We start from the raw sequence: 106,824 nt of genomic DNA, 5'->3' as shown, positions 1-106,824 counted from the left end.
CACCTACAATTTGCATTCTTACTTTGGGTAGGTGAGGTTTTACACCTCGCTTTTTAAATATACGCTCACGTAATAGATCACGAAATAAATTCGCACCTACAATTTGCCTGCTTAGTCTGGGTAGGTGAGGTTTTACACCTCGCTTTTTAAATATACGCTCACGTAATAGAGCGCGAAATAAATTCGCACCTACGATTTGTATTTTTACTTTGTGTAGGCGAGGTTTATGCCTCTCCTTCACCTTCTTTATTTTTTTCAGCCTCTTTGTACCATAACGCAAAAAAGCACTCTGTTAATTTGTGCTCTATCTCAAGCGCTTTTTCTGTTGGGCAAAACAAGGTAAAGCTTGCTTTAAATTCACCTAAATCGGTTGTACCAAAGTGAATTACCGGCTCTGGGCCAGATATTTTTGCATCAAGTTTACGCTCAATCATCGAATTATAACGGCTTGCTACTTCTTGAAACTCTTCGCAATACAGCTTAGCTTGCTCAGTTAATGTGTCGTGAATAGGGTACGGGTTAAAGCTCTCTCTTCGGACAATAATAAAATGATGTGTAACAAAGCGTTTTACAAAGTTTAAGTTTTTAATAGAACTGGTAATCAGCTTATTATTAGGTATGTATATGGTTTTTCTCGAAAATTGATAAGTATGTATATCAATTTCATGCATGGTTGTTTTAATCCAATCAGTTTCAGCTACTTCACCAAAGTAATCACCTACTTGTATCCAATCTCCGACTCTAAACGGGCGGGTTGTTACGAGGTAAAAAAAGCCTATTACACACTGAATAAACTCACGCGTTGCAAGCACAATCGCCACAGCAAAAGCAGCAATAGAAAGTGCAAAGTTTTGAATTTCGGTAGACCACACAAACAGCAGCGATATCATCATTACAAAATTAATAAAATGCTTAATATTGTGTGCGATATAACGAATATCTTTTTCTTTTTTTTCTGCGCGATTTTTAGCCAGCTTATCAACAAGTGCTTTTAGTACAAATGCAATTGTGATCATTACAATTGAAAGAAGAAACGGATGCAGCAATATATCTTTAGTCATAATATCCAATTAAACGCGAGTTGATAAAAACAGGCTCAGTATATTGATTTATTAAACCAATTAGCAAATTTAGTGCAAAAAAGTAACCAATAAAAATGGAGCGACGCTATTGAGTTACTTCATCAGTGCAATGTTTGTGATTTTTAGCCATTCTTTTTCGGCATATGAGTACAAGCTCAATGGCTGAAATAAAGATTAGAGTATAGCCAAGCGTTTCTATACCCTCTTCAACAATGTTTTTTACTGCACGTACGTAGTCATCGCCCATTACTGAATGCCAAAATGCGCCTTTGCCCATCATTCGCGAAAATGCGAGTAAAGTAACCATGCCTGATAAGCAAATACCATAACTAGGAGTGAGGCTATAGGCTTTTAAAGAGTTAAAAATATTCCCTCTCTTTGTTATTAAATAAACAAACACGCCAGCTAAAATTGAATAGACGATACTTTGCCAAGCGCCATCAAAAAAGTATAAGTCGAGGTAGGTATCAAACTCTCTTACAAACATCATTGCCGATAACGCAGCAAGTAATACTGCCGGTATTTTGAGTTGAAAGTTAATTCGCGAAGCATAGAAAAACAAAATACAGCTTAAAAAAGTTAAAACATCTTGCATATGTTCAGTAAGAGTTTCTTCACTGTAAAGTGCATACTGTTTTAATTCAAAGCCTTCAAGTTGAATTAAATGAGCAACACCCGCTAGGCATAATAAATAAATAAAAGATCGCAGTAAAAACATAAATAACCAAGAGAAACTATAAATGCGCGAGATTCTAATTGTAAAAATGCCTTAAAGCCAAAACAAAATTTAAACTTTTAATATTTTTATCGGTCTAATATTTTTGCTGTTAAAATAATGGCTTAGATATTTATTTAATGTTGAATGGATGTTTTTAATGTGACGTTTTAAGTAGTTTGTTGTGCAAAATATAACAAGCATTAAAAAGCCCTTACTATTTACTTAGCAAGGGCTTTTTATAATTGAGAACTTAGAGTTTAGCGCCTAGCGCATCGTTACAAATTCTTCCGAGCCTGTCGGGTGAATCGCCACAACGGCATCAAAATCAGCTTTAGTTGCGCCCATTTTCATGGCAACGGCAAAACCTTGAATCATTTCATCAACCGCAAAACCAATACCATGTAGGCCAACTACTTTTTCGTCTGGGCCGGCACATACAAGTTTCATTTTACAAGGCTGGCGATGTTTAGTTACCGCTGTGTACATAGCCGTAAAACCAGATTGGTAAATTCTAACGTTTTCTTCGCCGTACTGAGAAATAGCTTCTTGCTCAGTTAAACCAATAGTACCAATAGGTGGATGACTAAATACAACAGTAGGGACTAAGCTGTAATCCATTTTTAAATCATCTGGTAGTTCTTTATTAAATAAACGCTCTGATAAAGTACGCCCTGCTTTAACTGCTACAGGCGTAAGTTCAATACCGTTTTCGATAATATCACCAACAGCATAAACGTTTTTAGCTGTGGTATTTTGAAACTCATCAACTTTAACAAAACCATCGCTGTTAACTTCTACGCCGGCAGCAGCGACATTAATTGCGTCTGTTGTTGGCTGGCGGCCAATGGCCCAAATTACTTGGTCAACATTATGAGTTTTGCCGTTATCTAAATGTAGCGTTACAGAGCCATCATCTTCTTTTACCAATTTATTTGGTACAGAGTGAGTATGTAAAGTAGGGCCTTCGGCGGCCATTACTTCAACAAGCGTATCTACAATATATGGGTCAAAACTACGAAGTGGGGCATGCTTACGTACAAATAAATGTGTCTCAGTACCTAAACCATGTAATACACCAGCAAGCTCAACGGCTATGTAGCCTGCGCCTATTACTGCAACGCGTTTAGGTTGCTCTTTTAATTCAAAAAAGCCATTTGAATCAATGCCGTGCTCAGCACCTTCAATATGCGGAATGCTTGGGCGGCCGCCTACTGCAATTAATATATGATCGGCTGTGTAGTGCTCGCCGTTTACTTCAACTGTTTTATTATCTACAAATTTAGCAAAGCCTTTAATTACAGTCACGCCATTGCTAGCAAGGCCACTGTCATAACCTTTATGAATTCGGCCAATGTAGGCTTCACGGCTTTCTACTAGTTTGCTCCAATCAAAGCCTTTTACTTCAACATTAAAGCCGTAATCTGGGGCATATAAATTAATTGCTTCAGCAACCTGAGCACCGTGCCACATTACTTTTTTAGGTACGCAGCCTACGTTTACACACGTGCCGCCCATGTGTTTTGCTTCTATAAGTGCTACTTTAGCGCCACGCATTGCCGCTCTATTTGCAGAGGCAATACCACCACTGCCACCACCGATTGCAATATAATCAAAGTGTTGTGTCATTTTATGTCCTTAGGCGTTGAGTTTTATGCGCATTAGCATAACATTAAGTTTTAAAAATAAAGAGTGTTTAGGTGACCTATGTTTAGTAAAAAAACATTCGAATTTCTTGCTCAGCTTGATAAAAACAATAATAGAGACTGGTTTAACGACCATAAATCACAGTATGAGGAATACGTAAGAGAGCCCGCTTTAGATTTCATTAGGCAAATGCAAGCACCACTTGCTGATGTTTCTAGCCATTTTGTCGCATCAGATAAAAAAGTGGGCGGTAGTTTAATGAGAATCCATAAAGACGCGCGTTTTAGTAAAGATAAAACCCCATATAAAATTAATGTAGGGATTCAATTTCGCCATTTTATGGGAAAAGACGTACACGCCCCTGGTTTTTATTTTCACTTAGCAAATGACGAATGTTTTGTAGGTGCTGGTATTTGGCGACCAGAATCAAAGGCGCTTAATGCAATTAGAACCTGCATAGACGAAAACCCAAATAGCTATAAAAAAGCAATTTATGATGAGCAATTTAAATCTATATTTGAAATGTCAGGAGAATCGCTAAAACGCCCGCCAAGAGGTTTTGAAAAAGCTCATCCCTTAATAGATGAGCTCAAACGAAAAGACTTTATAGCCATTAGCTCGCTTACTCAAAAGCAAATATGCAGTAATAACCTAGTTGATACGGTACTAGAGCGTTATAAAGTGGCTGATTCACTAATGAGTTATTTGTGTTTTGCTCTGGAGCAACCATATTAAAATTACACAACTTAAAAGCAGCTGAGTTGTTTTTTTACTTTTAGACCCAATTTAAAATGTAATGCATTAACGCAAAGAGAGTATTTATGAGCAACCCATTAATTGGCCTTGAAGGCTTACCACCATTTTCAAAAATAAAGCCTGAGTACGTAGTACCAGCACTAAAAGACGGTATCGAGCTTTGTCGTAAAGCCATTGATGACGTGTTAGCTAAAGGCTCGTATACGTGGGATGACTTAGTATTACCCCTTGAAGAAGCCGACGATAAATTATCGCGCATGTTCTCCCCTGTATCGCATTTAAATTCAGTAATGAATAACGACGAATTACGTGAAGCTTACGAGCAGTGCTTACCGTTAATATCTGAATATTCAACATTTGTAGGTCAGCACCAAGGTTTATACAACGCGTATAATACGCTTTATAACAGTGACGAATTTAAAACGCTGACTACAGCACAACAAAAAACAATTACTAATGCGCTACGCGATTTTAAATTATCGGGTATTGCTCTGGCGGCAGAACAGCAAACACGTTACGGCGAAATTAGCGCGCGTTTATCAGAACTTGCCTCAAAATTTGGCAACAACGTAATGGATGCCACACTTGCTTGGCACAAACATATTACTGATGAGAGCGACTTAGCTGGCTTGCCAGAATCTGCTTTAGCACTTGCAGCTGATACCGCAAAAAGTAAAGAATTAGATGGCTGGTTATTTACACTCGATTTCCCGTCGTATTTACCAATAATGGCTTACGCAGATAACCGCGAATTACGCAAAGAAACTTACACCGCGTTTTCTACGCGCGCATCAGATCAAGGCCCTAACGCCGGTGAGTTTGATAACTCTGATATTATGAGCGAGGAGCTTGCGCTTCGCCATGAACTTGCACAGTTACTAGGGTTTAACAGCTACGCTGAAAAGTCACTCGCGACTAAAATGGCCGAAACACCAGAACAAGTATTCTCATTTTTAGAAGACCTAGCAGCTAAATCAAAACCACAAGCAGAGCAAGAAGTGGCCGAGCTAAAAGCCTATGCTGAGCAAAAACACGGTATTTCTGAATTAGAAGCATGGGATTTTGGTTACTACAGCGAAAAGCTTAAGCAAGAAAAGTATGCAATTTCAGACGAAGTACTACGTCCTTACTTCCCAGCAAATAAAGTGCTTAGCGGCTTATTCGAAACCGTTAATCGCTTATTTGGCATTAGCGTAAAAGAAGTTACTGACTTTGATACTTATCACAAAGATGTACGCTTTTTTGAAATTGTAGATAGTAGCAATACTCTACGCGGACGTTTTTATCTCGATTTATATGCACGCGACCACAAACGTGGCGGCGCGTGGATGGATGACTGTATGGGTCGTAAAGTACGCGCTAACGGCGAACTACAAACTCCAGTGGCTTATTTAGTGTGTAACTTTAATAAGGCGGTTGGCGATAAACCTGCGCTGTTTACTCATGACGAAGTAACTACTTTATTTCATGAGTTTGGTCATGGTATTCACCACATGCTTACACAAGTTGATGCCGCGCCAGTGGCTGGCATTAATGGTGTAGCGTGGGATGCGGTAGAGCTTCCTAGTCAGTTTTTAGAAAATTGGTGTTATGACGAAGAGGCCCTGAGCTTTATTTCAGGTCATTATGAAACGGGTGAGCCGTTACCTAAAGAGCTACTTGATAAATTACTAGCGGCTAAAAACTATAACTCAGGCGTACAAATGCTACGTCAAATTGAGTTTTCGTTATTCGATTTTAAAATCCATAACGATTACAAAGTGGGTGAGCAATGCCAAATTCAAGCAGTACTAAACGATGTACGTAGCCGCACATCAATCGTTAAACCGCCTGAGTTTAACCGTTTTCAAAATGGTTTTAGCCATATTTTTGCCGGTGGTTATAGTGCAGGTTACTACTCGTATAAGTGGGCTGAAGTACTTTCTGCTGATGCATTTTCTAAATTTGAAGAAGAAGGTATTTTTAACGCTGAAACAGGGCAAGCCTTCATGCAAAATATTTTAGAAAAAGGCGGTAGCGAAGAGCCAATGGAATTATTTAAAAAGTTCCGTGGTCGTGAGCCTAATGTTGACGCGTTACTACGCCATAGCGGTATTGCTGTTTAAAAATTAATATTTAGCACAAACCAAATTAAAGCGCCTTAATGGCGCTTTTTTATTATTTTAAAATTATTATCTAATAATTTTTAGTAATTTCATCCTACCGTACTATGCTTTTAGCACACCTAATAAAATGGACTAAGGCATGGCAAAGTTGGTATTGGCAATTGATGACGACAAGTATGTTCATCATATAATTGAAGAGTCTTTAGCAGGGTTTTGTAAAATAATTCATGCAAAAGATGGCGATGAAGGATTAAGGCTAACCAATAAATACAACCCAGATATTATTTTACTCGATATTGAAATGCCAGGTATGTCAGGTTATGACGTATGTAAAACAATAAAGCAAAGTCAAAATACTCAGGATATTCCCGTTATGTTTCTCTCATCTAAAATAGAGCTAAGCGATCGGGTAAAAGGTTATAGCGTCGGCGCATCTGATTACATTACAAAACCTTTTAATGCAGAAGAGTTAATAGCGCGAATAAAGGTACTTTACGAATATAGGCAAAAATGCGCAAAACTAAAATTGGATATAGTAAAAGCGAATAAAACAGCTGAAATGGCAATGACAGAGTCAGGCGATATGGGACGTATAATGCGCTACGTTGGACAAAGTTATCACGCTAATAACTTTCAATCGTTGAGTGAATACTTTTTTACCTTTTTTGCTCCTTTAAATTTAGATGTTGTGGTGGTGTTTTGGTATCAAGGAAAAGGTATTTTTTACAGCCAGCAAAGTGGTGTTTGCCCGTTAGAGCAAGAGCTGCTTGAGCAACATCGAAATGCTCAACGATTTGTTGATATTGGTAGCAGCACTATCATTAATTACCCCAAAGTGTCCCTTTTGATAAAAAATATGCCAGTTGATAATGATGCTTTGTATGGGCGCTACAAAGATCTGTTCCCGCATATATTAGAAGTAACCAACGAGAAGGTTGTTACCATGGAAAGAAGCGAAAGCAGTTATGAGCAGGCAGCTCAAATAAGTACAGCCCTTCAAGATATTGTTAAGCAGTTAACTACTCAAAATGTAGAGCAAAACAAAAGTACTAAAGAGTTTATAGAGCAGCTACATGAACTTGACTGCGCTATTAAGCTACAACAAACACAAGCAAATCCTGCGGATCTCACTTTATATATATCTCAATTGGATCAAACAATGCAGTTATTTGTATCGGCTAATAGTGATTTAGCCTTTATCAAATATCAGCTTAAACAAGTTGCCGAAAGCCGCAATGAACTTATATCTAATTTACGTACTAAAGCGGAAGCCGCAAAGGTCAATACGAATCATCATAGTGATATAGAGCTATTTTAGTGCTTTAAAGTAAAGCGGTTGATATACTACAGGCGTATTTTATCGTCGGAGTTTATTGTGGTTATTCAGTGTGCTTTTAAAGAGTTACGCCCTTATTTAAATGAATTAGAAACACGCTTTGGTTTAGCCCAATGGGCGCAAAATTGCAGTGGCTTTAGCTTACATTACGATGATAAAGGGTTAAGTCTATTTAAAACCGACGAGCCTAAACTAGGTGCAATTAACGTTGATTTTGTAACCGGTGCTGCCGCCCATAGGCGTAAGTTTGGCGGTGGTAAAGGGCAAGCAATTGCCAAAGCAGTGGGTTTAAATAAAGGCGCAACGCCTGTTGTACTTGATGCTACCGCTGGTTTAGGGCGAGATGGTTTTGTACTTGCCTCGCTAGGGTGCAAAGTTATATTACATGAACGTCACCCGGTTGTAGCTGCACTTTTATACGATGGTTTAAAGCGAGCCTATAGCGATATTGAAATTGGTTTGTGGATGAAAGAAAACATGAGCCTAATATTTGGCTCAAGCCATACTTTGCTCTCTCAATGCGAAAGCATGCCTGATGTTGTTTATTTAGATCCCATGTTCCCGCATCGCGAAAAATCAGCATTAGTTAAAAAAGAAATGCGCGTGTTTCAAGAGCTTGTTGGTGCAGACAACGACGCTGACGACCTACTTGATTTTGCCTATCCACTTGCCAGTAAGCGTGTTGTTGTAAAGCGCCCCGATTACGCTCCATTCTTAAACGAAAAAACTCCAAGTATGCAGATCAAAACCAAAAAGAACCGTTTTGATGTCTATGTAAAAGCGGCAATGGTTTAAGCATCAAAACAAATCGGCGTTATATCCCTAGAACTTATCCATGTAAGAATCGTTATATTGGGTTTGATCATAGGATCTAGCCTTTTGAATCTAGGATCTTATTACATTTTCATGTTAGAATTTGCGCAATTTTTTGGCATAGCAAAGTAGCACAGTAATGATCTTAGATGATATTCGCATTGTTTTAGTTAACACGTCACATTCCGGCAATATTGGTTCGGCGGCTCGCGCCATGAAAACCATGGGTTTATCAAAACTTTATTTAGTTGATCCTGCTTGCGAAATAGACAGCCAAGCAAGTGCATTAGCTGCAGGCGCAACTGATGTTTTAGGCAATGCAGTTATTGTAGGTACCGTTGAAGAAGCTATCGCTGACTGTACATTAACGATTGGCACAAGTGCGCGTTCTCGTACGCTTTCGTGGCCAATGGTTGAACCACGTGAATGTGGTGAAAAGCTCGTTGCTGAAGCCGTAAATGGTCCTGTAGCGCTAGTATTTGGTCGTGAAAACAGTGGTTTAACTAATGAAGAATTACAGCTTTGTAATTACCATGTATGTATTCCTGCTAACCCAGAGTACAGCTCGCTTAACTTAGCTATGGCGGTACAAACACTTAGCTACGAAACTCGCATGGCATTTTTAAATCAACAACCTAAAAAGGTTGAAGAAGACGATGCAGTTTACCCAAGCTCAAAGCAAACTGAGCTGTTTTATGATCACCTTGAAGACACGTTGTTTAAAACAGGTTTTATCATCAAGCAACACCCTGGTTTAGTTATGACTAAATTGCGCCGTTTGTTTAACCGAGCTCACCCTGAAGATGCTGAAATGAATATTTTACGCGGTATTCTCACCTCAATTAATAAGGCTATCCCTAAGTAACTTAGGTATAGCTATTAGTTATAAAAGACCTAGACTAATTAACGCGCTAATACTTGACTAAATTACTCAGGTAATTACAATGGCTGTAATACTTGACCAAAGAGGTCAAGTATTGAAAATTTGTTAACTCTACAATTTAAAAGTAAGAGTTTCTAAATCAAATTTTTATCAAGTGATAATACTTGACTAATTTACTCTGGTAATTAAAATTTGCACTCTTTTGTGCAGGGGGCGTTATGAAGTTAACATCAAAAGGCAGATATGCCGTTACAGCTATGCTGGATGTTGCACTACACACAGGTGTAGGTCCTGTAGCCCTTGCTGATATTTCACAAAGACAAGAAATTTCTTTGTCTTACCTTGAACAATTATTTGCTCGTTTACGTAAAAATGGCCTAGTAAGTTCTGTTCGTGGACCTGGTGGTGGTTATTTACTAGGGCGTGAAGCGAGCGTTATCTCTGTTGGCGATATTATTAGCGCCGTAGACGAATCGGTCGATGCAACACGTTGCCAAGGTGCCGATACCGGCTGTCAGAGTGGTATGCGTTGTTTAACACATAATTTGTGGTCAGACTTAAGCGCACGCATAGAAGAATTTTTGAATAATATTACCCTTGCTGAATTGGTGGAAAAATCAGATGTGAAAGAAATAGCATCGCGCCAAGATAACAGTATTAATAATGCAATTAAGCAGTTGGAAAACATTCAAGTAAGCTGTCAACTTTAAGGTTGACCTGCAGCGGAGAGAGAAATGAAGTTACCGATTTATTTAGATTACGCAGCGACCACGCCTGTTGACGAACGTGTTGCTAAAGAAATGATGCAATGCCTGACAATGGACGGTAAGTTTGGTAATCCTGCGTCACGCTCACACCGTTTTGGTTGGCAAGCAGAAGAAGCTGTTGACCAAGCACGTACAGATATTGCTGATTTAATTAATGCAGACCCACGTGAAATTGTTTTCACATCGGGTGCAACAGAATCAAATAACCTTGCTATTAAAGGTGCAGCACAGTTTTACAAGAAAAAAGGTAAGCACGTTATTACCGCTAAAACTGAGCATAAAGCTGTAATCGACACATGTCGTGAGCTTGAGCGCCAAGGTTTTGAAGTAACTTACATGGACGTTGAAGAAAACGGCCTACTTGATTTACAAAAACTTGCCGACACAATGCGTGACGACACAGTACTTGTAAGCATCATGCACGTTAATAACGAGCTAGGTGTAATTCAAGATATCGCGACTATTGGCGAAATGTGTCGCGAACGTAAAATTATGTTCCACGTAGATGCCGCGCAAAGCGCGGGTAAAGTATTAATCGACGTGCAACAGCTTAAAGTTGATTTTATGTCGTTCTCTGCACATAAAGTGTATGGCCCTAAAGGTGTTGGCGCACTTTACGTTCGTCGTAAACCACGTGCTCGCCTTGAAGCGCAAATGCACGGTGGCGGACATGAACGCGGTATGCGTTCTGGTACACTAGCTACTCACCAATTAGTGGGTATGGGTACTGCGTTTAAAATTGCTAAGCAAGATTTCGAAAAAGATCACGCACACATCAGCGCCTTACGTAATCGTTTAATCGACGGCATTATGGCTGATATGGACGAAGTATACTTTAACGGCACGCAAGACCAATCAGTACCTGGCATTGTAAATATCAGCTTTAACTTTGTTGAAGGTGAGTCGTTACTTATGGCAGTAAAAGACATTGCAGTATCGTCAGGTTCAGCCTGTACATCTGCAAGCTTAGAGCCTTCTTATGTATTACGTGCACTTGGCCGTAACGACGAATTAGCACATAGCTCAATTCGTTTTAGTATTGGTCGCTTTACTACCGAAGAAGAGATTGATTACACCGTCGAATTAATGAAAAACTCTATCGGTCGCCTACGTGAGATGTCTCCACTTTGGGAGATGCATCAAGAAGGTATTGATTTAGATTCAGTTGAATGGGCTCACCACTAATAGTGTGAGCACATACCCTAGCAGGTAATGAGGATAGAATAATGGCTTATAGTGATAAAGTAATCGACCACGTAGAAAACCCACGTAACGTAGGTACTCTAGATAAGAATGATCCGTCAGTGGCAACGGGTATGGTAGGCGCACCAGCATGTGGTGACGTAATGAAATTGCAAATTAAAGTATCTGCCGAAGGCGTTATTGAAGATGCAAAATTCAAAACCTACGGTTGTGGTAGCGCAATTGCTTCATCTTCACTTGTAACAGAGTGGGTTAAAGGCAAAACGCTAGACGAAGCAGCTACAATTAAAAACACTGATATCAGTGCAGAGCTTGAATTACCACCAGTGAAAATTCACTGTTCAATTTTAGCCGAAGACGCAATTCAAGCAGCAATTGCAGACTACAAAAGCAAACAAGCGAAGTAAGAAGAGAAACTCATGGCAGTGACATTGACAGATGCGGCAGCAAACCGCGTACAATCATTTTTAGCAAACCGCGGTAAAGGTTTAGGCCTGCGCGTTGGCATTAAAACGACGGGCTGTTCAGGTCTTGCTTATGTACTTGAGTTTGTTGACGATTTAAACGAAGACGATGAAACTTTTGCGGCTAAAGGTGTAACATTAATTGTTGACGCTAAAAGCTTAGTTTACATCGATGGCACAGAGCTCGACTACACTAAAGAAGGCTTAAATGAAGGGTTTAAATTTAGAAACCCTAATCAAGCAGATGAGTGTGGTTGTGGCGAAAGCTTTACCGTTTAAGCTTAAAATATCTTTGTAGTATAAATAAGCCCTGCCAGTTAATGTAGGGCTTTGTTATTTCTGAATATTATTGGTTGAAGTTATGCGTTACTTTGAATTATTTGCAGTCCCCGTTGATTACAATATTGATTTAGCAACGGTTAACAAGCACTACTTGGAATTACAGCGTACTGTACATCCAGATCGCCACGCTAATGCGAGCAGCCGCGATAAGTTAATGGCAGTGCAAAGCGCCGCCGAAATTAACGATGCGCTACAAACATTAAAGCACCCAGTAAAACGTGCTGAATATATGTTGAGCGAGCTAGGCGTTGATATTCGTGCAGAGCAGCAAACCTTGCAAGATCCAATGTTTTTAATGCAGCAAATGGAACTTCGCGAAGAGCTTGAAGAGCTAACATCGTCGCGCGATCCTGATACTGCGATTGCAAATTTTGAAAAACAAATTAAGCAACTAAACACGCAGTACAGTGCACAACTTGCCGAGCAACTCGCAAGTAACGATGAGCAGCAATATCAACTTGCCGCAGATAATATTCGTAAACTGAAGTTTGTTTATAAGTTACGTGACGAACTAGAGCGTATTGAAGACAGTTTATTTGACGATTAATTACTTGCTGCAAAGCGAGCAACACGAGTTTAAAGAGCATTATGGCATTATTGCAAATTGCTGAGCCGGGGCAGAGCGCGGCACCACACGAACATAAACTAGCTATTGGTATTGATCTTGGTACAACTAACTCATTAGTTGCAACAGTACAAAGTGGCGAAGCCCGCACGTTAACTGATGATCTTGGCGCGGCTATGTTACCGTCGGTTGTTCGTTATCAAGCAGGCGGTATTACTGTTGGCGCAGAAGCTGCACAAGCAGCAACGCAAGACCCTGCTAATACACTTATTTCGGTTAAGCGTTTTTTAGGTAAAACTCAGGCTGAAATAGAGCAAAGTTATGGGCAACTACCGTATGAGTTTTGTGAGCACAATGGTGCGCTAGCAATAGAAACTGCGGCAGGTAAAATCAGTCCAATTAAAGCATCAAGCCATATTTTAGCTGCATTAAAAGCACGAGCTGAGCAAAGTTTTGGCAACCAAGAAATTTTAGGGGCTGTAATCACAGTACCAGCGTACTTTGATGACGCACAGCGCCAAAGTACTAAAGATGCCGCAGAACTTGCTGGTATTAACGTACTACGTTTATTAAATGAGCCAACAGCAGCAGCTGTTGCTTATGGTTTAGATTCTGGCCAAGAAGGTATTATTGCTGTTTATGATTTAGGCGGTGGTACATTTGATATATCAGTACTTAGATTACACCAAGGTGTGTTTGAAGTAATGGCAACCGGTGGCGACTCAAGTCTCGGTGGTGATGACTTTGACTCACTACTTGTTGATTACTTTAAGCAGCAAACTGGTGTGTCAGCGTTGTCACCTTCAGTTTTACGTTTATTCATCAATAAAGCAAAAGCCTGTAAAGAAGCATTAAGCCAATACGCTAAAGTAAACGTGGGTCTTGAGTTTGACGATCAAAAATACACAGTAGAAGTAACACGCGAAACGTTTGATGAAATGGCTATGCCACTAATTAAAAAAACACTGCGTTCGTGTCGTCGTGCTGTAAAAGATGCTGGCATAGAAAACGACGAAGTACTGCAAGTTATTATGGTAGGCGGCTCAACCCGTATGCCACTGGTGCGTAGCCAAGTACAAAGCTTTTTTGATAAAGAACCACTAACTTCAATCGACCCTGATCGTGTTGTAGCCTTAGGTGCTGCGCTTCAAGCCGACGTGTTAATTGGCAATAAGCCAGATTCTGACATGCTATTGCTTGATGTATTACCGTTATCGCTAGGCCTTGAAACTATGGGTGGTTTGGTTGAAAAAATCATTCCGCGCAATACGACGATTCCGGTAGCTCGCGCGCAAGAATTTACAACGTTTAAAGACGGCCAAACAGCTATGTCATTACATGTGCTGCAAGGCGAGCGTGAGCTTGTTGATGATTGTCGATCGCTTGCTAAGTTTAGCTTAAAAGGTATTCCACCAATGGCGGCAGGCGCTGCGCATATTCGTGTAACCTTTAAAGTTGATGCAGATGGCTTATTAAGTGTTTCAGCTATGGAAAAATCAACAGGTGTACAAGCTGAAATTCAAGTTAAACCTTCGTTTGGTTTATCTGATGACCAAGTAGCTAACATGCTAAAAGAGTCAATGAGCAACGCTAAAGGCGATATGCAAGCACGTATGCTTAAAGAGCAACAAGTAGAAGCGTTACGCGTAATAGAAGCGCTTAATGCATCACTTGCAGCCGATGCTGCATTACTTGACGATATGCAACTTGCTAACTTACGCGCTGAAATTGCAGAACTGGTAAAAGTGCGCGAAAATGCACAAGAGCCTGGCGAAATTAAAGCAGCTATCGAAAAAGTCGATAATGCGAGTAGCGACTTTGCATCGCGTAGAATGGATGCATCAATTAAAAAGGCCCTTACAGGGCAGTCAGTAGACAACATTTAAGAGAGATTAGAATGCCACAAATTGTTTTTCTTCCACATCCTGAATTATGTCCTGACGGCGCTGCAATTGAAGCTCCTACAGGCCAAACGGTACTCGACGCTGCACTTAAAAATGGCATTAGCATTGCACATGCCTGCGAAAAGTCGTGTGCATGTACTACGTGTCATTTAGTGATTCGTGAAGGATTTGATTCACTACAAGAGAGTGATGAGCTAGAAGATGACATGCTAGATAAAGCATGGGGCTTAGAGCCTGAGTCACGCCTTGGTTGCCAAGCAATTATAAGAGATGAAGACTTGGTGGTTGAAATACCGAAGTACAATCTCAATATCGTTAATGAAGAGCACTAGTTTTTAACGATGTATATATTAAAAGCCGCTGTTTGATACAGCGGCTTTTTTGTTTCAAAAAAGCATTTATAAACACGTAGCAGCGACTTTATGTCGCGTTTTTAAATCTCAAACGTTTTAAGTTAAATTTTTCTAATCTCAAACTTGAACATCAAAATGATCACGTATTTTTCAGATTATATAAACGCGGGGTAAACCCGCTGCTACGAGTTCAACCCAATCCCTAAAATCTATTTCGGAGGTTTATTTTGAGTAATCTTATTTTCTCAGACTCATTTATTAACGGCGAATTTTATAAAACTGATACGCACTTTAGCGTTAACGATCCCGCGACCGAAAAAAGTATTGTTGATGTAAGCGATATTGACGAGCAGGGTGTAAATAGCGCAATAACCGCAGCTCAAGGAGCTTTTGTTAAGTTAAAAGCGACAAATGCGACCGAGCGAAGCGAAACGTTGATGCGCTGGTATGAGCTAGTTATAAAACACAAACAAACACTTGCAGAGCTTATGACCAAAGAGCAAGGCAAGCCGCTCAAAGAATCGCTTGGCGAAATTAACTACGGTGCAGGTTTTATCAAATGGTTTGCAGAAGAAGCCAAACGTAGTTACGGAGATGTAATTCCGCCAACAGATGACTCGCATCGTTTAACTAGCTTTAAGCAGCCTGTAGGTGTTGTTGCCGGTATTACGCCATGGAACTTCCCTGTTGCTATGGTTACTCGTAAAGTAGCTCCAGCTTACGCTGCGGGCTGTAGCTTTATACTTAAACCTTCTGAACATACGCCACTATGCGCTATCGCACTTGCTTATTTGGCCGATCAAGCTGGTTTTGTTAAAGGTGCATTTAATGTACTGGTTTCACAAGATGCCAAAACAGTAGGTAAAATGCTGACTGACTCAGAAATCGTGCGTAAGTTTACATTTACCGGCTCTACCGGTGTAGGTAAGCAGTTGCTATCTCAATGTGCAGACACAATTAAACGCACCTCGATGGAGCTTGGCGGCAATGCGCCTTTTATCATTTTTGATAATGCAGATTTAGATGAAGCTGTAGAAGGGCTAATGGCGGCTAAATTTAGAAATAGTGGGCAGGCATGTGTTGCTGCAAACCGTATCTTTATACAGCGTAATATTCTCGACAAAGTACTGTCAAAAATCACGCCAAAGGTTGCAGCGCTAAAAGTGGCAAATGGTTTTGAAGACGATGTTGATATTGGCCCACTCATTTACCCTAAAGCCAAAGAGAAAGTACAACAGTTAGTACAAGACGCACTCGATAAAGGTGCGACGTTGATTGGCGATAATAGTGACTTAGGTGGCAGCTTTCAAAACCCATTAATAGTAAACAACGTAACGACAGAGATGGATATTTACCACGAAGAAGTATTTGGTCCAGTATTAACGGTTATTCCTTTTGATGAAGAAAGTGAAGTGCTTGCACTTGCTAACGATGTACCATTTGGTCTAGCAGCCTACTTTTACAGCCAAAATATTAAGCAAATTTACCGAATTAGTGAAGGGCTTGAATTTGGTATGGTCGGCGTAAATGAAGGTGTTATATCAAACCCAGTAGTGCCTTTCGGTGGCGTTAAACAATCTGGTTTGGGCCGAGAAGGTGGGCATCAAGGGCTGGATGAGTACCTAGAAGAAAAATACGTGTGTATTAAAATATAACGGCAGTTAAGTATGCGAGCGCGAATTTACTTCGCGCTTTTTTATGACGTTAATATGGCAGATATATGAACTTTACCTTTTACTATTGCTACCCAAAGCGCTAAATGCTACCTTTGGGAACATATTTTTTGTTAATAAAACAACATAAAAAAACAAATAAAAAGTAAAAGGATTTCTATAAGTAGAAATAACCCCGTGTGTAAATGCCACCTTATTTAAGGTGGCATTTTTTATAATTCATTATAAATTATATGCAAGGGCTTACCTCGCGAAAATAAAACTCTAAACCAACGCAAAAGCGCGGCATAAAGCTCCGCCTACGAATAAAACTGGTGCTCATGATAAACCCTTTTATACCTCAATATATCTATTTTCTTCTTGAGGTCCTCAAATTGAGGGGGGGGGGGCTTAAAATGGATTGTAACTACATACTTTTTATTCTGGAGGATCTTGGTTTATAATTTAAAAATGCACAATAAAATTAAGCCCCGCAGTTTTATTCATTTTAATTGTTATGAACATAGAATATAGGGTAGCTAAATAATTGTTGTAAATAAGAGATATAATAATATTTGGATTAAAATGGAATATTGATAGGTGTATTAAGTATTTTTGAAATATGTTGAAATGAAATATTACTAGGAGAAAAAGTGGGGCGATTGACGGGGCTTGAACCCGCGACAACCGGAATCACAATCCGGGGCTCTACCAACTGAGCTACAACCGCCACTACACACACCTCGTTTGGTGTGGCGCGCATAATACATAAAATAATAATTGTTGTGAAGCCTAAAAGTGAAATAAATTAAAATAATTTAAATCACGCAAATATAATTAGCATTTGGTCGTTAATATTTTTCCAAAGTAGGCTACATTTTATCGCATAATTGCCTCTGAAAAATCGAATATAGTTGCATTTAATAGTATTAATTCATTATTCTATGAGAATAAATTGTAAATTAATGTATAATAATGCCCGAAAACGCTTAATAAAAAACATTTGGAGTAAATATGGATTCAGTACTTAATTGGCTTAACGAAAACTCAGGCCTAATATTACACTACGGTATTCAAGCGGTTGTTGCGCTTGTTATCTTTTTACTTGGTAGTCGTATTGCCAAGTTTTGTTCTAACTTAACTGAAAAAGGTTTTGCTAAAAAGAAAGTAGATAAAGCTGTAGGGTCGTTTGTTTCAAGCATTGTGTACACACTTGTATTTGCTGTTACTATTTTAATGGCACTTTCGCAAATTGGTATTGAAACAACTTCGTTCATTGCTATTTTAGGTGCTGCAGGCTTAGCTGTTGGCTTAGCATTACAAGGTTCATTATCTAACTTCGCATCAGGCGTACTTATTATTTTACTTCGCCCATTCAAGTCTGGTGACTTTGTTGAAGCAGGTAATAAAATGGGTACTGTTAAGAAAATCGAAATATTCTCAACTGAACTACGCACTCCAGATAATAAAGTAATCATCGTACCAAACTCTCAAATAATGTCAGGCGCTATTACTAACTTCTCGCGTGAGTCTACTCGCCGTATCGATTTAGTTATTGGTGTTAGTTACGATGCTGATTTACGTCAAGCAAAAGAAGTATTAAAATCTGTATTAGATGCAGAAACACGCATACTTAAAGATCCAGCTTATACCGTAGCTGTAAATGAGCTAGGTGATTCTAGCGTAAACTTTGTTGTTCGCCCTTGGGTTAACGCTGCTGATTACTGGCCTACTTACTGGTCATTAATGGAAAATATTAAAATTGCATTAGATGATGCAAATATTGCAATCCCATTTCCACAAATGGATGTTCATTTACACAAGCAAGACTAATTTTAAATAGTTATTTAATTAAAGTTTTCTTTAATTGTTGTAGTGATAAAACGGCTATTAGACATAAAATTTCATGCAGTATTTGCTGCATGAAATTTTTTACATTATTACTTAGCTGTTTTGCTTGCTCTAACAAGTAACGCTTTAATAAAATAGATATACATTTATACAAAGGTTATTTTTTAATGAAATTAAAGCTTTTATCAGTTTTAGTTGCAGCCTCTGCTGCAACAAATGCATTCGCTGCAGACGCAGATCAAAAAACGTGGGAAGTTACCAGTGAACTTGGTGCTATTATCACAAGCGGTAATACCGAAACAACCACACTTAAAGGTGGTATCAAGGTACAACATAACCTTGAAAACTGGAACAACGAATATAAGCTAGACGGCATCTACAAAGAAGATGAAGTTGAAGATGCTAATGGCGACAAAAATAAGCAGCGCACTAACGAAAAGTATTCAATTTCTGCGCAAGGTAATTACAAATTAAATGAAGATCATTCTCATCTATTCATTTATGGTTCACACGTTTCAGATTATTTTGGAGCATATAGAAGTGAGTCGGTAATTTCTGCTGGTTACGGTCTACGTTTATTAAACGAAAAAACAATGTGGTTAAGTGCCGAAGTTGGTCCTGGTTATAAATATTTTGAATACCCAGACGACAGCTCTGAAATTGATGATAATGGTAACTCTCTTGCTGGTGAATTTGAAGGCGAAGTAATTGCCTTAGGTAAATTAGATTACAACTGGCAAATTTCTGAGAGTGCACGTTTTACTCAATTAGTTGCTGTAGAGTATGGTGATACAAACACTAAAACTCGTTCAGAAACTGCATTGCTTGCAAAAATAAACGGCTCATTACAAATGAAAGTCGCTTTTAATGTCACTAACAACTCAGATGTTGCTGATGACAAAGAAAGCACTGACACAGAAACATCATTTACTCTGGTTTACAGTTTTTAACCAATGTAACTAAGTTAATGACACTAAAGTGACAAAAGGGACGAAAGTCCCTTTTTTATTTGCTCAAAATTAATGTATTATAGCCACCAATTTTGGTTGTAGACCTAGGGATATACCTACTCGTGAAAGTTTTTACACAATTTATTAGTGCTTTTATTCTACTTTGTAGTTTTAGTGCTTTGGCTTTTACGCCAACAGCATCTCAAATTGAGCAATTTAAAAAGCTACCAAAAGCTCAACAAGAAGCTCTCGCAAAACAGTATGGTGTTGATGTTTCAACAATCACCGGTACAAACCAATCTAATAATCAAAATAATACAGAGCAACAAAACAGTATTGGTGAGCGCGCAGAGCCAGAAAAAGAAAAGCTAACAGATGAAGAGCGCTTCAAACCAAAAGCAGACGAACTAAAACCATATGGTTATGAGTTGTTTGCAGGTGAACCCACTACATTTATGCCAAGCGAAAATGCCGCAGTATCCGATACGTACATTGTAGGCCCTGGTGATCAGTTAAAAATTAACTTTTACGGAAAAGAAAGCGAAAGTTTTGAAGTCATAGTTGACCGTGAAGGACGTATTAGTATTCCTGATCTAAGCCCTGTAGAAGTTGCAGGTTTAACCTTTGCTGAAATTAAAGAACTAATAAAAGTAAAAGTAGAGCAAGAAGTTATTGGCGTAAAAGCTTTTGTATCGCTTGGTCAACTTCGTAGCATGCGTATTTTAGTGCTAGGTGAGGCTTACAAGCCGGGTAGCTACAGTGTTTCTTCATTAACAACTGTTTCGCACGCATTATTCGTAAGCGGTGGTGTGTCTGATATTGCTTCTCTTCGTAATATTCAAGTTAAACGCGCAGGCAAGGTCGTTGCAAATTTTGACCTTTATGACTTACTTATTAATGGCGATAGCAGTAACGATATCGTATTAAAGCCGGGCGATGCTGTATTTATTCCATCAGTTGGCGCTCAAGTAAGAGTTGAAGGTGCGGTTAAGCGCCCAGCTATCTTTGAACTTAAAAAAGGTGAATCTGCTAAGCAGTTATTAGCAATGGCCGGAGGCCTTAAACCAAATGCATATGCCAAAAGCGCAATTGTAGAGCGCTTTAACTTCGATCGTAAAGAAGTACTATCGGTAGATTTTTCAAAATCGCAAATTAACTATATTCCACAAGATGGTGACCGTATTCGCTTTAATTCAGTTAGCTCGCAATATCAAAATTCAGTTAGCTTAATTGGTGCCGTAGCGCGCCCAGGCAATTATCAGTGGCACCAAGGCAAGCGCATTTCAGATGTACTTAAATCAGTACGTGGTGACTTACTACCGCAAGCCGATTTAAGCTACGGACTCGTAATCCGCGAAATAAATATAAACGGCGATATAGAAGCACACCAATTCGACGTTGCTCAAGCGATTATTAAAAACCCTGAAAATAACTTACAACTTCAAGCTAATGACAAGATAGTTGTATTTAGCCGTTTTGAAGAAAAAGAATTAGAGCAATCAACTCTAGCAAATATGGCCCTTAGTCAAGAGCAGCAAGAGCAGCAACAAAAAGCAGAGCAATGGCATAAGTTTGAACAAAAAGAGTTCGAAAAATACATTGGCGTTAATCAAGAAGACGAAGAGCTTGTTCTTGAAGACAATAAAATACTCACTATTGCTGAAATTTCTAAGCGCAAAGCAAAAGAAGAAGAAGATCAAGAACTCAAACCAGAAGATTACGCATTATTTAGCCGCCATAATTTATTAGCGCCAATTATTGCTAAATTTAAGCAGCAAGCATCAGTGCAACAAGCAATGCAACTTGTGGAGATCAGTGGAAACGTTACTTTCCCTGGTATTTATCCATTAATGATTGGCGGTGAAGCAAAAGACTTAATAATAGCAGCGGGTGGCTTGTTAGAGTCAGCCTACGTGAAGCAAGCTGAAATTACACGTATTGTAGCCAGTGATGGTTCTAAAATAGAACACCTACGGTTTGATCTCGAAAGTGCGATGAAAGGTGAACTTCAAAGTAATATTACGCTACAAAGCAAAGACAGCATAAACGTATTCGCTATTCCAAATTGGCAAGAAAATGTAAAAGTAGAGTTAAAAGGCGAGCTTAGATTCCCGGGTACTTATACAATACGCCGTGGTGAAACGCTTACTGAACTACTTGAACGCGCGGGTGGCTTTTCAAAATTTGCAGAGCAAAAAGCAGCTGTATTTACGCGTACATCGATAAAAGAGCAAGAGCAAAAGCAACTAGCGCGTTTATCTACAGAGCTTCGTCGTGATATAGCTTCAAAAAGCTTTCAGAACTCCGTAAGCAGTAGTACGCTTTCATATGAAGAGATGAACAAGCTGTTAAACGACCTCGCTAGTGTTGAAGCCGTAGGCCGTTTAGTAATTGACTTGCCGTTAATTGTAAATAATCAACAAAATTTAGTATTACAAGATGGCGATACACTATATGTACCAAGCAAGCGCGATTCAATTAGTGTAATTGGTGAAGTTAACTACTCAACATCGCATCTTTATAAAACAGGTGTAAGTGTTGATGATTATATAGCGCTAAGTGGCGGGCTCAAAGAGCGTGCCGCTGAAGATCGAATTTACATTATTAAAGCTAATGGTTCAGTGAAAATACCAAATACAGGTGGCTGGTTTGCAGCAAATAATGCTGACCAGTTAGAACCAGGGGACACAATAGTAATCCCAATGGATGCAGGGCATATGGATAAGCTAACGCTTTGGAGTACAGCAACGCAGATTCTTTATCAGCTAGGTGTAGCTGTAGCAGCAATTGGAAGTCTTTAGGTGAAAAATGAATAATCAAGATTATATAGAGGTGGATTTCCGAACTTTAATTTCTATATTATGGAAAGGGCGTATATTAATTGTAGGTATTACAGCTTTATTTTCTGTAATAGCCGTTTTATTCTCACTGTCTTTGCCAAATATTTATCGTTCTGAGGCATTGATCAGTGTCGTTGAACAGGGACAGGACTCACCTTTAAGTGGATTATCCTCCACATTTGGAGGACTGGCATCCATCGCCGGAATAAATTTACAAGCTGGAAGTGGTAGTAAACGTGATATAGCAATCGAAACACTGAAAAGTAGGACGTTTATTAGTGATTTTATCAATATTAATGAGCTAAAGCCCTTACTAATAGGTGTTGAGGGCTGGAATGCTGAGAAAAACGAACTTATTTATGATTCTGAAGTTTATGATATAGAAAATAACATCTGGGTGCGTGAGGTCAGTTACCCTAAAACAAAAACACCTAGCGACTTAGAAGCATACCGCTACTTAATAAAGGAAAACTTGTCTATTTCGGAAGATGAAGACACTGGTTTTATTCGTGTATCTATAAAACATTATTCACCATATATAGCTAAAAGAATCTTAGATAGCCTTATTAACTCTATAAACAATAAATTACGAATGATCGATATTGAAGAAGCCAATAAAAGTGTAGTTTTTTTACAAAGTAAACTTAAAGAAACTAAGAATGTAGATATAAGAAAAATCATGTTCGATATGATTGAAGGGCAAGTGCAAAATCAAATGCTTGCAGAGGTAAGGGATGAGTATGTGTTTAAAACTATCGATCCTGCAATTGTTGATGAAGTTAAGTTTTCACCTAAAAGAGCCATTTTAAGTATTATGGGTGCAATTTTAGGTTTTTTTATAGCTGTATTCAGTCTTTTAGTGTTTTTTATATATAAACGACAAAAGTAACTAGTGTTAAACCTTGAATATTACTTTTTCTTTTCTATATGTCGCTTTTTAGCATTTAATCAGAGATCAAAAATTTGTCAAAAATAATCTTAAAAGAGTCATATTTATACCTTTTAGGAGAAGTAATAAGTAAAGGTATACCTGTTTTTTTACTTCCTTATATGGCTAAAAAAATGGGAGTAAATGAGTTAGCTAATTTTTCTTTGTATCAGTCAATTATCGCAATAGCCTCTGTAGTTATACTATTGTCAATGGATGGTGCAATTGCCCGCTATTATCACAGGTATGGTTTCAGGTCGATCAGTATACTCAGACGTATTGCTGTAACTATAAGTGCAGCACTATGTTTAGTAATTATTACAATCTCCTTGTTATTAGGTGAAAACCACATAGCAATATCGGCTTTAGCATCATTTTGCTATGTGTTACTTATGCTTAACTTCTCTATAGCTCAAGCTTCTAGGCAAGTACATAAATACTTTTTAGCACAAGTGATTAGTGGTGTGACTTTGCTATTTAGTATTATTATTTTATTCGAGTTTACGCAAGCAACATCACAGACCAGAGTTTATGCCGGGGCACTTTCTTGGTTTATTCCTTCTCTCTGGCTATTTTTTACGTTAAAAACGTATACGAATAGAATCAATAAGAAAATAAATAAAAAGCATATTTTATATTTATTTTCTTTTGGTTTACCTCTCTTACTACATGCTCTATCAGGTGTGATTAGAGGACATGTCGAAAGGTTTATCATCAATGACTCTTTTTCCAAAAGTGCTCTTGCGGAATACTTTTTAGCAATTCAAATTGCAAGTATTTTTTACCTGCTTTTACTGGCACTAAATAGAGCTTTAGTACCTCATTTTTATGCGAAAATGAAAAATAGGGCCCTTAACACAATAGAGGTAAAGCAACTTGTTTTAAAGTCATTCCTAATTGTGCCTTTGTTTCCTATTTTTGTTTACTTAATTCCAGACTCATTATTTGTTTATATTTTTGGTGATGAGTATACAAATCTAGGTCAGTGGGTTGCTGTTCTAGTGTTAGGATACTCTTTAATGATCCCATACTTCATTCTGGTAAACCTTTTGTTTTATCAAGCAAGAAATAAGTTAATCTCATCGGTTAGCATTTTTGTCGCTTTGATACATATAGGGATATCTTGCATATTCTCATTATATTCAATGGACTTGTTGGTTTACTCATTGTTTTTTTCATCAATATTACAAATATGCATAATGTATTTTTGTACATTTAAAGATATAAGTAAGGTCAAACAATAAATGGAACTTTATATTGCCTCAAAACCCATGCAAATCACGGTTTCTAGTATAATTGCCGGTTCTAAAAAAGAAGGTAGTTGTTTAATAATTATTGATATGTTTCATGATGCAGAAGCTGTTTTTAATAATATTAAATCTGCAGGTGATTGGAAAAAAGTACTGTTTGTAAAAAATCGATTCATGTCATTTGTTAAAGGAAGTCGTTTAAAACCGACAAAAACTTATATCGATGGTGACATAGGTACTAGGTTAGCCTTATACCTCGCTTACTTCAAACTTATATCCAGAACAAAGCAGATTTATGTTTACGAAGAAGGAATTGGTACATATAGAAATGACATATATGTACCTAGCTATAAAACTAAAATTTTTGATGTATTAGGTATAAGTACTGTATTTGGAGGAAGTTGGTTCTGTAATGGGGTTTATGTATTTGAACCAAAAGAGTATGCAGAGCGAATTAAAATAAAAAAGAAAAACTTTTCTATCTTAAAAATCACTAAAAGTATGAAGAGTTACTGCGAAGAAAACGTAGCTTATTTAAATAAAATTTATAACTTTGATCCAGCAAGTGTCGGTGAGGGGAATAAGTGTTTTATATATATAAGTGACTGGAGTTTTGATAGTCGTTTCATCGATATTGCAGATAGAGTTTATGATAAAAAGTTAGTTAAATTACACCCGAATATCAAAAATAGCTTAGGGCTTGAAGGGGCACTCGGTTTTGAGGTTGTTGAGAATAAAGTGCCTGCAGAGATTTTAATAAATGCACTTTCAAAGAGTTACTCACAAGTTCAAGTTTTACATCATGGTTCGAGTGTCGCGCACTATATGAAGTACGATAATGTGTCTTATTTAAAAGTTTCCAAGTGAGTTATTTTTGAGCAATTTTGATGTGTGAACCTTTTAACAATCTATCATTTAAGGCGTTTAAGTGAATTATTATACAATCGCTAATTATGGGTTGCTACTCATTGCGCTACTGCTCATTTTACTTATTGCTTACAGTGATATTTTGGGAAAAGTTAGTTTTAAAAGCTCAAGTGCGTTGTTATCTATTTTATTTTTATTAGTGCTTTTGATTTCCCGTGATAAAGGCTGGGATTTAGAGTTATATGAAAATATTTTTAATAATGTTAATGATATTGGAATTGGTGGGTGGATAGAGCCAGGTTTTCAGTTTTTAATATTAGCGGTTAAATCAATCAATGGGAACTTTCTCTTATTTAATACTATTTACTCATTGATTATATGTTGTTTTTTATATTCTATTGTAAATAGAGACTTAAGATATGCATCAATAGCAGTATTAATGTTTTTCTTTCTTTATTATTTTAGAGGACCATATGGGCAAATAAGGCAAGCATTAGCAATGCTGATCTTCTTATACTCGCTGAGATTTATTGTTGATAGAAAGATGCTATACATTTTTCTTAACTTTATAGCATTAATGTTTCATAGCGTTGCTATATTTAGTTTTGTTTTTTTAATTTTGGCCAGTTTTTTTAATTTAACAAAGAAGAGATATTTAATATTAATTTCTTTATTTTCAATTTTTTATCTTGCGGGGGTCTTTAGTAACCTCCTAACATACTTAATCGGATTAGATCCAAACCCAGTTTTAATGAAAGTACAATTTTATATTGAAAATGCTAATGTTCAGGGTGGCTGGTTAACGCCTGAATTTCTTAAGATATGGGTTATCTCTATATTAGTTTTGTTGATTGTCCCCGAGTTTGATAAACTTAACACATACCGCAAAATCTTAATTTTGAGCTTTCTTACTGGTTCATGTTTATACATGCTTTTAAGTTTTGATTTAAGGCTTGCATCACGTTCAAGTCGGCTTTTCCTGATTTCTGAATTTTTAATCATTGCTATGTTATTTGAGTATGTGAAAAATAGAGGAAAGCTATTCTTATTTATACTTCTTTATGGTTCTTTCTTTTTAATTTGGGAGTTCTATATTATGTCAAAAGCAGAGGTTATTTACTCGTGGAGTTAAAATGAATATTCAAATTTTAATGGCAACTATGGCTAAATCGTGTATCGGTGATATCGATTGGAAAAATAAATGCATAGTTTCACCGTTATTATTAATCAACCAATCAGATTTCGAAGGTACCGAAACTTTAGATGATATTACTATGATATCAAAAAAAGAAAGAGGCTCCTCAAAAAGTAGAAATCTCGCTATTGAGAATGCAAGCGGTGATATCTGCATCATTGCTGATGACGATGTTAGTTATTTAGAAAACTATGAGAGCATAGTCAAAGATGCTTATATTAAGTATCCAGACGCTGACATTATAACTTTTCAGATACAAACAACAGAAGGTAAGCCTTTTAAACCAAATTACTCTAACGAAGAGTATTATCACACTAAGATGAGCATTCTAAAATGCGCATCTATTGAGATTACGTTTAAAAGAGAATCGATTATTAAAAGTGGTTTGAAACTGGATCTAGAATTTGGCTTAGGTAGTAAATATCGTGTTCATGATGAGATTATTTTTTTGAAAGATGCACTAGATAATGGCCTTAAGTGTGTTTATATCCCATTACCTATAGTTGTTCATCCACCAGAAAGTTCTGGTACAGATTATAATGAGCAATTGTTGTTTTCAAAAGGTGCTGCATTTTACCGTCTGTTTGGCATTTCAGGACTTTTATATGATTTAGCTTTCTCAATCAAGAAATATTCAGAGTACAAAAATGTATTTAGTTTTATACAGTGTTTAAGGCTGATGGTTAAAGGTACATTGAGTTATTCTAAGGAACAAAGTAAATGACTAAAGTGAAATATTTAATTTTGGGTGGCGGTGTTTCAGGGCTAGCCTTCGCTAACTTTGTAAATTCAGAGGATTACCTAATTATAGAGAAAGAGCCTGAGTTAGGTGGTTATTGTCGAACTATTTACCAAGATGGTTTTGTTTGGGATTATGCAGGTCACTTTTTTCACTTTGCAACTGATCAACTAAAAAACTTTTTTAAAAACAAGATTGATGATAGTAAACTTGTTGAAAGAACTAAAGTCACAAAAATTTTCTTTGATGATGAGCTTATAGACTTTCCTTTTCAGTCTAATATACATCAGCTTAAAAAAGATAAATTTCAAGAATGTTTGTATGATCTTTATTTCCGTTCAGACAAAGAAAGCTATAATTCTTTTTTAGATATGCTTTATTCGAAATTTGGTAAGGCTATAACTGACTACTTTTTGAAACCTTATAATGAAAAGCTATATGCTTGTGATTTGAATACACTAGATGTTAATGCCATGGGGCGATTTTTCCCTTATGCTAACTTAGATCAGGTTATCAAATCTTTCAAAAAGCAGTCAGTTGAAAGCTACAACTCAAGTTTTCTTTATCCAAAAGAAGGGGCAAGGATTTTTGTTGATGCTTTAGCTGAGTCAGTCCCAACAACGAAAATTTCACTAAACGAAACTGTACAAAAAATTTGCTATGAAGAAAAGCTCGTTGTTACAAATAAAAGAACAATAGCATTTGATTATTTGATAAATAGTTCGCCTTTGAAAATGTTTTCTAAGCAATTAGATGTAGATAGAGTAAACCTGCTAGCTGATGATTTTAGCTATAACAAAGTACTAGTATTTAACTTAGGTTTTGATAAAAAATCACCTAACCAGGATACGCATTGGTTATATTTCCCAGATAAAAATATCAACTTCTACAGAGTTGGCTTTTACGATAATATTTTGGGTAGTGATAAGCTAAGTATGTATGTAGAGGTTGGTTACTCACCCGAAGATGACGTTGATATAGAGACACAACTACAATTAACGATAGATAATTTGAAGGCTGTGGGTATTATTGATGACCACAAATTGATTTCTCATTGTTCCATTGTGATGGATCCTGCGTACGTACATGTTAGTGACAAATCGAATTCTTCAAAACAAGAAATATTAGAAATTTTGTCTCAAAAAAATATTCATTCCATAGGTCGTTATGGAGACTGGAAATACTGTTCTATCGAGGACTCAATGCTTGACGCAATAAACCTAGCAAGTGAAATTAGCTAATGTTTAAAGAGCACCTAGTTAGTATTATAATGCCAGCTTATAACTGCGAGGCTTTTATCAAAGAAAGTATCGAATCTGTGATGGCTCAAACATATACACACTGGGAACTAATCATTGTTAATGATTGCTCAACAGACAACACTCTAGCAGTGGTCACTGAGTTTTCAGATCCTAGAGTTACTTTAATAAATAATGAAGTAAACTTAGGTGTAGCAAATAGCCGAAATGTTGCGATAGAGAAAGCCGAAGGGCGTTTTATTGCCTTCTTAGATAGTGACGACCTTTGGTATAGTACTAAGTTAGAAAAACAAGTAATAGCTCTATGTAAAGCGGGTGAAAATACTGTCTGTTCCCACTCTTCATATGAAAGAATTGATGAATTTGGCAGTGTATTAACTCGAGTTAGTATAAAAAATAGCGTTAATTTTAAAACTCTTTTAAAGAGTAACTTTATTGGTAATTTAACAGGTATAATTGATCGCTCTAAAGTTGTATTACCTAAACAAAAAGAGGTAAAACACGAAGACTATGTAATGTGGCTCGAGATTTTATCTAGTGGGCAGGATTTTTACTCGTTAGGAGTACCTGAAGTCTTGGCAAAATACAGAGTTAGAGCTGGTTCCATATCGGCTAATAAGCTTAAATCACTGACTTGGCATTGGCATATACTTCGTTACCATATGAGGTTGAATATATTTCAAAGCTCATTATTTATATTAAATTATTTATATTTTGCTAGCAGAAAGCGAGCATGATCTATCGTAAAATTATTTTTTTAGGTGAAATTACGCTTTAGTAATAGCTCTTAAAATAGTCTCATATTGGAAAAGTTATGTTAAACAATAAAACAGTTTTAATCACGGGTGGCACTGGGTCATTTGGTAAGAAGTTTATAGAAACTATTTTAGCGCGTTACCCAGATGTAAAAAAAATAATCATCTATTCGCGCGATGAATTAAAGCAGTCTGTAATAAAACAAAAGTACCCAGCATACGATTACCCGCAATTACGTTTTTTTATTGGTGATGTTCGCGATAAAGAGCGTTTAACGCAAGCGTGTGAAGGTGTTGATGTCATTATTCACGCAGCAGCAATTAAGCAGGTTGATACCGCTGAATACAATCCAACAGAATGTATTCGTACAAACATAGATGGTGCTGAAAATGTTATTCATGCTGCATTAGCATGTGGTGTAAAAGATGTTGTTGCACTATCGACAGACAAAGCATGTGCACCAATTAATTTATACGGTGCCACTAAACTTGCATCAGACAAATTATTTGCTGCTGCTAATAACATTCGCGGCTCGAAAGACATTAAATTCAGCGTTGTTCGTTATGGTAATGTAATGGGTTCTCGTGGCTCTGTTATTCCTTTCTTTTTAGAAAAACGAAAAGAAGGTATTTTACCAATCACACACAATGAAATGACTCGTTTTAATATATCGCTTCAAGACGGCGTTAATCTAGTTATGTTTGCCTTGGGTAATCATCTTGGTGGTGAGATATTCATCCCTAAAATCCCATCATACAAAATTTTAGACATCGCAGAAGCCGTAGCACCTGAATGCGAAACGCGTGATGTAGGTATTCGCCCAGGTGAAAAACTACATGAAGAAATGATTACAGATACTGACTCGTTAAATACGATTGATTTGGGTCCTTACTACGCAATTTTACCCTCTGTATCGTATACATATACCGAAGAAGAATACCTTGCTCACCATAAAGCTGAAAAAGTACCATTTGGTTTTAAATACAACTCAGGAACAAACACTGAGTGGGAAACAATTGAAGGCTTGCGTGAGCTTATTGTTGAACATGTTGACCCATCGTTTGAAGTATAGAGATAGCTAAATGATACCGTATGGAAAGCAAGATATAACTCAAGCAGATATTGATGCTGTGGTTAATGTATTAAAGTCGGACTTTTTGACGCAAGGGCCACAAGTCCCTGCGTTTGAACGTGCACTGATGGATTCAAGCGGCGCCAATCATGCCTTGGCTGTTAATAGTGCAACGTCAGCTTTGCATATTGCTTGTTTAGCGCTTGAATTAGGGGCCGGTGATATATTATGGACAACACCTGTCACTTTTGTAGCCTCAGCTAATTGTGGTTTGTATTGTGGCGCATCAGTAGATTTTGTTGATATAGATCCCGCAACTTATAATCTTTGTCCTGTAGCATTAAAAGAAAAGCTTATCCGTGCTAAAAAAGAAGGTGTTTTGCCTAAAGTTGTAGTTGCAGTGCATTTATGTGGTCAGCCATGTGACATGAAAGCAATCCATGCGTTATCTATAGAATATGGCTTTAAAGTCATTGAAGATGCTTCACATGCAATAGGTGGACGTTATTTAGAACTACCAATTGGCTCATGTGAATACAGTGATATTACCGTGTTTAGCTTTCACCCTGTTAAAATTGTTACCACTGCAGAAGGTGGTGCGGCATTAACTAATAGCAAAGCACTTGCAGACAAAATGGCACTTTACCGAAGCCATGGAATAACACGTGACGAAGCATTAATGGAAAATGCATCGCATGGTGGTTGGTACTATGAGCAAGTGGATTTAGGTTTTAACTACCGCATGACGGAGCTGCAAGCTGCACTCGGTGTTTCGCAAATGAGCCGCTTAAGTGAGTTCGTTTCCGCACGTCATGAATTGGCAGTGCGTTATTACGATAAGCTGGCCTGTTTACCGATTGTACTGCCTTATCAGTTGCCTAACACTTATTCTGGCTTACATTTATATGTTATTCGTCTAAACCTAAATGAAATTAGCAAAACGCATAAAGAAGTGTTTGACGAGTTAAGAGAAAAGGGTATTGGTGTTAACCTGCATTATATTCCAGTGCACCTACAGCCTTATTACCAAAAAATGGGCTTTAAACAAGGTGACTTTCCAAATGCAGAGAGTTATTACAGCAATGCTATTTCATTGCCGATGTTTCATGGTATGACCCATGAGCAGCAAGACGAAGTTATCAGTAAGCTAACACTAATATTAGAAGCCTAATCATGAATATAGCAATCATTCCTGCTCGTGGTGGAAGTAAGCGTATACCTCGCAAAAATATCAAAGAGTTTCACGGTAAGCCAATGATTGCTTATTCGATTGAAGCGGCTTTAGACAGCAAGTGTTTTGATAAAGTAATTGTCTCTACAGATGATGCTGAAATAGCTGATATTGCAATACAATATGGGGCAGAAGTGCCATTTATGCGCCCTGCTAATATTGCGGATGATTATGCAACTACGCTTGATGTAATAAAGCATGCTGTCGAGTATACCGAGTTACAGGAATGGGGTGTTGAAAATGTATGTTGTATATATGCAACCGCTCCTTTTTTAATACCTGAGTTTATCCAGCGCGGATTTATAGAGCTGACATCGAGTAATATAGATTACGCCTTCAGTGCAACAAGTTTTCCTTTTCCAATTCAAAGAGCTTTAAAGCTTAATGATGCACAATGTGTTGAAATGTTTCAGCCAGAACATTTAAATACTCGTTCGCAAGATCTCGAAGAAGCATACCATGATGCCGGGCAGTTTTATTGGGGCACTGCGAAGGCATTTATAGCAAAAAAAGCTATTTTTGGAACAAGGTCGAAGGCTGTTTTTTTACCACGTAAACGAGTACAAGACATAGATACACCTGAAGATTGGGAATTGGCAGAAGCTTTGTTCCGAGCGATTGAATGCTAAAGGTCGTAATTAGGGCTGATGCATCTTCTTACATAGGCAGCGGCCATATCATGCGTTGCTTAGTATTGGCTGATAGGCTAAAACTAGATGGTCACGACGTTTTATTTGCCACCCGCCCGCAAAACGGTGATTTAGTCACATTTATAAAGCAGCGTGGTTTCTCTATTTATGAATTACAGCAACCTGCAAATTGGCTAGTACCAACCTCGACTGCGGATTATGCCGCGTGGTTGCAAGTCACTGAGTGTGATGATGCCCAAGAATGCGCTACTGCATTTGATAGTCCTGATTTAGTTATTACAGACCACTATGGTATTGGTGCACAGTGGCATAAGGTAGTAAGAAAAGCGTATAACTGTAAAATTATTGCAATTGACGATTTAGTAAGAGAGCACGCTGCAGACTTGATTATAGATCAAACATTGCTTAGAGAGCCAAGCGAATATCATTTATTAAACTCTAAGGCCACCGTCTTAACAGGCACGCAATATGCTATTATAAATACTCACTTTTCGCATCGACATTCATCACAATTGGTAGCTTTAAATACATTATCGAATACACCGCGTTTATTATTATCTATGGGGGGGATAGATGCCCCCAATGCGACATTGCATGTACTTGATGTTTTAAAGAAAAGCGTTAACCCGCCAATAACGACTGTATTGCTTAGCCCTAAATCACCTCACTATAAAAGTGTTACAGAGTTTGCTGTAAAGCATAGCGCGTGGTTGACTCACATCGATTTTGTAGATGACATGGCTACTCTCATGTGTGAACATGATATTGCCATTGGCGCGCCAGGCTCAACGTCATGGGAACGTGCTTGTGTCGGGTTACCAAGTATTGTTATTCCGCTTGCAGATAACCAGCAGACTGTTTGTAGAAATTTAGAAGCAGTTGGTGCTGCAATTAGCGTTGAGTTAGAGGCGATTAGTAGAAATTTAATGAAGGCCTATGAGCAGTTAATTGCAGACTATTCAAAAATGCGAATAATAAACCTGCAGTTATGTGATGGGCAAGGTGTTAAGCGATTAATGAAGCATATTACTCAATTATTTAGCGGTTCACTAACCCTAAGATTAGCGACACAGCTTGATGTTGAACAGGTGTATGCTTGGCAATGTAAACCCGAAACACGTCGTTATGCACTTAATAAAGACGTTCCGAGTTTGGCTGAGCATCGGGCTTGGATGACTAAAAAGCTAGCAAGTAAAAATGACTACTTTTATGTCATTGAGCTAACCAATAGCACAGATGAAAAAACGACTCCTGTAGGTGTAGTCAGGTTAGATATGACAGCCGTAGATACGTATACCATTTCCATCTTTATAGCACCAGAGCACTTTGGTAAAGGGGTTGCGAAACTAGCTTTAAAACAAGTAGATATATTACATCCTACAAAAATTATACATGCTGTTGTACTAAAAGAAAATGCAGCATCACAAGCTTTGTTTAGCCGAGCTGGCTACCAACGAATTAATGAAGAGCAATTTACTCGACAACCTGTGGAGTGAGGGATTTATGAATAAATTTATTACTATCGATAACAGAAAAATTGGCCCTGGCTATACGCCGTATATCATTGCTGAAATGTCAGCGAATCATAACGGTGATATCGAAAATGCCTACAAAATAATGGAAATGGCAAAAGAGTGTGGTGCAGATGCAATGAAGCTGCAAACTTATCGCCCTGATACCATAACAATGAAAAGCGATAACCCTGAATTCTTAATTAAAGGTGGGTTGTGGGATGGTAAAACACTGTATGACTTATATGAAGAAGCGCACATGCCGTGGGAATGGCATAAACCTTTATTTGAAAAAGCCAAAGAGTTAGGTATCACTATTTTTAGCTCGCCGTTTGACTTTACTGCCGTTGATTTACTCGAAGAGCTTGGTGCTCCTGCGTACAAAATAGCGTCATTTGAAGCCATCGATTTACCATTAATCGAGTATGTTGCGAAGACTGGTAAGCCAATGATTATCTCAACGGGTATGGCGAACGAAGAAGAAATACGTGAAGCAGTAGAAACAGCAAAAAATGCAGGGTGTAAAGAGCTTGTTGTACTGCATTGTGTAAGTGGTTACCCAGCGCCATCAGGCGATTATAATTTGGCGACTGTTGCAGATATGGCCACACGTTTTGATGTATTAACGGGTCTATCAGACCATACTATTGATAATACGACGGCTATTACATCAGTGGCGTTAGGCGCATGCTTAATAGAAAAGCATGTAACGCTTAATAGAGATGGTGGTGGACCGGATGATAGTTTCTCACTAGAAAAGCCAGAGTTATTACAATTATGTAGAGACTCTAAAATAGCATGGGAAGCGGTTGGTAAAGTAAATTACGAGCGAAAAGAGAGTGAAAAAGGCAATGCAATATTCAGACGCTCACTGTATGTGGTAAAAGATGTTGCTGAAGGCGAGTTATTTACACATGAAAATGTAAAAAGTATTAGACCTGGTTATGGTTTAGCTCCCAAGTACTTACATGAGGTACTTGGAAGCGTAGCCACGCAAAGTATTAAAGCTGGAACAGCTTTAAAAAAATTGTATGTAGAAAATAGAAAAAAATAATCTAACATACTTTCTTATGCAATTATTTAAGCTATTTCATGCTAATGGTTATCAAATGATGAAAGATTTTACACAGAATTTATAATTCTGGTTACAAATAATTGCAAAGTTTTTTATAGCTAGATTGCTCATCTGACTCTACTTCAAGTATAATACTCAGAGAATCAAGCCGTTAATGCTAAATTCTACAAGGATGGTGCATGTCAATGTATATTATTTTTATCAACCAAAAGATTTCAACGTGAATAAACTTTTTTCTAATTCATATATTTGCCATTTTCTTGGTATCGTTTTCACATCAATATGTGTTGTTTTATCTTCAATGTATCCAATATCTGAAGAGTCTGTTAGAAACTCGCTTATTTTAGTGTGTGGGAGTTATTTGGCAACGGCATTCGCTTTACCTTTAGTTGCAAAGTATCTATTAGTTGATCGTAAATATTATATAATACCTGTAATATTTTCTGTTTATGGTATCTCTTTATCTCTAATATTATTATTACGGTTTGATTATTCTTTATATCTTTTAGCAATAGGAGCGGCTTTTAGTTTTGTTTGGCTTTTTATTACTACTATTTTGAGAACAGGACATAAAAAGCTTACTTTACATGTAATAGATAACTTTGACACGCAAGATCTAATTGACCATGAAAACCTCGACGTTTACTTTTTAACTGAACCATATAGGCAATCTGCAATTAAGGATGGCTTAGTTGTTGATCTCCACAAAAATATTACTCATCATCAAGAGAAGTTTATTGCTGATTGCAGCCTTAATAACATCCCAGTTTTCCATGCGGATAGTATCAAAGAGATGATTGATGGAAAGGTGCAAATAAAACATTTATCTGACAATTCAATTGGTACCTTACAGCCTAATCCAATTTATCAAATATTTAAGCGCCTTTGGGAGACTGTAATTATTGTTTTAACACTCCCCCTAACTCTTTTAATTATGGTTCTTACAGCTATTGCTATTCGATTAGAAAGTCGAGGCCCTGTTATATTTACGCAAGAACGTGTAGGACAAGCTGGTCGAGTTTTTAAAATTTATAAATTCAGAAGTATGACGGTAAAAACTAGTTGTGCAGAGGATAAGTTTGCTACTGAAGAGCATGCTAGAATAACTCGCATAGGTAAGGTGATTCGAAAAGTAAGAATTGACGAATTACCACAGTTTTTTAATGTTCTAAAAGGTGATATGGCATTAATTGGCCCACGGCCTGAACAAGAATCTTTTGTTAAGCTATTTGAACAAGAAATTCCATTTTATGGCTATAGGCATATAGTAAAGCCAGGTATAACTGGTTGGGCGCAAACTGTACAAGGTTATGCTGATGATACGGATTCAACAAAAGAAAAGTTAGCATATGACCTTTATTATATTAAACACTTATCTTTTTGGCTTGATCTTAATATTGTATTTAAAACCATCAGGACAATGCTAACGGGGTTTGGTGCAAAGTAACCAACTAGAAAGTGTGGAAAGACGTTAATATAAAATTTTGATATTCATATTTAAAAGCTCAATCGTTAAATAAATGGAAGAATCTCCGGTTTGAAATTGCAGCTATTGGTAATAGAAATTTTTAGTTATATATACCGATAGCTGGTATTTAGTAAGCCTCGACAGAAAGGGGTGATTAATATTGTCTTAAAATCACATTTTATCTGCTCGACTAAAGTTTAATATCTGTTAAGTACTGCCGTATTTTTAAATTGCCAGCGTTATCTCTGCCAAAAAGTCACTTTAACATGGCGATTATTTTTAATACCTAAATTTAATAGTGAAAACATAAAACGAGTCATCGATTAATACAATAATGATTATTTATATAGTAACTTAAGCTTTGTGACTAAACTGAATAACCCAAGTCGCTACTCAGCAAGTAAAAAAATTAGGTAATTACTTACAAAGTGAATTTAAATTTTTGAAATGAGAAGGTGGCTGGACAGTCCACGCTGTTAATAATTTAGCTTAAGACGATAGCTCACTTAAAAATTCAGTTAATCGAAGAACTCTCACAATTGCACCAATATAATTGCCTTCTTAGTGCTAGGTAAACTTAATTTATTATTTAAAAGTTATTAGCCACCGCACTGGTGTAGGAGCTATTACGGGGATTTACTTTAGACTACCACTTCAAATTTCGATATACATACTGCGTAATTACCTTGATTACATTTAATTCAACTCAAAAGTTGTACTTACAGTAAAAATAGATCTATAAATATTTACTGTTATAAACTACTTTCCAATTTCTATAATTGCACCTCGGTCCAAAACAGCCCTGTACTTATCTGCCAAAGCAGCTTTAGCATCATCATCTCCATGCACAATTTTTATCAGGCTTGGCTTTTTATGCATACCCGTAACAAACTTAATTAATCCGTTTTGATCGGCATGGGCGCTGTACCCGCTAATTGTATGTACTTTTGCGTTTATAGTAATGCGAGCATCATTTATAAAAACATACCCATTACGTGGTCCATATGTTTGAATTTCACGGCCTAAAGTTTTATTACCTTGGTAACCTACAAATAATACATCGGTGGTTTTATCATTTAAAAATCGCTCAAGATAATTAACTATTCGGCCACCTGTGCACATACCGCTTGCCGCTAATATTATGGCTGGTGTTTGCCGCGAACTTAAATAATTAATAATAGCCATGTGCTCTTTGTGTGAATCAACCGTAGTTAGATTTTTAAAATCGAGCGGGTGCCTACCATTTGCAACTTTGCGTTTGGCCTCGCTATCCCATAAGTGCTTAAACTTTTTGTATTGCTCAGTAAAATTGGCTGCCATAGGGGAGTCGAGTATTACGTGAATGTCTCGCCACTTAGACTTTTTAGATGAGCTATGTATGAGTTGCTCTAGCTCGTATAGCAGCTCTTGTGTGCGGCCAATACTAAAAGCAGGTACTAAAACAACACCGTTGTCGGCTACGGCGCGTTCAATAATACTTTTTAGCGTTTTTGTACGCTCTTTACGGCCTTGATGATTTTTATCACCGTAGGTTGATTCAATAACTAGAGTATCGGCTTTATAGGGCGGCTTAGGCGAAGGGAGTAGCGGGGTATATGGCGCACCTAAGTCTCCTGAAAATACAACACGGTGTTTGTTGTTATCACCATTTGTAATATCAATTTCTACGTAAGCCGACCCCAATATATGGCCCGCACGCTGAAATCTCGCTTTAGCTTTATTGAGCCCTTTGCAAGGTAGTTCAAACCACGTTTTATAATCTACAGCAACTATACGTTTATTTAATAAGCTTAAGCAGGCAGCTATAATTTTAGGGTCGCGGGTTACACCCACTTTTAAAGCATCTTCCATTACTAAAGGTAATAAGCTGGCCGATGCAATACTTGTAAAAATAGGGCCCTTAAAACCGGCTGCTAATAAGTAAGGTATTCGACCAACATGGTCAATATGGCAATGGGTAACAATAAGCGCAGTAACATGGGTAATATTAAACTCAATTGAAAGGTCGGCTTTAGAGTCTTCGCCTTGAAATAATCCGCAATCAATAAGCACACTTGTTTGCTCATTAACTACCAGCTCGTGGCACGAACCAGTAACGCCATTAACCGCTCCGTGGTGAAGTATTTGCATTGTGCTTCCTTGTCATCAATTTGTTACATTGAATTTTAAGGTAGAAGTAAAGCCATAATTATTCAAGGTTCTAACGCTTGAGCTAAATTAATAACCTCACCTTCAGCATATTATCTGTAGGTGCGAATTTACTTCGCGCTCAACCAACCTAGCGTTACCAAAAGCGAGGTATAAAACCTCACCTACAAACATGTACCAACCAGTAGGTGCGAATTTATTTCGCGCTCATGTTTTAACACCTAAAAAAGCGAGGTATAAAACCTCACCTACAAACATGTACCAACCGGTAGGTGCGAATTTACTTCGCGCTCATGTTTTAACACCTAAAAAAGCGAGGTATAAAACCTCACCTGCAAATATGTACCAACCGGTAGGTGCGAATTTACTTCGCGCTCACGTTTTAACTCCTAACAACAAGCGAGGCATAAAACCTCACCTACAAATATATACCAACCTGTAGGTGCGAATTTACTTCGTGCTCTTGTATTAACTCCCAAAAAGCGAGGTATAAAACCTCACCTACAAATATGTACCAACTTGTAGGTGCGAATTTACTTCGCGCTCTTACTTGTATATTTATTAAAAAATATTAATTAAATTTTTTAATAAATTTTCGCGGCTAAACTTTTGTTTAGCCCAATCTAAACATGGCTTTATAGGTACTAAACTAGCGTTAAAGCCTTTACTCCCTTTAAACTCAATAACAATATTTATTAAAGTGAGTGGCTATTAACCACTAAGGCGTATTTACATAGGCACTCTATGTTGGCTATAATGTCGCCGCTGTTTAGTTTGGAATTGTATTTTTTGCAATTTAGTTATGTATTAAGGGCTACTATGGAATGTTGGTATTTAGTCGTATGCAAACCAAAGCAAGAAGAACGAGCCAAAACTAACTTGCAAAATCAAGGGATTGAAGCGTTTTACCCCAAATTAACTACCGAAAGGTTGGTTAAAGGTCGTCGGACCGTCAAACACACTGCTTTATTCCCTAATTATTTATTTGTATGCTTTGAATCAAAAAATGGTAATTTTTCTGCTGTAAAAAACACCCGTGGAATAGGCGGTTTTGTTTCTTATGGAGCAAATTACCAGTTGGTTTCTAAGCACATAATTGACCAGCTAAAAAATGAACGTTCACACACTACTGAATCACAAATACCAAAAACAGGTGATGTAGTCAGTGTGAATAACGATTCATTCAGTAATATACAAGCAATATACAAAGAGCCCGATGGCGACTTGCGCAGTATTTTACTAATTAACTTACTTAATCAAAAAATTGAAGTAAGTGTAGATAATAAAGATATTAAGCAATAATAACTAAAAACGTAGCAGCGGCTTTATGCCGCGAAAAAATAGTTTTATATCAGTAACTAGGAACTGTAACCTAAGGGCGGAAGCGTGCCTAAAGCACTTAAAGCTACGCGGTTAAGTTCACTTGTAGACGCGCAGCTTGCTGGCGTGACGAGCAAAGCTCGTAATAGAGTTTATTCACAAAAGGGCTAAGAGCACACTGAGCTTTAAAGAAGTAAACAGCCATAAAGTACTTGTTTAAATGTCTTCTCATTTACTCCTCATTCGCTTCTCTTTGTGCAATAAAGCTTTAAGTGGTTAATCTGAATAGGTCGAGGGCGCTGCGCTTTTAAGTGAAAGCCCAACGGCAAAGTTTAACACCGTGGCTAAGTTCACTTGTAGACGCGCAGCTTGCTGGCGTGACGAGCAAAGCTCGTAATAGAACTTCTTCACAAAGAGGTTAAGAGGGCGCTTCGCTTTAGAGAAGTAAACAGCCATAAAGCACTTGTTTAAATGGCTTCTCATTTACTCCTCATTCGCTTCTCTTTGTGCAATAAGGCTTTAAGTGATTTATTCACAAAGAGGTTAAGAGGGCACTGCGCTTTTAAGTGAAAGCCCAACGGCAAAGTTTAACACCGTGGCTAAGTTCACTTGTAGACGCACAGCTTGCTGGCGTGACGAGCAAAGCTCGTAATAGAACCTCTTCACAAAAGGGTTAAGAGCACACTGCGCTTTAGAGAAGTAAACAGCCATAGAATACTTGTTTAAATGGCTTCTCATTTACTCCTCATTTTCTTCTCTTTGTGCAATAAAGCTTTAAGCGGTTAATCTGAAGATGTCGAGCACACTGCGCTTTAGAGAAGTAAGCAGCCATAAAGCACTTGTTTAAATGGCTTATCGTTCACTTCTCTTTGTACAATTGGTGATTAATGCGTTAAGTGTTTTACTGAAAACGGCTATCAATTAAATTTATTCATAAAGACCTTATGAAAATACTGATATAATTTCAGTGTTAATTAAAAACTTAGTTACAAAGCTTTTACAAAGCAAAGACTATTGCTTCACAATAGTGCACATGCTTTAATTAGTCGGCTAAAATACAAGTGCTCACCAAGGTTGGTGAGTAAGTGCAATATTAAAATAATTTTGGGATTCTACAATGGCGTTAAGCTGTAAATCACTCGCATCAATACTCGCAATACTAAGCATGACAGGTTGTACAATAGTACCAGGTAGCCACTTTGAAGGTATAGACTCAGGCGAGCAAACACAAAACCTCGAACAAGATCTCGAAAAAGTAAACATTCAAATAATCGACTCGCTACTAATAAATAAACAAAATCAAGCACGTATAGCAGCTAAACCAATTTCAAGCACCGATGGCTTAAACGTAAGTAACTACGAATACAAACTAGGTGTTGGCGACGTACTAACAATAGGCGTATGGGATCACCCAGAGCTAACAATACCCGCAGCAGTACAACGTACCGCAGAGTTTGACGGCTTTAGAGTACAACGAGATGGCACAATTACTTACGCCTACGCACCAAATATACCCGCAGCAGGTAAAACAATAAGCCAAGTACGCAACGAGCTTGTAAAACGCCTAAGCCGAGTAATAGAAGACCCTCAAGTAGACGTAAAAGTAGTTGGCTTTAGAAGCCAAAAAACCTACGTTACCGGTGAAGTAAAACAACCTGGCGTATACCCAGTAACCGAAATCCCACTTACCTTAATTGATGCCTTAAACCAAGCAGGCGGCTTAACTGATGCAGCCGATTGGCGCACAGTAACATTTACCCGTGGCGATAAAACAGAAGTTATAAAACTTGATGACTTTTATGCCCATGGTGACATTTCGCAAAACCGTTTATTGCAACATGGCGACATAGTGCATGTAAACCGTAACGATGCACAAAAAATATTTGTATTAGGTGATGTTAAAAAAGCAGGTTCAGTAACGCTTAACCGTTATGGTTTAAACTTAGCCGAAGCGCTAAGCGACTCAGGCGGCTTAAACGAAAATACAGCCGACGCTAACGGTGTATTTGTACTGCGTAAAAGTGACCTAGAGCAAACCGGCGTTATTGCAAACGTATACCAATTACATGCTAAAAATATAGCGGCAATGGTATTAGCTGAGCAGTTTGAACTACAACCGCGCGATATTGTATATGTAACATCGGCACCACTTGCCCGTTGGAACCGTGTAATTAGCTTATTATTACCGTCGGTAGCATCGGTTGATAGCCTAGACGATATTTCATCAAACTAAGGGTTTTTAAAAATGTTTGATTCAGTTTTAGTAGTGTGTGCAGGTAATATTTGCCGCAGCCCAACAGGTGAGTATGTTTTAAAGCAAAAGCTTGAAGGCAAAAATATTAAAGTATCGTCTGCTGGGTTAACAGCACTTGAAGGCAAACCAGCAGATGCAAAAGCAAAACAAATAGCGCTCGCACATGGCGTTAATATGGATGCACACCAAGGCCAGCAGCTTACATCAAGCTTAGTTGCGCAAAACAGCGTAATACTCGTAATGGAAGAACGCCATTTAAACGACGTACATGCTCGTTACCCCGAGGCGCGCGGTAAAACGTTTTTACTCGGTAAATGGATTAATAACGCCGAAATACCAGACCCTTACCGCCAAAGCCAAGAGGCTTTTGAACACGTTTATACATTAATCGACAGCGCGTGTAGCGCTTGGCAAAAGTATTTATAAGGAATGGCTAATTTAATGAATGCCCAGCCGAATAATAGCGCTAGTAGCGCTAATAATAAAAGCACAAATAACACGCAACCAACGCAAGAAATTGATTTAATGGCGCTACTAGGCGCACTGCTCGATCGTAAATATTTTATAGTAGCCGTAACCGCACTGTTTATGTTTGTAGGTGTTGTTTATGCAGTATTAAGTACTCCCGTTTACCAAGCAACAGCCATGATACAAGTTGAAGACGGCGGCGCATCAGTTCCTGGTTTTGACGATATGGCAGGCATGTTCGAAAGTACATCGGCTGCAGTAACCGAAATAGAGCTACTAAAGTCGCGCAGTATAATAGGTGAGGCAGTAGACACTTTAAAGCTTGATGTTATAGCAGAGCCTAAGCTATTCCCGTTTATAGGTAGCCGAGCTTACCGCACTTTTACCCCAATGGAAGATGGCGACTTAGCCGAGCCAAGTTTTGGCGCAAGTAGCTACGCGTGGGGCGGTGAGAGCATTAATGTATTTAGGTTTGATGTACCTCGTACTGCTGTTAATAAAACATTTACTCTAGTTGCGCAAGCTAATAATAGCCTTGCACTTTTAAATGGTGACGGCGAGCAAATATTATCGGGTAAAGTGGGCGAGGAGCTAACTAACGGTAAGTTTAACTTAACAATCCGTACTTTAAAGGCACGCCCTGGCACAGAGTTTACAATTATCCGTAAAGATCGCCTTAATACTATTTTAGACCTTCAAACTGCAATTGGCGCAAGCGAAAAAGGCAAAGACTCAGGCATAATTAACTTAAGCTTACAAAGCACTAAACCAAGCTATGCTGAAAAAGTACTGGATAAGGTAGCAGCAATATATGTACGTCGCAATGTTGAGCGCAACAGCGCAGAGGCGCAAAAGTCGCTTGAATTTTTAGAAGTACAATTACCAGAAATTAAAAAGCAGCTTGAATACGCAGAACAACGCTTTAACGACTACCAAATAAAGCGCCAGTCAATAAACATAACGCTCGAAACACAAGGCGTGCTTGAGCAAGTTGTAAAGCTTGAAACCAAGTTACAAGAGCTAAACTTAAAGCGTTTAGATATTGGCCGAAAGTTTAAAAAAGATCACCCTTCGTACCAAGGTATACTTGAGCAAATAGAAGCGGTTGAAAGCCAAAAACAAGAGCTTGTAGGCGAGGTAGGTAACCTGCCAGAAACTCAACAAGAGCTACTACGCTTAAAGCGCGATGTTGAGGTAAGTAACCAAATTTACACATTGTTACTTAGTAAAACACAAGAGCTTGATATAGTTCGCGCAGGCACTGTAGGTAACGTACGTATTATTGACTACGCAGAGGTAAATACCAGCAAGCCAGTTAAACCTAAAAAAGCATTAATAGTGGTAATGGCTACTATGCTTGGTGGCATGTTAGCCGTGGCTATTGTGCTTATACAAAAAGCAATGCACAAAGGCGTTGAAGACCCTGCAGAAATTGAAGCACTAGGCCTACCTGTATACGCAAGTGTACCGCACTCAGATTATCAGGATAAACTAAGTGGCTTTGCTGAGCGAGCCCGCAAAAACAAAGTTAATAAACCTAAAAGCATATTAGCGTTAGATAACCCAGCCGACCTAGCAATAGAAGCACTACGTAGCTTACGTACTAGCCTGCACTTTGCGATGATGGAAGCTAAAAACAATATTATTGCTATATCGGGCCCAAGCCCAAGCGTAGGTAAATCGTTTATATCGGTTAACTTAGCCTCTGTACTCGCTCAAAGCGGTAAAAAAGTACTGATTATTGATGCCGATATGCGTAAAGGCTACTTACAAACCCAGTTTGGTTTAAAGTGGGACGATGGCTTAAGTGATTATCTATCGGGCCGTTTAAACTTAGAGCAAGTTACTAAACCAACCAAGGTTGAAGGCTTAAGTGTTATTACGCGCGGACAAATACCACCAAACCCTTCAGAGCTATTAATGCATAGCAACTTTAGCAAATTAGTTGAAGAAGTAAGCGCTGCTTACGACATTATAATTATTGATACCCCTCCAATACTTGCAGTAACCGACCCAGCAATTGTAAGTGCACATACAGGCACTACATTACTTGTAACCCGTTTTGGCCAAAACCATGTGCGAGAAATAGAGCTGACACGCAACCGTTTTGAGCAAAACGGTATCGATGTAAAGGGCGTGGTTTTTAACGGTGTTGTTAAAAAAGCCAGTAATGCATACGGCTATTACGGGTATTACAACTACGAATACAAAAGTGATAAATAATTTTTAACTCTTTATTATTAAAATATAAAGGGACTATTGGGCACTTTTAAATAAAGTACAAAAACAAGGTATTAAAGAGGTAGTTAAAATTAACTGTCTCAATTTAGAAAAAGTGTCTCAGTGGCTTGTTATATAGCTGAGACACTAAATTGTTAAAATGCAATTTAATAGTGATCTATTACACACTAATCTAGTAAAGTTTAGGCATTTTTATCGTGAAAAAGTGTATGGCTACCTAAGCAAAATGGATTGTAGAATGTACTTGTTTCCTGCGAGTATACATCTCAACACTAGCTTTTAGTGCATCACTTAACTTGAAACTAATTGTAAAATTTAAATTTTAGAAGCTCGAAGCTCGAAGCTCTATCACTAAACAAAGAGAGTACAACTATGCACGATTCATTAACGGACCTAAAAATTGGCATCATAGGTTTAGGCTATGTAGGCCTTCCATTAGCAGTTGAATTTGGTAAAAAATTTCCAGTGACAGGTTTCGATATTAATCAAGGTCGAATTGCACAATTACAAGGCGGCCATGACTCAACGCTTGAAGTAAGTGACGAAGAGCTTAAACAATCCCCGCAACTTAATTTCTCTTATACAGTGTCAGATCTTGAAAGTTGTAATGTATATATTGTTACAGTACCTACTCCAATTGATGAGCATAAGCAGCCAGATTTAACGCCACTTATAAAAGCGAGTGAAATGCTAGGTAAAGTGGTTAAAAAAGGCGATATAATAATTTATGAATCAACCGTATACCCAGGTGCTACTGAAGAGGCATGCTTACCGGTAGTAGAGAAATTCTCAGGTCTTAAATTCAATGAAGACTTTTTCGCTGGCTACTCACCAGAACGTATTAACCCAGGTGATAAAGAGCATCGCGTAACTAACATACTAAAAGTAACTTCAGGTTCTACTCCAGAAATAGCTGAAAAAGTAGATCAACTTTATAAGTCAGTAATTACGGCCGGCACACACAAAGCAAGCTCTATTAGAGTTGCAGAGGCTGCAAAAGTAATCGAAAATACTCAGCGCGATGTAAATATTGCACTAATTAATGAGCTTTCAATTATTTTTAATAAACTAGGTATCGACACACTTGAAGTGCTAGAAGCCGCGGGAACTAAATGGAACTTTCTGCCATTTCGTCCTGGCTTAGTTGGCGGACACTGTATTGGTGTTGATCCGTATTACTTAACGCACAAAGCACAAAGCGTAGGTTACCACCCAGAAATGATTTTAGCCGGCCGCCGCTTAAACGATGGTATGGGCAAACATGTAGTATCTGAACTTGTTAAAAATATGCTTAAAAAGCGTATTCATGTAGATGGCGCAAACGTGCTGATAATGGGTTTAACCTTTAAAGAAAACTGCCCAGACCTACGTAATACAAAAGTGGTCGATATTGTTAGCGAACTAAAAGAATATAATATTAATGTTGATATAGTAGACCCGTGGTGTTCAAACGATGAAGCACAACATGAGTATGGGTTAAGCTTAACTACAGAGCCTAAACAAAATAATTACGATGCAATTATTCTTGCCGTAGGTCATAACGAATTTAAAGAAATGGGCGCAGAGCAAATTCGTGCACTTGGTAAAGCTGAACATGTACTTTATGATCTAAAATATGTACTACCAAAGCAAAGTGTTGATATGCGTTTGTAATAATTGCAAGCGTGGATTTCCCCCACGCTTTTAAGATAGATACCATTCACAGGCTTGAATTTTGTGCAGCCCTAAGCTCACACAAGGAATATTATGACTCGTTACGAACAAATTAAAATAGAACTGCTTTCTTCTCCTAAAACTTGGTTAGTGACAGGTGTTGCTGGTTTTATTGGCTCAAACCTTTTAGAGCATTTATTAAAGTTAAATCAAAAAGTAGTTGGGCTCGATAATTTTGCAACAGGCCATCAGCATAACCTTGATGAAGTGCAAGGGTTAGTAACTGCAGAGCAGTGGCAAGGCTTCAAGTTTATTGAAGGTGATATTCGTAATTATCAAGATTGCGAAACAGCATTAGCTAATAATGGTGAAGGTGTTGACTATGTATTGCACCAAGCCGCGTTAGGCTCAGTACCGCGTTCAATTGCCGATCCTATTACAACGAATGCAGCAAACATCACTGGCTTTTTAAATATGTTACAAGCAGCTAAAGAGGCTAAAGTAAAAAGCTTTACTTATGCTGCAAGCAGCTCTACGTATGGTGACCATCCAGCATTACCAAAAGTTGAAGAAAATATTGGTAATCCGCTTTCGCCTTATGCAGTAACTAAATATGTGAATGAGTTATATGCGGGTGTTTATGCAAAAACATATGGCTTTAAAACTATCGGCTTACGTTACTTTAATGTTTTTGGTCAACGCCAAGATCCTAACGGAGCATACGCAGCGGTAATCCCTAAGTGGACTGCCGATATGATTAAGGGCGAAGACGTATTTATAAATGGTGATGGTGAAACTAGCCGTGATTTTTGTTTTATCGAAAATACAGTACAAATGAATATACTTGCTGCAACAGCATCAGATGAAGCAAAAGATAATGTATATAACGTAGCTGTAGGTGATCGTACAACACTTAACGATTTATACAAATCAATACAGTCTGCACTTAAAGAATGCGATATATATATAACGAAAGAGCCAATATACCGTGATTTCAGAGCGGGTGATGTCCGTCATTCGCAAGCAGATGTAAGTAAAGCCGTTAATAACCTAGGTTACGCACCAGAATACAAAATATTAAAAGGTATTAGCAAAGCAATGCCATGGTATGTAATGTTTATTAATGAGTAATCTATTTTATTCTTTGGGGGGAGCTATTGCCTATGTTCTTGGGCAATGGCTGATTCTTATAAGTATAACCCAGTTTTTAGGCCTTGATCTAGCCGGTATATATGCGATTGCACTGGGCATAGTTGTTCCAGTAAATATGGTTTTTAATTTTGGTATCAGACAAATAGCGGTGACCCATGAAAATGACAATATAAAGGGGTTGATAAACTATATATTATTATCTCAATTTATTGGAATGTTACTTGCTATTACATTTTGTTTTTTTTATGACTCAGAGCTCCTAATTTTGGTCTCAGTTTTATACATGCTGAAAATAGTCGAAAGTGTTTATGAATATAAATATGGGCTTAGACAAAGAGATCATGAACACCTTATAATTGCTAAATCAAGACTGTTTAGATCTTTGTTCGGAGCATTAACCTTTTTTTGTGCTCTATATATATCCAGAGAATTAAACATATCAGTGTTGTTACTGTTTTTTGTAAATCTTTCATTTTTATTTTTTTACGATAGATTTAACAATTTTTTCAAAATGACATTGCCATTCAATTTGGCTTACAGTATTTTTTTTAAAATTGGTTTTCCATTAGCTATTACTGCCGGTCTTTTATCCTTTAAATCAGTTTTACCTCGTTTTTTAATCGAGACTGAATTTAATTATACTGAGGTTGGGTTATTTGTTTCTTTTTTATATCTATTAAATGCAGGTAATGTAGTCGTTCAATCTTTAGCACAAGTGTACGTTCCTATTATCTCTAGTAACTTTAACAATAAGAAAATGAGCATTGTGAAAAAAACTTTTTTTAAAGGTTTGAGTATAGTTCTTATTTTTTCAGTAATAGCTGCCATAGTAATTATATTAATAGGGGAGGCTGTAGCTACGTTATTGTTTTCATCTGAAATGAAAATTTCGAAAGTTGAATTGTACGCTTATTCACTTATTGCTTTTTTTACATATCTTTCCTCGTATTTGGGGTATTGCTGTAGTGCAATTAGAGACTTTAAATTTCAGCCATATATGTTTCTCTTTTTACTGATTTTAACCTATTTTATAGGCGCTTATGCACTGTCTGCTAATGGTCTTTTTGGTTTTCTGATGACTATTTCCTTAATCTTTTTTATACAATTTGTAGTTAGCTACTATCGGTTCTTTATCAAACTTCGTGTGAGTGGTGATAAGTGTTAGTTTTACAATTTTTGATTATATTAGTTTCAGCTGCAAGCCTGATTCATTCATTTTTGAGTTTATTAAATCGAAAAGTTAATTCAGCAATTATCTTTTCTCCTGTTTTTTTTATTTTATATTCTCTTCATACATACCTTGATGTTATTTATGGAATGCCGAACTATGAAACAAAGTTTTATAATTTAAAATTAGCCTATGAAAATTTAGAAACTAATTTTATTTATATGCTAGTTGTTTTTTTGCTAAATACCATATTGTTATTTTCTCAGGTCAAACTGCGAAAATATAATTTAAACGATAGTGATTTATTTAACAAACCAAGTAAATTGATCAGACTTACACTTTATTTTTTAATATTAGTTCCTTTTTTACTGCTGTTTCTATCCCCAGTTCCTAGTGTGTATTTTAATTATGGTGAAATTAGAGGTTATTTAGGTACACCAGTGTATGTTTTCCACAATCTGATCATAAACTTTACTTTGCTATCAGCTTTAATTATAACTTATTTAAGGTTTATAGAAGGCAGGGAAATCACTAGCGTCAAGTCTACGTTGTTGTTAATAGCTCTTGTTTTAGACGTTTATTTAAATAACAAAAGAACTGTGATGTTTATATTTTTAGCATACTTTTTAATGGATTATTATTATGCTAAAGCTAGTAGCATTCTTAATAAAATAAAATTGTTTTGTGGAGTCGTTATTTTTTTATCATCATATATGTTTTACGCTAATAACATAAAATATGATGATGGGAGAGTGATAGATGAATATTTACAATATAGGATTGAGTTTGGTCGAGATGATATATTAAAATATTCCATTTATAAAACAATAGTATTGGGCGACGACATATTAGATTATCCAGGTCAAACATTTTTGGGTTCAATAGCTATTTATGTTCCAAGAAGTATATTTGAAAAAAAACCTTATCCTTATGCGCAGTACCTTACGAACTCTCTTGTTTGGAATGATAAAGGTCCAGCGCTGAATGGTTGGTCATTAACAACATCTATAGTCGACGAATTTGTATCTAATTTCAAACTATGGGGTATTCCCATGTTGATTTTTTTCTACATTTCAGCACTTTTTTTTGCAAATAAATTTTTAATTAATTTAAAGTCGCTACTATTGCTTTGTGTATTTATCCTATGGCATTTTGTACATGTAGTACCATTTGCCCCTTTGTTATATTTTTTTATGCTATTGGCATTTCGTGATTTTTTACGATTATTTAAATTTAGGTGAGTATGAAAGTTATACATATTATAAGTAAGCTAGATCCTGGCGGCATTGAAAGATGGTTGATAGATATTTCGCACGAAGATACTGAAAACGAGCATGTAATAATTGCCTGCTCAGGTGAGAAAGGTAAATGGTATTCTAAATTTAACGGAGATGTAATTACCGATATTACGCTTAAATCTGGTGTTATTAAGTTTCAGAAAAAATTAAATGAGTTTATAGAATATAATAATGTCTCTATAGTCCACTCACACTTATATCGTTTTTCAGCTTTTGTACGCCTTGCTTTATTGTTCTCAAAAGTTAAATTTATTGCGCATTCTCATAATGACAAAAGATTTATCAAAGGCCACTATGATTTAAGAAAACGAACGAAAGATAATTTTTACTCACTCTTTTCTAAATGTGTTTTTAGAGTTTTTAAAACTAATAAAGTAGCCGCTAGCGTTGATGCAGCCCAAGACCTTTTTGGTTCAAGCAATACGAATAAAGTTAAAATTATTCATTGTGGTATAGACTTAAATAAGTTTAATTATCAACTAGAAAGTAGTGATGTTGGAAATGCAAGCTTTAAAACCTTTATAACTATTGGATCTTTGACTGAGCAAAAAAATCATCTTTTTTTATTAGATCTATTTTCTAATGTCAATGCTCATTTAATCATTGTTGGTGAAGGAAAGCTTAGAATAAAAATTGAAGAGCAAATAAAAGAACTTAATTTGTCTAACCGAGTTACTCTGTTAGGAAATCGTGATGATATTCCTTATTTATTAAAAAGCTCTGATGGGTTCATATTTCCATCTATTTTCGAAGGTTTAGGCTTAGCCTTTATAGAAGCGCAAGCTGCTGGTCTTAACTGCATTATATCAGATAAAATACCTAGAGAAGCTGATATAGTACATGAAAATATATTGAGATTACCTTTAGATAATATAAAAGTTTGGATAGAGGCTTTAGGTAGCTCTGAGGGGAAGTTAGGTAAGGTGGAATCTTATAACCGTTGTAGTGAAAGTACTTTTAATATTGAACGTTCATCAAAGTTACTTTCTGATTTCTATATTTCAATTATGAAAGCATAGTAGGGATAGTATAATGACCGGTAGAAAGCTTTTTTATTATCTGACACCATTAATAAAGATCCTAGTTTATTTTTTTCGTTTATTACCCAAGTTTATTCGATATTTCATTTGGAATATATCAAATGTATTTGAAGGAAAACTATCTGTTTTAATAAGGTATGTAGTATTAGCTTCTCTTGCAAAAAAGGTGGGTAAAAATATTTATGTGGGCAAAAACGTTACAATAAAAAATTTTGAATCATTGATTCTGGGAAGTAACATTAGTATTCATGCCAATTGTTATATTGATGCCTCCGGTGGCGTTAACATCGGTGACAATGTATCTATAGCTCACAACTCATCTATTATCTCTTTTGAACATACTTGGGAAAACTTGGAGGTCCCAATTAAATATAATCCAACTATATTAAAAGAAGTTGTAATATTTAAAGATGTTTGGATTGGTTGTGGTGTTAGAGTACTTGCCGGAGTTAAAATTAACACCCGTACGATAGTTGCGGCCGGAAGCGTTGTAAAGGGACTGCTTGATGAAAAATCTATATATGCAGGTGTTCCTGCTAAAAAGATAAGGAATATATAGTGAAAACAGCCTTTATTCATGATCATACATTTAAGAAATATGGTGGACGATTTTTTAGTGATGGGAAATTAACCGATAGGACGTGGAAACGCTATCTTAATGTTTCAAATGAATTAGTTGTCATTGCTAGAGAAAAAGAAGTCTTTTGCCCCCAAGATATTGAAAACTTAAATGAAACGACTCTTAGTGAAGTGAAATTTAACTGTATACCGAATATCACACTAATCGATAGAATTTTTAATTATAAAATTAAAGGCTATATAGAGAGTATAATCAAAGATGTTGACTTTGTAGTATGTCGCTTACCAAGCTTTTTGGGCAGTATTGCTTTTGATATAGCTATTAAACATAAAAAGAAGGTCTTAGTTGAAGTTGTAGGTTGTCCTTACGATGCAATGCGAAATCACGGTTCAATAAAGGGTTATTTGATCGCCCCTTTTGAAGCTTATAAACTAAGAGCTACTTTATCAAAATCAAGCAACGCTATTTATGTTACGAAAAAATTTCTTCAATACAGGTATCCATGCCAAGGCTCTAGTATATCCGCTTCTAATGTTGAGTTATATCCTGTAGACAGTTTTGTAGAGATAAAAGATCACGTTAAAGTTATTAAGTTTATAGGCTCTCTTAATTGTAAATATAAGGGCCTACAGGACTTGATATCTGCTTTAGCGCTAATAAGTTCATCTCATAAAGGTATAGAATTACATATTTTGGGTGGGGGCAATCAAGAACTATATAAGCAGCAGGCTTTAGAGCTTGGTTTAGGCAAGCAAATTTCATTCCATGAGTCGATAAAGGGAGGAGTCCCGATATTAAATTGGCTTAAAGAATGTGATATTTATGTACAACCAAGTCATACAGAAGGATTGCCAAGATCTTTAATAGAAGCGATGTCTTTAGGTCTGCCATGTGTTGCTACTAACGTAGGGGGTATACCGGAGCTAATCGATGATTCTTTTTTGTGTAAACCGAAGTCCCCTATAGAACTAGCTGATAGAATTAAAAAATTATTAGATTCTTACGAGTTGAGAATAGAGCAAAGTGAGATAAATAAAAATAGGGCTAAAGAGTATGCGTTTGACACTTTACAAAGAAAACGCTTTGATTTTATAAGTGAAATTGTTGAAAAATGAAATTAATAATAATCGGTACTCTTTCTTCTTCATTATATAATTTTAGAGGGCAATTACTTCAATGCTTTAATGATATAGGCACCTCGGTTAAAGCATTAGCATCAGGAGCAACAGCTACCGATATTAACGCTGTTGAAGCATTAGGTGCGAATTATATTGATTACCCTGTTAGTCGAAGTGGTTTAAATCCAAGAGAGGACTTTAAGACCTTTAAGGCTTTAAAAAAGATTTTTAAAGCGCAACAACCAGATGTGATTTTAGCTTATACAATTAAGCCAATTATTTGGGGAGCCTTTGCTGCGCGCTGTTTGCCAAATTGCCGTTTTTATGCGCTAGTAACCGGCTTAGGATTTGCTTTTCAAAGAGGCAATTGGAAAAAGAACCTTTTGATGAAGTTAGTTGTTATTTTATATAAAACAGCTCTAAAGAAAGCGGATAAAGTCATTTTTCAAAACCCCGACAACAAACAGGTTTTTATTGATTTAGGCATAGTGCCTGAACATAAAACGGCTGTTGTAAATGGCTCTGGCGTTGATGTTAAGTACTTTGAGGTAAAACCTCTGCCTTTAACACCTAAATTTTTACTTATTGCTCGGTTATTGGGTGATAAAGGGATACGTGAGTATGTTAAAGCTGCGAATATAATTAAACAACATTACCCACAAGCAGTATTTCAGCTAGTTGGCCCTGAAGATCCCTCACCAGATGGTATTTCACTAGAAGAGCTAACAAAGTTAAACCAAAATAATTCAGTTGATTATTTAGGTGAAACGAGTGATGTTCGTCCTTTTATTGATGACTGTAGTATTTTTGTGTTGCCTTCGTATCATGAAGGTTTACCTCGTACAGTTTTAGAGGCAATGGCAACAGGGAGACCTATTTTAACTACAGATGTACCAGGTTGTCGTGAAACCGTTATTAATGGCGAAAATGGTTGGTTAGTCGAAAAAGCAAATGTAGAGCAACTGGTTGATAGAATGATATGGTTTATCGAAAACCCTTTAGAGTGGCAACGAATGGCTGAGGCTAGCAGAACTATGGTTGAAAATAAGTTTGATGTTCATAAAGTAAATGCCGAATTAATGGATATTATGGGGCTGAGTAAATGAAACGACTCTTTGACTTTTTAGTTGCTCTTTTTACATTACTTATTTTATTACCTGTAATAATTGTGGTTGCTGTACTCATTCGTTTTAAATTAGGTTCGCCTATTTTATTTACTCAAAATCGCCCTGGTTTGAATGGCAATGTATTTAAAATGATGAAGTTTAGAAGCATGCTTGATGGTAAAGATAAGCATGGCAATTTGCTGCCTGATGATGAGCGTATGACTAAGTTTGGTGCTTTTTTACGCTCTACCAGTTTAGACGAACTCCCAGGCTTGTTTAATGTATTAAAAGGCGATATGAGTTTAGTAGGTCCTAGGCCTTTATTAGTGCAGTATTTACCGTTATATAGTAGCGAGCAAGCACGCCGACATAATGTGCGCCCAGGTATAACTGGTTGGGCTCAAGTTAATGGGCGCAACGCCATTAGTTGGGAGCAAAAGTTTAAACTAGACGTTTGGTATGTTAATAACCAAAGCTTTTTACTCGATATTAAAATTTTATTACTTACCGTAAAAAAAGTATTTGTACGCGAAGGCATAAGCGCTGACGGGCATGTGACTATTGAGCCATTTAAAGGTTCTAATAATGACTAAAGAGTTAGCGATAGTTGGCGCCAGTGGCCATGGTAAAGTAATTGCCGATATTGCCGAACAGCTTGGTTTTATTGTTAACTTTTATGATGATGCCTACCCAAGTAAAACACATATTGAACACTGGCCTATACATGGTACTTGTGCCGATTTAATAGCGTTAAACAATACAAGCACAGCCTCTAGTGACGTTGTTGTTGCTATTGGCAATAACGATATTCGCCAGCAAAAAATACAGTTGTTACAACAAAATAATTTTAATTTAATAACATTAATTCACCCCACAGCTGTTATAAGCCAATACGCTACAATAGCGCAGGGAAGTGTCGTTTTTGCTGGTGCTATTATTAATGCGTTTGCCAATATAGGCATTGGCTGCATAGTTAACACCTCAACTATTATTGAGCATGACTGTGCTATTGGTGACTTTACTCATATTTGCCCTAATACTGCTTTGGCGGGCGGGGTTATTATTGGTAGTAAAAGTTGGGTTGGCATTGGTAGCCAAATTAAACAATTAATAGTAATTGGTGACAATTGTATGATTGGTGCGGGTAGTACTGTTATAAAAAATATACCGGATAACGTTACTGCATTTGGCTCTCCTGCAGTACCGCAATGAATAAGACCTCATTTCTATATAAATTAATAGGAACATCATGTTAAATACCCCATTTTCTCCTTGGCCTAGTTTTACTCAGCAAGAGGCCGATGCCGTTAGTCGTGTAATTTTATCGAATAAAGTTAATTATTGGACTGGCACTGAAGGCCGTGAATTTGAAAAAGAGTTTGCTACTTGGGCTGATAGTGAATATGCCATAGCGCTTGGTAATGGCACTTTAGCACTTGATTTAGCACTTAAAGCCTTAGATGTAGGCGCTGACGATGAAGTAATAACTACGCCTCGTACATTTTTAGCATCTGCGTCAAGCATTGTTACTGCGGGTGCAGCACCGGTATTTGCTGATGTTGATTTAAATAGCCAAGCAATTACAGCCGCTAGTATTAAAGCAGTACTTACACCGAAAACAAAAGCGGTTATTGTTGTACATTTAGCAGGTATGCCTGCTGAAATGGACGATATAATGTTATTGAGTAAAGAGCATGGCTTTTATGTAATTGAAGACTGTGCCCAAGCGCATGGTGCTAAATATAAAGGTAAGTCTGTTGGCAGTATTGGGCATGTTGGTGCATGGAGTTTTTGCCAAGATAAAGTAATGACAACTGGCGGCGAGGGCGGCATGGTAACCACTAACTCAAAAGAGTTATGGTCAACTATGTGGAGCTATAAAGATCACGGTAAAAGCTTTGATGCTATTTATAACCGTGAGCACCCACCAGGATTTAGATGGCTGCATGAAAGCTTTGGTACTAATTGGCGCATGACAGAGATGCAAGCTGTGCTTGGTCGCATACAATTAACACGTATGAGTGATTGGACAGCAAAACGCCAAGCATACGGTGCTCAGCTAGACGAAGCCGCAAGTGGTTTTAGTAGTATTCGCTTAGTGTCAGTGCCAGGGCACAGCGAGCACGCAGAATATAAACATTATATGTTTGTTAAGCCTGAGCAATTGGCAAAAAATTGGAACCGTGACCGTATTGTTAATGCGATTGTAGAGCGCGGTGTACCGTGTTTTCAGGGCAGTTGTTCTGAAGTTTATCTTGAAAAAGCATTTGACAACACACCATGGCGCCCAGAAAAACGTTTACCTAATGCCGTAGAACTAGGTGAAACTTCCATCATGTTTTTAGTACACCCAACGCTTACTGAAGCGGAAATAGCCAAAACAACCCAAGTAATCAAAGAAGTCTTTAGTCTCGCAACAAAATAGATTTTCATATAATTAGTTAAATAAAAAGCCTACTAACAAGTAAAGAGGTCGCTACGCTTTATAAATTAAAGCGGTTTAGCGGCCTTTCATTTACTCTTGTTTGCTGCTTTTTATGTTGTATATTATTTTGGCTAATAGCTGAAGATTACTCGCCATAACTATTATTTTTGAAACCTAGCACCTTAATTATAAAAGGAACTGTCAGTGGATAGCTTTATACGCTCTATTTTAAATGCATCTCGCGCTAAAAAACGCCTTATTACTTTGTTTATCGATACGTTATTTATTGTAATCGCTTTTTGGTTAGCCCTTATTGTAAGGCTTGATAGCTTTGAACCACTGCAGCGTTTAGATAATTGGCTTTTATTAGCGGTGTTGATACCTGTAAGCTTATATACATTTATAAGTTTAGGTTTGTATCGTGCAGTACTTAGGTACATGAACTCTCAAGCCATATGGGCAATAGTATTAGGTACCGTTATAACTACAGTTAGTTTGGTTTTAATTGCCTTTTTGATAGGTATAGATATACCCCGTACTATGCCGTTTATATTTGCTTGGCTATGTTTATTAACCGTAGGTGGTGCCCGTGTATTGGTACGTGCGATTATTGGTAAAATGACTACGAGTAAAAAAGAGTCTGTGATTATTTATGGAGCGGGCTCAGCAGGGCGACAACTAGCCACTGCTTTAGGTGCTGGCCCTGAGTATTTTGTTAGTGCATTTATTGACGATGATGCTACTAAACATGGCTCAATAATTCAGGGTATACCTGTTGTATGCTTTAAAGGTATTTACGAATTAATTAATAAACGTAAAGTTAGCAAAGTTTTATTAGCACTACCTAGTGCAACACGTGCCCGCCGTAAAGAAATACTAGCTCAATTAGAGCCATTAACAATTAAGGTACTTTCAATCCCTGGAATGGCTGATGTTGTAGAGGGTAAAGCTAAGCTTGCTGAAATAACAGAAGTGGGTGTAGAAGACTTACTAGGTCGTGACCCCGTAGCCCCTAAAATGGATTTAATGACGGCTAATATTACTAAAAAAGTGGTTATGGTAACAGGTGCAGGGGGCTCTATTGGCTCAGAGCTCTGTAGGCAAATAGTTAAACAAAAACCCACTAAATTAATTTTATTTGAACAAAGTGAGTTTGCTTTATATTCAATAGAAAAAGAGCTTAACGAGTATATTTGTAATAATGCTTTAGAATTAGAGTTAATTCCTATAATGGGTTCTGTTCAGCGCATTAACCGTCTTGAAACTGTAATGAAAACCTTTGGCGTGCATACAGTTTATCATGCAGCGGCTTATAAGCATGTACCGTTAGTTGAGCATAACGTTGTTGAAGGTGTACGTAATAATGTGTTTGGTACTTATTACTGTGCTAAAGCTGCAGTTAATGCTGGCGTTGAAAATTTTGTACTTATATCTACCGACAAAGCCGTTCGTCCTACTAATGTAATGGGGGCGACTAAACGTATGGCCGAATTAGTACTGCAGGGCTTAACGCAAGAGCAAGGTGTTAAGCACAAAACACGTTTTTGTATGGTGCGCTTTGGTAATGTACTTGGTTCTAGTGGCTCTGTTGTGCCGCTATTTCGCAGGCAAATAAAAGAGGGCGGCCCAATAACGCTTACACACCCTGATATAACACGCTTTTTTATGACGATTCCAGAAGCTGCTCAATTAGTAATACAAGCAGGCGCTATGGGTAAAGGCGGCGATGTGTTTGTACTTGATATGGGCGAACCAGTTAAAATTAAAGATCTTGCGACTAAAATGGTACGACTTTCTGGTTTTGAAGTTAAAAGCGACACTAATCCACATGGTGATATCGAGATTAAGTGTACGGGCTTGCGCCCAGGTGAAAAGCTTTATGAAGAACTGTTAATTGGTAATAACGTGGGTGAAACAACACACGAGCGCATAATGACAGCCAGTGAAGTAATGCTACCTTTAGCTGAGCTTAATGTGTTTATAGAAGCGTTAGATATTGCGTGTCATAACTTTGATCATGAAACAATTCGTCAATTGTTACTAGATGCACCCACTGGTTTTAATCCAACTGATGGTATATGTGATTTGGTGTGGAATGCAAAAAAGGATCTAACCAAGGGAAACAAGCAGAATGTTGTAAATATTAATTAAGTTATTATTTTACACACTAAGTTGAGTGACATTGTATTTTAAAGTAACAAATAACGGTCAGGCTGAGTAAGGTTGTTGATAATAATTTATTCAATATTCTGACAAATTAAAGCTATGTATTTAGTTTTTATATTTAATGAAATTTAAAGCGTGAGTTTAACTCGCGCTTTTTGCTTTTTGAAATAAAGCTATGTTTTTAAGATAATAGAGCTAACAAATATTAATTATATGTGCACTGCGCATTTAACATTTTAAAAGGAATAATTATGCCACGTAAATACTTTGGTACCGATGGAGTAAGAGGTAAGGTGGGTACTTTTCCTATCACGCCTGATTTTGCAATGAAATTAGGCTGGGCCGCGGGTACTGTTTTAGCCTCTAGTGGTACAAAAGAGATTCTAATAGGTAAAGATACACGTAACAGTGGTTATATGTTTGAGTCAGCCATAGAAGCAGGCCTTTCAGCTGCAGGTGTTAATGTAGCATTTGTTGGCCCAATGCCAACGCCTGCTGTTGCTTATTTAGCATCAACCTTTAGAGCGGATGCCGGTGTTGTTATTAGTGCATCGCATAATCCATATTACGATAATGGTATTAAGTTTTTTAATAATTCTGGTACGAAGTTAAACGATGAGCAAGAGCTTGAAATTGAAGCTTTACTTGAGCAAGCATTAAATAACAACGCAATGCAGTGTGTAAGCTCAGAGCGCTTGGGTAAAGCAAGACGCATAAACGATGCTGCTGGACGATACATTGAATTTTGCAAAGGCATATTTGCTAAAGATTTAACACTTGAAGGTTTAAAAATTGTTGTTGATAGTGCAAATGGGGCTGCATATCACATAGCGCCTAATGTTTATGCAGAACTAGGTGCTGACGTTATTAGCATTAACGATAAACCAAATGGTTTAAATATAAATGAGCAATGTGGTGCTACACATCTAGATAGCCTTCAAGCAGCTGTACTTGAACATAAAGCAGACTTAGGTATTGCGCTTGATGGTGATGCTGACAGATTAATGCTTGTTGATGATAGTGGCGCTGTGATTGACGGTGACCAAATACTTTATATTTTAACTAAAGCAGCAAAGCTGCAAGGCAAAATGCAGGGTGGTGTTGTTGGTACACTAATGTCTAACCTCGGGTTAGAGCTAGCGCTTAAGGAAATGGATATACCATTCAAGCGCGCTAAAGTAGGTGATCGCTATGTTGTTGAGCAGCTTAAAAATACTGGCTGGAAACTTGGTGGTGAAGGTTCAGGCCATATTCTACATTTAGATTATGCAACCACAGGTGATGGCATTGTAGCCTCTTTATTGGTGTTAACAGCGCTTATTCAGCAAAAGCAATCATTAAAGAACTACGTAGCAGGTATGCAAAAATTACCTCAGGTGCTTCTTAATGTGCGTTTAACAAAAAATAATGCGAATGAAATTCTAAATACTGATTCGGTAAAACAAGCAGTAGCAGAAGCAGAAATAGTATTGGCAGATACAGGTCGTGTTTTACTTCGTAAATCAGGCACTGAGCCATTGATCCGTGTCATGGTCGAGTCAACTGATTCTGTAGCATCACAAGAGCAAGCCGAGCATATAGCTAGTTCAATAAAAGCGTTATTGTAGAAGTATGTTTTTTGTCGGTGATGCATCACATTAGCGCGAAGTAAATTCGCATCGATAGGGTGTGTATATTGTAGGTGAGGTTTTATATCTCGCTTTTGGTAACGTTAGGTTGGCTGAGCGCGAAGTAAATTCGCACCTACAAGGTGCATATATTGTAGGTGAGGTTTTACACCTCGCTTTTGGTAACGTTAGGTTAGATGAGCGCGAAGTAAATTCGCATCGATAGGGTGTGTATTGTAGGTGAGTTTTTATAACTCGCTTTTTGTAGAGTTAAGTTAGATGAGCGCGAAGTAAATTCGCACCTACAGGGTACATATATTGTAGGTGAGGTTTTATACCTCGCTTTTGGTGAAGTTAGGTTGGCTGAGCGCGAAGTAAATTCGCACCTACAAGGTGCATATATTGTAGGTGAGGTTTTATACCTCGCTTTGGTAAAGTTAAATTGGAAGAGCGCGAAGTAAATTCGCATCGATAGGGTGTGTGTATTGTAGGTGAGGTTTTATACCTCGCTTTTGGTGAAGTTAAATTAGATGAGCGCGAAGTAAATGCGCACCTACAAGGTGCATATATTGTAGGTGAGGTTTTATACTTCGCTTTTGGTAACGTTAGGTTAGATGAGCGCGAAGTGAATTCGCATCGATAGGGTGTGTGTATTGTAGGTGAGGTTTTATACCTCGCTTTTTATTTTATATAAATACAATCCCAGTAAGGGTATGAAGCAATTTTATCGACAATTTTAGCCCGCAAAGGATTAGCAATAATATATCTAGTATTGTTCAGTAAATCATTTTCATTTCTAATCATGTGATCATAGTAGTTGCGTTGCCATAATTTATACATACCTAAATCGTCACGGGTTACTTTAGAGCAACGGCCTTTAAATAACTTAATTACATCAGACAGCGCTTTTTTATTTCCTAATTGAATTAGCCAATGTATATGATTTGGCATAATTACAAATGCTATTGTTCTGGCTGCTTCTTGCGTTTCTATCTTTTTCATTTCTGTGATTATTAATCGATTAATATCCATAGAAATAAATATGTTTTCTCTTTTGTGCGCCACTAGTGTGATTGAGTAAAATCGATTTGTTAATGATACTCTGCCTTTTCGCAATAAATCTGAACGATACATTTTACAGGCCTTCAGTACTTTTGTTTAAAGGTAGCAGAGGTTTTTAAAATAAGAGATCGCGAAGTAAAGTTAAGTTAGATGAGCGCGAAGTAAATTCGCACCTACAGGGTACATATATTGTAGGTGAGGTTTTATACCTCGCTTTTGGTGAAGTTAGGTTGGCTGAGCGCGAAGTAAATTCGCATCGATAGGGTGGGCATATATTGTAGGTGAGGTTTTATACCTCGCTTTTGGTGAAGTTAGGTTGGCTGAGCGCGAAGTAAATTCGCACCTACAAGGTGCATATATTGTAGGTGAGGTTTTACACCTCGCTTGTGGTGAAGTTAAGTTAGATAAGCGCGAAATAAATTCGCACCTACAGAGTATATATTGTAGGTGCGGTTTTATACCTCGCTTTTGGTGAAGTTAGGCTGCATGAGCGCGAAGTAAATTCGCACCGATAGGGTGTGTATATTGTAGGTGAGGTTTTAACCTCGCTTTGGTAACGTTAGGTTAGATGAGCGCGAAATAAATTCGCACCTACAGGGTGTTAAAAATTGGCAAATACACCTAATCTAGCAAACGTTTCCCCGTATACATCCTTTCCTTGATACAGCTCAGCTCCCCAACTTTTAGCACCCATTATTGGTTTACTCAACTTGCGTGTATACGCTGTTTGCAGTTCGTAACTTGTTTTATAACCATCACGTTTATTTTCAAGCATGCGAATGGTGGTATTTAAACTTTCTATTTTACTTAATTGCCAATGCCAGTTTGCGCTCATAGATTTAGCCGGTGTGTAGTCGGTGTAGTCGTGTTCATCACCCGCCCAGTGGCCAATTACATTGCCAGAATTACGGTTACCATCTTTATATATACTATTTGCATACCAGCTCTTTTGTAAGTTACTGTGCTCGAAGCGTAAACTGTGGTTGTTAGCAATAAAAGGTAAATAAATACCAAAGCTATATGCATTATTGCGAGAGCCACCTAATGTATCTTCGAGTGCTACCTCACCGTATAGCTCATAAGGAAGTGTATAAATACTATTGTTATACGCAAAAGTAATTGAGCCTAACTGATCTCCAAGCTCAAAATCTGTATTAGCCTCTTCTGCCTCCGAGGTCGTTATATTATCTTTACTGCCAGGGGTAAAAAAGCCTTCTGCAAAGTCTTTTAACTTAACACTACGCGGACCACCACCAAACTGCATTAAGCGGCTTAGGCCTATTGTTAAATTATCGGTTGCTGCAAAACTGGTATGTAAACCAAATAAATAAGGCTTACCGGGTGTAAATTCATTACCGTTTACAGGGTCGTAGTTACCTTTACGGATCCCACGTTGTTCTGTCATTTTACTAATAAACATATCGTAACGAATATTAAAGCTGGTTATTGGCTCTACATTACTAAGCGTTATAGAAGGCGTTGTTTTAGCATGTGTGCTTAATAGCATGGCACTGTCGTTAAAAGGCGAGTACCAATGCTCACGGTAACCTACATCTAACTGCGCGTATTTATTACCAAGGTAAAAAAAACTTTGTGTAGGTAATATTTCGTCTTCGTTGGCTATGCCTGCAACACTTACACCAAAATAACGCCCGAAGTTAGCGTAAGCGCCACCTTCAACAATTAAGTTGGTTTTAGTGGTTTGGCCGCGTTGGTTAGGCAGTGTTTTATCTTTTGTGCCAGCAGCAAGCGTTACTTTTGCAAATGTACCCGCATCACTTTGAATGTAAGGGCTAAGTTGGTACGAAAGTGTTTGATATAGTTCTGGGTAAGTATGCCTTACTGTTTGCAGCACTCTATAAATATCGTGCGCTTTATAAGGCTTACTCATAATATGTGTATTTTTACTTACAGCTAAAAGTCGTTGTACTTGGTGCTCAAGTTCTGGGGCTTGATTTAAAGGTAAATAAGGTGACACGCCACCTTTAGCTACAGCATTTGCACTGATTGCCATCCCGATAAACAGTGATATTTTTTTGAGCATAATTATTCCGTTAGCAAAAATTTGTTTAAGTAAAAACGTTAACGCGAGGTTAGCAATAAACGCCTAAGTAAGGAAGAAAAAAGCGATATATTAGTGGGGATATATAGGAGTAAGCTATCATTCGCAGGGGGTAGATTATGTGTTAAATTCGAGCGCGCTTTTGTATGTAGTGTTTTACTATAAAGCAGGTGGTGAACGCATTTAATAAGTTATACCTACAAAAAATAGATTTATAAGTTATTTATTCACAAAGAGGTTAAGAGGGCGCTGCGCTTTAGTGAAGGCAAAAGTAGGTAGTCTATTAAGTATAAATATTAAAAGCTGCGCTTTTCGCGTGAGCAAGCTTTACGCCTACCGGTAAAATTTGACGCCGTGGTTAAATTTACTTGTAGGCGCGTAGCTTGCTGGCGTGACGAGCAAAGCTCGTAATTTCTGTGCTTTAGCCTCTTCTCATTTACTCCTCTTTTACTTCTCTTTGTGCAATAAGGTTTTAAGTAATTTATTCACAAAGAGGTTAAGAGGGCGCTTCGCTTTAGAGAAGTAAAAATACATAATTACTATTATTTTAATGTCTTCTCATTTACTCCTCTTTTGCTTCTCTTTGTGCAATAAGGTTTTAAGTGATTTATTCACAAAGAGGTTAAGAGGGCGCTGCACTTTAGTGAAGGCAAAGTAGGTAATATAAATGTTTAAAATTGCGTTTTTTTACGTGAGTAAGAGCGGCGCTTACCGGTAAGGTTTTACATCTCATTCCTAAAGTTCTAATAAACAAAAACCCCGATGGTACATAGTACCATCGGGTTTTTTTAATCGTTTTAGTAAACCTAAACTTTAAATTCGTCTACCGACAAGCGAAGCTCTTCGGCAAGTTTTGCTACTTCTGAACTTGAAATATTAGTTTGGTTTGCGCCTTCGGCTGTTTGCTCTGCTATGGCTACAATCGACTCAAGACGTTCGCTAATTTCTTGCGCTACTTGTTGTTGCTCAAGTGCGGCAGTCGAAATTTCTTCACTTACATCGTGAGCTTGCGAAACCGCAAATGTAATTGAATCAAGTGCGCTACTTGCTAGGTCGGTTTGCTCAACACACGATACGGCACGTTGCTTACCTTTACTCATTGCTGTTACTGCGGCTTCAGCGCCTGTTTGTAGAGACTCAATCATTGATTGTATCTCTTGGGTCGACTCTTGAGTTTTACTCGCTAGAGAGCGTACTTCGTCTGCTACAACCGCAAAGCCACGGCCATATTCACCAGCACGTGCAGCTTCAATTGCGGCATTTAGTGCAAGTAGGTTGGTTTGGTCAGCTATGCCGCGTATTACATCTAAAATACTGCCAATTGATGCGCTATCTTGATGTAGTTTATTAATTACTTGTGAGGCGTCGTCTACTTCACGTGCTAACTGTTCAATCGTGGCTTTGTTGTTATTCGAAATACCTTTAACACGCTCAGCTTCTTTATCAGCATTTTTAATTTCGCTAAGTGCTTGTTGAGCGCTGTTGCTAACTGTTTGTGATGTACTGCTCATTTCGGTCGTTGCAGTGGCTGCTTGTTCAACTTGTGCTTGCTGGTTACGAATTGCTTGGCTTGATTCCGCTGTAATTGCAGATGTTTGTTCTGATGCTGCAGCTAGCTGAGTAGAGCGCGAAATAATGCCTTTAATTAGGCTGCGTAAGTTATCAATTAAGGTGTTGCAACTTTTAGATAGCTCGCCAAATTCGTCTTTAGCGCTGTCGTCTAAGCGTTGTGTCATGTCGCCACTGGCAACAATATCTAAAATTCGGTTAACTTCAGCAAGTGGTTTAGTAATGCGGCTAACAGTAATAATAGCAATCGCTACAGCTAAAAGGGTGGCTATAATCATACCAACCCACGTCCATAAGTTTGCTGAGTCTACGTCGCTGCGCACGCCTTGCTGTAATTTAAACGCAACATCACTCGCTTGATTAACTAGCTCGTCAATTTGGTTAAGTGCCATTTTGGTGGCTTGCTCTGACTGTGCAAGCTCTGATTGCGTAAGCGTAATCGAATCAATTAAACGTTTTTTGTTTGCTGCTAAGCTGTTACTGCCCTTTATGTTATTTTCTAAAATATCAACATATTCTTTTAGGCTTGAATATAAGTCGCTATGCGTTTGCTCTATTGCTGGCTTAATTAAATCAACGGTGCGTACTACTTCTTCAAGGTAATAGGTTTGCTCGTTCTTAACAATATCGAGAGTGTTGAGCGTTTTAACAGTTAGCATGTCGGTGCTGTTACTAACTACCGACATAAAGTTGTTTTCTAAATTATTTGCAGCTTGATAAGCGCGAGGGTGGTTTTGTTCAAATCCGTCAATGTCGATAATGTCGAGTACAACAGAGTTAGCATCTTCTGCACTTAGTTCTATGTTTTCTAATTGTGCTTTTAATGCTTTATTTAATGCTAGTTGTTTGCCTTTATCTGCTAATAAATTTTCAACTGAGCTTAAAAAGCTTAAATAAGTTTTTTCTACATTTTGGCTGCTTTGATTAAGCGTTGCATCATTTTTTACTACGCCTTGAAGTTCACGGTGCAGCGTGTTGAATAATTGTTTTTGCTCAAGGACTTGTGCTTTTATTGGCGCAAGCTCATTGGCGGATGTCGTGTAAAAGCTAGCTTGAGCGGCTTTACTCATTAAAATAAATTCGGCTTGTAGTTCTGAGCTTTTATTTAGTGCTGGAAGTGATAGTTGGTTCACTTTTTGAGTGGAGCGGTCAATATTTGCAATTTTTATTAAGGAGTTACCACCAATTATTAATAATAATAGTGTGATAAATATAAAACCACCCCAAATACGTTGGCTTACTGTCAGGTTCATAAGATTTCCACTCAAAAGTACTTCAATTAAGACTTATCGGCGTTTGTACCAATAAGTTAAGTAATTAAAATCAATTACTTTAATTAATTTTAACTATTAATTGATAAATCTAACAGATGTATTGTTTTTTTTCAGTTTATTTAGACGAAAGGTGGGAATTTTCTACAATTACTTTTTTAGTACTCAGCTCCATTAGGCTCATGGTGTTACCCCATACGCAGCCCGTATCTAGGGCGTGAACCCGTGAATTACCTGTTCTACCTTCAAGTGCGGCCCAGTGGCCAAAAATAATATCGTGTTTAGATTTCGCTATATTGGGGTGGTTAAACCAAGGAGTGAGAGTTTCGCTGTCGGTTATTGCACCCTTTGCATTAAGCTCGAGTTTGTTATCACTTGTTAAAAAACGCATGCGGGTAAAGTAATTAACTATGTATCTAAACTTTGCAAAGTCATCAAGGGTATTCGACCACTTTGCGGGATGAGCCTGATACATGTGTTCAAAAAACGCTTTTGCGTTACTTGATTGATAACAGCTTTGTGCAAATTGAGCTTTTTTTAGCGCATCTTCAACAGACCAATCGGGATTTAACCCCGCGTGAGATATAAAGCAATTATGTTTTATAAGCTCTAAAGCCAATGGCTGGGTTTGTAAAAAAGCGATGTAGTTAGCCAATTTAGGGCTTTCAAATATTGGGTTTAATTTATCTTTTGGATTAGTGGGTTTGTTAAGAAAGTAGCAGGCAACCATGTGAAGGTCGTGATTGCCTAAAGTGATGGTCATGCTATTTTGATGTTGATAAATATAGTCTAAGCAGGCTAGGGAGTCAGGCCCGCGAGCAACTATGTCGCCAACTAAATATAGGTGATCTTTACTTGGGTTAAAATCAACCCGTTGTAAAAGGGTGTTAAATTCACTAAAACACCCTTGTAAATCACCTATCGCATAATCTGCCATCTAAGTGCTTAATGCAAAATGTTAGGGCAAGCCAAACGAAACACATTAATAGGCGCCTGAAACTCAGAGCCAAACTCGTTGCGTAACGTGTAATGGCCTTGCATAGTGCCTACAGGTGTATCTAAAATTGCACCGCTGGTGTATTTATAGCTTTCGCCTGGGCCAATATCTGGCATTTCGCCAACAACGCCTTCGCCTTCAACTTCTACTTGTTTGCCATTTGCGTCGGTAATTAACCAATAGCGGCTCAGTAATTTTGCACTGCATAAACTATGGTTTTTAATTGTTACCGAGTAAGCAAATACGTATTTTTCAAGCTCCGGTTGAGATTGACCTTCTACGTAAAATGTTTCTACAGATACCTTTACAGGCGATCCAATGTTACTGCTTGTTGTCATAAATCCAGTTAGCTATATCAATAAATTGTTGTAAAGATAAGCGCTCAGCACGCAGCGTTATATCAATGCCAATGCTAGTAAGCTCTTCTGCAGTTAGTAAATTACCTAAACTGTTACGCAGTGTTTTACGGCGTTGATTAAAGGCTTCTAAACACACGGTGTTTAAAATTTTAACGCTTTTTGCTGTACGTTGCTCTGGCTTTTTAGGTATTAAACGAATAACAGCAGAGTCAACTTTTGGCGCTGGTTTAAAGCACTCAGGTGGTACTTCAACAACCGGCATTGCATTACAGTAGTATTGAGTCATTACGCTTAAGCGGCCAAATGTTTTACTACCTGGGCCTGCTACCATGCGTTTTACTACTTCTTTTTGAAGCATAAAGTGCATGTGCTCAATATGATCTGAAAATTCAAAAAGGTGAAACAATAACGGTGTCGAAATATTGTAAGGTAAGTTACCAAACACTTTTAATTTTTTGTCATCGCGAACCAAGCTTGCAAAGTCAAACGTCATTGCATCGCCTTGGTTAACGGTTAATTTAGGGCCCAAAAATGGGTGTTCAATTAATCGTTGTGCTAAGTCTTTATCTAATTCAACAACCGTTAAATGGCCGCTTAAGTCGGCTACTGGCTCAGTAATTGCGCCAAGGCCGGGGCCAATTTCTACTAAGTTGTCTTCTGGTTTAGGATCAATCGCAGAGACTATTTTATCGATGATAGATTCATCAAATAAAAAGTTTTGCCCAAAACGCTTACGAGCGCGGTGTCCTAAATGTACTTTATCGGTCATTGATTTTGTGCTTTTTCTTGGGCGAGCTTAATTGCTTCGCGGATCGCTAATTCAAAACTGCCAACGTCAGCTGTACCAGTCCCTGCTAAATCGAGTGCAGTACCGTGGTCAACTGAGGTGCGGATAAATGGTAAGCCAAGGGTAATATTCACCGATTTACCAAATCCTTTGTATTTTAGCACAGGTAACCCCTGATCGTGATACATAGCAAGTACTGCATCTGCTTCAGATAGGTATTTATGTTGAAATAAGGTATCGGCCGGTAGTGGGCCAATTAAATTCATCCCTTCGCTTCTAAGTATTTCAAGCGTTGGGGTGATTGTTTCTATTTCTTCACGACCTAAATGGCCATCTTCACCTGCATGTGGGTTTAAGCCACACACTAAAATACGTGGTTTTTCTATCCCAAACTTAGTTTGTAGGTCGTGATTTAAAATACCCGCTACTTTAGTTAAGCGCTCAGGAGTAATGGCACGCGATACATACGCAAGTGGAATATGCGTGGTTACAAGTGCAACACGTAAACCTTCAGTTGCAAGCATCATAACTACATCTGCAGTATTTGATTGCTGCGCAAAATACTCAGTGTGTCCGCTAAATGAAATGCCCGCTTTGTTAATAATGCCTTTGTGAACCGGGCCTGTAACAACTGCATCGAAGGTGCCATCCATGTTTTTTTCGCTTGCTATACGCAAGGTATCTAACACGTATTGTCCGTTACCGTCGTTTAGTACGCCTAGTTCTACATCAACCCCTAAATCAACCTGATGAATATACAAACTGCCAGCAGGTGCTGCGATGGCGGGTGCATTATCATCAAATTTAATTAAGTTTATTGTTAAGCCTAAATGTTTTGCACGCTCTTTTAATAGTTTGCCATCGGCAATCGCTATAAGTTGAACATCCCACGCTTGCTGAGCAAGCGTGAGTAGCAAATCTGGGCCAATACCGGCGGGTTCACCCGGTGTAATAGCAATTCTTAAGGTCATATTTATTGGTCTGCTGTGAAAATTTCAACGTGAGCTTGCTCGCGCATTTCTTGCTGCCAGTTAAAACTTTCTTCCTTAAATTTACGGTTAAACAACATACCGTGAGCACGGTTACGTTTAGCTAGCTCAGTTTTATCAGCTACACGTTTACCAAGTAACTGAACAATATGCCAACCAAACTGTGTTCTAAACGGTTCGCTTATTTCGTCTTGCTTAAGAGAAAGAAGTGTATCTTTAAACGCAGGTACGTAAGTTGTTGGATCAGTCCAATCGTACTCGCCACCTTTAAGTGCAGAGCCTGGATCTTCTGAGTACTCTTTAGCTAACTTTCCAAAGTCGGCCGTTCCTGCGCGTAAGTCTTTTGCAAAGCCAGCAAGCATAGAGCGTGCTTTTTCTTCGCTTAAAATAATCGAAGGTTTAATTAGTATATGGCGTGAACGCACTTCAGTTGTTTCTACAACTTGTAGACCACGAACATCTTGTACTTTAATGATATGAAAACCAGCACCAGAGCGAAGAGGGCCAACAATAGCGCCTTTCTTTTGGCCTTTTACTGCTTCAGCAAAAAGCGATGGCATTTCGTTAATGCCCATGTAACCAAGCTGTCCACCTTCAAGTGCTTTAGAGCCGCTTGATGATGAAATAGCAATACGTTTAAATTCTTGGCCATCGTTTAATAGCTCAATAACTTTATCTGCGCGTGTTTTTGCATCAGCAATTTCGTCAGCGTTCGCATCGTTAGGGATATCTATTAAAATATGACCAATGTCGTACTCTTCAGCACTTTGACCTTGGGTTTCCATAATTTTTAAAAGGTTATCAACTTCTTGCTCGCTAATATAAATACGGCGATCGACACTTGCACGTGTTACTTGCTGCGTTGTAATTTCTTTACGAATTTCTTCACGGTAAGCTTGAAAGCTTTCGCCCGAACCTTCAATAGTACGGCGTAAATCGGCAATTGTACCGCCTTGCTCTTGTGCCATGCTTGCAAGAGTTTGATCAAGTTGGCTGTCTGAGATTTGTAACCCCATACGGTCAGCCATTTGTATCATAAGGGCTTGATTTACTAAACGCTCAACGGCTTGTACACGAAGAGTTTCATCTTTTGGTAATTGCTGGTTTTGTTCTTCGGCTTGCTTTTTAACACGATTAATAATGGTGTCTACTTCGCTTTTTAAAATTACGCCTTGGTTTACAACGCCAATAACTTTATCTATTTCTACTGGTGCGGCCATTGCACTTTGACAAAGGCTGGCACTTAAAACTGCTGATGTTAATAATTTTTTTAAATTCATATTCTTTTTACTACTCTTGCTGATAGTACTCTAGTTACTAAGAAAATACGGTCTACGATAGCCAAAAATACCTTGTTGTAATAATTTTTGTGCATCATAACGGCTTTTACTGCCAAGTCCTTTTAATACAAAATTCAAACTAATACCTGAATCAAAAGTTGCTTGTTCTTGGCCTATTGATTGATTTAAATCTGTTTCAATTTGGCGGTGCCCAGTAATTTGGATAGCCCAACAGCATGATTCATACTGTAATCCGCTCAATACTTCGATACTTCTGTTGTTTTCAAGATCTCGATGATAGCTTGCAATAAATTGCCATTCGTCGCTAATAGGAATACTTGTAAATACACCTGCTTGCTCGATTGTATTTCCTGAGACATCATTTGCATAGCGATGGTTCAATTGTACTAGCTGATTATTATCACCTTTATAATCAAGTGTTACATTTGACTGTACCATTTGCTTGCCATCTGTATCGTATTGAATACCTCCAGCGAGGTACCAACGACGGTGCCAATGTAACATGGTTTGAGCTGCAAATAGTGCATTATAATTAGTGTCTGAGTTCAAGCCTTGCTCTGTTGGCTTGGCGTCATCACTTAAATAAAATATTTGGCCGGCACTAAAATTAAATACTTCTTCTTGTTTTTTATCAAATAGGCGCGTTGTAGCACCTAAAGTAAACTGATTCGCTGCTGCTATGCGGTCAACACCCGAAAAGCGCACATCTCTAAATAAACCATAATAATCGTCTTGTAACTTGGTTGTATCAAACAAGCCAATGTCTGACTGGTCTTTATTAGGTGTATATAAATATTGAATTTGCGGCTCTAGTGTTTGTATAGCATCTTCAAAAAAGTAAGATGCGTCGCGCTCAAAATTAAGCTGAGAATACAAGCGTACTTTAGGAATAGTACGCGATACGGTATCGCTGTATTGCGTGCCTGTTAAGTTTCCGCTTTGCTTATAATTAGTTTGTAACAAGCTCACTTCAGATAAAAATGACCACGCATGCGTTGCGTAGTTGTAGCGGGCTTTTGGCTCTACGTGTACACGAGTTGCGTTGTCTATGGCCACTTCTGATGAATCATTAGTAAAATGGCTAATCTCGCCCGACACACTAAAATCAAAATTATCAAAACGCCAAGGGGCAGTTTGCGTAAAATTAACTTGCGGTATAGCAGTGTATGACTCTAAGTGATCGCCCAGTACTTCAAAATTTTGTACTTTAATATCGGTGCGCCATGTTTCACCCAAATGAGTAAGTGAGCCAGTACGATACAGCTGTGTATCGGTTTTACTTGCATAATTTGAGCTTAAATCGGTGATGTAGTTATCATCGCTTACATTGGTTACATCAACGTTTGCGCGCCAGTTTTCACCCAGATAACTTTGCTGTTGCCAATGAAACATATAGCGTTCATTCAAGTCTGGCTCAGAATCATCACTATCTAAATATTCTATTCCTACTAAGCCTTCATGTTGCTCTGTTAGGTATCTAAATTCGGTTTGTAATTGCAGCCCTTTATTAGACATATAACGAGGCGTAATAGTGGCATCAAAATTAGGTGCAATATTTAAATAGTACGGCGTAATTGTTTCAAGACCGTATTTGTCAGAGCTTGAAATAGTCGGGGTAAGTAAGCCCGATTTACGACGCTCATCCAGCGGGAATGTAAAATAAGGTAAATATAAAACCGGTGTATCGAGAATACGTAATACGGCGTTATATGTTTCGCCCCAGCCTTCTTCGCGTGAAAGGTTTATTTCGTCAGCTTCAATTTCCCATACTGGGGTGTCACTCGGGCAAGTAGTAAAGCTTGCATTCATGAGTAATAGGCCAGACTGATTAACAGTGAGCTTTTCAGCGCCGCCTTTACCTTGTTGTTCGGTTAGGCTGTAGTCGGCGCCTAACAAACTGACTTCTGAATTATTTAAATCGGCATTTAATCCGGTGCTGTTTACTTTACTTACGTAATCTTGATAAGTAATTGGCCCCGTTGCATTTAATAAACCACGCTGTTTGTCTATCAACGCAGTTTGTGCGGACAAACTCATCTTAAGGGTGTTAATATCAACATTGCCGGTAAATTCAGCGCTTTGAGTGCCAAGTAGCTCAACATCATCAGCTTGAATATCAACTTCACCAAGGTTAAGGCCTTCAAGTGGTTGCCAAGCTCTGGTTTGCATTGAAATGCCACAAAGGTTGTGTGCCAGTTCAGTTTCGGCAAGCGATGGTGCGCTAACTACGCTTAGCATCAATATGCCCCAGGTTTTGCTCATTTATCGACCTTAATACTGTGTGTTTAATATAATATACACATAATAAAGGAAAATAATGGCAATTACAGTAATTGACCTAATTAACTTAGTGAAAAATAGATATCTTATAAAATGACACGCTTTGAGAATTTACAACAATTTATAAACATACACCTTAATGCCAAGTCGCATACTTTAAACGCGATCACAGGTGATGCTAGCTTTCGCCGTTATTACCGTTTAAATCACGATAATAAGCATTTAATAGTGATGGACTCAGATCCAAAAAAAGTAAATAACGAACCTTACATTTCGCTAAATCAGGTGTTTGTTGAGCAAGGTTTTTTACTTCCTACTATTATTGCAAGTGATGAGAAACAAGGCTTTTTTGTTCTTAGTGATTTAGGGAGTACGCACCTAGCTGACATGCTTGATGATGCAAACCGCACCGAGCACTATCAAGCATTAATTAGTTTAAGCGCTCAATGGGCTAAAACGCCGGCAGCTTCTGCTATGCAAGCGTACAACGAAGATTTTATAACACTAGAACTTGATATATTTAGCCAGTGGTTAGTGAGTGACTTTATTAATGAGCCACTAAGCGCAGAGCAAAACGTAATGTGGCAAACAAGTTCAGAGCTATTAATAAAGGCTATGCTTGAGCAGCCAACTGTTACCGTTCATCGCGATTACCATAGCCGTAATATTATGAACAGTAACGGCCAGTGGGCAATTATAGATTATCAAGATGCTGTACGCGGGCCGCTTTGCTACGACTTAGTATCGCTACTACGCGATTGCTACTTTAAACTGCCTCAAAAAGAGTTAACAAGCTTGCTTGATTTTGCTTATCAAGAATTTACAGTTCAAAATTTACTGGCTAACACTTCATTTGATGAGTTTAAATATTGGTTTGATTTAACCGGATTACAGCGCCACTTAAAGGCTGCGGGTATATTTTGTCGATTGTATTTGCGCGACGGTAAAACAGGTTATTTAGATAATATTTTACCGACACTTGATTACATTATTGAAGTAGCGGCAAATTACCCAGAGCTAAAAGCGTTGAGTGAGTGGACAAAAAATACCATAGTGCCAAAAGTGACTGAAAAGTTAGCAAAGGAGCGCTCATGAAAGCGATGATTTTAGCGGCAGGGCGCGGACAGCGTATGATGCCGCTTACGCAAAATATGCCAAAGCCAATGTTAAAAGTGGCACAAAAACCACTTATTGAGCACCATATAAATAATCTTAAAGCTGCCGGCATTACCGATATTGTAATAAACCTTGCGTGGCAGGGTGATAAAATAAAAGACTACTTTAAAGATGGCAGTCAATTTGGCGTAAATATACTTTACAGCCAAGAAGTTGAAGGTGGCCTTGAAACGGCTGGCGGTATTATTGAAGCGTTACCGTTGTTGGGGGACTCGTTCATTGTAGTAAATGGCGATGTATACACCGACTACGATGTAAGTGCGCTAATGCAGCTTCATTTACAACCCGGTGAGGCGCACATAGTGCTTATAGAAAACCCGCCACACAATCCAGATGGCGACTTTGCATTGAGCCATTTATCGGCCGAGAGTCAAAAATATACATTTTCAGGGATTGGCCGGTATCAGGCTGGTTTTTTTAAAGGATTAACGCAAGGTATTCGCCCTTTAGGGCCTATTTTACGTGAAAAGCTAAATGAACATTTAGTCTCTACTGAGCTCTATATAGGGCAGTGGGATGATATTGGTACACCAGAGCGTTTAAACCAATTAAACAAGCGCCTTGAGGCGTAACAACTCAATTTTTAAAAAGGCAGTATTATAGATGTGGGGAAAAATTCTCGGTTTTTGTTTTGGCTTTATGTTTGGCAAAATATTTGGTGCCATTTTAGGTTTATACCTAGGTCATTTATTTGATAAAAGCTTAAAAAATAACTTTGATAAAGCAGGCGGCTTTTCTAGCTTATTTAGTGGTGACGATGTTCACGAGCGCCAAGCTTTATTCTTTTCAAGCTGCTTTGCTGTCATGGGGCACATTGCGAAGTCGAATGGTCGAGTTAGCGAAGTACATATAAAAGCGGCTAACTTGTTTATGGATGAAATGGGCTTAAAAGGCGAAGAACGCCGTGAAGCACAGCATGCATTTCAGTCAGGTAAAGAGAGTGACTTTTCACTTAAAGAAACAGTACACGATTTTAAAGAACGCTTTGCTAAACGAAACGATCTAATACAGTTATTTTTAGAAATACAAATTCAAATGGCGTTTTCTGACGGGGTATTAGCCGAACAAGAAAAGCAATTATTAGCAGAAGTAAGTAAACAGCTAGGCATTTCTAAAACACACTTTGCATTTGTATTAAAGCGCTACCAAGCAGAGTTTAACTTTAGAAAGCAACAACAGCGCTTTAATCAGCAGCAACAAAACCAAGGTCAAAGTAGTAGTTACCGTGAAGGTTCTGGCCACCATGTACCGCCAAATAATAATATGAACCGTGCGCAAGCATTGGCGTTATTAGGCTTAAGTAGCGATGCAACGCAGCGTGATATAAAAGTAGCGTACCGTAAACTTATGTCGCAACATCATCCAGATAAATTAGTATCGCAAGGTTTGCCAAAGCACATGATGGAACTGGCTGTTAAAAAGAGCCAAGATATTCAAGCTGCTTATGAGTATTTAAAAAAGTCGGCGTAAAAAACCGTCTATTTCTTTTGTTAGGCGTGCGTGTTGATCGGGTTGATCGCGCAGGCCAAACAACTGGCGTTGGCGGTAATCAAATTTTGCATTTCGGTCAACCCAGCGCTGACGATTTTTAAGGCTCATTAAAATGTCTGTGCTGTCATTTGCATAGTAAATATCAAGTAAGGCGGGTGTAACAAGTGATGCTGTTTGGCTCAAGCTTTCGTTACGCTTGGTATTAGGTAAGTAACTACTTAAACTGATAAATGCCTCAACTCTTTCGTCCGGAAAATCTGCATAGTACTCCAACAACACACCTGCACTTGTGCCTTGTGCTATAACCACTATATTACTCGAATCTTCCATAGCGGTTTGATACAGCGCATTAAAACGAGAAATGAGATTTATTTTATAGTTATCAAGTATGTCGTCAGTTACTTTTTCAATTGCATTAACGTAATGAGGTTCTTCTTCTATTTTTGCAGGCTGCGATTGGGCGTTTGTTGCTGTGTCAGGTGATGCAGGTTCCTCGGCTTTACTAGGCGCTGTATCTGCTTCATTAGGCGTTGCTTCGGCCATTTTACTTGCTTGCCAATCAATGTCGGGTACTGTCATTGCGTAGGTGCTGTAGCCTAAATAATTAAGCTCTTTACGTAAGTAGCTCATACCTGAATTATTGGTAGGTGAAGAGTGCCAATCGGGTATAAGTATTACGATACCTCTAAAATTACTACTCATATACTCGCTGTAAAGGCTTAAAAATTCTGTTTCACCCGCCAATATAGGCTTTATTTCATCGCTTGGAAGTAGTCGCTCAATGTCGCTATTTTCAATGCTTGATAGATTAGGTGGAGCAATATGTTCAGCTGCGCTGATGGGGTTAGCTAAAAGTAGGGCACAGCTGAGCTGTATATAAAAAGCCCCTTTTAAAAACCGTAGAAATAGCATAACGCACCTAACTAATGACAATTAGTTAGGTATCGGCAAGGTTATCTAAAAGTTTAATAGATAGAGCGAATTAGCTAGTAACTTTGAACCTGTTAAAACTCTAATTCCGCTTCAAAAGTAAGTACTTGCTCAGTTACTGGGTGCTTTAATTGCAGCATTTGTGCATGTAATTGTAAGCGAGGAGCGGCAGCAAGTGCCTCTTTGTGGGCGTAAAGTCTATCACCTAAAATAGGATGACCAAGGCTTAACATATGCACACGTAGTTGATGCGAGCGACCAGTGATGGGAGTTAGCTCTACACGGGTTGCATTTTCTTCACGCTCAAGTATTTTGAAATGCGTAAGCGAAGGTTTACCTCTGTCGTGATCAACCATTTGTTTTGGGCGATTAGGCCAATCACAAATAAGGGGTAAATCTACTGATCCTGTTTCAGCTTCAAGTTGTCCGTATACACGTGCTATGTAACGTTTAGCTGTTTCGCGCTCTTGAAACTGCATACTTAAATGTCTGTGCGCTGCTTTATTCATGGCAAGGCACAGTATGCCAGAAGTCGCCATATCTAAGCGGTGCACTATTCTTGCTGTTGGAAAAACACGATTAACACGATTAATTAAGCTGTCGGCATGTTTAGGATCTTTACCTGGGACAGTTAATAACTCACTTGGTTTATTAACTATCAGTAAGTCGTCATCCTGAAAAAGTATTGTTAAATACGGATTCATAGGGGGATTGTAGTTAACTAACACGGCCGACCTTAGTAATTTTGAAGGTCACTATTTTAGTAGAGCAAGCCAACAGGCTCAAGTAAAAGTTTGGCTATATTGTTTTAACTAATAATCCAAGCCTTAGCTCCTTTAAAGCACTTTTATAGCTTAATTTCTTGCGCTGTTAATAATCGATATTCACCACTAGCTAAGTTTTCATCTAGGGTAATTCCCGCAATCTGCTCGCGATGCAGCTCAACTACTTTGTTGTCTACCGCGTAAAGCATACGCTTAACTTGATGATACTTACCTTCACTTATTGATAAACGCAGGCCGTAATTAGCAAGTCTCTCTGCTATAGCTGGGCGGGTTAAATCTTTTTCGTTATGCAGCATGACACCTGTTCGTAATTGCTCAAGGGCTTCATCGGTAATCGGCTCTTGGGTTTCGACTAGGTAGGTTTTAAATTTATTGCTTTTAGGTGACGTAATTTTATGTGACCAATCGCCATCATTAGTAATAATAACTAACCCTGTGGTGTCTATATCAAGGCGACCTGCCACATGAAAGTCGCTCATATTTGGCTCATCAAGTAAGTCAAAAACGGTTTTATGTAGCTCGTCGCTGTTAGCGCATACATAGCCAACAGGTTTATTTAGCATGTAATAGCGCTTACCTAAAAATACCAAAGGCGTACCTTGGTGCAGTACTTCATCTTGCTGGGCTAGCTGAAAATTATGTGATGTGATTACTTCGCCATTAACGCTTACTTCTTTTCGCTTAATACTCGCGCGAGCTTGGGTGCGCGGTATTTCAGCTAAGTGGCTAATAAATTTATCTAAGCGGCAAGGGAATTTCATTTTGGTTCACATTTTTAGTCGGCTACAATGGGCGCGATTATAGCCGATAGTGAAATACCATGACAGTGCACAGCACACAAATTTTAAGCCTTTACCAAGCAAAAATAGACACAGGTGAACTATGTTTTGATGCTGCGCAGCAAAATGCGGTGGAAGCTTTAAATACGCTAAGCGAGCAACTTCAAGCTCACACATCATGGTGGCAAAAAGCGCCCTTAATAAAAGGCATTTATTTATATGGACCCGTAGGACGCGGTAAATCCATGTTAATGGATTTATTTTATAAAAACCTACCTATTGAGCAAAAACAGCGACTGCATTTTCATCATTTTATAGCACAAGTGCATACCCAACTTTCGCAGCTACAAGGTCAAAAAAATCCACTAATCCTAATTGCAAAACAGTGGGCTAAAAGTATTCGTGTATTGTGTTTTGACGAGTTTTTTGTGAGCGACATTGGCGATGCCATGATTATGGCCAGATTGTTCAATGCGTTGTTTGAACAAGGTGTTGTGCTGGTGGCCACATCGAACGCAAAGCCAGAGCAGCTTTATTACAACGGCCTGCAACGGGCGCGATTTTTACCTACTATTGATTTAATTAATAACCATTGCCATATAATTAACGTGGCAGGGGAGGACGATCACCGCTTTAGATATGGTAAAAACAGTCGTCACTATTTTATTAATTTATCAAATCACGATTTTGAAAGTAAGTTTTTAGCTTCGTATCCGGCTGTAACATGCAGCAATACAGTTAGTGTGCATGGGCGCGATTTACCTTATTTATTAAGAGCCGATAACGCCTTGATGATTGATTTTATGGCGCTATGCTCAGGCCCACGCAGTGCTAACGACTATATGTTTTTAGCAACCAAATTTGATGTGTTATATGTATCGAACGTGCCGCAAATGGGTGTTAAAGCAACGGGTAAAGTTATTGTTCACGGTATAGAAGATAGCTACCAACGCGAAAAACAAACACTTGATGAGCATACTTTTGACGACGAAGCACGGCGCTTTATTGCCTTAGTAGATGAGTTTTACGATTGCCATAAATTGCTAGTGATAAATGCGCAAACCGACATTGAACATTTATATAAAGGTAAAAAGTTGAGCTTTGAATATGCACGCACACAATCACGCATAGTCGAAATGCAAAATTGGTAACGCTTTAAAATATATTGTAAACGAGCTTGCTCAAGTGAGAAGCGCTGATAGCTATTCATTGCCTTATTAAAATGCAATGCCTCTTAAAATCCTTGCGAATAAATCACTTAAAACCTTATCGCACAAAGAGAAGCAAAAGAGGAGTAAATGAGAAGACATTAAACAATAGTAATTATGCATTTTTACTTCTCTAAAGCGTAGCGCCCTCTAAACCTCTTTGTGAATAAATCACTTAAAATCTCATTGCACAAAGAGAAGCAAAAGAGGAGTAAATGAGAAGACATTAAAGCATAGAAATTACGAGCTTTGCTCGTCACGCCAGCAAGTTGTGCATCTACAAGTCAGTTTAACCACGGCGTCAAATTTTACCGGTAGGCGTTTAGCTTGCTCACGCGAAAAGCGCAGCTTTTAATATTTATAACTGATTACTTTATTTACTTCTTGGTTTCTCTAAAGCGAAGCGCCCTCTAAACCTCTTTGTGAATAAATCACTTAAGACCTTATTGCACAAAGAGAAGTAAAAGAGGAGTAAATGAGAAAACATTAAAACATAGAAATTACGATCTTTGCTCGTCATGCCAGCAAGCTATGCGGCTACAAGTCAGTTTAACCACGGTGTTAAACTTATCCTTCTTGGCGCACTATATTCTCAAGGGCGCGAATATTAGTAATTAAGTCTTGGCGTTGTGGGTTAGCTTGTAATGCTTTTCTAAGATGCTTTAGCGCGCTCGGGTAGTCTTTAGAATCAATCGCTATTTGCGATAATCCAAGCCACGCCGATAGTTGGTAATCAGGTAGGGCTTGTGCACGAACGTACATAAGTTTTGCTTGGGTAAGTTGGCTTTTACCGCGATAAATACTCGCTAAACTAAGTAGGGCATCACCTAAATTCGGATTTATTTTAAGTGCGTTATTTAAGCTTTTAAGAGCACGCTTAGTATTACCTTGTTGCATAGCAATTTGTGCGCTGTATACAGAAAACTGGGCTTGTTCATCACGGGGTAGCTGCTTAGTTAATCTTTTTGCGCTGCCTATTAGCTCTTTAGCTAAATCCCATTTTTGTTGAGACACAAGCCAGCCTAAAGTTTGCATCGTGGTATTAATAACCTCAACTTGCTGCTGTTTAGTGGCGTGTTTTAAACCTTGCTTTAATAAACTAACAGCGCGCTCACTGCTACCTTCACTTAAGTGCAACTGAGCTGCTAAAAGCTGGTTGCTGGTATCTTTAGGATTGATTTTTAGGGCTACTTCAATAGCAGCAAGCGCTTGCTTTTTGTGATCAAGCTGTAATGCTATTTGTGCACGTTGCAACCAAAGTTCAGCTTTATCAGGGGTTTTATTGAGTAATTCTTTTAATAATGCATTTGCCTGACTTAAATCACCCGATTCAATTAACGCAAACAATAGCCCTTGTTGGTATTGGCTTGTTTCTGGCGCTAGCATAAGCGCTTGGCGGTACGCCGCTACTGCGCTCCAAGGTTGGCTGTGCTGTACGTGTATATAAGCAAGTTGCGCATAACTTTGTGCGTCAGCTTGGCCAAGTTCAATAGTGCGTACTAAGTGTGTTTGTGCTTTGTCATACTTTGCTTGTTGCATGTATAAAAGGCTCAAACCTTGGTGTGCTTTTACTAAATCAGGTGAGGCTTTTAAACACGCTAAGTAAGCTTGTTCAGCGTTATTAAAGTCTTTTGTTGAAAGCAAAACTTGTGCACGTAACAAGTTTAAAGCAGTGCTATCTTGGCTTATATCACGGCCTTTAAATAGCGCAGCGACTTCACTGTAATTACCTGCTTGTAACAGTGGTTGCACTTGGCGAGCAAAACCGCGCTCGGTCGGCTCAATAAGGACCTCTGTAGGACCCAGTAATTTATTATTTATAGCCAACTGCCATGTTGGATCGCTAGGCGATAACGTTACTTTTAGTGGCGCATTAGTATCACTGGCAGCGCTTGCATGTACGCTACTTGCACTTACTAAAGGTAATGAACACATTACAGTCGTCAACAGTGCGGAAGTTAATGGTTTTAGCGTTTTAAATATATTCATATTTTTCATTTTAATAGGCTTAAGGTTTAAATTCGATTGGCCAAATAAAGCGAGCGCGTACGGTTTCACCTTCTTTTTTAGGTGCACTAAAGCGGCTTTGTTTAATAATTTTGTCGATAGCTGGTTTAAGTTCAGGGTATGGGTTTTGTACTACCTCAATTAAACTTACCTTGCCACTTTCATCAATAAATACATCGAGTTTTACAGTAAATACATCAACACCTCGGCGGGTTAAGCTTTTTGGTAAAACGGCCTTGACGGGAGTAAGCAAAGTGGGGAGACCATCGAGTTGATTTAAGCTAAATGCATCCCAATTTACACTCATTGATTGCCATTGTGGCGCGCTTACTTTTACGCTAGGTGTATCGGGTTTTACAATACTTAAATTGCTGTTGATCTTAATTTTTACGGCTTGAATAGAAGCGCCTGCACCTTCTACCGCTAAGCTTTGCATTGGCTCACTTGTTTGCTGTTGCGATATCGATGGAGGAGGGGGCGGTGGCAGTGCCACCATGGCAATCTCACGTACAACCACTTTGTCTTGTATATGGTGTTCGGCAAGTTGTCCAAGCCATAAAAGTAGTAATGCAGCACTAAGCACAATGAGGCTAAGGCCAAATGCAAACAGCGGATGGCGATTGTTTTTTGTTTTTTGAAGCGAGTTAATCGTGTGCATATTATTGTTTCGTAGCTAAGTTAACGTGCGCTGCGCCTGCCAGCTTTGCTTCGTCAATTACTTGAACAAGTAACTCAGTAGGTACTGTTTTATCAGCTTGAATAACCACAGGGCGTTGTTGCTGTTTTAACATTTGCTCGACACTACTACGTACACCAGCAACACCAATTTGACTGCCATCAAAAAATACTTGTTGAGAGTCGGTTATTGCTAAAAATATAACTTGCTGCTCAAGACGACTGGCCGATACGGCTTGTGGTTTATCAACCTCAACTCCGCTTTCGCGTACAAATACGGTTGTAACAATAAAAAATATTAGCAATATAAATACTACATCAAGTAGCGGCGACATATCGATATGTTGCCCCGCTTCTTGCTCTAGCTTGTGCTTTAAACGTGATTGCATAGTGTTACCCTAACTGCTTACTTAACGTATGTAATTTAGGATTACGCTGCGAATACGCTAAGTAAGCTTGCATTAACCACGCAGGAATAGCGCACACAAGGCCCAATTGAGTTGTTAGTAATGCATCACCAATGGCGTCACTCATTAACTCGTTATGGCCCAGCGCCATTACTTTAAATGTATCAAGTAAACCAACAATAGTGCCTAATAAACCAAGTAGCGGAAGAGCGGCAATTAAAATAGAGCTAACCTCTTGCCAATAACCTTTGCGCTGCGCTTGGTATTGTTTAAGGTGCAGTAAGTCATGAAAAATCAGCTGGTATACAAATAAAGCGAGTAAAAGAATACACCAGCAAATAGGGTTACTAACGATTTTTTCAAACATTGGTTTCTCCTTTTTCTAGTTGACTTAGCTGTAATGCAAAGCCTTCGAGCTGGCTGTAGTACGCTTTTGCTTTACGTGATAGCAATGCATTTAATACCAATGCAGGGATGGCAACGACTAAACCCAATTCGGTTGTTATAAGTGCTTGTGCGATACCGCCCGATACAACTTCTGGGTCGCCTGAGCCAAACAAGGTCATCATTTTAAATGTTTCGATCATGCCGCTAACAGTGCCTAATAACCCAAGTAGTGGGGCTACTGCAGCCGTAACGGCAATAGCGCCAATAAAGTTATCGAGTTTATGCTTATCATGAATTAACTGATTAAATAATTGGTCGTCTCGTACTTGGCCTTTTTCGCTTTGCAGCGTTAAGTTAAATAACTGCTGCTGCATACCTGCAAATTCACTGCTATTTTCAGCTTTAAAAAATTGCTGTAATTGCATTTGAGAGTGCATTTTAATTTTACTTAAACGTAGTAGCTGTGCGGCTTTTAATAGCGCAATGGTTAGTGCAAAGCAGGCAAATAAAATAATAGGGATAGCCCATAAACCACCTTTTTCTAGGTGTTCAAGCGGACTTTCTTGTTGGGCTTGGCTAGTTACTAAGTGCGTTAAACTAGGATCAAAAGTAAGTAATATTGAGCCAACACCGTTTTGCTTTAAAGTATTATCAAGTGGGTTGTCATCACTTGTAGATTGCACTAACGCTACTTTTAATGCATTAGATTCATCATCCAAATTTAATAACCCCATAAGCTTAGGTGTTTGCGTACTAAACCATGCAACAGGCCCGATTTGAAGGGTATTAGCTTGGCTTAACTCACCATTACTTAGCACAACCGATTGCTTTTTAAACTGTGGATAAAGTGCCTGCTCTTGATTATTAATTTGCGATATAACGTGACTTAATAACTCGTTTTGATTATTAGCCGCGTTGTTATTGCCTGAACCATTGCCTGCACTATTGCTGGTATTTTGGCGCACAAAACGGCTAAGTAAGTTTAATTGATATTGCTGTTGCTGTTGCCAAGTACCTAATCGGGTTTGTAACTGATCGAGGCTTAATGTGTTTTCGTCAGCTAGGCGGCGATTAACGGCGGCTTGTTCGCGTAATTTACTGAGCGATTGCTGCTTGGTAAAAATTTGCTTTGCAAGGGTAGCTTGCTCTTTTGAAATACTATTTTGAGTTTTATTTAGAGTACGTTGCGCTGTTTTTATATCACTTAAAATACTTTGTTTAGCATCATCACTGCTAGCTGCAAAAGAAATGTTTGCACTTAAAAGTAACACTGTGGCGCTAAATACTTTAATTATGCTGTTAGTAGCCATTATTTAGCCCCTTGCTGGTTTTTATTTACATAACTTAATATTGGGAGTGTTACCCAATCAGCAGCGCGCTTTTTTTGCTGTACCGCAATACCCAGTGCAACTTGTTCTGCATTAATGCTTGGGTCAAATTCCCACTGCCAACCTAAGTCACTTGGAAAACCAATACCTACGTAACTTAAATCTTCGCTTACAAACCATGCTTGTGCTGCACCTAAATAAAGCTGCTTTACCCACACTTCTTGCCCGTCAGGATGCTTAATAGCCATTTCGTGAATTGAAATACGTTGTTGAAAATCATTAAGTAGAGTCAGCATTTTTAGCGCTGTTTGTAATTTGTCAGTTGTACTGAGTTTTGAATCGCTTAAATCACCGGTGTTTTTCCAACTACTTAAAAGTGGCGGGGGTAATTGCACTTGTAATGAAAGTAATTGCTGAGAAATACGTGCTAGTTGATCATTTAATTGCTGTTGATCATTTTCAAGTTCTGATTGCTTAGTAACAAGCTGTTCGCGTTTTTGGGCAAGCTCACTGGTGCTTTTTTTTCTACGCTGATTAAGCTCGCTAAGTTGCTGCTGCTCAGCATTTAGAAGCGTTAAGGTTTGCTCCATGCTGCTTTTTTGTTCAAGCCAATGAGTATTTAATTCTGTGTTTTGATTTTCTATTTGTAGCCATTTATTAACGAGTTGTTCTAGCTCACTAACAGTGTCGGCCTTTACTGCCATGGTGCTACAAAGCGCGATAACTACGCTAATTGGTTTAATTAAGCTTCGCATTACTTAACAACAATCCTGAAAGTTACGACAAGCAATTACAGGGACGTAATTACTGTTAATTTTTGAGTGTGTATACAATATAGGAATTCACATAACAATGCAATTGATAACAGTTATCGTTTACATTGCGTTGTTTGAGTGGTAGGATTTCGCCGAAATTAAATATGTACCTTAAATTAACAATAGTTAAGTGCTTAATAAAAACTACGGAGTAACCATGAGTAAGCCATCGAATAAAGGGAATGCCTACATAAAGCCAATTGCAGCGGTTGTTACAGCTACGCTTTCAACTTGGGCAAGTGCACAGGATGTTCAAGAACTATCGGTAACCAAAGCAGAAACTAAAACTGAGTCTAGTTATGTTGTAGAAAAATCAACGTCGCATAAATACACTCAACCGCTACTCGATACAGCTAAAACGGTAACAGTAATCAACCAAGCGGTAATGAAAGACAGAAACGTAGATAGCCTACGTGATGCTTTGCGTAACGTTTCAGGTATTTCTTTAGCAGCAGGTGAGGGTGGCTCACCTACTGGCGATAGCATGTCGATTCGTGGTTTTAGTGCTACAAATGATATTTTTGTAGATGGTATTCGTGATGTTGCAGGTTACACACGCGATATTTACAACATTGAAGCCGTTGAAGTTGCAAAAGGCCCAGGCTCAGCAGTTTCTGGTCGTGGCGCAACAGGTGGTAGTGTTAATTTAGAAAGTAAAAAGGCGAAGTTGGACAATTTTAACGACGTTTCGCTACGTTTAGGCACAGAAAGCGATTACCGTGGTCGTTTTGATACTAACATTCAAGTAAACGACACAAGCGCACTACGTATAAACCTTCTTACTGATAAAGGTGATGTTGCAGGTCGTGACCATGTTGAAAACGAAACAAATGCTGTTGCGCTTGCATTTGCAACAGGACTTGGTACAAACAGCCGTTTTGATTTAAACCTAGAGTATCAACGCCAAGATAATTTACCAGATTACGGTATTCCTTGGGTTTACAGCGATACGCCTGTAGCTGAACTTGCAGATAGCGCGCGCTCACCTTCTCCTGTCGACTTTGATAACTTTTACGGTAATATTTACCGTGATTACGAAGATATTGAAGCTTACTCAACAACAGCTCGTTATGAGTATGATTTTTCTCAAAATACTACGTTACGTGTGCAAGGTCGTTTAGGTAAAGTAAAACGTGAATCAGTAACAACTGCACCGCGTTATTTCTCGGTTACAACAGATACTGACATTACCTTTGCAGATGAAAAAACACGTGATACAGAAAATTCACTTGCTGCACTTCAAGTTGATTTAATTGGTAACTATGAATTTGCTGGCTTTACTCACGACGTAGTAGTGGGTGTTGAACTTGCAAATGAAACGTTTACACGCCATAACTTTGTTGCAACTACGCCTGATAACCTAATCGAAGATGGAATACGCAACGACTTATACAATCCTGATGCAACAATTGCATTTACGGGTGTGTACGGCCGTGACGGTACAAGCATTGAAGCTAAAGCTAAAAACCAAGCTATTTATGCATTTGATACAGTGACGCTTAACAAGCAATGGGAAGTTACAGGCGGAATTCGCTTTGATAGCTTCACTACGGATTATCACAACGATTACAATGATCCAAGCGCTTTAATTTCTACAAGTGACGATTTATTTAGCTGGAATGCAGCTGTAGTTTATAAACCTACAGAAAATGGCAGTGTATATTTTGGCGCAGGTAATTCATTCAATCCATCAGCGGAAAGTCTAACGGTATCTACGCGTTCAAATGCAGCTGATTTAGACGCAGAAGAAAGCCGCAGTTATGAATTAGGAACTAAATGGAGCCTAATGGATGGCCGCCTGCAAACTAATGCTGCACTTTTCCGTACTGAAAAAACCAATGCCCGTACTGATGACCCATTTGTAGATAGCTCAAGTGACGAAATACTCGGTGGTGAGCAGCGCGTTCAAGGTTTAGAGCTTTCAGCAACGGGCCTAATTACTAAAGAGTGGACTGTGATTGCTTCATACACTTACCAAGATAGCGAAGTAACTGAAGCATTAGGCGACGACGCAACTCAAATTGGTAACGAGCTTGCTCGTACGCCTAAAAATAGCGCAAGTGTTTGGACTACGTACGATATGTCGGATAAATTATCGTTTGGTTTAGGTGCGCAATATGTAGGTGAGCGTTATAACGGGACTACGTCAACACGCTCTCGTGCGCCAGGTTATACTATTTTTGACCTGATGGTTGCGTATGACATATCAAAAGATTTGAGCCTGCAGTTTAATGGTGAAAACTTAGGTGATAAAGATTACGTTGATCAGTTAGGTGGTGGACACTTTGTACCAGGTGATGGTCGTAAGTTTAGCTTAACAGCGAGCTACTCTTTCTAAGAGTAAAATAAGTACGGCATAAAAGGGCAGAGTTAACTCTGCCCTTAATTATTTGATGAAAATGTGAGAGGGCGCACATGCTAGTTAAAATTCCAGAGCTACTAACGAAAGAAGAAGTGGCGTATTGTCATGAGGTTTTGCTTAAAGCGCAGTGGGCCGATGGCAGTATTACCGCAGGGCATCAATCAACCAAAGCAAAAAATAACTTACAGCTACCTGAAAATAGCCCTGAATGCCAAGAGCTTGGCGACATTATTATGGCAGCACTTGCGCGTAGTAATTTGTTTATGTCGGCAGCGCTCCCCGCAAAAATTTTTCCTCCGCTTTTTAACTGTTATCAAGGTGGGCAATCGTTTGGAGTGCATGTAGATAATGCGATTAGACAAGTGCCGGGTACGCCAGTAAAAATTCGTACAGATGTATCAATGACGTTATTTATTAATGACCCCGAAGACTATGAGGGCGGTGAACTTGTTATTGAAGACACTTATGGCTCACACAGCGTAAAGCTGCCAGCAGGCAGTATGGTGTTGTACCCTTCAACGAGTTTACATCGTGTAATGCCAGTAACAAGTGGGCGCAGATTAGCCTCATTCTTTTGGTTACAGAGCATGGTAAACAGCGACGAAAAACGTGGTTTACTCTTTGATTTAGATATGTCGATTCAAAGTTTGCGCAGCAAAGTAGAAGATAGCCCAGAGATTATTCAATTAACAGGGGTTTATCATAACTTGCTAAGACAGTGGGCGCAGACATAACGAAGATACTCGTTATTAAATATTAAATATTAAATATTGGATATTAGATATAAGTAATTAAAAGCTGCGCTTTTCGCGTGAGTAAGCTCTACGCCTACGACGCAGCCATAAAATTGAATTCGGTGTTTAAAATACTCGGTATGCGCGGCTTGATGCCGCGCACTTATTGTAAGCGCAAAGCTTGTTTTACTTAACCCTTATAACCGTTAGGGTTATTTGACTGCCAGCGCCAGGTATCTTGCATCATTTCATCAATACCGCGCACTGCTTCCCAGCCAAGTTCATTAAGTGCTTTTTCTGGCGCTGCATAACACGCTGCAATATCACCCGGGCGGCGAGGTGAAACCTGATAAGGTACAGCTTGATCGCTTGCTTTAATAAATGCATTAACCATTTGTAGTACAGAGTAACCATTACCAGTACCTAGGTTATAAACTAATGCACCCGTACTGCTGGCAATTTTATCAAGCGCTTTTAAATGACCAATAGCTAAATCTACAACGTGTATATAGTCGCGTACACCTGTGCCATCAACTGTGTCGTAGTCATCACCAAATACAGCGAGTTGCTTTAATTTACCTACCGCTACTTGTGCGATAAACGGTAAAAGGTTGTTTGGAATACCATTAGGATCTTCACCAATTAAGCCCGACTCATGTGCACCCACTGGGTTAAAGTAACGCAAAATAGCAAACGCAAAGCGCTCATCTGATTTGGCGATATCTTGTAGCATCATCTCAACCATCAGCTTAGATGTGCCGTACGGGTTAGTAGTACCGCCTACAGGAAAGTCTTCTTTAATTGGTAAGCTTGCAGGGTCGCCGTATACTGTGGCTGACGAGCTAAATACTAATTTAAATACACCAGCATCGCGCATTGCATCAACAAGCGTAAGCGTACCTTGTACATTGTTTTGATAGTACTCAATGGGCTTTGCAACCGACTCGCCTACTGATTTTAATCCCGCAAAATGTATAACACTATCAACCGTGTGTTTTGCAAATACTGAATCTAAAAAGGGTTTATCGAGAATATCGCCTTGGTAAAAAGTGGCCTCTTTGCCTGTAATATTCTTTACGCGCGCAAGTGATTCTTGTGATGAGTTACTTAAATTATCAATAACAACAACATCGTTACCTTGCTGTAAAAGTTCTAAAACAGTGTGCGAGCCAATATAGCCAGCGCCACCGGTTACTAAAATAGTCATGAAAGCTCCGTGGGTACCTTTTATCAATTGAGTTAATTTCACCATAAATAGAGGTGATTTACATGCTTTATCTGTAATTTCTATAGTTTAAATAACATCTTTTTTTAATAACGGTAAATTAATCACTTTTGATTACATTTTACTCAGTACAAGTAACACTTTATACGTAAGATTAAGTTATAGTTAATAAACAAGTGCTAAAATGAGTCTAGTAATAGCTAATGCTAGGTTTACTCCAATCTACACTTTTGTGATTGGTCTACCTCTTTGGAGAAAGATATGAATTTAGTTAAAAAAATAGCAACAACAATGTGTATCGCATTACCTGCGCTTGCCCATGCTGGTGAGTCTGTTGTTAAATGGCATGACTTTAATGATTATCGTGATGTGCGAGCGTCAAACCAAACAAAGAGCTCATATCACAAAAGTGTGGCAGCAAGTTTCGAAAAGCATATGGCTAAACTAGCCGAGCAATTGCCAAAAGATTATAAATTAAACGTAGAGTTTACAGATTTAGATTTAGCAGGTGATGTGCGTTATGGCGGTATGGACGAAATTCGTGTAGTAAAACCAATTTACTTTCCACGCATTAAGTTAAATTATTCGTTAACCGATAACGACGGTACAGTGCTAAGTAAAGATACTGATGTGGAGCTTAAAGATATGGGCTTTATGGATAAAATTAAAATGGGCCGCGACGAATCATTTTATTACGAAAAACGCTTACTAACAGAGTGGTTTGGTGAACAAATATTACCAAGTTTAGATTAACTGAAAATAAAAATGCCGCTAAATAGCGGCATTTTTATTTTTAAGCTGATTGGTATTACTTAAAGGTAGCTAACAACGTGAGTATTTGTTGTAACTTAATAACGGTTGTTTTCAGTTTTTCTTCTTCAAAACCATCGTTAGATAAGCTTTCAACATCAGCGGCTACGTCGAGTACGTAAGGCTTAAAACGTTTAGCTTCAAAGCTAAAGCCTGAATCGGCAGTAAATAAGGCTTTAAACTTACCGTGACCTTGCTGTTGAAGCTCGTCGAGTTTTTTGTCAGCATCAAGTGCCTGACGATAAACAATTTTTAAGTTGGCATTGAGTTGTTCAATAATAGAATCCATGGTTTTCCTAAAGCTTTGCACTGCATTGCCGACATAATACTTGGATTACATTTAAAAGTCAGGTTTGTTATATGAATATATCAGGCACAAGTTTACCCGCTGTTTCTGGCTCAGGCCAAGGCAGTGAGCTTTACAGCGCTGCTTTATCTAAAAAGCAGCAGTTAGCAGATGGCGCGGCGGCTCTTGCACTTATTGAAGGTGCTGCACAATCGTCAAGTGCGCAAACACCGGCTAAATCGGTAACAGCATCATTGGGTAACAACGTAAATATATACGTTTAAATGCTGTTTTAAATTAGCTTAAGATCGATAGGTGTTTTGCTTTTTTGACCACCGATTTCTCTTACTAATTTAGGCACTAAAAATCCAGGCAGAGCTTTTAATAGCTCTGCCATTATTTCAATTGCTTGCGCTTCATTAATATCAAAGTGGCTCGCCCCTTCAACTTTATCTAGCAAATACAAATAATACGGCAATACGTCTGCGTCAAATAACGCTTCGCTTAAATTTATTTGCGCATCAACCGTATCGTTCACATCTTTTAAAATTACAGCTTGGTTTAGAAGCGTTACGTTTGCTTGTTTAAGCTTTTGCATGGCAGCTTTAAAATCAGCATCTATTTCGTTGGCGTGGTTTATGTGATTAATAAAAATAATTTTTAATGGCGACTTTGCTAATCTCTCACATAACTCATCGGTAACTCGCGCAGGTATAACTACTGGCAAACGGCTATGAATTCGCATTCGTTTAATTTGTGGTAATTGCTCAAGCTCATCTAAAAACCAGCTTATTGCGTCGTCTTTGGCCATAAGTGGATCGCCACCACTTAAAATCACTTCGTTTATATTGCAATCTGATTTTATATAGCTCAGTGTTTCTAGCAGGCTTTTTTTATTGAGCTGATTTTCTTGATACGGAAAATGCCTTCTAAAGCAGTAACGACAATTGACAGCACAGCCGGTTTTAAACATCACCAAAACACGTGATTTATACTTATGTAAAAGGCCTGGTTGGTCGTTATCTTGCTCAAGTAGGGGATCTTTATTAAAACCCGATTTAGTCAAAAATTCTTGATGGCGTGGCATAACTTGTAGCAAAAGAGGATCGTTTGGATCGCCTTTGCGTATTTTTTTTATAAAAGGGATAGGCACGCGTACCGGAAATAAACTACGGGCTTTTAGGTCGTTTTCATGGACTTGGCTCGATAAACCGACCATTTCAAGCAAGGTTTTTGGGCAGGTAACTACATTTGCTAATTCTTTTTGCCAGTTTTTATGCAAATTTGCTTCATTTCTTTGTATCATTGGCATGTAGATTACTCGAAAAAATATAAATAGAGGAAACGATGGCGAATTATAGCACCAACGAGTTCAAGGGCGGCCTAAAAATTATGATGGACGGCGAGCCTTGCAGTATCTTAGAAAATGAAATGGTAAAACCTGGTAAAGGCCAGGCGTTTAACCGTGTTCGTATCCGTAAACTTATCTCTGGTAAGGTGCTTGAAAAAACCTTTAAATCGGGTGAATCAGTTGAAGGTGCTGATGTAATGGATACTGATTTAGCGTATCTATACACAGACGGCGAATTTTGGCATTTCATGAACAACGAAACATTTGAGCAAATTGCTGCTGACGAAAAAGCATTAGGCGATTCAGTAAAATGGTTAGTTGAAAATGATTTATGCACAATTACATTATGGAACGGCAGCCCTATTGCTGTTACACCACCTAACTTTGTTGAGCTTGAGATCACTGAAACAGATCCTGGCCTTAAAGGCGATACAGCGGGTACTGGTGGTAAACCAGCAACGCTTAGCACAGGCGCTGTGGTACGAGTTCCATTATTCGTACAAATTGGCGAAGTAATTAAAGTAGACACTCGTAACGGTGAATACGTAAGCCGTGTTAAGTAAGCTTTAACATTGTTTATAAAATCCCAGCTTACGCTGGGATTTTTTTTGGAGAAAATATGTCAGCAGATCTTTGGGCCCCAAGCGCAAGCATTGAAACACTAAAACAACGCGCATCGATATTACGTAGCATCCGTGAATTTTTTTATGTACGTGATGTTTTAGAAGTAGAAACGCCAAGCTTAAGTGCTGCCAGTGTAACCGATGTGCACTTAGCTAGTTTTAATACCAAATTTGTAGGTCCAGGGCATGCTGGTGGGCTTCCTCTGTTTTTACAAACATCTCCAGAGTTTGCCATGAAACGCTTGTTAGCAGCAGGCTCAGGCGCTATTTTTCAGCTTTGTAAAGCATTTAGAAATGAAGAAGCCGGTAGCCATCACAATCCTGAATTTACAATGCTGGAATGGTATCGCCCAGGCTTTGATGAATTTGCTTTAATGGATGAAATGGATGAGCTAATGCAGCTTGTTTTAGGTGTCGCGCCTGCAACTAGACTTACCTATCAGCAAGCGTTTGAAAAAGCACTCGGGCTTGACCCGTTAACCGCAAATATAGAGCAATTAAAGCAGCTTGCTTGTGAGCAGGGGTTTGCTGATATAGCCCAAAATGAAACGCATAAAGATACCTTACTGCAATTATTATTTTGTATGAAAGTAGAGCCAACAATAGGACAAGATAAGCCATGTTTTGTTTATCATTTTCCAGCTTCTCAAGCGGCACTTGCACAAATTTGTGAACATGATGCACGCGTAGCTGGGCGCTTTGAGCTTTATTACAAAAATATGGAATTGGCTAACGGCTTTAACGAACTAACAAATGCCAGTGAGCAAGCTAAACGTTTTAATGAAGATAACACATACCGCGCTAACAACGGTTTAAAGCAAGTGCCAATGGATACGCGCTTGATTGCAGCATTGGAGCATGGATTACCACAGTGCGCAGGGGTGGCTTTGGGGATTGATAGGTTGGTAATGCTCGCAACAAATAAAGAGAAAATTAAAGACGTAATAGCTTTTGATGTTCAAAGAGCGTGATGCTTAGCCTGTAGGTGCGAATTTATTTCGCGCTCATGTAATTTAACTTTATAAAAAGCGAGGTATAAAACCTCACCTACAATAAACATCAACCCCAACAACATACGCCAAACCTGTAGGTGCGAATTTATTTCGCGCTCGTGTAATTTAACTTTATAAAAAAGCGAGGTATAAAACCTCACCTACAATAAACATCAAACCCAACAACATACGCTAAACCTGTAGGTGCGAATTTATTTCGCGCTCGTGTAATTTAACTTTATAAATAAGCGAGGTATAAAACCTCACCTACAATAAACATCAAACCCAACAATATACGCTAAATCTGTAGGTGCGAATTTATTTCGCGCTCATGTAATTTAACTTTATAAAAAGCGAGGTATAAAACCTCACCTACAAATAAAAACACCGCGTTTAAATTAAACGCGGTGTTTTTATTTGCTTGCAGAAAGCTTTCATTTGAAAGCCAACGGCTGTGCCTTAAAGATTAAGCGTAAACGTAACACCTGCTACACGAGGCTCACCTAATTGTGTATAGGTATGCGTTGCGTAACCATCTTGTGGGTCATTACCAAACTCAAAACCACGTGTAGGGACTGTTTCGTCAAACACGTTACGAGCCCATGCGCGAACTGCCCACATGTCTGCTTCGTAGCCAAAGCTTAAGTTAACTAAGTTGCTGCTTGGTGCCTGTGAGTTATGACTATCTGAGAAGTAGTAGTCGTCCTTACCTTCAACACCAATCATACCGTAAAGCTCACTTGTAAAGTTATAGCGAGCAGTAAACGCATACTGGTATTTAGGTGACTGTGCTTGCTCACGACCGTCTTGGTTTAAGCCAGACTGCGTTACAAAGTCATCTATTTCAGTGTTTAAGTAACCAGCACTACCCGTTAAAAATAGATTATCAGTTAGTTGGTAACTACCTTCAACTTCTAATCCGTAGTTGCTACCAGAACTTGCGTTATCAACATAACCGGTAAATTGCTGACCTTCTACTTGCCATGCTTTTAACTGAATATCGTCGCGGTGCATGTAAAATGCAGCTAAGCGAAGCGTAAATTTGTCATCAAGCGATGAGCCTTTAACACCAAATTCGCCACTCCATAAATATTCAGGGTCGAAACTGGTGTGTTGCTGGAAAAAATCAGCGCTTAGGTTTAAGCCTTCATCTTTGGCTTTAGCAAGCGCTTCTGAGTTAATACCGCCAGCTTTGTAGCCACGCGTAATGCTGGTGTAGATCATAGTGCGATCAATCACTTGATATTCAAGTGCTATTTTACCGCCAACCATTACGTCGTCGGTGTCTTGTATAAAGCCATTGCTATCGGTGTAGTCGCCTTGGTATTGCTCCACACGTAAACCTGTAATTAATGTTGTTTTAGGGCCAATTGGAGTCGCTACTTGACCATATACTGCAACGTTACTCGTTTCGTAAGTTGAAGAAAACGGGCTTGCTAACCATGTGTATTGGCGCTCTAAATCAACGTCACGGTTTTGGTAATAAATACCCGCAACCCAGTTACCCGTTTTAGAATTAAACTGTAAATCTACAGACTGATCGTCGCGATCGCGGCTGTAAAGATCGGTTGAGCTGTATCCATCTGGATGTAAGCCAGCAGCACATAACTTTGGCTCACTTGAGTCGTTACATACCCAGTCTTCGTCAAAGCTGTAAAGTAATTCGGTATCAATAGCCGACAGGTTTAGATTTACATCAAAAGCGTCAAAACCCGTGTAAGTATTCTTAACACCTATTGCGTAGCTTTCTTGATTATCTTGGCCTGGTTCATCAGCAACACTATTGCGGCTGTTATCAAGCGTAAACGCATCGTATCCGTTATTAATATCGATATAATGCAGGTTTAGCTCAGTATTTAAATGCTTTGTAAGCTGGCTGTTTATTTTAAAGCGGGCTACTTGTTCGTCTTGATTTTGTGTTTCGTCATTTAAGTACAAGTTATCTACGTAACCGTCTGACTTTCTGCGAAAGTAGCTAACGCGTGCGCTAGTGTCATCTGTTAAGCCTGTGCTTGCTGCAATGCCTGCTTCGCGGGTGTTGTATGTGCCAGCACCTACTTGTAATTTTAAACTTGGATCGCTCGTGGCTTTAGCTGAACCCATTTGGATCATACCGGCCATACCATCTGCGCCAAAGCGTGTACCTTGTGGGCCACGATAAATTTCTACTTGGTCTATATCAAATAATAATGAGCTGCCACCAAGACCAGAATAGTTAATACCATCAATAACTAAGCCTACAGATGGGTTAATAGGGTCTACAAATTGTGAGCGAAGTCCCACGCCACGAATTTGGATGTAACGACCACGCGACGCACCAGATGCAAAATTTACATTGGCGGCACTGCCTAACATTTCGTCTAAGTAACTTGCACCACGTTGATTAATTTCATCTTCGCTGAATAAGCTCGCACTCGCGCTTAAAGTTTGAATGCTTTCGCGCTGAAAATCGCCGGTTACAACAATTCTTTCTAGGTCGCTATCATCAGCGTTAGCTGCAATTGGTGCACCAAGCAGCGGTAAAAGTGCGGCAGTAATTAAAGACAAACGTAAGTTCATTGGGTTACTTAACTCCATTTTAGGGACTCGTATGGTAGCAATTATTTAAACACATGTGCTATAAACGCGGCAATTATACGTTAAATAATCAGGATTACTAATATGACCTTTAAAGTTGACTTCAAAGTACGTGATTACGAATGTGACTTACAAGGTATCGTAAATAACAGTGTTTATTTTAATTATTTAGAGCATGCTCGCCATGAATTTTTGTACGCACACGGTATTGATTTTGCTCAATTAGCGAAAGATAAAATTAACCTAGTCGTGATGCGCAGCGAAATGGACTATAAACATTCACTATTACCAGGTGATGAATTTTATGTGGCTGTGGAGCCGCAGCGTATTAGTCGTTTAAAATTTGCGTTTAAGCAAACGGTTATACGTAAAAGGGATGAAAAAGTAATGCTCAATGCACTGGTTATAGGAACGTCTGTTAATGAAAAAGGTAGACCGTTTTTACCAGAGCAAATAGATAACGTATTTAAAACTACAACTTAGTACTTAATCGCATAACTTTTGAACTATCATAGAACAAAAATTTACATTTAAAACATGCATTTTTAACGGATAAAGGGCATAAATATTGTTACAATTACATTAATTAGACAATTAGTTAGTAGTAGCATGAAATTAGCAGCAATACCGATGCTTATAGTCGGTTTATGTGTTGGTTGCGCATCAACAGGGACGGTTACCAGTGAGCAGCTTAAATACACCCAATGGCAATTATCACGTGTTGATGGTTTAGCAATTCCACCTTCGTTTAATGCATCAATGAGCTTTATTGAAGCACTGCAAGTAAACGGTTTTGCTGGCTGTAACAAATTTTTTGGTGAAGGCTCGCTTGAAGAAAGTAACCTTATCGTAAGTAAATTAGGAATGACGCGCAAGTCGTGCGGCGAAGACCTTGATGAGTTTGAGCAGCAGTTATTACAAGCCTTAAAGCAAGGTGCCGAGCTTAAAATGCAAGACCAGCAATTAGTCATGCAAGGCGAGCAAACATTTGTGTTTATCCCTAAATAATTTTAAGTTTTTGAAAAACAGCCCCTTGCGGGCAGTTTTTAACTGACGTACACTCAGCGCAGATTTGATGGATAACACCTTCAAATTAACGAACAGAATTTATATATCAATACTTGTCGGAGTGCCAAAGCTAAGTAATTAGTTTTTGGCTGAGATCGCGAAAGCGGGATCCGTGAACCTGATCAGGTTAATACCTGCGTAGGGAACAAGCTGCCTAAAATAGGACGCTTGTGCGTCTTTTTTTATGCGCACAATAAAGTGATTTTGTTTATTTTAGGCTGCAAAGTAGCATGTACGCTACTTTACGATCTTTCTCTATTCCTCGGAATATCTGACAAGACAACCCTTAAGCAATGAGGCAAGTCATGTCAAATACTACAAATAAAGCGTCACGCCGAGAAACTCGTGCTGCCGCGTCTGAATATATTTATAACTTAACGGGTCAACCGTTCCCAAATTCTCATAAAGTATACGTTGAAGGTACTCAACCTGGTGTGCGTGTTGGTATGCGTGAAATTACGTTAAGTGATACGTTTATTGGCGGTACAGATGAAAACCCTGTTTATGAGTCAAACGATCCGCTACGTGTTTACGATACGTCGGGCCCGTATACCGATCCTAATTTTGAACTTGATGTACGCAAAGGCTTACCAAAATTTCGTGAACAATGGATTGAAAGCCGTGGCGACACCGAAGTTCTTGAATCTGTTACGTCGCAATTTTCGCAGCAACGTATGGCAGATGAAGGGCTGGATCATATTCGCTTTGATCACCTTCCAAAAATTCGCCGTGGTAAAACAGGCAAAAACGTAACGCAAATGCACTACGCACGCCAAGGGATTATTACTCCTGAAATGGAATACGTAGCCGTTCGCGAAAATATGGGACGTGCAGAAATTCGTAAAGAATTATTAGCAGCGCAGCATAAAGGCGAGTCGTTTGGCGCGAGTATTCCTGAATTTATTACCCCAGAATTTGTACGCGATGAAATAGCCCGTGGTCGCGCTATTTTACCAAATAATATAAACCATCCAGAAACAGAACCTATGATTGTAGGGCGTAACTTTTTAGTAAAAGTTAACGCCAACATTGGTAACTCATCGGTCAGCTCATCGATTGAAGAAGAAGTAGAAAAAATGGTGTGGTCTACCCGCTGGGGCGCAGACACCGTGATGGACTTATCAACGGGGCGTTACATTCACGAAACGCGTGAATGGGTTGTACGTAACTCGCCTGTTCCTATTGGCACAGTACCGATTTATCAAGCGCTTGAAAAAGTAAACGGTGTGGCTGAGGATTTAACGTGGGAAATTTTCCGCGATACGCTTATTGAGCAAGCCGAGCAGGGCGTTGATTACTTTACTATTCACGCGGGTGTATTACTTCGTTATGTACCAATGACGGCTAAACGTGTAACCGGTATTGTGTCGCGCGGTGGCTCAATTATGGCTAAGTGGTGTTTAGCGCATCACAAAGAAAACTTTTTATACACGCACTTTGAAGACATTTGCGAAATTTTAAAACAATACGATGTGTGTTTTTCACTCGGTGATGGACTTCGCCCTGGCTCTATTGCTGATGCCAACGATGAAGCGCAGTTTAGTGAGTTACGCACGTTAGGTGAACTGACTAAAATTGCGTGGAAACACGATGTACAGGTGTTTATTGAAGGCCCTGGACATGTGCCAATGCACATGATTAAAGCCAATATGGATGAGCAATTAAAACATTGTGACGAAGCGCCATTTTATACTTTAGGCCCGTTAACCACCGATATTGCACCAGGATATGACCATATTACTTCTGGTATTGGGGCGGCTCAAATAGCATGGTACGGCTGTGCAATGCTGTGTTATGTAACACCTAAAGAGCATTTAGGTCTGCCAAATAAAGAAGATGTTAAAGAAGGCTTAATTACCTATAAAATTGCAGCACATGCCGCCGATTTAGCAAAAGGTCACCCGGGCGCGCAAGAGCGCGATAATGCGCTATCAAAAGCGCGTTTTGAGTTTAGATGGCATGACCAATTTAATATTGGTTTAGATCCAGACCGAGCTCGCGAGTATCACGACGAAACCCTTCCGCAAGAATCAGGCAAAGTGGCTCACTTTTGCTCTATGTGTGGTCCTAAATTTTGCTCTATGAAAATTAGCCAAGAAGTACGCGATTACGCTAAAGATTTAGAAACACGCGGTATTGATCCAAATAACGCAGGCGACGCTATTGAAATCAAAATGATTGATGTAGAGGCCGAAATGAAAGCTAAATCTGCTGAGTTTAAGCAAACAGGCTCAGAAATTTACCACAAAGCGGTATAGCAAGAATTTAGATGCAGATGTAGGTGAGGTTTTATACCTCGCTTCTTTAAATATTAAGAAGTGCGAGTGAATTCGCACCTACTAATAACTGCTTTTGGAGGTTTTATGTTTTATAACATTGCTGTGGTGGGTTTTGGTTTAGCAGGGCGCTTAGCTGCCCTTGAGCTAAGTAAGTTGCACCATGTTACTGTGTTTGAAGCCGACGACGAACATACTCAAAATAGCGCCGGTAAAGTGGCAGCAGCAATGATTGCCCCGCTTGCTGAGTCGGTATTGTGCGAGGCTGACTTAGCATTAATGGGTCTTGATTCAATGAAGCGCTGGCCGGGTATTATTGCTGAACTTGAAAGTGAGGTTTTTTTTCAGCAGCAAGGCACTTTGGTCATTGCGCACCAGCAGGACAAAGGCGATTTACAAAGCTTTGCACAACGTATAAAACCGCTAGCTGAGCACACTGCCGAGCATATAAATGCTCAACAAATTACAATGCTTGAACCTGAACTTGCAGGGCGCTTTAATCAAGGCTTATTTTTACCCTGCGAGGGGCAAATTGATAACCAAGCATTTTATAAAGCCAGCTTTGCACAGCTCAACAAACGCAAAGTAAAGTTTGTATTTAACCAGCGCGTAACCATTAGCGACAATAAGATAAATAATCGACCGTTCGATTACATTATTGATTGCCGTGGGCTTGGTGCTAAAAATACTCAAGATGATAAACCGCTTAGAGGTGTGCGCGGCGAAGTAGCAAGGTTATACGCACCAGAGGTAAGTTTAATCAGGCCCGTGCGTTTAATGCACCCGCGTTATCCAATTTATATAGCGCCTAAACCTAACAGTGAATATGTAATTGGTGCGACTGAAATAGAGTCACAAGACAATGGTGCCGCAACAGTACGCTCAACTCTTGAGTTACTTTCAGCGGCTTATACCGTACACAGCGGGTTTGCCGAAGCACGACTACTTAGTATTCAAACTGGATTACGCCCCGCATTTAGCGATAACCGCCCAGAAGTATCACAAGTTGGTAATGTAATTAGCATTAACGGTTTGTATCGACATGGTTATATGTTGGCGCCGGCATTAGTGGCGCAAGCAGTTTCACGAATAGAGTGAGAGTAGAATGAATATTACAATTAATGGCGAGCTACTTAATGTTAATAGCAAAGCACTCGTTGAGGTACTTCAAAGTTTTGGTGCAGTCGCGCCTTTTGCTGTGGCTGTTAATGGCGAATTTATTCCACAAAGTCGGCACAGTAACTATGTACTTAATGAAGGCGACAGTGTTGAGTTGCTGTCACCCATTCAAGGTGGATAAAGCTCATGCAAACTAAAGACTGTTTAACTATTTATGGAGAGCAAATAAATAGCCGCTTATTAATCGGCTCTGCGCTTTATCCGTCGCCCGACATTATGACTCAATCGATAGTCGCCTCTGGGGCTGAAATTGTAACTGTGTCGCTTAGGCGCCAACAAAGTGCAGCAGCCGGTGATGACTTTTGGCAGTTAATAAAAAATACAGGTTTAAAAATACTCCCTAATACCGCAGGGTGCCACAGCGTTAAAGAAGCTATAACGCTTGCAAAAATGTGCCGAGAGGTATTTGCCACCGACTGGATTAAGCTAGAGCTGATTGGCGATGATTACAATTTACAGCCAGACCCTTTTGCGCTACTTGAAGCCACAAAAATATTAATTAATGATGGCTTTAAAGTATTGCCTTATTGCACCGATGACTTAGTACTTTGCCAGCGCTTAAATGAACTTGGGTGTGAGGTACTTATGCCATGGGGGGCACCAATAGGCACCGGTAAGGGATTGTTAAATAGCTATAATTTAAAAACTATTCGAGAGCGCTTACCCGATACCACATTAATAGTAGATGCCGGTTTAGGTTTGCCATCGCATGCCTGCCAAGCACTCGAAATGGGGTATGATGCGGTATTATTAAATTCAGCCATTGCAGGGGCGGGTTGCCCAATTACTATGAGCCGCGCATTTAAAGCCGCAGTTGAAGCGGGGCGCTTTGCATGCAAAGCAAAAGCGATGCCGGAAAAAGACGTTGCAGCCCCATCAACCCCAACAATGGGTATGCCATTTTGGCATCAGCAGTGAAGGAAAGAATATGAATAACGTAGTATGGACAATTGCCGGTTCTGATTCTGGCGGCGGTGCCGGTATTCAAGCTGATATAAAAGCAATGCAAAGTTTTGGTGTACATGGCTGCACGGCAATTACGGCGCTTACTGCACAAAATAGTTTAGGTGTAGAGGCTATTAATGCAGTGTCTACCGATATTATTGAATCGCAGTTACTAGCGCTTGAAAAAGACATGAAAGCCAAAGTGATAAAAATTGGCATGTTAGCCAATGTGCAGCAAATTCAGTTGATCAGCGAACATATAAGTCACTATAAAGCTAAGTGGCCTGTGCCTCCCGTTATTGTATATGACCCTGTCGCTATTGCCTCAAGCGGTGACTTACTAACAGAAGAGGACACCGTCAGCGCAATAAAAGAATGTTTACTGCCGCTGGTGGATGTAATAACCCCAAACACCCACGAAACACAGTTATTAACCGGTGTGTATTTAATTGGCCCAGCTGCAATAAAAGAAGCGGCTAATAAGTTATTAAGTTGGGGCGCTAAAGCCGTTGTTATTAAAGGCGGACATTGGGATTACCCAAGTGGCTACTGCATTGATTATTGTATTGATAGTAATACGCAAAGTGGTGAAGAATACTGGTTAGGCAATCAAAAAATACAAACACCACATAACCACGGCACCGGGTGTAGCATGGCTTCGGTAATTGCTGCGTGTTTAGCTAAAGACTACCCATTAAAAGATGCCTTTATTTTAGCTAAAGCGTATATAAACCAAGGATTAAAGCAGTCGGTACGCTACGGTGAGGGGATTGGGCCGGTTGCTCATACATCGTTCCCTACTAATTTAGCTGACTACCCACAAGTTATTGAGCCTGGTAGTTGGCTGGGTGATGAACTAGATTTTGATGTGCCGCTTGATTTTAATATGGCGGCTGATTTTGCACCTTGTGAAGGAAAATCGCTTGGCTTATATGCAGTTGTTGATAGCACCGATTGGTTAGAAAAGTGCTTACAACAAGGCATTAAAACAGCGCAGTTACGCGTTAAAAATAAAACGCAAGACGAGCTGGATGAGCTTATTAAGCAAGCTGTTGAGCTGGGCAAGCAATACAACGCACAGGTATTTATAAACGATTACTGGCAGCTAGCTATTAAACATGGTGCGTATGGTGTGCATTTAGGGCAAGAGGATTTAGAGATTGCTAATTTAGCGGCAATTAAAGACGCTGGGTTAAGGCTTGGGCTTTCTACTCATGGTTTTTATGAAATGCTACGTGCGCATAATTATCGCCCTAGTTATATGGCATTTGGTGCTATTTACCCAACCACAACAAAAGATATGACAGGGCAAATACAAGGCCTTGAAAAGCTGATTAAATTTGTACCGCTTATGCAAAGCTATCCAACAGTGGCAATAGGCGGTATTGACTTAAGCCGTGCAAAGCAGGTAGCGAATACCGGCGTAGGCAGTGTTGCCGTAGTGCGTGCGATTACCGAAGCTGATAATTACGTAGACGCTATAAGCGCTCTGCAAGTAGCCATAAGCAGTGCAAATTAATACTAACAAGGGTAATACTAACAAGGCCGGTAAACGTGAATGAGCTAAGCGATAAAGAAACCCTGCGTTACAGCCGCCATTTATTGCTTGAAGAAGTTGGGCTTGAAGGGCAGTTAACGCTTAAATCCTCAACGGTTGCTGTAGTGGGGGCTGGTGGTTTAGGTAGCCCAGCACTTTTATATTTAGCCGCTGCGGGTGTTGGAACGCTTATTTTAATTGACGATGATGAGGTTGAGCTTTCAAATTTACAGCGCCAAGTGCTTTATAAAATAAATCACTTAGGGCAAAACAAGGTCACTGCAGCGGGTAAAGTATTAGCGAGCCTGAATAATCAAATAGAAATAGTAACGCATTGCCAAAAGTTAGATGAGAATAATGCAGCTAACATACTAAAAGGTGCTGACATTGTACTTGATTGCTCTGATAACTTTAGTACTCGCTATAGCGTTAATCGTTATTGTATTAGCAATAAAACACCGTTAATTTCGGGTGCTGCATTGGCAACCAAAGGGCAGTTAATGGGCTTTAATTTTAGGCAAAGTGATAGCCCGTGCTATGGCTGTGTTTTTCCACAAAGCGAAGCTACACCGGTTATAAATTGCAGTAACGCAGGAGTGATTAGCCCGCTACTTGGTGTAATTGGCTCTATGCAGGCGCAACTTACGCTCAACTTATTATTAGGTCATTTAAGTGGCAGTGTATTTATAACGTTTGATGCGCTCACTTTAAAACAACAGCACTTTAAAGTGATTAAAGATTTAGAGTGTAAAGAGTGTGGTAAATAGGTTTGAAAGGAGCCTGTTCCTATTATTACATGTGGCGTTAAAGAATTAAAAGCTGCGCTTTTCGCGTGAGCAAGCTTCACGCCTACAATACATCAAACTTCTGCACCAAGCTTGTTGACTGGCGTGACGAGCAAAACTCGTAATTTCTATGCTTTGGTGTCTTCTCATTTACTCCTCTTTTGCTTCTCTTTGTGCAATAAGATTTTAAGTGATTTATTCACAAAGAGGTTGAGAGGGCGCTTCGCTTTAGAGAAGTAAAAATAAATAATTACTATGTTTTATGTCTTCTCATTTATTCCTCTTTTGCTTCTCTTTGTGCAATAAGATTTTAAGTGATTTATTCACAAATAGGTTTAGAGAGAGCGGCGCTTTTCGCGTGAGCAGGCTTTACGCCTTCAAAAATAAAAAACCGCGTTAATTAAACGCGGTTTTTTTAATTTCTAATTAACGATTTATTTTAGTCGTTAATTTTTGCAAACGCAGTACCTAAGCGAGTAACCACTTCTGGTAGTTGATCGTCCAGTATTTCAGCTTTATCAGCACCCCATGCTAGTACCACAGTAGAGCCTAATTTAAAGCGACCCATCTCTTCACCCTTTTTAAGCGTGATAGCGTTATCGCCAGTGGTTGGGTATTTCCAACTAAATACATCGCTACCTGCTGGTGGCGTTACAGTACCTGCCCAAATAGTTTCTATGCTGGCTACAATTGTTGCACCAACAAGTACCATAGCAAGCGGACCAATCTCAGTTTCAAAAATTGCTACTACCCGTTCGTTACGTGCAAACAAGTTAGGCACGTTTTGCGCTGTAAGTGGGTTTACTGAAAATAAATCACCTGGCACGTAAATCATTTTGCTTAGTGTGCCATCAATTGGCATATGAATACGGTGGTAATCTTTAGGCGCTAAATAAATAGTGGCAAACTTACCGCCTAAAAATGGTGTTGTGTCATCTTGTGAGCCGCCTAGTAGCGCTTGTAAGCTGTAATCGTGACCTTTAGCTTGTATTAGCTGTCCGTCAACAATATCGCCTAGCTGGCTGATTGCGCCATCCACTGGATGAATGATGATATTGCTATCTTCTACCATTGGGCGCATGCCGTCTTTTAAAGGGCGAGTAAAAAATTCATTAAAGCTTTTATAATGAGCCGGATCTGGGTATTGGGCTTCGCTCATATCTACTTTATATTGCTTAATAAATAGTTTAATTAAAGTCGTTGTTAAAGCACCCGCTTTTGCAGCAGCTAATTTTCCGACTACGCGTGAAATAAAATGTTTTGGCATTGCGTACTGCATTGCGATTTTAAATTTGTCTAAACTCACAGTATTTTTCCTAAATTATACGCGAGGCGCACGGGCGCCTGCACGGCCATCGGCCATTGTTTCTAAAATTCGGTGGTAGCTGTCAAAGCGCAATTGAGAAATTCTTCCATCGGCTACTGCCTCTTTAACGATGCAACCCGGATCGTTTAAATGTTTACAGTCTCTAAAGCGGCACCCGCCTATAAATTCTCTAAACTCTTTAAAGCACCACGTTACACGCTCAACATCTAAATGCCACAAACCAAACTCACGAATACCTGGCGAGTCGATTAGGTTACCGCCACTTGGCAAATGGTGAAGGCGTGAAACAGTCGTTGTGTGCTGGCCTAAGCCGCTGTTTTCAGATACTTCTTTAGTTAATATTTCAGCGTTAGGCAATACAGTATTAACGAGGGTTGATTTACCCACACCACTTTGGCCAACAAAAATATTATTTTTATCAACAAGTACTTCTTTTAATTTATCGATACCATCGCCTGATATATTACTAACAAGGAGTACTTGGTAATCAAGTTTACGATAGATATCGAGAACTTTTTGTATTTCGTTAAGGCCTGCTTCGTCAATTAAATCGGTTTTATTGAGCACTAAAATTGGCTCAATGCCCATATCTTCACAGGCTATTAAATAACGGTCGATAATACTGGGTGTAAATTCGGGTAATACCGCCGATACCATGAGTATTTGGTCAATGTTGGCTGCAATAACTTTAACACCGTCGTAAAAGTCAGGGCGGGTAAGTTGCGAGCGACGCTCTTGCGTGGCTTCAATTACACCGGCTAAATCACCCTCACTTACTTTGGCACGGCGAAATAATACTTCATCACCACATACTAAATTAGACACAGTACGGCGTATATTACAGCGAAGTACATCGCCATTTTCAGTTTCGACATCGGCGTGTTGGCCAAAACGACTGATCACAATTGCGCTCTCGACCTGACCTAAGTTATCGGTTTGCCATTCTTGCGCCCCTTTTTTAGCCGGTCTTGAGTCTGCGCTATTAATGCGCTTTTGGTGATTGGCCTTGATCTGACGCGATTGGCCTTTACTTAATTTTTTTTGTTTTGCCACTGGAGGCCTATAACCTTAGTTAAATGTCGCTTTTCCTAAAAAAAGCTTTAGCTCGACGGTTGATGCTAATATGATATATCGAAATGCGTTGGATCTAAAGGAAAGCACCGCTTAGGTAATTATGACTATTAATAAATCAAATTTAATTTGGCTCGATCTTGAAATGACAGGGCTCGAACCAGAGACCGATAAAATACTCGAAATTGCGACGGTTGTCACTGACGCAGACCTGAATATATTAGCCGAAGGGCCAACTATAGCTATTCATCAAAGTGATGAATTACTAAATGGCATGGACGAGTGGTGTACTACTCAACATGGTAAGTCGGGTTTAACAGCACGCTGCAAAGCAAGTACCTTTGATGAAGCCTATGCTGTAGAGCAAACTTTAGCGTTTTTAAAGCAGTGGGTACCAGCAGGCACTTCGCCAATGTGTGGTAATTCAATTGGTCAAGACCGCCGCTTTATGAATAAATATATGCGCGAGCTTGAAGACTTCTTTCATTACAGAAATCTTGATGTGAGTACTATTAAAGAATTAGCACGTCGCTGGAAACCAGAAGTGCTTGCAAAAGTGAACAAAAAAGGCTCACACCTTGCTTTGGATGACATTAAAGATTCGATTATGGAATTAAAAGTCTATAGAGAAAATTTCTTTAATTTGTAAAAAACACTTGCAAACAGACTGTATTATTGTAGAATCCTGCCCCGCTCAAGACGATAACCCACGCGGGGTTAGTGTGTTTGAGTTGTTTTTATTGTGGTCGTTTTATATCCATAATTAAAATGCGGTACTAGCTCAGTTGGTAGAGCGCGACCTTGCCAAGGTCGAGGTCACGAGTTCGAGCCTCGTGTACCGCTCCAATTTCTAACCAAAAGAAATTGGAGTGATAGTAAATTAAGTAATGCGGTACTAGCTCAGTTGCTAGAATGTTGAACGCGACCCGTCGCGCACCAACGTAAAATAACTGAAGAAGTGAAAATGCGGTACTAGCTCAGTTGGTAGAGCGCGACCTTGCCAAGGTCGAGGTCACGAGTTCGAGCCTCGTGTACCGC

94 protein-coding genes, 3 tRNA genes and 1 riboswitch are annotated in these 106,824 nt (G+C 38.7%); of the genes, 68 read left to right on the top strand and 29 right to left on the bottom strand.

Annotated features, from left to right (window positions below; all coding sequences use genetic code 11):
• Positions 1-224 precede the first annotated feature (224 nt).
• The 3 genes from AAEY62_RS12125 to gorA form a co-directional block, all read right to left on the bottom strand.
• The gene (locus AAEY62_RS12125) at positions 225-1,061 is read right to left on the bottom strand and encodes a mechanosensitive ion channel family protein (RefSeq protein ID WP_350635021.1); all 837 of its coding nucleotides are present in this window, start codon (positions 1,059-1,061) and stop codon (positions 225-227) included.
• A 106-nt stretch (positions 1,062-1,167) separates the two neighbouring features.
• Positions 1,168-1,800, bottom strand: coding sequence for a hypothetical protein (locus AAEY62_RS12120; RefSeq protein ID WP_350635020.1), 633 nt, complete (start codon positions 1,798-1,800; stop codon positions 1,168-1,170).
• A gap of 264 nt (positions 1,801-2,064) precedes the next feature.
• Entirely contained in the window at positions 2,065-3,426 is a 1,362-nt protein-coding gene (gorA, locus tag AAEY62_RS12115) for a glutathione-disulfide reductase (RefSeq protein ID WP_350635019.1), read from the bottom strand.
• A 78-nt stretch (positions 3,427-3,504) separates the two neighbouring features.
• On the opposite strand from gorA, the gene AAEY62_RS12110 reads away from it, so the two are divergent.
• From AAEY62_RS12110 to AAEY62_RS12050, 13 genes are all read left to right on the top strand, one after another.
• Complete coding sequence (locus AAEY62_RS12110; RefSeq protein WP_350635018.1) at positions 3,505-4,179, top strand: DUF2461 domain-containing protein; 675 nt, start codon at positions 3,505-3,507, stop codon at positions 4,177-4,179.
• Between the two features lie 86 nt (positions 4,180-4,265).
• On the top strand, positions 4,266-6,305 hold the full coding sequence (gene prlC / locus AAEY62_RS12105) for an oligopeptidase A (RefSeq protein ID WP_165721203.1): 2,040 nt from the start codon (positions 4,266-4,268) through the stop codon (positions 6,303-6,305).
• A 139-nt stretch (positions 6,306-6,444) separates the two neighbouring features.
• The gene (locus AAEY62_RS12100) at positions 6,445-7,623 is read left to right on the top strand and encodes a response regulator transcription factor (RefSeq protein ID WP_007586368.1); all 1,179 of its coding nucleotides are present in this window, start codon (positions 6,445-6,447) and stop codon (positions 7,621-7,623) included.
• Between the two features lie 57 nt (positions 7,624-7,680).
• The gene (locus tag AAEY62_RS12095) at positions 7,681-8,436 is read left to right on the top strand and encodes a class I SAM-dependent methyltransferase (protein ID WP_010554084.1); all 756 of its coding nucleotides are present in this window, start codon (positions 7,681-7,683) and stop codon (positions 8,434-8,436) included.
• Between the two features lie 157 nt (positions 8,437-8,593).
• Positions 8,594-9,319 (top strand): tRNA (cytosine(32)/uridine(32)-2'-O)-methyltransferase TrmJ, encoded by a 726-nt coding sequence (trmJ, locus tag AAEY62_RS12090; RefSeq protein WP_024589846.1) that lies wholly within the window; start codon positions 8,594-8,596, stop codon positions 9,317-9,319.
• Positions 9,320-9,555: 236 nt separating this feature from the next.
• Positions 9,556-10,047 (top strand): Fe-S cluster assembly transcriptional regulator IscR, encoded by a 492-nt coding sequence (iscR, locus tag AAEY62_RS12085; protein ID WP_007586371.1) that lies wholly within the window; start codon positions 9,556-9,558, stop codon positions 10,045-10,047.
• A gap of 24 nt (positions 10,048-10,071) precedes the next feature.
• Positions 10,072-11,289: an IscS subfamily cysteine desulfurase gene (locus tag AAEY62_RS12080; protein ID WP_002958425.1), complete on the top strand. Its 1,218-nt coding sequence runs from the start codon at positions 10,072-10,074 to the stop codon at positions 11,287-11,289.
• Between the two features lie 41 nt (positions 11,290-11,330).
• Entirely contained in the window at positions 11,331-11,714 is a 384-nt protein-coding gene (gene iscU / locus AAEY62_RS12075) for a Fe-S cluster assembly scaffold IscU (RefSeq protein WP_007377675.1), read from the top strand.
• A 12-nt stretch (positions 11,715-11,726) separates the two neighbouring features.
• Positions 11,727-12,050 carry an iron-sulfur cluster assembly protein IscA gene (iscA, locus tag AAEY62_RS12070; protein WP_007377674.1) on the top strand — a complete coding sequence of 108 codons (324 nt, stop codon included), beginning with the start codon at positions 11,727-11,729 and terminating at the stop codon, positions 12,048-12,050.
• 82 nt (positions 12,051-12,132) lie between these two features.
• Positions 12,133-12,660: a co-chaperone HscB gene (gene hscB, locus AAEY62_RS12065; protein WP_007586374.1), complete on the top strand. Its 528-nt coding sequence runs from the start codon at positions 12,133-12,135 to the stop codon at positions 12,658-12,660.
• A 41-nt stretch (positions 12,661-12,701) separates the two neighbouring features.
• Positions 12,702-14,564 carry a Fe-S protein assembly chaperone HscA gene (gene hscA, locus AAEY62_RS12060; protein ID WP_350635017.1) on the top strand — a complete coding sequence of 621 codons (1,863 nt, stop codon included), beginning with the start codon at positions 12,702-12,704 and terminating at the stop codon, positions 14,562-14,564.
• A gap of 11 nt (positions 14,565-14,575) precedes the next feature.
• The gene (fdx, locus tag AAEY62_RS12055) at positions 14,576-14,914 is read left to right on the top strand and encodes an ISC system 2Fe-2S type ferredoxin (protein ID WP_007586379.1); all 339 of its coding nucleotides are present in this window, start codon (positions 14,576-14,578) and stop codon (positions 14,912-14,914) included.
• 248 nt (positions 14,915-15,162) lie between these two features.
• Positions 15,163-16,590 carry an NAD-dependent succinate-semialdehyde dehydrogenase gene (locus tag AAEY62_RS12050; RefSeq protein ID WP_350635016.1) on the top strand — a complete coding sequence of 476 codons (1,428 nt, stop codon included), beginning with the start codon at positions 15,163-15,165 and terminating at the stop codon, positions 16,588-16,590.
• Positions 16,591-17,241: 651 nt separating this feature from the next.
• On the opposite strand, the gene AAEY62_RS12045 is transcribed toward AAEY62_RS12050, so the two are convergent.
• Positions 17,242-17,317: transfer RNA gene (locus tag AAEY62_RS12045), tRNA-His, on the bottom strand.
• Between the two features lie 284 nt (positions 17,318-17,601).
• Between AAEY62_RS12045 and AAEY62_RS12040 the strand changes: the two genes are divergently transcribed.
• From AAEY62_RS12040 to AAEY62_RS11965, 16 genes are all read left to right on the top strand, one after another.
• Positions 17,602-18,420, top strand: a complete 819-nt coding sequence (locus AAEY62_RS12040; protein WP_024589843.1) for a mechanosensitive ion channel family protein — start codon at positions 17,602-17,604, stop codon at positions 18,418-18,420.
• Between the two features lie 185 nt (positions 18,421-18,605).
• Entirely contained in the window at positions 18,606-19,388 is a 783-nt protein-coding gene (locus AAEY62_RS12035; RefSeq protein ID WP_024593750.1) for a DUF481 domain-containing protein, read from the top strand.
• A 122-nt stretch (positions 19,389-19,510) separates the two neighbouring features.
• On the top strand, positions 19,511-22,189 hold the full coding sequence (locus AAEY62_RS12030; protein WP_350635015.1) for an SLBB domain-containing protein: 2,679 nt from the start codon (positions 19,511-19,513) through the stop codon (positions 22,187-22,189).
• Positions 22,190-22,196: 7 nt separating this feature from the next.
• Positions 22,197-23,117: a Wzz/FepE/Etk N-terminal domain-containing protein gene (locus AAEY62_RS12025; protein WP_024589841.1), complete on the top strand. Its 921-nt coding sequence runs from the start codon at positions 22,197-22,199 to the stop codon at positions 23,115-23,117.
• A 74-nt stretch (positions 23,118-23,191) separates the two neighbouring features.
• Positions 23,192-24,400 carry an oligosaccharide flippase family protein gene (locus AAEY62_RS12020; RefSeq protein WP_290294597.1) on the top strand — a complete coding sequence of 403 codons (1,209 nt, stop codon included), beginning with the start codon at positions 23,192-23,194 and terminating at the stop codon, positions 24,398-24,400.
• Positions 24,401-25,273, top strand: coding sequence for a hypothetical protein (locus AAEY62_RS12015; protein WP_024589839.1), 873 nt, complete (start codon positions 24,401-24,403; stop codon positions 25,271-25,273).
• Positions 25,274-25,334: 61 nt separating this feature from the next.
• Positions 25,335-26,405 (top strand): EpsG family protein, encoded by a 1,071-nt coding sequence (locus tag AAEY62_RS12010; RefSeq protein WP_024589838.1) that lies wholly within the window; start codon positions 25,335-25,337, stop codon positions 26,403-26,405.
• A 1-nt stretch (position 26,406) separates the two neighbouring features.
• The gene (locus AAEY62_RS12005; protein ID WP_101162755.1) at positions 26,407-27,192 is read left to right on the top strand and encodes a glycosyltransferase family A protein; all 786 of its coding nucleotides are present in this window, start codon (positions 26,407-26,409) and stop codon (positions 27,190-27,192) included.
• Positions 27,189-28,448: a protoporphyrinogen/coproporphyrinogen oxidase gene (locus tag AAEY62_RS12000; RefSeq protein ID WP_290294596.1), complete on the top strand. Its 1,260-nt coding sequence runs from the start codon at positions 27,189-27,191 to the stop codon at positions 28,446-28,448. The genes AAEY62_RS12005 and AAEY62_RS12000 overlap by 4 nt, the downstream gene beginning before the upstream one ends.
• Positions 28,448-29,203 carry a glycosyltransferase family 2 protein gene (locus tag AAEY62_RS11995; protein WP_024589835.1) on the top strand — a complete coding sequence of 252 codons (756 nt, stop codon included), beginning with the start codon at positions 28,448-28,450 and terminating at the stop codon, positions 29,201-29,203. The genes AAEY62_RS12000 and AAEY62_RS11995 overlap by 1 nt, the downstream gene beginning before the upstream one ends.
• 77 nt (positions 29,204-29,280) lie before the next feature.
• Positions 29,281-30,294 (top strand): UDP-N-acetylglucosamine 4,6-dehydratase (inverting), encoded by a 1,014-nt coding sequence (pseB, locus tag AAEY62_RS11990; protein ID WP_024589834.1) that lies wholly within the window; start codon positions 29,281-29,283, stop codon positions 30,292-30,294.
• A 10-nt stretch (positions 30,295-30,304) separates the two neighbouring features.
• The gene (gene pseC, locus AAEY62_RS11985) at positions 30,305-31,465 is read left to right on the top strand and encodes a UDP-4-amino-4,6-dideoxy-N-acetyl-beta-L-altrosamine transaminase (protein WP_350635014.1); all 1,161 of its coding nucleotides are present in this window, start codon (positions 30,305-30,307) and stop codon (positions 31,463-31,465) included.
• A 2-nt stretch (positions 31,466-31,467) separates the two neighbouring features.
• Positions 31,468-32,154: a pseudaminic acid cytidylyltransferase gene (gene pseF / locus AAEY62_RS11980; protein WP_350635013.1), complete on the top strand. Its 687-nt coding sequence runs from the start codon at positions 31,468-31,470 to the stop codon at positions 32,152-32,154.
• Positions 32,148-33,671, top strand: a complete 1,524-nt coding sequence (pseG, locus tag AAEY62_RS11975) for a UDP-2,4-diacetamido-2,4,6-trideoxy-beta-L-altropyranose hydrolase (RefSeq protein ID WP_350635012.1) — start codon at positions 32,148-32,150, stop codon at positions 33,669-33,671. Before pseF ends, pseG begins: the two co-directional genes overlap by 7 nt.
• 7 nt (positions 33,672-33,678) lie before the next feature.
• Positions 33,679-34,740 (top strand): pseudaminic acid synthase, encoded by a 1,062-nt coding sequence (gene pseI / locus AAEY62_RS11970; protein WP_024589830.1) that lies wholly within the window; start codon positions 33,679-33,681, stop codon positions 34,738-34,740.
• 241 nt (positions 34,741-34,981) lie between these two features.
• The gene (locus AAEY62_RS11965; protein WP_024589829.1) at positions 34,982-36,208 is read left to right on the top strand and encodes an exopolysaccharide biosynthesis polyprenyl glycosylphosphotransferase; all 1,227 of its coding nucleotides are present in this window, start codon (positions 34,982-34,984) and stop codon (positions 36,206-36,208) included.
• 780 nt (positions 36,209-36,988) lie between these two features.
• Here the strand turns inward: AAEY62_RS11965 and AAEY62_RS11960 are convergent.
• On the bottom strand, positions 36,989-38,359 hold the full coding sequence (locus AAEY62_RS11960) for an MBL fold metallo-hydrolase RNA specificity domain-containing protein (RefSeq protein WP_350635011.1): 1,371 nt from the start codon (positions 38,357-38,359) through the stop codon (positions 36,989-36,991).
• 837 nt (positions 38,360-39,196) lie between these two features.
• On the opposite strand from AAEY62_RS11960, the gene rfaH reads away from it, so the two are divergent.
• The 18 genes from rfaH to AAEY62_RS11870 all read left to right on the top strand — a co-directional run bounded on the left by rfaH (position 39,197) and on the right by AAEY62_RS11870 (position 60,616).
• Entirely contained in the window at positions 39,197-39,679 is a 483-nt protein-coding gene (gene rfaH, locus AAEY62_RS11955; protein ID WP_350635010.1) for a transcription/translation regulatory transformer protein RfaH, read from the top strand.
• Positions 39,680-40,814: 1,135 nt separating this feature from the next.
• Positions 40,815-41,930 carry a polysaccharide export protein gene (locus AAEY62_RS11950; RefSeq protein ID WP_350602616.1) on the top strand — a complete coding sequence of 372 codons (1,116 nt, stop codon included), beginning with the start codon at positions 40,815-40,817 and terminating at the stop codon, positions 41,928-41,930.
• Between the two features lie 12 nt (positions 41,931-41,942).
• A complete protein-coding gene (locus tag AAEY62_RS11945) occupies positions 41,943-42,377 on the top strand; it encodes a low molecular weight protein-tyrosine-phosphatase (RefSeq protein WP_007582278.1) in 435 nt (144 codons plus the stop codon).
• A 15-nt stretch (positions 42,378-42,392) separates the two neighbouring features.
• Complete coding sequence (locus AAEY62_RS11940; protein ID WP_350635009.1) at positions 42,393-44,642, top strand: polysaccharide biosynthesis tyrosine autokinase; 2,250 nt, start codon at positions 42,393-42,395, stop codon at positions 44,640-44,642.
• A gap of 390 nt (positions 44,643-45,032) precedes the next feature.
• Positions 45,033-46,313 carry a Vi polysaccharide biosynthesis UDP-N-acetylglucosamine C-6 dehydrogenase TviB gene (gene tviB, locus AAEY62_RS11935; RefSeq protein WP_350635008.1) on the top strand — a complete coding sequence of 427 codons (1,281 nt, stop codon included), beginning with the start codon at positions 45,033-45,035 and terminating at the stop codon, positions 46,311-46,313.
• Positions 46,314-46,406: 93 nt separating this feature from the next.
• Positions 46,407-47,444, top strand: coding sequence for an NAD-dependent epimerase/dehydratase family protein (locus AAEY62_RS11930; RefSeq protein ID WP_350635007.1), 1,038 nt, complete (start codon positions 46,407-46,409; stop codon positions 47,442-47,444).
• The gene (locus tag AAEY62_RS11925) at positions 47,437-48,630 is read left to right on the top strand and encodes a lipopolysaccharide biosynthesis protein (protein ID WP_350635006.1); all 1,194 of its coding nucleotides are present in this window, start codon (positions 47,437-47,439) and stop codon (positions 48,628-48,630) included. The genes AAEY62_RS11930 and AAEY62_RS11925 overlap by 8 nt, the downstream gene beginning before the upstream one ends.
• Positions 48,624-49,874: a hypothetical protein gene (locus AAEY62_RS11920; protein ID WP_350635005.1), complete on the top strand. Its 1,251-nt coding sequence runs from the start codon at positions 48,624-48,626 to the stop codon at positions 49,872-49,874. The genes AAEY62_RS11925 and AAEY62_RS11920 overlap by 7 nt, the downstream gene beginning before the upstream one ends.
• A gap of 2 nt (positions 49,875-49,876) precedes the next feature.
• Positions 49,877-50,950, top strand: coding sequence for a glycosyltransferase (locus AAEY62_RS11915; protein ID WP_350635004.1), 1,074 nt, complete (start codon positions 49,877-49,879; stop codon positions 50,948-50,950).
• 13 nt (positions 50,951-50,963) lie between these two features.
• Entirely contained in the window at positions 50,964-51,530 is a 567-nt protein-coding gene (locus AAEY62_RS11910) for an acyltransferase (protein ID WP_350635003.1), read from the top strand.
• The gene (locus AAEY62_RS11905; protein WP_350635002.1) at positions 51,530-52,666 is read left to right on the top strand and encodes a glycosyltransferase; all 1,137 of its coding nucleotides are present in this window, start codon (positions 51,530-51,532) and stop codon (positions 52,664-52,666) included. The genes AAEY62_RS11910 and AAEY62_RS11905 overlap by 1 nt, the downstream gene beginning before the upstream one ends.
• Positions 52,663-53,775 (top strand): glycosyltransferase family 4 protein, encoded by a 1,113-nt coding sequence (locus AAEY62_RS11900; RefSeq protein WP_350635001.1) that lies wholly within the window; start codon positions 52,663-52,665, stop codon positions 53,773-53,775. The genes AAEY62_RS11905 and AAEY62_RS11900 overlap by 4 nt, the downstream gene beginning before the upstream one ends.
• Entirely contained in the window at positions 53,772-54,368 is a 597-nt protein-coding gene (locus AAEY62_RS11895; RefSeq protein ID WP_350635000.1) for a sugar transferase, read from the top strand. The genes AAEY62_RS11900 and AAEY62_RS11895 overlap by 4 nt, the downstream gene beginning before the upstream one ends.
• Positions 54,361-54,987 (top strand): acetyltransferase, encoded by a 627-nt coding sequence (locus tag AAEY62_RS11890; protein WP_350634999.1) that lies wholly within the window; start codon positions 54,361-54,363, stop codon positions 54,985-54,987. Before AAEY62_RS11895 ends, AAEY62_RS11890 begins: the two co-directional genes overlap by 8 nt.
• A 37-nt stretch (positions 54,988-55,024) precedes the next feature.
• Complete coding sequence (locus AAEY62_RS11885) at positions 55,025-56,200, top strand: DegT/DnrJ/EryC1/StrS family aminotransferase (RefSeq protein WP_350634998.1); 1,176 nt, start codon at positions 55,025-55,027, stop codon at positions 56,198-56,200.
• Between the two features lie 204 nt (positions 56,201-56,404).
• Positions 56,405-58,351 (top strand): polysaccharide biosynthesis protein, encoded by a 1,947-nt coding sequence (locus AAEY62_RS11880; protein ID WP_350634997.1) that lies wholly within the window; start codon positions 56,405-56,407, stop codon positions 58,349-58,351.
• Between the two features lie 266 nt (positions 58,352-58,617).
• Positions 58,618-59,973 carry a phosphoglucosamine mutase gene (gene glmM / locus AAEY62_RS11875; protein ID WP_350634996.1) on the top strand — a complete coding sequence of 452 codons (1,356 nt, stop codon included), beginning with the start codon at positions 58,618-58,620 and terminating at the stop codon, positions 59,971-59,973.
• A gap of 478 nt (positions 59,974-60,451) precedes the next feature.
• Positions 60,452-60,616: a hypothetical protein gene (locus tag AAEY62_RS11870; RefSeq protein WP_350634995.1), complete on the top strand. Its 165-nt coding sequence runs from the start codon at positions 60,452-60,454 to the stop codon at positions 60,614-60,616.
• Positions 60,617-60,654: 38 nt separating this feature from the next.
• On the opposite strand, the gene AAEY62_RS11865 is transcribed toward AAEY62_RS11870, so the two are convergent.
• The 9 genes from AAEY62_RS11865 to lptD form a co-directional block, all read right to left on the bottom strand.
• The gene (locus AAEY62_RS11865; RefSeq protein WP_350634994.1) at positions 60,655-61,107 is read right to left on the bottom strand and encodes an REP-associated tyrosine transposase; all 453 of its coding nucleotides are present in this window, start codon (positions 61,105-61,107) and stop codon (positions 60,655-60,657) included.
• A gap of 529 nt (positions 61,108-61,636) precedes the next feature.
• The gene (locus tag AAEY62_RS11860) at positions 61,637-63,079 is read right to left on the bottom strand and encodes a capsule assembly Wzi family protein (protein ID WP_350634993.1); all 1,443 of its coding nucleotides are present in this window, start codon (positions 63,077-63,079) and stop codon (positions 61,637-61,639) included.
• Positions 63,080-63,903: 824 nt separating this feature from the next.
• Positions 63,904-65,919, bottom strand: coding sequence for a methyl-accepting chemotaxis protein (locus AAEY62_RS11855; protein ID WP_350634992.1), 2,016 nt, complete (start codon positions 65,917-65,919; stop codon positions 63,904-63,906).
• A 136-nt stretch (positions 65,920-66,055) separates the two neighbouring features.
• Complete coding sequence (locus AAEY62_RS11850) at positions 66,056-66,874, bottom strand: symmetrical bis(5'-nucleosyl)-tetraphosphatase (protein WP_350602579.1); 819 nt, start codon at positions 66,872-66,874, stop codon at positions 66,056-66,058.
• 8 nt (positions 66,875-66,882) lie between these two features.
• A complete protein-coding gene (gene apaG, locus AAEY62_RS11845; RefSeq protein WP_002960839.1) occupies positions 66,883-67,272 on the bottom strand; it encodes a Co2+/Mg2+ efflux facilitator ApaG/CorD in 390 nt (129 codons plus the stop codon).
• Positions 67,256-68,062, bottom strand: coding sequence for a 16S rRNA (adenine(1518)-N(6)/adenine(1519)-N(6))-dimethyltransferase RsmA (gene rsmA / locus AAEY62_RS11840; protein ID WP_002960838.1), 807 nt, complete (start codon positions 68,060-68,062; stop codon positions 67,256-67,258). Before rsmA ends, apaG begins: the two co-directional genes overlap by 17 nt.
• Positions 68,059-69,051, bottom strand: coding sequence for a 4-hydroxythreonine-4-phosphate dehydrogenase PdxA (gene pdxA, locus AAEY62_RS11835; RefSeq protein WP_350634991.1), 993 nt, complete (start codon positions 69,049-69,051; stop codon positions 68,059-68,061). The genes rsmA and pdxA overlap by 4 nt, the downstream gene beginning before the upstream one ends.
• Before the next feature lie 2 nt (positions 69,052-69,053).
• On the bottom strand, positions 69,054-70,349 hold the full coding sequence (surA, locus tag AAEY62_RS11830; protein WP_350634990.1) for a peptidylprolyl isomerase SurA: 1,296 nt from the start codon (positions 70,347-70,349) through the stop codon (positions 69,054-69,056).
• Between the two features lie 30 nt (positions 70,350-70,379).
• Positions 70,380-72,632, bottom strand: a complete 2,253-nt coding sequence (lptD, locus tag AAEY62_RS11825; RefSeq protein WP_007585085.1) for an LPS assembly protein LptD — start codon at positions 72,630-72,632, stop codon at positions 70,380-70,382.
• Between the two features lie 111 nt (positions 72,633-72,743).
• Here lptD and AAEY62_RS11820 point away from each other — a divergent pair, with 111 nt between their 5' ends.
• Genes AAEY62_RS11820 through djlA form a run of 3 tightly spaced genes read left to right on the top strand, consistent with a single transcriptional unit; the run spans position 72,744 to position 75,296 of the window.
• The gene (locus AAEY62_RS11820; protein WP_350634989.1) at positions 72,744-73,745 is read left to right on the top strand and encodes an aminoglycoside phosphotransferase family protein; all 1,002 of its coding nucleotides are present in this window, start codon (positions 72,744-72,746) and stop codon (positions 73,743-73,745) included.
• The gene (murU, locus tag AAEY62_RS11815) at positions 73,742-74,398 is read left to right on the top strand and encodes an N-acetylmuramate alpha-1-phosphate uridylyltransferase MurU (RefSeq protein ID WP_350634988.1); all 657 of its coding nucleotides are present in this window, start codon (positions 73,742-73,744) and stop codon (positions 74,396-74,398) included. Before AAEY62_RS11820 ends, murU begins: the two co-directional genes overlap by 4 nt.
• A 31-nt stretch (positions 74,399-74,429) precedes the next feature.
• A complete protein-coding gene (djlA, locus tag AAEY62_RS11810) occupies positions 74,430-75,296 on the top strand; it encodes a co-chaperone DjlA (RefSeq protein ID WP_007585079.1) in 867 nt (288 codons plus the stop codon).
• Here djlA and AAEY62_RS11805 read toward each other — a convergent pair.
• The 3 genes from AAEY62_RS11805 to rsuA all read right to left on the bottom strand — a co-directional run bounded on the left by AAEY62_RS11805 (position 75,279) and on the right by rsuA (position 77,793).
• Positions 75,279-76,229, bottom strand: a complete 951-nt coding sequence (locus AAEY62_RS11805) for a DUF3530 family protein (RefSeq protein ID WP_350634987.1) — start codon at positions 76,227-76,229, stop codon at positions 75,279-75,281. The two genes, djlA and AAEY62_RS11805, sit on opposite strands and share 18 nt — an antisense overlap.
• Positions 76,230-76,321: 92 nt before the next feature.
• Entirely contained in the window at positions 76,322-76,975 is a 654-nt protein-coding gene (gene rluA, locus AAEY62_RS11800; protein ID WP_007585075.1) for a bifunctional tRNA pseudouridine(32) synthase/23S rRNA pseudouridine(746) synthase RluA, read from the bottom strand.
• Between the two features lie 119 nt (positions 76,976-77,094).
• Positions 77,095-77,793 carry a 16S rRNA pseudouridine(516) synthase RsuA gene (gene rsuA, locus AAEY62_RS11795; protein ID WP_350602570.1) on the bottom strand — a complete coding sequence of 233 codons (699 nt, stop codon included), beginning with the start codon at positions 77,791-77,793 and terminating at the stop codon, positions 77,095-77,097.
• A 59-nt stretch (positions 77,794-77,852) separates the two neighbouring features.
• Here rsuA and zapE point away from each other — a divergent pair, with 59 nt between their 5' ends.
• A complete protein-coding gene (gene zapE, locus AAEY62_RS11790) occupies positions 77,853-78,962 on the top strand; it encodes a cell division protein ZapE (protein WP_024589791.1) in 1,110 nt (369 codons plus the stop codon).
• 624 nt (positions 78,963-79,586) lie between these two features.
• Here the strand turns inward: zapE and AAEY62_RS11785 are convergent.
• Genes AAEY62_RS11785 through AAEY62_RS11760 form a run of 6 tightly spaced genes read right to left on the bottom strand, consistent with a single transcriptional unit; the run spans position 79,587 to position 84,578 of the window.
• The gene (locus tag AAEY62_RS11785; protein WP_350634986.1) at positions 79,587-81,008 is read right to left on the bottom strand and encodes a tetratricopeptide repeat protein; all 1,422 of its coding nucleotides are present in this window, start codon (positions 81,006-81,008) and stop codon (positions 79,587-79,589) included.
• Positions 81,009-81,027: 19 nt separating this feature from the next.
• Positions 81,028-81,684 (bottom strand): energy transducer TonB, encoded by a 657-nt coding sequence (locus tag AAEY62_RS11780; protein ID WP_350634985.1) that lies wholly within the window; start codon positions 81,682-81,684, stop codon positions 81,028-81,030.
• A 1-nt stretch (position 81,685) separates the two neighbouring features.
• Positions 81,686-82,090 carry an ExbD/TolR family protein gene (locus tag AAEY62_RS11775; RefSeq protein WP_350634984.1) on the bottom strand — a complete coding sequence of 135 codons (405 nt, stop codon included), beginning with the start codon at positions 82,088-82,090 and terminating at the stop codon, positions 81,686-81,688.
• A 4-nt stretch (positions 82,091-82,094) separates the two neighbouring features.
• Positions 82,095-82,475, bottom strand: coding sequence for a MotA/TolQ/ExbB proton channel family protein (locus tag AAEY62_RS11770; protein WP_290174636.1), 381 nt, complete (start codon positions 82,473-82,475; stop codon positions 82,095-82,097).
• On the bottom strand, positions 82,468-83,805 hold the full coding sequence (locus AAEY62_RS11765) for a MotA/TolQ/ExbB proton channel family protein (protein ID WP_350634983.1): 1,338 nt from the start codon (positions 83,803-83,805) through the stop codon (positions 82,468-82,470). The genes AAEY62_RS11770 and AAEY62_RS11765 overlap by 8 nt, the downstream gene beginning before the upstream one ends.
• Positions 83,805-84,578 carry a DUF3450 family protein gene (locus tag AAEY62_RS11760; protein ID WP_350634982.1) on the bottom strand — a complete coding sequence of 258 codons (774 nt, stop codon included), beginning with the start codon at positions 84,576-84,578 and terminating at the stop codon, positions 83,805-83,807. Before AAEY62_RS11760 ends, AAEY62_RS11765 begins: the two co-directional genes overlap by 1 nt.
• Before the next feature lie 217 nt (positions 84,579-84,795).
• Between AAEY62_RS11760 and AAEY62_RS11755 the strand changes: the two genes are divergently transcribed.
• Together AAEY62_RS11755 and AAEY62_RS11750 are read left to right on the top strand one after the other, a co-directional pair.
• Positions 84,796-86,976 (top strand): TonB-dependent receptor, encoded by a 2,181-nt coding sequence (locus AAEY62_RS11755; RefSeq protein ID WP_350634981.1) that lies wholly within the window; start codon positions 84,796-84,798, stop codon positions 86,974-86,976.
• 77 nt (positions 86,977-87,053) lie between these two features.
• Positions 87,054-87,734: a Fe2+-dependent dioxygenase gene (locus AAEY62_RS11750; RefSeq protein ID WP_007585050.1), complete on the top strand. Its 681-nt coding sequence runs from the start codon at positions 87,054-87,056 to the stop codon at positions 87,732-87,734.
• Between the two features lie 190 nt (positions 87,735-87,924).
• On the opposite strand, the gene galE is transcribed toward AAEY62_RS11750, so the two are convergent.
• A complete protein-coding gene (gene galE, locus AAEY62_RS11745) occupies positions 87,925-88,941 on the bottom strand; it encodes a UDP-glucose 4-epimerase GalE (protein WP_024589785.1) in 1,017 nt (338 codons plus the stop codon).
• A 279-nt stretch (positions 88,942-89,220) separates the two neighbouring features.
• On the opposite strand from galE, the gene AAEY62_RS11740 reads away from it, so the two are divergent.
• Positions 89,221-89,712, top strand: a complete 492-nt coding sequence (locus AAEY62_RS11740) for a DUF3016 domain-containing protein (protein ID WP_010555263.1) — start codon at positions 89,221-89,223, stop codon at positions 89,710-89,712.
• Between the two features lie 55 nt (positions 89,713-89,767).
• Here AAEY62_RS11740 and AAEY62_RS11735 read toward each other — a convergent pair whose 3' ends face one another.
• Positions 89,768-90,058, bottom strand: coding sequence for a hypothetical protein (locus tag AAEY62_RS11735; protein WP_007585044.1), 291 nt, complete (start codon positions 90,056-90,058; stop codon positions 89,768-89,770).
• A 71-nt stretch (positions 90,059-90,129) separates the two neighbouring features.
• On the opposite strand from AAEY62_RS11735, the gene AAEY62_RS11730 reads away from it, so the two are divergent.
• Entirely contained in the window at positions 90,130-90,339 is a 210-nt protein-coding gene (locus AAEY62_RS11730) for a hypothetical protein (protein WP_002960797.1), read from the top strand.
• 8 nt (positions 90,340-90,347) lie between these two features.
• Here AAEY62_RS11730 and epmB read toward each other — a convergent pair whose 3' ends face one another.
• Positions 90,348-91,361 carry an EF-P beta-lysylation protein EpmB gene (epmB, locus tag AAEY62_RS11725; protein WP_024589784.1) on the bottom strand — a complete coding sequence of 338 codons (1,014 nt, stop codon included), beginning with the start codon at positions 91,359-91,361 and terminating at the stop codon, positions 90,348-90,350.
• A gap of 41 nt (positions 91,362-91,402) precedes the next feature.
• Here epmB and efp point away from each other — a divergent pair, with 41 nt between their 5' ends.
• Both efp and epmA read left to right on the top strand, forming a co-directional pair.
• A complete protein-coding gene (efp, locus tag AAEY62_RS11720; RefSeq protein WP_010555265.1) occupies positions 91,403-91,969 on the top strand; it encodes an elongation factor P in 567 nt (188 codons plus the stop codon).
• Between the two features lie 56 nt (positions 91,970-92,025).
• The gene (gene epmA / locus AAEY62_RS11715; protein WP_350634980.1) at positions 92,026-93,000 is read left to right on the top strand and encodes an elongation factor P--(R)-beta-lysine ligase; all 975 of its coding nucleotides are present in this window, start codon (positions 92,026-92,028) and stop codon (positions 92,998-93,000) included.
• A 480-nt stretch (positions 93,001-93,480) separates the two neighbouring features.
• On the opposite strand, the gene AAEY62_RS11710 is transcribed toward epmA, so the two are convergent.
• Positions 93,481-95,598 carry a TonB-dependent receptor gene (locus AAEY62_RS11710; protein WP_350634979.1) on the bottom strand — a complete coding sequence of 706 codons (2,118 nt, stop codon included), beginning with the start codon at positions 95,596-95,598 and terminating at the stop codon, positions 93,481-93,483.
• An 84-nt stretch (positions 95,599-95,682) separates the two neighbouring features.
• Here AAEY62_RS11710 and AAEY62_RS11705 point away from each other — a divergent pair, with 84 nt between their 5' ends.
• From AAEY62_RS11705 to AAEY62_RS11670, 8 genes are all read left to right on the top strand, one after another.
• Complete coding sequence (locus AAEY62_RS11705) at positions 95,683-96,081, top strand: acyl-CoA thioesterase (protein WP_024592343.1); 399 nt, start codon at positions 95,683-95,685, stop codon at positions 96,079-96,081.
• 126 nt (positions 96,082-96,207) lie between these two features.
• On the top strand, positions 96,208-96,606 hold the full coding sequence (locus AAEY62_RS11700; RefSeq protein WP_350602555.1) for an META domain-containing protein: 399 nt from the start codon (positions 96,208-96,210) through the stop codon (positions 96,604-96,606).
• Between the two features lie 107 nt (positions 96,607-96,713).
• Positions 96,714-96,828, top strand: a riboswitch (TPP riboswitch).
• A 143-nt stretch (positions 96,829-96,971) separates the two neighbouring features.
• Entirely contained in the window at positions 96,972-98,924 is a 1,953-nt protein-coding gene (thiC, locus tag AAEY62_RS11695; protein ID WP_350634978.1) for a phosphomethylpyrimidine synthase ThiC, read from the top strand.
• 105 nt (positions 98,925-99,029) lie between these two features.
• On the top strand, positions 99,030-100,040 hold the full coding sequence (locus AAEY62_RS11690; protein WP_350634977.1) for an FAD-dependent oxidoreductase: 1,011 nt from the start codon (positions 99,030-99,032) through the stop codon (positions 100,038-100,040).
• A gap of 7 nt (positions 100,041-100,047) precedes the next feature.
• On the top strand, positions 100,048-100,242 hold the full coding sequence (gene thiS / locus AAEY62_RS11685) for a sulfur carrier protein ThiS (RefSeq protein WP_002960781.1): 195 nt from the start codon (positions 100,048-100,050) through the stop codon (positions 100,240-100,242).
• Between the two features lie 5 nt (positions 100,243-100,247).
• Positions 100,248-101,039: a thiazole synthase gene (locus AAEY62_RS11680; protein WP_350634976.1), complete on the top strand. Its 792-nt coding sequence runs from the start codon at positions 100,248-100,250 to the stop codon at positions 101,037-101,039.
• A 10-nt stretch (positions 101,040-101,049) separates the two neighbouring features.
• The gene (thiE, locus tag AAEY62_RS11675) at positions 101,050-102,585 is read left to right on the top strand and encodes a thiamine phosphate synthase (RefSeq protein ID WP_350634975.1); all 1,536 of its coding nucleotides are present in this window, start codon (positions 101,050-101,052) and stop codon (positions 102,583-102,585) included.
• A 35-nt stretch (positions 102,586-102,620) separates the two neighbouring features.
• On the top strand, positions 102,621-103,370 hold the full coding sequence (locus AAEY62_RS11670) for a HesA/MoeB/ThiF family protein (RefSeq protein ID WP_350634974.1): 750 nt from the start codon (positions 102,621-102,623) through the stop codon (positions 103,368-103,370).
• Between the two features lie 457 nt (positions 103,371-103,827).
• Here the strand turns inward: AAEY62_RS11670 and asd are convergent, their stop codons facing one another.
• Together asd and rsgA are read right to left on the bottom strand one after the other, a co-directional pair.
• Complete coding sequence (gene asd / locus AAEY62_RS11665; protein ID WP_004336058.1) at positions 103,828-104,694, bottom strand: archaetidylserine decarboxylase; 867 nt, start codon at positions 104,692-104,694, stop codon at positions 103,828-103,830.
• A 15-nt stretch (positions 104,695-104,709) separates the two neighbouring features.
• Positions 104,710-105,768 carry a small ribosomal subunit biogenesis GTPase RsgA gene (gene rsgA / locus AAEY62_RS11660; protein WP_010554253.1) on the bottom strand — a complete coding sequence of 353 codons (1,059 nt, stop codon included), beginning with the start codon at positions 105,766-105,768 and terminating at the stop codon, positions 104,710-104,712.
• A gap of 121 nt (positions 105,769-105,889) precedes the next feature.
• On the opposite strand from rsgA, the gene orn reads away from it, so the two are divergent.
• The 3 genes from orn to AAEY62_RS11645 all read left to right on the top strand — a co-directional run bounded on the left by orn (position 105,890) and on the right by AAEY62_RS11645 (position 106,824).
• Complete coding sequence (orn, locus tag AAEY62_RS11655) at positions 105,890-106,435, top strand: oligoribonuclease (RefSeq protein ID WP_007585019.1); 546 nt, start codon at positions 105,890-105,892, stop codon at positions 106,433-106,435.
• 121 nt (positions 106,436-106,556) lie between these two features.
• Positions 106,557-106,632: transfer RNA gene (locus AAEY62_RS11650), tRNA-Gly, on the top strand.
• 120 nt (positions 106,633-106,752) lie between these two features.
• Positions 106,753-106,824, top strand: a tRNA-Gly gene (locus tag AAEY62_RS11645).

This window comes from Pseudoalteromonas sp. GW168-MNA-CIBAN-0100 (assembly GCF_040309225.1).
Classification (GTDB): domain Bacteria; phylum Pseudomonadota; class Gammaproteobacteria; order Enterobacterales; family Alteromonadaceae; genus Pseudoalteromonas; species Pseudoalteromonas arctica.
The sequence above is the reverse complement of the archived record's forward strand: the minus strand, read 5'-3'. Positions and strand labels throughout refer to the sequence as shown.

Bases quoted from the DNA above. Each gene is read 5' to 3' on its own strand.
- AAEY62_RS12125 (WP_350635021.1), bottom strand. From the start codon at position 1,061: ATGACTAAAGATATATTGCTGCATCCGTTTCTTCTTTCAATTGTAATG.
- AAEY62_RS12120 (WP_350635020.1), bottom strand. From the start codon at position 1,800: ATGTTTTTACTGCGATCTTTTATTTATTTATTATGCCTAGCGGGTGTT.
- gorA (WP_350635019.1), bottom strand. From the start codon at position 3,426: ATGACACAACACTTTGATTATATTGCAATCGGTGGTGGCAGTGGTGGT.
- AAEY62_RS12110 (WP_350635018.1), top strand. From the start codon at position 3,505: ATGTTTAGTAAAAAAACATTCGAATTTCTTGCTCAGCTTGATAAAAAC.
- prlC (WP_165721203.1), top strand. From the start codon at position 4,266: ATGAGCAACCCATTAATTGGCCTTGAAGGCTTACCACCATTTTCAAAA.
- AAEY62_RS12100 (WP_007586368.1), top strand. From the start codon at position 6,445: ATGGCAAAGTTGGTATTGGCAATTGATGACGACAAGTATGTTCATCAT.
- trmJ (WP_024589846.1), top strand. From the start codon at position 8,594: ATGATCTTAGATGATATTCGCATTGTTTTAGTTAACACGTCACATTCC.
- iscR (WP_007586371.1), top strand. From the start codon at position 9,556: ATGAAGTTAACATCAAAAGGCAGATATGCCGTTACAGCTATGCTGGAT.
- AAEY62_RS12080 (WP_002958425.1), top strand. From the start codon at position 10,072: ATGAAGTTACCGATTTATTTAGATTACGCAGCGACCACGCCTGTTGAC.
- iscU (WP_007377675.1), top strand. From the start codon at position 11,331: ATGGCTTATAGTGATAAAGTAATCGACCACGTAGAAAACCCACGTAAC.
- iscA (WP_007377674.1), top strand. From the start codon at position 11,727: ATGGCAGTGACATTGACAGATGCGGCAGCAAACCGCGTACAATCATTT.
- hscB (WP_007586374.1), top strand. From the start codon at position 12,133: ATGCGTTACTTTGAATTATTTGCAGTCCCCGTTGATTACAATATTGAT.
- hscA (WP_350635017.1), top strand. From the start codon at position 12,702: ATGGCATTATTGCAAATTGCTGAGCCGGGGCAGAGCGCGGCACCACAC.
- fdx (WP_007586379.1), top strand. From the start codon at position 14,576: ATGCCACAAATTGTTTTTCTTCCACATCCTGAATTATGTCCTGACGGC.
- AAEY62_RS12040 (WP_024589843.1), top strand. From the start codon at position 17,602: ATGGATTCAGTACTTAATTGGCTTAACGAAAACTCAGGCCTAATATTA.
- AAEY62_RS12035 (WP_024593750.1), top strand. From the start codon at position 18,606: ATGAAATTAAAGCTTTTATCAGTTTTAGTTGCAGCCTCTGCTGCAACA.
- AAEY62_RS12025 (WP_024589841.1), top strand. From the start codon at position 22,197: ATGAATAATCAAGATTATATAGAGGTGGATTTCCGAACTTTAATTTCT.
- AAEY62_RS12015 (WP_024589839.1), top strand. From the start codon at position 24,401: ATGGAACTTTATATTGCCTCAAAACCCATGCAAATCACGGTTTCTAGT.
- AAEY62_RS12005 (WP_101162755.1), top strand. From the start codon at position 26,407: ATGAATATTCAAATTTTAATGGCAACTATGGCTAAATCGTGTATCGGT.
- AAEY62_RS12000 (WP_290294596.1), top strand. From the start codon at position 27,189: ATGACTAAAGTGAAATATTTAATTTTGGGTGGCGGTGTTTCAGGGCTA.
- AAEY62_RS11995 (WP_024589835.1), top strand. From the start codon at position 28,448: ATGTTTAAAGAGCACCTAGTTAGTATTATAATGCCAGCTTATAACTGC.
- pseB (WP_024589834.1), top strand. From the start codon at position 29,281: ATGTTAAACAATAAAACAGTTTTAATCACGGGTGGCACTGGGTCATTT.
- pseC (WP_350635014.1), top strand. From the start codon at position 30,305: ATGATACCGTATGGAAAGCAAGATATAACTCAAGCAGATATTGATGCT.
- pseF (WP_350635013.1), top strand. From the start codon at position 31,468: ATGAATATAGCAATCATTCCTGCTCGTGGTGGAAGTAAGCGTATACCT.
- pseG (WP_350635012.1), top strand. From the start codon at position 32,148: ATGCTAAAGGTCGTAATTAGGGCTGATGCATCTTCTTACATAGGCAGC.
- pseI (WP_024589830.1), top strand. From the start codon at position 33,679: ATGAATAAATTTATTACTATCGATAACAGAAAAATTGGCCCTGGCTAT.
- AAEY62_RS11960 (WP_350635011.1), bottom strand. From the start codon at position 38,359: ATGCAAATACTTCACCACGGAGCGGTTAATGGCGTTACTGGTTCGTGC.
- rfaH (WP_350635010.1), top strand. From the start codon at position 39,197: ATGGAATGTTGGTATTTAGTCGTATGCAAACCAAAGCAAGAAGAACGA.
- AAEY62_RS11950 (WP_350602616.1), top strand. From the start codon at position 40,815: ATGGCGTTAAGCTGTAAATCACTCGCATCAATACTCGCAATACTAAGC.
- AAEY62_RS11945 (WP_007582278.1), top strand. From the start codon at position 41,943: ATGTTTGATTCAGTTTTAGTAGTGTGTGCAGGTAATATTTGCCGCAGC.
- AAEY62_RS11940 (WP_350635009.1), top strand. From the start codon at position 42,393: ATGAATGCCCAGCCGAATAATAGCGCTAGTAGCGCTAATAATAAAAGC.
- tviB (WP_350635008.1), top strand. From the start codon at position 45,033: ATGCACGATTCATTAACGGACCTAAAAATTGGCATCATAGGTTTAGGC.
- AAEY62_RS11930 (WP_350635007.1), top strand. From the start codon at position 46,407: ATGACTCGTTACGAACAAATTAAAATAGAACTGCTTTCTTCTCCTAAA.
- AAEY62_RS11925 (WP_350635006.1), top strand. From the start codon at position 47,437: ATGAGTAATCTATTTTATTCTTTGGGGGGAGCTATTGCCTATGTTCTT.
- AAEY62_RS11915 (WP_350635004.1), top strand. From the start codon at position 49,877: ATGAAAGTTATACATATTATAAGTAAGCTAGATCCTGGCGGCATTGAA.
- AAEY62_RS11910 (WP_350635003.1), top strand. From the start codon at position 50,964: ATGACCGGTAGAAAGCTTTTTTATTATCTGACACCATTAATAAAGATC.
- AAEY62_RS11900 (WP_350635001.1), top strand. From the start codon at position 52,663: ATGAAATTAATAATAATCGGTACTCTTTCTTCTTCATTATATAATTTT.
- AAEY62_RS11895 (WP_350635000.1), top strand. From the start codon at position 53,772: ATGAAACGACTCTTTGACTTTTTAGTTGCTCTTTTTACATTACTTATT.
- AAEY62_RS11890 (WP_350634999.1), top strand. From the start codon at position 54,361: ATGACTAAAGAGTTAGCGATAGTTGGCGCCAGTGGCCATGGTAAAGTA.
- AAEY62_RS11885 (WP_350634998.1), top strand. From the start codon at position 55,025: ATGTTAAATACCCCATTTTCTCCTTGGCCTAGTTTTACTCAGCAAGAG.
- glmM (WP_350634996.1), top strand. From the start codon at position 58,618: ATGCCACGTAAATACTTTGGTACCGATGGAGTAAGAGGTAAGGTGGGT.
- AAEY62_RS11865 (WP_350634994.1), bottom strand. From the start codon at position 61,107: ATGTATCGTTCAGATTTATTGCGAAAAGGCAGAGTATCATTAACAAAT.
- AAEY62_RS11860 (WP_350634993.1), bottom strand. From the start codon at position 63,079: ATGCTCAAAAAAATATCACTGTTTATCGGGATGGCAATCAGTGCAAAT.
- AAEY62_RS11855 (WP_350634992.1), bottom strand. From the start codon at position 65,919: ATGAACCTGACAGTAAGCCAACGTATTTGGGGTGGTTTTATATTTATC.
- AAEY62_RS11850 (WP_350602579.1), bottom strand. From the start codon at position 66,874: ATGGCAGATTATGCGATAGGTGATTTACAAGGGTGTTTTAGTGAATTT.
- apaG (WP_002960839.1), bottom strand. From the start codon at position 67,272: ATGACAACAAGCAGTAACATTGGATCGCCTGTAAAGGTATCTGTAGAA.
- rsmA (WP_002960838.1), bottom strand. From the start codon at position 68,062: ATGACCGATAAAGTACATTTAGGACACCGCGCTCGTAAGCGTTTTGGG.
- pdxA (WP_350634991.1), bottom strand. From the start codon at position 69,051: ATGACCTTAAGAATTGCTATTACACCGGGTGAACCCGCCGGTATTGGC.
- surA (WP_350634990.1), bottom strand. From the start codon at position 70,349: ATGAATTTAAAAAAATTATTAACATCAGCAGTTTTAAGTGCCAGCCTT.
- lptD (WP_007585085.1), bottom strand. From the start codon at position 72,632: ATGAGCAAAACCTGGGGCATATTGATGCTAAGCGTAGTTAGCGCACCA.
- AAEY62_RS11820 (WP_350634989.1), top strand. From the start codon at position 72,744: ATGACACGCTTTGAGAATTTACAACAATTTATAAACATACACCTTAAT.
- murU (WP_350634988.1), top strand. From the start codon at position 73,742: ATGAAAGCGATGATTTTAGCGGCAGGGCGCGGACAGCGTATGATGCCG.
- djlA (WP_007585079.1), top strand. From the start codon at position 74,430: ATGTGGGGAAAAATTCTCGGTTTTTGTTTTGGCTTTATGTTTGGCAAA.
- AAEY62_RS11805 (WP_350634987.1), bottom strand. From the start codon at position 76,229: ATGCTATTTCTACGGTTTTTAAAAGGGGCTTTTTATATACAGCTCAGC.
- rsuA (WP_350602570.1), bottom strand. From the start codon at position 77,793: ATGAAATTCCCTTGCCGCTTAGATAAATTTATTAGCCACTTAGCTGAA.
- zapE (WP_024589791.1), top strand. From the start codon at position 77,853: ATGACAGTGCACAGCACACAAATTTTAAGCCTTTACCAAGCAAAAATA.
- AAEY62_RS11785 (WP_350634986.1), bottom strand. From the start codon at position 81,008: ATGAATATATTTAAAACGCTAAAACCATTAACTTCCGCACTGTTGACG.
- AAEY62_RS11780 (WP_350634985.1), bottom strand. From the start codon at position 81,684: ATGCACACGATTAACTCGCTTCAAAAAACAAAAAACAATCGCCATCCG.
- AAEY62_RS11775 (WP_350634984.1), bottom strand. From the start codon at position 82,090: ATGCAATCACGTTTAAAGCACAAGCTAGAGCAAGAAGCGGGGCAACAT.
- AAEY62_RS11770 (WP_290174636.1), bottom strand. From the start codon at position 82,475: ATGTTTGAAAAAATCGTTAGTAACCCTATTTGCTGGTGTATTCTTTTA.
- AAEY62_RS11765 (WP_350634983.1), bottom strand. From the start codon at position 83,805: ATGGCTACTAACAGCATAATTAAAGTATTTAGCGCCACAGTGTTACTT.
- AAEY62_RS11760 (WP_350634982.1), bottom strand. From the start codon at position 84,578: ATGCGAAGCTTAATTAAACCAATTAGCGTAGTTATCGCGCTTTGTAGC.
- AAEY62_RS11755 (WP_350634981.1), top strand. From the start codon at position 84,796: ATGAGTAAGCCATCGAATAAAGGGAATGCCTACATAAAGCCAATTGCA.
- AAEY62_RS11750 (WP_007585050.1), top strand. From the start codon at position 87,054: ATGCTAGTTAAAATTCCAGAGCTACTAACGAAAGAAGAAGTGGCGTAT.
- galE (WP_024589785.1), bottom strand. From the start codon at position 88,941: ATGACTATTTTAGTAACCGGTGGCGCTGGCTATATTGGCTCGCACACT.
- AAEY62_RS11740 (WP_010555263.1), top strand. From the start codon at position 89,221: ATGAATTTAGTTAAAAAAATAGCAACAACAATGTGTATCGCATTACCT.
- AAEY62_RS11735 (WP_007585044.1), bottom strand. From the start codon at position 90,058: ATGGATTCTATTATTGAACAACTCAATGCCAACTTAAAAATTGTTTAT.
- AAEY62_RS11730 (WP_002960797.1), top strand. From the start codon at position 90,130: ATGAATATATCAGGCACAAGTTTACCCGCTGTTTCTGGCTCAGGCCAA.
- epmB (WP_024589784.1), bottom strand. From the start codon at position 91,361: ATGATACAAAGAAATGAAGCAAATTTGCATAAAAACTGGCAAAAAGAA.
- efp (WP_010555265.1), top strand. From the start codon at position 91,403: ATGGCGAATTATAGCACCAACGAGTTCAAGGGCGGCCTAAAAATTATG.
- epmA (WP_350634980.1), top strand. From the start codon at position 92,026: ATGTCAGCAGATCTTTGGGCCCCAAGCGCAAGCATTGAAACACTAAAA.
- AAEY62_RS11710 (WP_350634979.1), bottom strand. From the start codon at position 95,598: ATGGAGTTAAGTAACCCAATGAACTTACGTTTGTCTTTAATTACTGCC.
- AAEY62_RS11705 (WP_024592343.1), top strand. From the start codon at position 95,683: ATGACCTTTAAAGTTGACTTCAAAGTACGTGATTACGAATGTGACTTA.
- AAEY62_RS11700 (WP_350602555.1), top strand. From the start codon at position 96,208: ATGAAATTAGCAGCAATACCGATGCTTATAGTCGGTTTATGTGTTGGT.
- thiC (WP_350634978.1), top strand. From the start codon at position 96,972: ATGTCAAATACTACAAATAAAGCGTCACGCCGAGAAACTCGTGCTGCC.
- AAEY62_RS11690 (WP_350634977.1), top strand. From the start codon at position 99,030: ATGTTTTATAACATTGCTGTGGTGGGTTTTGGTTTAGCAGGGCGCTTA.
- thiS (WP_002960781.1), top strand. From the start codon at position 100,048: ATGAATATTACAATTAATGGCGAGCTACTTAATGTTAATAGCAAAGCA.
- AAEY62_RS11680 (WP_350634976.1), top strand. From the start codon at position 100,248: ATGCAAACTAAAGACTGTTTAACTATTTATGGAGAGCAAATAAATAGC.
- thiE (WP_350634975.1), top strand. From the start codon at position 101,050: ATGAATAACGTAGTATGGACAATTGCCGGTTCTGATTCTGGCGGCGGT.
- orn (WP_007585019.1), top strand. From the start codon at position 105,890: ATGACTATTAATAAATCAAATTTAATTTGGCTCGATCTTGAAATGACA.